Source organism: Jannaschia sp. W003 (genome assembly GCF_025144335.1).
GTDB lineage: Bacteria > Pseudomonadota > Alphaproteobacteria > Rhodobacterales > Rhodobacteraceae > Jannaschia.
Genome location: NZ_CP083539.1, coordinates 32,501 through 147,843, shown reverse-complemented (window position 1 = coordinate 147,843; position 115,343 = coordinate 32,501). Strand labels below are relative to the sequence as shown.

At 73.5% G+C, this 115,343-nt stretch carries 90 protein-coding genes (2 of these 90 running past the window's edge); 30 read left to right on the top strand and 60 right to left on the bottom strand.

Annotation, left to right across the window (positions count from 1 at the left end; genetic code table 11):
• The 3 genes in view from K3554_RS00610 to K3554_RS00600 are tightly spaced (at most 50 nt apart) and all read right to left on the bottom strand, a layout consistent with a single transcriptional unit that may run on beyond the window.
• Positions 1–533, bottom strand: the 5' portion of a protein-coding gene (locus K3554_RS00610) for a class I SAM-dependent methyltransferase (RefSeq protein WP_259942333.1). It extends 217 nt beyond the left edge of the window; the window shows 533 of its 750 coding nt (coding positions 1–533); the start codon lies at positions 531–533; the stop codon falls past the left edge of the window.
• A complete protein-coding gene (locus K3554_RS00605) occupies positions 530–1,528 on the bottom strand; it encodes an NAD(P)-dependent oxidoreductase (RefSeq protein WP_259942330.1) in 999 nt (332 codons plus the stop codon). Before K3554_RS00605 ends, K3554_RS00610 begins: the two co-directional genes overlap by 4 nt.
• Before the next feature lie 50 nt (positions 1,529–1,578).
• On the bottom strand, positions 1,579–7,149 hold the full coding sequence (locus K3554_RS00600; RefSeq protein ID WP_259942328.1) for a family 16 glycosylhydrolase: 5,571 nt from the start codon (positions 7,147–7,149) through the stop codon (positions 1,579–1,581).
• A 385-nt stretch (positions 7,150–7,534) separates the two neighbouring features.
• Between K3554_RS00600 and K3554_RS00595 the strand changes: the two genes are divergently transcribed.
• From K3554_RS00595 to K3554_RS00585, 3 genes are read left to right on the top strand one after another with little or no spacing between them, the layout of a single operon-like run.
• Positions 7,535–9,124 carry a GMC oxidoreductase gene (locus K3554_RS00595; RefSeq protein WP_259942326.1) on the top strand — a complete coding sequence of 530 codons (1,590 nt, stop codon included), beginning with the start codon at positions 7,535–7,537 and terminating at the stop codon, positions 9,122–9,124.
• A 13-nt stretch (positions 9,125–9,137) separates the two neighbouring features.
• On the top strand, positions 9,138–9,464 hold the full coding sequence (locus K3554_RS00590; protein WP_259942323.1) for a hypothetical protein: 327 nt from the start codon (positions 9,138–9,140) through the stop codon (positions 9,462–9,464).
• Positions 9,461–9,616: a hypothetical protein gene (locus tag K3554_RS00585; RefSeq protein ID WP_259942321.1), complete on the top strand. Its 156-nt coding sequence runs from the start codon at positions 9,461–9,463 to the stop codon at positions 9,614–9,616. Before K3554_RS00590 ends, K3554_RS00585 begins: the two co-directional genes overlap by 4 nt.
• Here K3554_RS00585 and K3554_RS00580 read toward each other — a convergent pair.
• Positions 9,613–10,386, bottom strand: coding sequence for a DapH/DapD/GlmU-related protein (locus K3554_RS00580; protein WP_259942319.1), 774 nt, complete (start codon positions 10,384–10,386; stop codon positions 9,613–9,615). The two genes, K3554_RS00585 and K3554_RS00580, sit on opposite strands and share 4 nt — an antisense overlap.
• Positions 10,379–12,385, bottom strand: a complete 2,007-nt coding sequence (locus K3554_RS00575; RefSeq protein ID WP_259942317.1) for an acyltransferase family protein — start codon at positions 12,383–12,385, stop codon at positions 10,379–10,381. The genes K3554_RS00580 and K3554_RS00575 overlap by 8 nt, the downstream gene beginning before the upstream one ends.
• Positions 12,386–12,638: 253 nt before the next feature.
• Here K3554_RS00575 and K3554_RS00570 point away from each other — a divergent pair, with 253 nt between their 5' ends.
• Positions 12,639–13,640 carry a lysylphosphatidylglycerol synthase transmembrane domain-containing protein gene (locus K3554_RS00570; RefSeq protein WP_259942314.1) on the top strand — a complete coding sequence of 334 codons (1,002 nt, stop codon included), beginning with the start codon at positions 12,639–12,641 and terminating at the stop codon, positions 13,638–13,640.
• A 75-nt stretch (positions 13,641–13,715) separates the two neighbouring features.
• Here K3554_RS00570 and K3554_RS16810 read toward each other — a convergent pair whose 3' ends face one another.
• The 5 genes from K3554_RS16810 to K3554_RS00540 all read right to left on the bottom strand — a co-directional run bounded on the left by K3554_RS16810 (position 13,716) and on the right by K3554_RS00540 (position 22,495).
• Positions 13,716–16,967, bottom strand: a complete 3,252-nt coding sequence (locus K3554_RS16810; RefSeq protein WP_311200347.1) for a DUF5060 domain-containing protein — start codon at positions 16,965–16,967, stop codon at positions 13,716–13,718.
• A 477-nt stretch (positions 16,968–17,444) separates the two neighbouring features.
• Entirely contained in the window at positions 17,445–18,758 is a 1,314-nt protein-coding gene (locus tag K3554_RS00555; RefSeq protein WP_259942311.1) for an O-antigen ligase, read from the bottom strand.
• Complete coding sequence (locus K3554_RS00550; protein WP_259942308.1) at positions 18,755–20,359, bottom strand: GMC oxidoreductase; 1,605 nt, start codon at positions 20,357–20,359, stop codon at positions 18,755–18,757. Before K3554_RS00550 ends, K3554_RS00555 begins: the two co-directional genes overlap by 4 nt.
• Entirely contained in the window at positions 20,347–21,537 is a 1,191-nt protein-coding gene (locus tag K3554_RS00545) for a glycosyltransferase family 1 protein (protein WP_259942306.1), read from the bottom strand. The genes K3554_RS00550 and K3554_RS00545 overlap by 13 nt, the downstream gene beginning before the upstream one ends.
• A gap of 1 nt (position 21,538) precedes the next feature.
• A complete protein-coding gene (locus tag K3554_RS00540) occupies positions 21,539–22,495 on the bottom strand; it encodes a sulfotransferase (RefSeq protein ID WP_259942303.1) in 957 nt (318 codons plus the stop codon).
• A 337-nt stretch (positions 22,496–22,832) separates the two neighbouring features.
• On the opposite strand from K3554_RS00540, the gene K3554_RS00535 reads away from it, so the two are divergent.
• The 3 genes from K3554_RS00535 to K3554_RS00525 all read left to right on the top strand — a co-directional run bounded on the left by K3554_RS00535 (position 22,833) and on the right by K3554_RS00525 (position 28,221).
• Entirely contained in the window at positions 22,833–25,064 is a 2,232-nt protein-coding gene (locus K3554_RS00535) for an exopolysaccharide transport family protein (RefSeq protein ID WP_259942301.1), read from the top strand.
• Between the two features lie 69 nt (positions 25,065–25,133).
• Positions 25,134–26,762: a hypothetical protein gene (locus tag K3554_RS00530; protein WP_259942300.1), complete on the top strand. Its 1,629-nt coding sequence runs from the start codon at positions 25,134–25,136 to the stop codon at positions 26,760–26,762.
• A 4-nt stretch (positions 26,763–26,766) separates the two neighbouring features.
• A complete protein-coding gene (locus K3554_RS00525) occupies positions 26,767–28,221 on the top strand; it encodes an oligosaccharide flippase family protein (protein WP_259942298.1) in 1,455 nt (484 codons plus the stop codon).
• A gap of 10 nt (positions 28,222–28,231) precedes the next feature.
• On the opposite strand, the gene K3554_RS00520 is transcribed toward K3554_RS00525, so the two are convergent.
• Positions 28,232–29,386, bottom strand: a complete 1,155-nt coding sequence (locus K3554_RS00520; protein WP_259942296.1) for a Gfo/Idh/MocA family protein — start codon at positions 29,384–29,386, stop codon at positions 28,232–28,234.
• Between the two features lie 619 nt (positions 29,387–30,005).
• Between K3554_RS00520 and K3554_RS00515 the strand changes: the two genes are divergently transcribed.
• Entirely contained in the window at positions 30,006–33,986 is a 3,981-nt protein-coding gene (locus K3554_RS00515) for a G8 domain-containing protein (RefSeq protein ID WP_259942293.1), read from the top strand.
• A 393-nt stretch (positions 33,987–34,379) separates the two neighbouring features.
• Here K3554_RS00515 and K3554_RS00510 read toward each other — a convergent pair whose 3' ends face one another.
• From K3554_RS00510 to iolG, 14 genes are all read right to left on the bottom strand, one after another.
• Positions 34,380–35,213, bottom strand: a complete 834-nt coding sequence (locus tag K3554_RS00510; protein WP_259942291.1) for a sulfotransferase domain-containing protein — start codon at positions 35,211–35,213, stop codon at positions 34,380–34,382.
• Positions 35,210–35,962, bottom strand: coding sequence for an SDR family oxidoreductase (locus tag K3554_RS00505; RefSeq protein ID WP_259942288.1), 753 nt, complete (start codon positions 35,960–35,962; stop codon positions 35,210–35,212). Before K3554_RS00505 ends, K3554_RS00510 begins: the two co-directional genes overlap by 4 nt.
• Complete coding sequence (locus K3554_RS00500; RefSeq protein WP_259942285.1) at positions 35,959–37,299, bottom strand: FAD-binding oxidoreductase; 1,341 nt, start codon at positions 37,297–37,299, stop codon at positions 35,959–35,961. The genes K3554_RS00505 and K3554_RS00500 overlap by 4 nt, the downstream gene beginning before the upstream one ends.
• On the bottom strand, positions 37,296–37,721 hold the full coding sequence (locus K3554_RS00495; protein WP_259942280.1) for a GtrA family protein: 426 nt from the start codon (positions 37,719–37,721) through the stop codon (positions 37,296–37,298). The genes K3554_RS00500 and K3554_RS00495 overlap by 4 nt, the downstream gene beginning before the upstream one ends.
• On the bottom strand, positions 37,718–39,184 hold the full coding sequence (locus K3554_RS00490) for a UbiA family prenyltransferase (RefSeq protein ID WP_259942277.1): 1,467 nt from the start codon (positions 39,182–39,184) through the stop codon (positions 37,718–37,720). Before K3554_RS00490 ends, K3554_RS00495 begins: the two co-directional genes overlap by 4 nt.
• Before the next feature lie 315 nt (positions 39,185–39,499).
• Positions 39,500–40,645, bottom strand: a complete 1,146-nt coding sequence (locus K3554_RS00485) for an FAD-binding oxidoreductase (RefSeq protein ID WP_259945720.1) — start codon at positions 40,643–40,645, stop codon at positions 39,500–39,502.
• 65 nt (positions 40,646–40,710) lie between these two features.
• The gene (locus K3554_RS00480; RefSeq protein ID WP_259942274.1) at positions 40,711–42,399 is read right to left on the bottom strand and encodes a hydantoinase B/oxoprolinase family protein; all 1,689 of its coding nucleotides are present in this window, start codon (positions 42,397–42,399) and stop codon (positions 40,711–40,713) included.
• Entirely contained in the window at positions 42,396–44,483 is a 2,088-nt protein-coding gene (locus K3554_RS00475; RefSeq protein WP_259942271.1) for a hydantoinase/oxoprolinase family protein, read from the bottom strand. The genes K3554_RS00480 and K3554_RS00475 overlap by 4 nt, the downstream gene beginning before the upstream one ends.
• 75 nt (positions 44,484–44,558) lie before the next feature.
• A complete protein-coding gene (locus K3554_RS00470) occupies positions 44,559–45,461 on the bottom strand; it encodes a LysR family transcriptional regulator (protein ID WP_259942266.1) in 903 nt (300 codons plus the stop codon).
• 39 nt (positions 45,462–45,500) lie between these two features.
• Entirely contained in the window at positions 45,501–46,313 is an 813-nt protein-coding gene (iolB, locus tag K3554_RS00465; protein WP_259942264.1) for a 5-deoxy-glucuronate isomerase, read from the bottom strand.
• Between the two features lie 11 nt (positions 46,314–46,324).
• Positions 46,325–47,458 carry a phytanoyl-CoA dioxygenase family protein gene (locus K3554_RS00460; protein WP_259942260.1) on the bottom strand — a complete coding sequence of 378 codons (1,134 nt, stop codon included), beginning with the start codon at positions 47,456–47,458 and terminating at the stop codon, positions 46,325–46,327.
• Positions 47,455–48,357, bottom strand: a complete 903-nt coding sequence (gene iolE, locus K3554_RS00455) for a myo-inosose-2 dehydratase (protein WP_259942257.1) — start codon at positions 48,355–48,357, stop codon at positions 47,455–47,457. Before iolE ends, K3554_RS00460 begins: the two co-directional genes overlap by 4 nt.
• Positions 48,357–50,174 (bottom strand): 3D-(3,5/4)-trihydroxycyclohexane-1,2-dione acylhydrolase (decyclizing), encoded by a 1,818-nt coding sequence (gene iolD / locus K3554_RS00450; RefSeq protein WP_259942254.1) that lies wholly within the window; start codon positions 50,172–50,174, stop codon positions 48,357–48,359. Before iolD ends, iolE begins: the two co-directional genes overlap by 1 nt.
• Before the next feature lie 35 nt (positions 50,175–50,209).
• Entirely contained in the window at positions 50,210–51,208 is a 999-nt protein-coding gene (gene iolG / locus K3554_RS00445) for an inositol 2-dehydrogenase (protein ID WP_259942252.1), read from the bottom strand.
• A gap of 154 nt (positions 51,209–51,362) precedes the next feature.
• Between iolG and K3554_RS00440 the strand changes: the two genes are divergently transcribed.
• The gene (locus K3554_RS00440) at positions 51,363–52,415 is read left to right on the top strand and encodes a LacI family DNA-binding transcriptional regulator (protein WP_259942250.1); all 1,053 of its coding nucleotides are present in this window, start codon (positions 51,363–51,365) and stop codon (positions 52,413–52,415) included.
• Between the two features lie 68 nt (positions 52,416–52,483).
• Here K3554_RS00440 and K3554_RS00435 read toward each other — a convergent pair whose 3' ends face one another.
• The 5 genes from K3554_RS00435 to K3554_RS00415 form a co-directional block, all read right to left on the bottom strand.
• Positions 52,484–53,245 (bottom strand): SDR family NAD(P)-dependent oxidoreductase, encoded by a 762-nt coding sequence (locus K3554_RS00435; protein ID WP_259942247.1) that lies wholly within the window; start codon positions 53,243–53,245, stop codon positions 52,484–52,486.
• Positions 53,246–53,270: 25 nt separating this feature from the next.
• Positions 53,271–54,767 carry a TRAP transporter large permease gene (locus tag K3554_RS00430; RefSeq protein WP_259942246.1) on the bottom strand — a complete coding sequence of 499 codons (1,497 nt, stop codon included), beginning with the start codon at positions 54,765–54,767 and terminating at the stop codon, positions 53,271–53,273.
• Entirely contained in the window at positions 54,764–55,348 is a 585-nt protein-coding gene (locus K3554_RS00425; protein ID WP_259942243.1) for a TRAP transporter small permease, read from the bottom strand. Before K3554_RS00425 ends, K3554_RS00430 begins: the two co-directional genes overlap by 4 nt.
• A 155-nt stretch (positions 55,349–55,503) precedes the next feature.
• Complete coding sequence (locus K3554_RS00420; protein ID WP_259942242.1) at positions 55,504–56,316, bottom strand: class II aldolase/adducin family protein; 813 nt, start codon at positions 56,314–56,316, stop codon at positions 55,504–55,506.
• Positions 56,317–56,393: 77 nt separating this feature from the next.
• Positions 56,394–57,302 carry a LysR family transcriptional regulator gene (locus K3554_RS00415; RefSeq protein WP_259942241.1) on the bottom strand — a complete coding sequence of 303 codons (909 nt, stop codon included), beginning with the start codon at positions 57,300–57,302 and terminating at the stop codon, positions 56,394–56,396.
• A 110-nt stretch (positions 57,303–57,412) separates the two neighbouring features.
• Here K3554_RS00415 and K3554_RS00410 point away from each other — a divergent pair, with 110 nt between their 5' ends.
• Positions 57,413–58,444, top strand: coding sequence for an NADP-dependent oxidoreductase (locus K3554_RS00410; RefSeq protein WP_259942238.1), 1,032 nt, complete (start codon positions 57,413–57,415; stop codon positions 58,442–58,444).
• A 99-nt stretch (positions 58,445–58,543) separates the two neighbouring features.
• The gene (locus tag K3554_RS00405) at positions 58,544–60,163 is read left to right on the top strand and encodes a mechanosensitive ion channel family protein (protein ID WP_259942237.1); all 1,620 of its coding nucleotides are present in this window, start codon (positions 58,544–58,546) and stop codon (positions 60,161–60,163) included.
• Between the two features lie 31 nt (positions 60,164–60,194).
• Here K3554_RS00405 and K3554_RS00400 read toward each other — a convergent pair whose 3' ends face one another.
• Genes K3554_RS00400 through K3554_RS00345 form a run of 12 tightly spaced genes read right to left on the bottom strand, consistent with a single transcriptional unit; the run spans position 60,195 to position 73,232 of the window.
• A complete protein-coding gene (locus tag K3554_RS00400) occupies positions 60,195–61,685 on the bottom strand; it encodes a class I adenylate-forming enzyme family protein (RefSeq protein WP_259942235.1) in 1,491 nt (496 codons plus the stop codon).
• Positions 61,682–62,692, bottom strand: coding sequence for a nitronate monooxygenase family protein (locus K3554_RS00395; RefSeq protein ID WP_259942233.1), 1,011 nt, complete (start codon positions 62,690–62,692; stop codon positions 61,682–61,684). The genes K3554_RS00400 and K3554_RS00395 overlap by 4 nt, the downstream gene beginning before the upstream one ends.
• Positions 62,689–63,465 (bottom strand): oxepin-CoA hydrolase, alternative type, encoded by a 777-nt coding sequence (locus tag K3554_RS00390; RefSeq protein ID WP_259942232.1) that lies wholly within the window; start codon positions 63,463–63,465, stop codon positions 62,689–62,691. The genes K3554_RS00395 and K3554_RS00390 overlap by 4 nt, the downstream gene beginning before the upstream one ends.
• The gene (locus K3554_RS00385; protein ID WP_259942231.1) at positions 63,462–63,875 is read right to left on the bottom strand and encodes a PaaI family thioesterase; all 414 of its coding nucleotides are present in this window, start codon (positions 63,873–63,875) and stop codon (positions 63,462–63,464) included. Before K3554_RS00385 ends, K3554_RS00390 begins: the two co-directional genes overlap by 4 nt.
• Positions 63,875–65,002 carry an acyl-CoA dehydrogenase family protein gene (locus K3554_RS00380; protein ID WP_259942229.1) on the bottom strand — a complete coding sequence of 376 codons (1,128 nt, stop codon included), beginning with the start codon at positions 65,000–65,002 and terminating at the stop codon, positions 63,875–63,877. The genes K3554_RS00385 and K3554_RS00380 overlap by 1 nt, the downstream gene beginning before the upstream one ends.
• A gap of 2 nt (positions 65,003–65,004) precedes the next feature.
• Positions 65,005–66,198: an acyl-CoA dehydrogenase family protein gene (locus K3554_RS00375; RefSeq protein ID WP_259942228.1), complete on the bottom strand. Its 1,194-nt coding sequence runs from the start codon at positions 66,196–66,198 to the stop codon at positions 65,005–65,007.
• A 12-nt stretch (positions 66,199–66,210) separates the two neighbouring features.
• Positions 66,211–67,386, bottom strand: coding sequence for an acetyl-CoA C-acyltransferase (locus tag K3554_RS00370; protein WP_259942227.1), 1,176 nt, complete (start codon positions 67,384–67,386; stop codon positions 66,211–66,213).
• Positions 67,383–69,452: a 3-hydroxyacyl-CoA dehydrogenase NAD-binding domain-containing protein gene (locus K3554_RS00365; protein ID WP_259942225.1), complete on the bottom strand. Its 2,070-nt coding sequence runs from the start codon at positions 69,450–69,452 to the stop codon at positions 67,383–67,385. The genes K3554_RS00370 and K3554_RS00365 overlap by 4 nt, the downstream gene beginning before the upstream one ends.
• A 1-nt stretch (position 69,453) precedes the next feature.
• Positions 69,454–70,260 carry an IclR family transcriptional regulator gene (locus K3554_RS00360; RefSeq protein WP_259942223.1) on the bottom strand — a complete coding sequence of 269 codons (807 nt, stop codon included), beginning with the start codon at positions 70,258–70,260 and terminating at the stop codon, positions 69,454–69,456.
• Between the two features lie 17 nt (positions 70,261–70,277).
• A complete protein-coding gene (locus K3554_RS00355) occupies positions 70,278–71,615 on the bottom strand; it encodes a TRAP transporter large permease (protein WP_259942221.1) in 1,338 nt (445 codons plus the stop codon).
• On the bottom strand, positions 71,615–72,136 hold the full coding sequence (locus K3554_RS00350) for a TRAP transporter small permease (protein WP_259942219.1): 522 nt from the start codon (positions 72,134–72,136) through the stop codon (positions 71,615–71,617). Before K3554_RS00350 ends, K3554_RS00355 begins: the two co-directional genes overlap by 1 nt.
• Before the next feature lie 55 nt (positions 72,137–72,191).
• Positions 72,192–73,232: a C4-dicarboxylate TRAP transporter substrate-binding protein gene (locus K3554_RS00345; protein WP_259942218.1), complete on the bottom strand. Its 1,041-nt coding sequence runs from the start codon at positions 73,230–73,232 to the stop codon at positions 72,192–72,194.
• Between the two features lie 331 nt (positions 73,233–73,563).
• Between K3554_RS00345 and K3554_RS00340 the strand changes: the two genes are divergently transcribed.
• Positions 73,564–73,785: a hypothetical protein gene (locus K3554_RS00340; protein ID WP_259942216.1), complete on the top strand. Its 222-nt coding sequence runs from the start codon at positions 73,564–73,566 to the stop codon at positions 73,783–73,785.
• Positions 73,786–73,825: 40 nt separating this feature from the next.
• On the opposite strand, the gene K3554_RS00335 is transcribed toward K3554_RS00340, so the two are convergent.
• The gene (locus K3554_RS00335) at positions 73,826–74,974 is read right to left on the bottom strand and encodes a glycosyltransferase family 4 protein (RefSeq protein ID WP_259942214.1); all 1,149 of its coding nucleotides are present in this window, start codon (positions 74,972–74,974) and stop codon (positions 73,826–73,828) included.
• A gap of 111 nt (positions 74,975–75,085) precedes the next feature.
• Here K3554_RS00335 and K3554_RS00330 point away from each other — a divergent pair, with 111 nt between their 5' ends.
• Positions 75,086–76,336, top strand: coding sequence for a glycosyltransferase family 4 protein (locus K3554_RS00330; RefSeq protein WP_259945719.1), 1,251 nt, complete (start codon positions 75,086–75,088; stop codon positions 76,334–76,336).
• Positions 76,333–77,100, top strand: coding sequence for a sulfotransferase (locus K3554_RS00325; protein ID WP_259942212.1), 768 nt, complete (start codon positions 76,333–76,335; stop codon positions 77,098–77,100). The genes K3554_RS00330 and K3554_RS00325 overlap by 4 nt, the downstream gene beginning before the upstream one ends.
• Before the next feature lie 2 nt (positions 77,101–77,102).
• Here K3554_RS00325 and K3554_RS00320 read toward each other — a convergent pair whose 3' ends face one another.
• A complete protein-coding gene (locus K3554_RS00320; RefSeq protein WP_259942211.1) occupies positions 77,103–78,260 on the bottom strand; it encodes a glycosyltransferase in 1,158 nt (385 codons plus the stop codon).
• A 45-nt stretch (positions 78,261–78,305) separates the two neighbouring features.
• On the bottom strand, positions 78,306–78,920 hold the full coding sequence (locus K3554_RS00315) for an AAA family ATPase (RefSeq protein WP_311200343.1): 615 nt from the start codon (positions 78,918–78,920) through the stop codon (positions 78,306–78,308).
• A 124-nt stretch (positions 78,921–79,044) separates the two neighbouring features.
• Here K3554_RS00315 and K3554_RS00310 point away from each other — a divergent pair, with 124 nt between their 5' ends.
• The 6 genes from K3554_RS00310 to phoU all read left to right on the top strand — a co-directional run bounded on the left by K3554_RS00310 (position 79,045) and on the right by phoU (position 85,630).
• Positions 79,045–80,184, top strand: a complete 1,140-nt coding sequence (locus K3554_RS00310; RefSeq protein WP_259942209.1) for an ROK family protein — start codon at positions 79,045–79,047, stop codon at positions 80,182–80,184.
• 121 nt (positions 80,185–80,305) lie between these two features.
• Positions 80,306–81,352, top strand: coding sequence for a substrate-binding domain-containing protein (locus K3554_RS00305; protein ID WP_259942207.1), 1,047 nt, complete (start codon positions 80,306–80,308; stop codon positions 81,350–81,352).
• 112 nt (positions 81,353–81,464) lie between these two features.
• Positions 81,465–82,841, top strand: a complete 1,377-nt coding sequence (pstC, locus tag K3554_RS00300; RefSeq protein ID WP_259942205.1) for a phosphate ABC transporter permease subunit PstC — start codon at positions 81,465–81,467, stop codon at positions 82,839–82,841.
• A 1-nt stretch (position 82,842) separates the two neighbouring features.
• Positions 82,843–84,132: a phosphate ABC transporter permease PstA gene (gene pstA, locus K3554_RS00295; protein WP_259942203.1), complete on the top strand. Its 1,290-nt coding sequence runs from the start codon at positions 82,843–82,845 to the stop codon at positions 84,130–84,132.
• Between the two features lie 20 nt (positions 84,133–84,152).
• Positions 84,153–84,929 carry a phosphate ABC transporter ATP-binding protein PstB gene (pstB, locus tag K3554_RS00290; RefSeq protein ID WP_259942202.1) on the top strand — a complete coding sequence of 259 codons (777 nt, stop codon included), beginning with the start codon at positions 84,153–84,155 and terminating at the stop codon, positions 84,927–84,929.
• Positions 84,926–85,630, top strand: a complete 705-nt coding sequence (phoU, locus tag K3554_RS00285) for a phosphate signaling complex protein PhoU (RefSeq protein ID WP_259942201.1) — start codon at positions 84,926–84,928, stop codon at positions 85,628–85,630. The genes pstB and phoU overlap by 4 nt, the downstream gene beginning before the upstream one ends.
• 1 nt (position 85,631) lies before the next feature.
• On the opposite strand, the gene K3554_RS00280 is transcribed toward phoU, so the two are convergent.
• The 4 genes from K3554_RS00280 to K3554_RS00265 all read right to left on the bottom strand — a co-directional run bounded on the left by K3554_RS00280 (position 85,632) and on the right by K3554_RS00265 (position 88,889).
• Positions 85,632–86,135 carry a type II toxin-antitoxin system YhaV family toxin gene (locus K3554_RS00280; RefSeq protein ID WP_259942199.1) on the bottom strand — a complete coding sequence of 168 codons (504 nt, stop codon included), beginning with the start codon at positions 86,133–86,135 and terminating at the stop codon, positions 85,632–85,634.
• Positions 86,132–86,452, bottom strand: a complete 321-nt coding sequence (locus K3554_RS00275) for a type II toxin-antitoxin system PrlF family antitoxin (RefSeq protein WP_259942197.1) — start codon at positions 86,450–86,452, stop codon at positions 86,132–86,134. The genes K3554_RS00280 and K3554_RS00275 overlap by 4 nt, the downstream gene beginning before the upstream one ends.
• Before the next feature lie 218 nt (positions 86,453–86,670).
• On the bottom strand, positions 86,671–87,639 hold the full coding sequence (locus tag K3554_RS00270) for a ParB/RepB/Spo0J family partition protein (RefSeq protein WP_259942194.1): 969 nt from the start codon (positions 87,637–87,639) through the stop codon (positions 86,671–86,673).
• Positions 87,636–88,889, bottom strand: coding sequence for an AAA family ATPase (locus tag K3554_RS00265; RefSeq protein WP_259942193.1), 1,254 nt, complete (start codon positions 88,887–88,889; stop codon positions 87,636–87,638). The genes K3554_RS00270 and K3554_RS00265 overlap by 4 nt, the downstream gene beginning before the upstream one ends.
• Before the next feature lie 482 nt (positions 88,890–89,371).
• On the opposite strand from K3554_RS00265, the gene K3554_RS00260 reads away from it, so the two are divergent.
• Positions 89,372–90,406: a replication initiation protein gene (locus K3554_RS00260; RefSeq protein WP_259942192.1), complete on the top strand. Its 1,035-nt coding sequence runs from the start codon at positions 89,372–89,374 to the stop codon at positions 90,404–90,406.
• Positions 90,407–90,578: 172 nt separating this feature from the next.
• Here K3554_RS00260 and K3554_RS00255 read toward each other — a convergent pair whose 3' ends face one another.
• The 3 genes from K3554_RS00255 to K3554_RS00245 all read right to left on the bottom strand — a co-directional run bounded on the left by K3554_RS00255 (position 90,579) and on the right by K3554_RS00245 (position 95,168).
• Positions 90,579–92,081: a trimethylamine methyltransferase family protein gene (locus K3554_RS00255; protein ID WP_259942191.1), complete on the bottom strand. Its 1,503-nt coding sequence runs from the start codon at positions 92,079–92,081 to the stop codon at positions 90,579–90,581.
• A complete protein-coding gene (locus tag K3554_RS00250; protein WP_259942189.1) occupies positions 92,078–94,465 on the bottom strand; it encodes an FAD-dependent oxidoreductase in 2,388 nt (795 codons plus the stop codon). The genes K3554_RS00255 and K3554_RS00250 overlap by 4 nt, the downstream gene beginning before the upstream one ends.
• Before the next feature lie 292 nt (positions 94,466–94,757).
• Complete coding sequence (locus K3554_RS00245; RefSeq protein WP_259942187.1) at positions 94,758–95,168, bottom strand: Lrp/AsnC family transcriptional regulator; 411 nt, start codon at positions 95,166–95,168, stop codon at positions 94,758–94,760.
• A 123-nt stretch (positions 95,169–95,291) separates the two neighbouring features.
• Here K3554_RS00245 and K3554_RS00240 point away from each other — a divergent pair, with 123 nt between their 5' ends.
• Entirely contained in the window at positions 95,292–98,255 is a 2,964-nt protein-coding gene (locus tag K3554_RS00240) for an L-glutamate gamma-semialdehyde dehydrogenase (protein ID WP_259942186.1), read from the top strand.
• A 194-nt stretch (positions 98,256–98,449) separates the two neighbouring features.
• A complete protein-coding gene (locus tag K3554_RS00235; protein ID WP_259942185.1) occupies positions 98,450–99,232 on the top strand; it encodes an SDR family NAD(P)-dependent oxidoreductase in 783 nt (260 codons plus the stop codon).
• Between the two features lie 3 nt (positions 99,233–99,235).
• Here K3554_RS00235 and K3554_RS00230 read toward each other — a convergent pair whose 3' ends face one another.
• The 6 genes from K3554_RS00230 to K3554_RS00205 are packed head-to-tail and all read right to left on the bottom strand — an operon-like array spanning position 99,236 to position 106,293.
• Entirely contained in the window at positions 99,236–100,324 is a 1,089-nt protein-coding gene (locus K3554_RS00230; protein ID WP_259942183.1) for a PAS domain-containing protein, read from the bottom strand.
• A 58-nt stretch (positions 100,325–100,382) separates the two neighbouring features.
• Complete coding sequence (locus K3554_RS00225) at positions 100,383–101,243, bottom strand: methyltransferase domain-containing protein (protein ID WP_259942180.1); 861 nt, start codon at positions 101,241–101,243, stop codon at positions 100,383–100,385.
• On the bottom strand, positions 101,240–101,785 hold the full coding sequence (locus K3554_RS00220; RefSeq protein WP_259942177.1) for a sarcosine oxidase subunit gamma: 546 nt from the start codon (positions 101,783–101,785) through the stop codon (positions 101,240–101,242). Before K3554_RS00220 ends, K3554_RS00225 begins: the two co-directional genes overlap by 4 nt.
• On the bottom strand, positions 101,778–104,786 hold the full coding sequence (locus K3554_RS00215; RefSeq protein WP_259942175.1) for a sarcosine oxidase subunit alpha family protein: 3,009 nt from the start codon (positions 104,784–104,786) through the stop codon (positions 101,778–101,780). Before K3554_RS00215 ends, K3554_RS00220 begins: the two co-directional genes overlap by 8 nt.
• The gene (locus tag K3554_RS00210) at positions 104,783–105,043 is read right to left on the bottom strand and encodes a sarcosine oxidase subunit delta (RefSeq protein WP_259942173.1); all 261 of its coding nucleotides are present in this window, start codon (positions 105,041–105,043) and stop codon (positions 104,783–104,785) included. The genes K3554_RS00215 and K3554_RS00210 overlap by 4 nt, the downstream gene beginning before the upstream one ends.
• Positions 105,043–106,293, bottom strand: coding sequence for a sarcosine oxidase subunit beta family protein (locus K3554_RS00205; protein WP_259942171.1), 1,251 nt, complete (start codon positions 106,291–106,293; stop codon positions 105,043–105,045). Before K3554_RS00205 ends, K3554_RS00210 begins: the two co-directional genes overlap by 1 nt.
• Before the next feature lie 147 nt (positions 106,294–106,440).
• On the opposite strand from K3554_RS00205, the gene K3554_RS00200 reads away from it, so the two are divergent.
• The 7 genes from K3554_RS00200 to K3554_RS00170 all read left to right on the top strand — a co-directional run bounded on the left by K3554_RS00200 (position 106,441) and on the right by K3554_RS00170 (position 113,993).
• Positions 106,441–107,415, top strand: a complete 975-nt coding sequence (locus tag K3554_RS00200) for a dipeptidase (RefSeq protein WP_259942169.1) — start codon at positions 106,441–106,443, stop codon at positions 107,413–107,415.
• 29 nt (positions 107,416–107,444) lie between these two features.
• Entirely contained in the window at positions 107,445–109,055 is a 1,611-nt protein-coding gene (locus K3554_RS00195) for a hypothetical protein (RefSeq protein ID WP_259945716.1), read from the top strand.
• Positions 109,052–109,606, top strand: a complete 555-nt coding sequence (locus tag K3554_RS00190) for a DUF3726 domain-containing protein (RefSeq protein WP_259942166.1) — start codon at positions 109,052–109,054, stop codon at positions 109,604–109,606. Before K3554_RS00195 ends, K3554_RS00190 begins: the two co-directional genes overlap by 4 nt.
• Before the next feature lie 58 nt (positions 109,607–109,664).
• Entirely contained in the window at positions 109,665–110,672 is a 1,008-nt protein-coding gene (locus K3554_RS00185) for an Ldh family oxidoreductase (protein ID WP_259942163.1), read from the top strand.
• A gap of 128 nt (positions 110,673–110,800) precedes the next feature.
• Complete coding sequence (locus K3554_RS00180) at positions 110,801–111,793, top strand: ABC transporter substrate-binding protein (RefSeq protein WP_259942161.1); 993 nt, start codon at positions 110,801–110,803, stop codon at positions 111,791–111,793.
• A 95-nt stretch (positions 111,794–111,888) separates the two neighbouring features.
• Complete coding sequence (locus tag K3554_RS00175) at positions 111,889–112,935, top strand: proline/glycine betaine ABC transporter permease (protein ID WP_259942157.1); 1,047 nt, start codon at positions 111,889–111,891, stop codon at positions 112,933–112,935.
• Complete coding sequence (locus K3554_RS00170) at positions 112,932–113,993, top strand: glycine betaine/L-proline ABC transporter ATP-binding protein (RefSeq protein WP_259942155.1); 1,062 nt, start codon at positions 112,932–112,934, stop codon at positions 113,991–113,993. The genes K3554_RS00175 and K3554_RS00170 overlap by 4 nt, the downstream gene beginning before the upstream one ends.
• A gap of 15 nt (positions 113,994–114,008) precedes the next feature.
• Here K3554_RS00170 and K3554_RS00165 read toward each other — a convergent pair whose 3' ends face one another.
• Entirely contained in the window at positions 114,009–114,860 is an 852-nt protein-coding gene (locus tag K3554_RS00165; RefSeq protein ID WP_259942154.1) for a metallophosphoesterase, read from the bottom strand.
• Positions 114,860–115,343, bottom strand: partial view of a diacylglycerol kinase family protein gene (locus K3554_RS00160; protein ID WP_259942152.1) — the 3' portion only. Its footprint extends 476 nt past the window's final position; only the last 484 of its 960 coding nucleotides appear in the window; its start codon lies beyond the right edge, outside the window; the stop codon is at positions 114,860–114,862. Before K3554_RS00160 ends, K3554_RS00165 begins: the two co-directional genes overlap by 1 nt.

The window sequence follows — 115,343 nt, the reverse complement described above, 5'->3', positions numbered from 1 at the left end:
TAGCGCCGCGTGTCGCCCTCGATCCGCCGCTTGAGGCCGAACAGGACCGGCTCCAGCAGGTTGAAGCCGCCGGGGGCGGGGAAGTCGACGATCACCGCATGGCGCGCGACCCGGCAGGCCTCGGCCAGCAGCCGCTCCCAGTCGCCGACGTGGGCGAGGATGCGGAACGAGGTCACCACGTCGAAGCTCCGATCCGGATGGGGCAGGTCGGTCAGCGAGCCCCAGCCGAACTCGACGCCGGGAACCCCGGCCGCCCGCCCGAGCGCCCGCGCGGAGCTGGCGTGGACGTGCACCGCATGCCCGTCCTCGCGCAGCGGGGCCGCGACCTGGCCGTGCCCGCCGCCGACGTCGAGCACGCGCGACCGGGGCCACGGGGCGATCAGCTCGCGCAGGATCCGCGTCTGCCGGGCCAGCAGCCAGCGCCCCGCCGGGCCCGAGAAGCGCCGCGCGTAGCGGTCCGTCGACGCGTCGAGGTCGGCTTCCGGCGCGCCGATGTCGGCGACGGGGCCGTGGAGGCCCTCGACCGTGCTCATGCCGCGACCCCGGCCGGGGCGGGCCGCAGGTGCCCCTCCGCGCGATACCACGCCGCGGTGCGCCTGAGGCCCTCGGCCAGGGGAACCTGTGGCTCGTAGCCGATCAGCCGCTTGGCCTTGTCCACCGAGAAGGCCCGTGCCTTCGTGAAGAAGGACACCCGCCGGCGGTGCAGCGGCGGGTCGATGCCGAACGGGCGGCACGCCACCTCGCACAGTGTCGCGGCCGCCATCAGCGGCGCGACCGGAAGGCGCCCCCGCGGCGGCGGCACGTCGAGCACGGCGGCGACCTCGCGCACCAGGCCGTTCAGCGTGGTGTACCGGTCGGAGCCGATCAGGAAGGTCTCGCCGACGGCGGCGGGGTGCTCGGCGCACAGGACGAAGCCCTGCACGAGGTCGTCGATGTAGCTCATGTGGTAGGCGATCTCGCCGCTGCCGAACATCCGGAAGGTGCGGTTCTCGACCGTGCGGAACAGCTTCAGGAAGCGCAGGTCGCCCGGCCCGTAGATGCCGGTGGGGCGGACGATGGAGACCGGCGCCCCGGCCTCGATCGCGGCCCGCGCCAGCATCTCGCCCGCCAGCTTGGACCGCTGGTAGACGTCGCTGGGATTGAACGCGGTCTCCTCGGTCGCGGGGATCTCGGCCACGTCGCCGTGCACGCCGCAGGTCGAGCAGTGCACGATGCGCGCGACCCCGTGGCGCCTGCCGGCGTCCAGGACGTGCGCGACGGCGCCGCGGTTCACCGCGTCGTAGTAGCTGTCCGGATGGTTCGCGCTGCGGTAGACGGCACCGATGTGGAAGACGTGGCTTCGTCCCGCCACCGCCCGGTCGATCGCGGCCGCGTCGGTCAGGTCGCCCTGCGCCAGTTCGATCCCGTCGCGCTCCAACGCTCGCGCGGCCGGGCTCGCCCCGTCGCGGACGAGGGCGCGCACGGCGTAGCCGCGGGCCCTGAGCGTCCGGGCGAGATGGCCGCCCGTAAAGCCCGTCGCGCCGGTCACGAGCGCTTGTCCGCTCCCCCCGTCCATGCGTCCCCCCCGGCGGTCCCGCCCTACAGTGATAGCATGCTTTCCGCGAAGTAGGTCACGAGATCGGCGTCCGTCGTCAGCGCGAACGACCCGCCCCCGAGATCCGCTCCCTTCAGCGCGTCGGCCTGCGCGCCGAACACCTCGATCGTCCCGAACCCGCCGACCGCCAGCCGCACGCCCCCCGCGATGTCGGTGACGGTGACCGCGCCCTCGAAGGCGTCGGCCAGCACCAGCCGGTCGGCGCCGAGCCCGAAGTCCAGGATCGCGTCCGCGGCCGACGTGCCGTCGGCGAAGTCCGTGTTGTAGACGAAGGTGTCGGCGTCGGCGCCGCCCGCGACTTGGTCGGCCCCGGCGCCACCGGCGATCCGGTCGCGCCCGTCCTGGCCCTCGATCGTGTCGTCGCCCCCGCGGCCGTCGACAATGTCGTTGCCGCCGCCGCCCCTGATCAGGTCGCCCGCGGCGGTGCCGAGGATCCAGTCCCCCGCGGCGCCGCCCTCGACCTCGGTGGCGAGGCCGAAGCTCTGGGTGGTGCCGTCGATCGTGCCGCCCGACAGGCCGATCTCGTCGGCGAGCAGGGCCTGCAGGCTGGCCGCGTAGGCGGCGTAGGCGTCGTCGGTCAGGTGGACGAGGTCGGGACCGACCCCGGAGGTGTCGAAGGGCGCGTCGTGCAGGTGCAGCGTCGGATGGTCCGCCATCAGCGCCGTCACGATCGCCTTGATGCCCGGCTGGTAGGTCCCGTTGCCGGCGTCCCCGATCACCGGCGAGCCGTCGACCGTGCTGAAGCCTTCGTTGACGATCTCCGACACGAAGGCGTCGCCCTGCTTCAGCTTGGGCGGGATCGTCGAGATCACGAGATGCTTCTCGTCGGCCCCGGGGAGCGCGAAGAAGTGGTTCACCGCCTTCGTGACCTGGTTCATGATCCCCGGGAAGTTCGAGGTGTAGAAGCTGCTGCCCGTGTGCGAGAAGTCGTTGGTGCCGGCCATCAGCAGCACCACGTCCGCGTCGGTGTCGATCACGTTCGTGCGGAAGTGGTACTCCTCGGTGCTGGAGTTCACGAGCTGGCGGAACTCGCGCGAGGGCGCGCCGGTGTGGTCCTGGTCGATCAGCCAGTCCGGGCCGGACGCGTAGGCTCCCACGTAGTCGACGAAGGCGCCCGCCGCGAGAAGTCCCTCGAACAGGTCGCCGCGATAGCCCTCCTGCAGGGCGCGGTTGTCCAACGTGTCCTGGTCGGTCCCGCCGCTGTAGCCGTGGGTCAGCGAGTCCCCGATCGGCAGCACCCGCGCGGCCTGCGCCGACCACCCCGCTTCCAGGTCGATCACGAGCGCGCGGGTCTCGTCCGCGAAGCTCAGCGCGACCGGTGTCCGGTCCAGCGTGAGGTCTGGTCCTGCGACGGTGGTGGAGGATCCGAAGCTGTCGGTGGCGGTGACGGTGGTGGCGAGGGGGCCGTCGGCGAGGCTCGAGAGGTCGAGGGTGAGGGTGCCGTCGGTGCTGCGGGTGCCGGTCACGGTGGCGGTGCCGTCGGTGACGACCACGGTGGCGGTGGCGTCGGCGTCGAGGCCGGCGATCTCGAACGCCACGGCGCCCATCTCGGCGCCGTCGATCTCGGTGTCGGGCGCGGCGAGCGCGAGGTTGCCGTCGTCGTCGCCGCCGGCGGGCACCAGCGACAGCGCGGGCCCGGCCACGGTGGCGGTGGCGCCGTCGCCGTCGGTGGCGGTGAGCGAGGAGGCGAGGGGCCCGTCGGCGAGGCTCGACAGGTCGAGGACGAGGGTGCCGTCGGTGCCGCGGGTGCCGGTCACCGTGGCGGTGCCGTCGGTGACGCTCACGGTGGCGGTGGCGTCGGCGTCGAGGCCGCTGATCTCGAACGCCACCGCGCCGGCCTCGGCGCCGTCGATCAGCGTGTCGGGCGCGGCGAGCGCGAGGTTGCCGTCGTCGTCGGCGGGTGAAGCTGCGCCCAGGCTCAGCGCGACGCTGTCGAACTCCACCAGCACGGTCTCGTTGGAGCGGGTGCGCTGGTTGAGAAAGCCGCCCAGCGTCAGCACGTGGCTGCCGCCCGCGAGCGTGCCCAGGTCGAGCGTGACGTCCACGAAGCCGCTGTCGAGCACCTCGTCGTCGTCGTCGGTGGCCTCCATCAGCGCCACCGCGTACTCGGTGCCGTCGACGTCCACGAGCACCTCGCCCCACTCGCCCTCGTCGAGGTCGCTCGTCAGCGTGATGCGGTAGCGCAGCGTCAGCGTGCCGCTCTGGCCCGCGGCGCTGGTGAACGCCTGGCTCCAGCCGCCCGAGATGTCGGTGACCGCCGACTTGGTCGAGCCCCCGCCCAGCACCACCTGAAGCGTCCCGCTCCCCAGAGCCCCCGACGCGTAGTCCGGCTCGGCCGTGCCCCGGAACGCGTCGTCCGCATACGCAAACCCCTCCGCGCCGGACGTGAACGTGGCCTCGATGGGCGTGGGCGGCGGCGGCGGCGGCGGCGCGGTGTCCAGCGTGAGGTCTGGTCCTGCGACGGTGGTGGAGGATCCGAAGCTGTCGGTGGCGGTGACGGTGGTGGCGAGGGGGCCGTCGGCGAGGCTCGAGAGGTCGAGGGTGAGGGTGCCGTCGGTGCTGCGGGTGCCGGTCACGGTGGCGGTGCCGTCGGTGACGACCACGGTGGCGGTGGCGTCGGCGTCGAGGCCGGCGATCTCGAACGCCACGGCGCCCATCTCGGCGCCGTCGATCTCGGTGTCGGGCGCGGCGAGCGCGAGGTTGCCGTCGTCGTCGCCGCCGGCGGGCACCAGCGACAGCGCGGGCCCGGCCACGGTGGCGGTGGCGCCGTCGCCGTCGGTGGCGGTGAGCGAGGAGGCGAGGGGCCCGTCGGCGAGGCTCGACAGGTCGAGGACGAGGGTGCCGTCGGTGCCGCGGGTGCCGGTCACCGTGGCGGTGCCGTCGGTGACGCTCACGGTGGCGGTGGCGTCGGCGTCGAGGCCGCTGATCTCGAACGCCACCGCGCCGGCCTCGGCGCCGTCGATCAGCGTGTCGGGCGCGGCGAGCGCGAGGTTGCCGTCGTCGTCGGCGGGTGAAGCTGCGCCCAGGCTCAGCGCGACGCTGTCGAACTCCACCAGCACGGTCTCGTTGGAGCGGGTGCGCTGGTTGAGAAAGCCGCCCAGCGTCAGCACGTGGCTGCCGCCCGCGAGCGTGCCCAGGTCGAGCGTGACGTCCACGAAGCCGCTGTCGAGCACCTCGTCGTCGTCGTCGGTGGCCTCCATCAGCGCCACCGCGTACTCGGTGCCGTCGACGTCCACGAGCACCTCGCCCCACTCGCCCTCGTCGAGGTCGCTCGTCAGCGTGATGCGGTAGCGCAGCGTCAGCGTGCCGCTCTGGCCCGCGGCGCTGGTGAACGCCTGGCTCCAGCCGCCCGAGATGTCGGTGACCGCCGACTTGGTCGAGCCCCCGCCCAGCACCACCTGAAGCGTCCCGCTCCCCAGAGCCCCCGACGCGTAGTCCGGCTCGGCCGTGCCCCGGAACGCGTCGTCCGCATACGCAAACCCCTCCGCGCCGGACGTGAACGTGGCCTCGATGGGCGTGGGCGGCGGCGGCGGCGGCGGCGCGGTGTCCAGCGTGAGGTCTGGTCCTGCGACGGTGGTGGAGGATCCGAAGCTGTCGGTGGCGGTGACGGTGGTGGCGAGGGGGCCGTCGGCGAGGCTCGAGAGGTCGAGGGTGAGGGTGCCGTCGGTGCTGCGGGTGCCGGTCACGGTGGCGGTGCCGTCGGTGACGACCACGGTGGCGGTGGCGTCGGCGTCGAGGCCGGCGATCTCGAACGCCACGGCGCCCATCTCGGCGCCGTCGATCTCGGTGTCGGGCGCGGCGAGCGCGAGGTTGCCGTCGTCGTCGCCGCCGGCGGGCACCAGCGACAGCGCGGGCCCGGCCACGGTGGCGGTGGCGCCGTCGCCGTCGGTGGCGGTGAGCGAGGAGGCGAGGGGCCCGTCGGCGAGGCTCGACAGGTCGAGGACGAGGGTGCCGTCGGTGCCGCGGGTGCCGGTCACCGTGGCGGTGCCGTCGGTGACGCTCACGGTGGCGGTGGCGTCGGCGTCGAGGCCGCTGATCTCGAACGCCACCGCGCCGGCCTCGGCGCCGTCGATCAGCGTGTCGGGCGCGGCGAGCGCGAGGTTGCCGTCGTCGTCGGCGGGTGAAGCTGCGCCCAGGCTCAGCGCGACGCTGTCGAACTCCACCAGCACGGTCTCGTTGGAGCGGGTGCGCTGGTTGAGAAAGCCGCCCAGCGTCAGCACGTGGCTGCCGCCCGCGAGCGTGCCCAGGTCGAGCGTGACGTCCACGAAGCCGCTGTCGAGCACCTCGTCGTCGTCGTCGGTGGCCTCCATCAGCGCCACCGCGTACTCGGTGCCGTCGACGTCCACGAGCACCTCGCCCCACTCGCCCTCGTCGAGGTCGCTCGTCAGCGTGATGCGGTAGCGCAGCGTCAGCGTGCCGCTCTGGCCCGCGGCGCTGGTGAACGCCTGGCTCCAGCCGCCCGAGATGTCGGTGACCGCCGACTTGGTCGAGCCCCCGCCCAGCACCACCTGAAGCGTCCCGCTCCCCAGAGCCCCCGACGCGTAGTCCGGCTGCGCCGTGCCCCGGAACGCGTCGTCCGCATACGCAAACCCCTCCGCGCCAGAGGTGAACGTGGCGTATACCGGGTAGCCGACCATCATCTCCACGTCGGCCGCGTTGGTCTGCTCCGTGCCGTCCGAGGCGACGTAGGAGAAGGTGTCGTTGCCCGTGAACCCGGCGTCGGGCGTGTAGGTGATCGCGCCCGTGGAGGGATCGACGCTCACCGTGCCGTGGCTGGGGCCGGACGCGATCGCGACGGTGGAGGCCAGCGGCGCGGTGCCCATCGTCCCGTCGTTGGCCAGCACGTCGACCACCGCAGCGCCGCCCTGCGCGACCAGCACGCGGTCGTCGATGGCGACGGGCGCGGTGCGCGGCGTGTAGGAGACCGACGCGTAGGCGGCGACCGTGTCGACGTTGTTCGCCGGCGACCCCGTGAAGGCGTTGTTGCCGGTCCAGATGCTCGTGTGGGTGCGGCCGGGATAGGCGGCCATCCCGATGTCGAGGTCCTCCATCCGGTGGAGCTCCACGCCGTCGGCGTACCAGGTCACCGAGTCGGGGCCCCATTCGAAGGCGTAGTCGTGGAAGCCCGCCGCCGCGTCGAATCCCAGGTCGACGGTGGCGGAGGAGACCCCCTCGGGGGTGTGGATGCTCAGGAGGACCTCGGTGGTGTCGCCGCCGAGGAACTCGAAGTCGATCTCGCTGGTGGGGGAGCCGAAGGGCGCGCCGGTGTAGAGGAAAAAGCTGGACAGCACCCCCTCCACGCCGGAGGGCCGCATCGTCACCTCGTAGGTGCCGTAGAAGGTATCCTCGGTGGCCCGCATCTCGGCGCCCGAGAATCGCTTGCCGCCGCCGTCGCGTCCGTCGAGGCGCAGCTCCACCAGGCCGGGCGAGATCAGGACGTTGTCCGGCGTCCAGGTCGTGTCGATCCAGCCGGCGCCGTTGGTGTAGTCGGATATGCGCCACTGCTCGGGCACGAAGGGATCGAAATCGGCCTGGAACGCGGAATAGGTAGTCATGATGATGAGAATCCCCCGGCTGCAGGCGGGTGCCTGCGAAATCGATGACCCGTGCCAGTCGAGTCGGGGATCCGCGGAATGTGGCGGAAATCGGCACCCGTGACGGACTGACGGTCGAACTGCGCCGGGACGGTCGGGCAAACGCGTTCCGGCAAGGTAACGCTAGGGAAAGCTAGCACGGGCATCGCGGACTTGGCAAACCTCCTGCCCGCGTCTTGCCGCATTTTCGCCATGATCCGGCCGAAACGATGAATGACCGCGCAGGCAACGATGCGCGGCCCTTCCGGGCACCGCCGCGCGGTGCGGGCCTTGATCGCGGGCCGCAGCCCGGGTCAGACTGCGCGCGTGGCCGGCAAGGCCGCGCTTGTCGGACGGGGCTTTCGGGATGATCGTTGACAGCAGGCAACTGCCCGACGGGCAGGTTCTCGACGCGGACGTCTGCATCGTCGGCGGAGGGCCCGCGGGCATCACCCTGGCGCTGGAGCTCGCGGACGGCCCCCTGAAGGTCGTCCTCCTCGAGAGCGGCGGCATGGCCTACGACGACGCCACGCAGGAGCTCTACGCCGGGCCGAACCTCGGCTTCCAGTACGACCCCCTCGACGAGGCGCGGCTGCGCTTCCTCGGCGGCTCCTCGAACCACTGGGCCGGCAACTGCATGCCGCTGCTCCCGATCGACTTCGAGCGGCGCGACTGGATGGCCCATTCGGGCTGGCCCATCGGCTACGATGACCTGCACGACTACTACATGCGGGCGCAGCCCTACCTGGAGCTGCCGACCGAACGTCCCTACGACTTGGCGTTCTGGGCGGAGCGGCTGGGCAAGGCGCTGCTGCCGGTCGATGCGGAGCAGCTCAGCAACGTCAGCGTCAACAAGAGCCCGCCGACGGCCTTCGGCTTCACCTACGAGGCCCGGCTCGCGGCGGCGCGGAACGTCTCCGTCTACCTCCACGCCAACGTGCAGGAGCTGGAGACGGATGACGCCGCGAGCGAGGTGACCGAGGTCCGGGCCGCGTGCATCGACGGCCCGCGCTTCGGCGTGCGCGCCCGGCGGTTCGTGCTGTGCGCCGGGGGCATCGAGATCCCGCGCCTGCTGTTCCTGTCGAACCGGGTCCAGCAGGCGGGGCTGGGCAACGGCAACGACCTGGTCGGCCGGTTCTTCGCCGACCATGCCGCGATCCGTCCGGCGATGCGGATCCTGCTGGCGCGCGACCGCGCGGGGGTCGACCTCTACACCGAGCCGAGCTTCTTCCCCTCGGGCGGGCTGATAGGCACGCTCGCCTCGTCCGAGGCGCTCCTGCGGCGCGAGCAGATCGGCGGCTTCGTGTGCCACCTGTTTCCCGGCGACGCGTCGCCGGGCGCGCGGTCGCTGGTGAACCTGTTCCGGTCGGCCCGGCGCGGCGACGTGCCGCCTTACCTCTCCTCCGAGATCGGCAACGTGCTGACGGACCTCGACGGCGCCGCGAACGCCTTGTTCCGGTGGTCCGGCGGCGACGACGACGTGATCGCGCGCGACTGGCTGGCGCCATGGCTGACCATCGAGAGCGTGCCGAATCCCGACAGCCGCGTGCGGCTGGTCGACGAGCGGGACCGGTTCGGGCAGCGCCGCATAGGCCTCGACTGGCAGCTCACCGAGACCGAGATGCGGACGGTGCGGCGGGCGACCGAAATCCTGGCGGGCGAGGTCGGGCGCATGGGCCTCGGCCGGAGCTGGACCGAGGTGCTGCGCGACGACTACGCCTGGCCCGACTACGTGGCCCGGGGAAAGCACCACTGCGGGACCACGCGGATGTCCGACGACCCCGCCACCGGCGTGGTGGACGCGGATTGCCGGGTGCACGGCGTGCGCAACCTCTTCGTCGGCAGCTCGTCGGTCTTCCCGACCCATGGCTACGCCAACCCGACGCTGACGATCGTCGCGCTGTCGATACGGATGGCGGACCTGTTCCGCGAGGATGCCGGGCGGGGCCGGCTGTGAGGGGGGCGCGATGATGGACCGACGGATCTTCCTGGCGGCGGTGCTCGGGGCCGCGCCGGTGGCGGCGGTGGCGGGGCCCGGCCGGGATGCCGCGGCGGATGCGGCGCGGATCGGGCGGGCGGTGCTGCGCGCCGGCGCGGCCGAGCGCGATGCGGCGGGCCTGCGCGCGGCGCTTGGGCTCGACTCCTCAGCCGAGGCGAGCCTGGACGGCACGTGGCGCGCGGCGATCCGGGCGGATTATGCCGGCGGCCGCATCGTCCACGTCGAGGACTGGGTGCTCGCGCGGACCGAGGCGCGGCTCTGTGCGCTCGTGGCGCTTTCCGCCGGGGCCGGGGCGTGAGGCTCGCCCTGGGGATCGCGCTCGCAGTCGCGGCCGCCGCCGTGGCGCTGCGCCTCCTGGTGCCGGGCAGCTTCTGGACCGGGACCGTGCTTGCGGCGTTGGTGGGGGTCGCGGTGGGGGCCGTCCTGCTGCGGCGCCGCCGGCGCCGCTAGGCCTCGATGGCGGCGCCCCGCGTCCCGATCCGGCGGGCGGGAACGCCGCCGACGATCTCGCCCGCCGCGACGTCGCCCGTCACCACCGCGCCGGCCGCCACGATCGCGCCCTCGCCGATCCGCGCGCCGTCGAGCACGCGCGCCCCGGCGCCGAGCCAGACGTCGCGGCCGATCACCACCGGTCCCCTGGTCTCCAGCCCCTGCCGCACCATCGGGGTGCCGCCGGTCTCGGTCCTGTAGCGGCCGCCGCCGATGTAGCACTGGCCCGCGATGATAGCGAAGTCGCCGATCTCGATGCCCGACACGGCGCTGAGGCAGCACTGGCTGCCGATCGAGCAGTCGGCCCCGATCCGGATGTGGTTCTGCTTGACCACCAGGATCGTGTCGCGCGCCACCAGCGTGCGCGCGCCGATCGCGAACCCGTCCGGCCCGTCCGCGCCGCGCGCGTCGAGCGCGCAGTTGTCGTCGATCGCCACGCCTGCCCCGATCCGCATCCGGCCCGGATGGCGCAGCGACAGGCCGCGGCCGAAGTTCGCGCCGCGGCCGACCTCGCCGAAGAGGCGCGCGAACAGCAGCTTGCGCAGCGCGAATCCGGCCGCCCCGGGCAGCGGCGCGGCGAAGGTCACCGCGGTCTCGTAGAGCAGCAGGTCGGACCAGCGGTCGCTGCCGACGAAGAACCGGCGGTACTTCTCCAGGGCCGACGCGTCGCCCGACAGGGCCTCGACGACGCGGTCCTTCGCGATCCGTTCGGAGCGCGGCGCGTCAGTCACCCAGCGTCTCGCGGCCGAGGTCCGCCAGCGCCGGCAAAAGGTGGGGCTCCAGCGCACGCGCCGCGGTCTGCGTCAGGTGGTTGGAGTCGCGGAAGATCGGCGCCCCCTCGAACACGAGCGGGCAGGACTCGGCGCCGCAGACCGCCTGGTCGAGGCGGATCGGGATCGCGCCGTGCCGCGCGACGATGGCGTCGTAGCCCGCGATGATCGCCGCCGCGCGGCCGTCGAAGGCGGCGCGCGGCACGTGGGGATCGCCGTTGCGCCACAGCGTCGCGCGCATCACGCCCGCGGGCACGTCGAACCCGGCCTCGGGCAGCGGATAGACCAGCGCCACGGACTTGCCCGCCGCCCGCAGCGCGGCGACCGTGCGGTCCAGCCCCGCGAGGAAGAAGGCGGTGCGGTCGGCGTCCGGCGACAGCACCGCGTCGTCGGTGCCCACCAGCAGCGGCGTGCGGTCCCGCTCGGCGAGGCCGTCGGCGTGCCAGCCCTGCGTGTAGATCTGCGCGCGCAGGGCGATCACCACGCGGTCGATCGCGGGATCGGCGAGGATCGCGCGGTAGGTCTCGGCGAGGTACGCCGAGCAGTCGTGGGCCTGGCCCACCCAGTAGACCTCGAAGGTCTCGATCGGGGGGCAGCCGTCGCGGGCATAGAGGGCGACGGCGATGCCGCGCGCCCGCGCCGCCTCGTCGAGCGCCGGCACCAGGGTCGGCGCGTGGCTGTCGCCCCAGACGGCGAGCCGGGCCGCCCCCGCCTCGGCCCCGAACACGCAAGGTACGCTCCAGGTCTCCTCGGAGGTCTTGCGCCGGTAGCACGGGCCCGCCCATTCCGGCGTGTCCCACGAGAAGGCGGCGATGCGGCGGGCGTCCTCGGGCAGGCGTCCGGGCAGGCCGCCGGTGACCACCACGAGGCCGGCGAGCGCGACGACCGCGCCCGTGCCCAGGGCCGCCGCGCCGAAAATGCGGCGGCGCGTGCGCCCGTCGCCCCCGTGTCGGAACGGCTGCTCGATGAAGCGGAAGCTGACCCAGGCCAGCGCCACGGACAGCGCGATCAGCCCGGCCGCCTCGGCGCCGGAGGGCATGCGGAGCGCGAGGTAGACAAAGGCCACGATCACCGGCCAGTGCCAGAGATAGAGCGAGTAGGAGATCCGCCCGATCCACACCGGCAGGGCGGTGGACAGGAGGCGGCCCGCCCCGGTCGCGCCCTCGCGCCCGGCATGGATCACCAGCGCCGCGCCCAGGGTCGGCACGAGTGCGGCCGCGCCGGGGAAGGGCGTGGCGCGGGTGATGAGGAGCGCGGAGGCCAGGATCATCGCGAGGCCGGCCGCGGCGGCGACCTCGCGCAGCCAGGGCCGTCCGATCGCGGGCACGGCGCCGAGCGCCAGCAGCGCCCCCAGCCCCAGCTCCCAGGCCCGCCAGGGCAGCAGGTAGTAGGCCGCCGTCGGCACCGCCGGCGTGGTCGCCACGCTCAGCGCCAGCGAGACGGCGGTGATGCCGGCGACCCAGGGCAGCATCCGCCCGCCCCGCCGCGCCACCGCGATCAGCAGGATCGGCAGCACGATGTAGAACTGCTCCTCGATACCCAGCGACCAGGTGTGCAGGAGGGGCTTGCCGTAGGACGCGGCGTCGAAATAGCCCGCCTCCAGCCAGAACAGGACGTTCGCCGAGAAGAGCGCCGCCGCCGCCGCGCTCTGCGCCGCGTTGGCCAGGTCGGACGGCACGAACAGGATCGTCGCGCCGACCAGCACCACGGCGATCACCGCGAACAGCGCGGGCAGGATGCGGCGGATGCGCCGCTCGTAGAAGTGCAGGAGCGAGAAGGCGCCTGCGGCGATCTCGCGCGAGACGATCGTGGTGATGAGGTAGCCGGAGATGACGAAGAACACATCGACGCCCACGAAGCCGCCCGGCATCCAAGCGAAGCCCGCGTGGAACAGCACCACGGGCAGCACTGCGACGGCCCGCAGTCCGTCGATGTCCGCACGGTAGGCGGGGCGGCTCACGGCCCCGTCCCGCGGCGCCGGCGGACCGGGAGGGGCCGCCGGGGGCGGCGCGCGAGCGGGGCTCGGGCAGGGAGGAACGCGCTGGTCTCGATGTCGACGTCCTGCGATCGGGCTCGGATCGGGCGAGCCACGTTGACCCATGGTAAATCTGCACCCACGTCGCGCCCTCCTGTCAAGCGATTGCCGCAGCGGCGCTTGGAGAACGGAGGCGTCTCCGCTAGCCTGCGGGGGCATTCGAGGATCGGAATTCAGGATGGACGAGGCACCACCGGCGCGCGCCGGGCGGCGGCGCGGATGGGGGCCGGGGTTCTGGCTCAAGTTCGCGGTCTCGGCGGGGCTCTTCGCCTGGATCGTGTGGCGCACCGACCTCGCGCCGGTCCTGGCGGCGCTTTCGGAGACCGAGCCGGGCTGGTTCGCGCTGGCCTTCGCCGCCCAGATCCTCGGGGCCTCCATCATCGCGCTGCGCTGGCGCATCCTTCTGGCGGCGGGCGGCGTGCGGCCGGGCTATCCCTTCCTCGTCGTGTCCACGCTCTCGTCGCTGTTCGTGCGCCAGTTCATGCCCTCGGTGATCGGCGGCGACGCGCTGCGCGCCCACGACGCGTGGCGCGTGGGCGCGTCTTCGGGGTTCGCGCTGATGTCGCTCTTCGTGGACCGGCTGCTCGGCCTGCTGGCCCTGGCCGTGTTCGCCTTCGCCGCGCTGGCCGTGCTGGGCAGCACGATCCCGGGGCTGTCGGGCGTGCTGCTGCCCCTGTCGATCGGGACCGCGGCGGCGCTGCTGATCCTGGCGGGGCTGCTGTTCGGGCGGCGCGGCGGCGTGCCGGGCTGGGTGCCCTCGGCGCTCGCCCGGATGGCCGGCAAGGTCGCCGACGCCCTGCGCGTCTATCGCGGGGCCCACGGGGCGTTCGCGAGGGCGGCGCTGTGCTCGCTGCTGCTGCAGGTCAACGTGGTGACGTTCTACTGGATGCTGTCGCGCGCGCTGTCGCTGGAGGTGCCCTACGCCACCTTCTACGCGATCATCCCGCTGGCGATCTTCGTGATGATGCTGCCGATCAGCATCAACGGCATCGGCCTGCGCGAGACGGCGTTCGTGTTCCTGCTGGGCGTCGCCGGGGTCGCCGAGAGCGACGCGCTCGCCTTCGCATGGCTCGAGTTCGGGCTGGTCCTGCTGGTCGGCGCGTTCGGAGGGCTGGTCTACCTGTTCCGGCCGGCGCCGCCGACGGCCTCGCCGCGCGAGCCGGTGCCGGAGGCCTCGTAGGAGGCGACAGGCTTCGTCGTGCGCACGCCCCGGCGCGGGGCCGGGGCGTGCGGGGTCGATCGGAGCGGTGCGGCTTCAGGCGAAGACCGCGTCCGCGGTGTCGACGGTGGCGATCTCGAGGTAGTCGACCCGGGCACGCTCGCCCGCGTCGCTGTTCCCGACGATCTCGATCCGGTCGCCGGGCCGGAGCCGGACGTCCTCGACGACGCCGGTCGCGATTGCCTCGTTGTCGGCGTCCAGCGCCCAACCCCCGATCTGCTGCTCACCCACGAAGATGAACATGTCGCCGCTTCCGTCCCGCTCGTCGAACCAGCCGAGCTCCAGGTCGTAGACGCCCTCCGGTCCGTCGAACGTCGTGGACGCGGAGGCGGTGCCGATGGACTTGTCCACCAGCCGCGCCACCTCGCCGCCCGACGCCGAACGGATGCGGTCGGTCGCGTAGTTCTCGAGGACCATGTCCTCGGCCTCAAGGCGCAGCACGGAGAACTCCGGGGCCGCCGCACCGTTCGAGGGCGCGGGCTCGGAAACCTCCTTCTCCGGCACGGGAGCGGGCTCGGGCTCCGGGGCCGGATCCTGCACGAGGGTCGGCTCGGGCTGCGGCTCCGGCTCGGGGGCCGGCTTCTGCTGCGGCTCCGGTTCCGGCTGCGGCTCCGGTTCCGGCGCGGGCTCCGGCGCTGGCGCACCGTTGGCGGTGGCGATCTCGATCGCGTCCACGCGGGCGCGCTCGCCGGCGTCGCTCCGGCCCTCGATCGTCACGGTCTGCCCGCGCTCGAGCGCGACGCCCTCCAGCGTCACCGTGTGCAGCGCGTTGTCGTCGCGGTCCAGCGCCCAGCTGCCCACGGCCGCGCCGTCGACCAGCACCGAGACCTCGCCCTGCCCGTCGTTCTCGTCGAAGTAGGTCAGGCTCACGTCGTAGCTGCCGCTGCCGCCCTCGAAGGTGGTCGAGGCGCGCGCCACGCCGACGCCCTTGTCGACCAGCTTGGCGACCGCGCCGCCCGACGCCGCGGACTTGCTGTCCGCCGCGTAGTTCTCGAGCACGAGGTCCTCGGCCTCGAGGCGCAGGACCGAGCTCGCCAGCACCTCCGTGCCGCCCGAAGGCGCAGGTGCGGAAACCTCTTCTTCCGGTGCAGGCGCAGGTGCGGGCTCGGGGGCTGGCTCGGGCGTGGGCTCGGGTTGCGGCTCAGGCTGCGGTTCGGGCTCGGGGGCCGGCTCCTCGGCCGCGAGACCTTCCGTGGACGCTGTGCTCGACTCGATCATCAGGTGATCGAGGCGCGCGCGCTCGCCGCGGTCGCTCGTGCCGACGAGCGCGACGGTCTCGCCCGCGGCGATCTCCACGTCGCTCAGCGTGACGGTCCGGAGGCCGTCGGTGTCCGCGTCGAGGGTCCACGTCTCCAGGGTCGAGCCGCCGACCACCAGCGAGACGGTGCCCTGCCCGTCGCTCTCGTCGAGATAGCAGACCTCGACGTCGTAGGTACCGGTGGCGCCGTCGAAGGCGAAGCTCGCCTCCGCCACGCCCACCGACTTCGAGTCGAGGCGCACGACCGCATCGCCGGACGCATCCCGCTGGCGCTCCACGCTGTAGTTCTCGAGCGAGAAGTCCTCGACCTCGTAGAGGGTCGCGAAGTCGGCGGATCCGTCCGCCGGCGTCTGGCCGGACCCGGTGTCGGACCCCGAGTCGGGCGCGGCGTCCGGCTCGACGGCAGGTTCATCCGGCACGACGGCAGGTTCGTCCACGGGCGCAGGCACGGGAGCGGGGGCAGGGGCGGGAGCGGACCCGTCCGCGGGCCGCAGGTAGAGCGCCCAGTCGCTCGTCGAGCCGAGCCTGACCGTCTGGTTCGACAGCGAGACCGTGCCCAGCGAGATCTCGGCGTAGGCCTCCTCGGTGTCGACCGCGACGATCTCGGCCGCGTCGCCCCAGTCCGGATCGGACGCGAGGCGCGAGAGGTTCAGCTGCACGGAGGCCGTGTCCTCGGCGTAGACGATCACGCTGTCGGCCGCGTCGCTCCGCAGGGCGTACTGGCCCTTGCCGGCGCCGCCGGTCAGTTCGTTGGCGCGCTCCATGTCGAGCTCGAAGCGGCCCTGGCCCACGGTGAACTCGTTCCAGGTGTCGATCTGCGCCGCGGTGTCCTTGGGATAGGCGAACGAGCCGAAGTTGCCCGTGGGCGACTGCGTCCCGTCGGCCCGGATCAGGTTGCCCCAGATGTTGGCGACGCCGCCGGCCATGGTCGCGTCCCACAGGCCGTCCACCGTCTGCTCGGCGGTGTAGTCCTTGGAGCGGCCCTGGTCGCGGATCCGGAAGCGGTCCCCGCTCAGCACGGGCTTGCCCCCGGCCGCCTCGAGGGCCGCGACGTAGGTCTCGTACTCGGGCGAGTGGTGCTCGAAGTCCGCGAAGTCCTGGCCCTTCGCCCATCCTACCGAGCCGCTGTGGTTCAGCCCGGAGTTCGGGCCGACCGCGCGCACCGTCAGCAGGTGATCGTAGCCGGTCTGCGCGTCGAAGAAGGCGGTCCGCTCCGCCGCCTGGGCCGGGCTGGTCCACTCGTCGTTGTCGAAGCCGTAGCCCATGGTCCAGCCGGGCAGGGGGGCCAGCCGGTCGGCGAGGTACTCGAGGAAGCGGTGGTGGACCTCGCCGTTCTCACCGCCTGGCAGTTCGTCCGGCGTCTGCCCGCGGGCCGAGTCGCCCCAGGGCCAGAAGTGCACGGTCCCGCCCGCCGCGTGGGTGGCGGTGATGATCTGCTCGAGCGCGGCGAACGACTCGGGGTCCGGATTGAAGGCGTTCGAGCCTATGGCGCTGCCCGCATCGCCCTTCGTGTTGTCGATGTCGAAGAACTGCCCGCCGATGTTCGGGATGTGGAACCCGGTGAAGCCGTGCCCGTCGATGAAGGTGTCGATCAGGCCGTCGATCTTCGAGGGATCGTCGGCGTAGGCGCTCAGGTCGGGGTCGATCATCGCGTAGTTGGGCAGAAGCGCCGTCAGCGAGCCGTCGCCGTTCTGCTGCGCGAACTTGTCGCCCGCCGCGACCACGAAGCCCTTCGCGTCCGCGTCCCTGGCGACCTGCACGGTGCCCGAGAGGCCGTCGAGGTCGGCGTCCTCGGACACGGTGGAGAACGTCCAGTCACCGTCGTCCGGGGCGGTGAAGCGGAACGCGTAGTCGGAGCCGGTGTAGAACATGCCCGTCTCGATCGTCCGGCCGGTCCCGGCCTGGACGAAGGTCACGGTCGCCTCGAGGTCGAAGGCGTTGCCGTCGATGGTCGGGTTCGCGACCGTCCATTCGCTGTAGGGGGCGAAGACCGAGGTCCGCACCGTGCCGAGTTCCTTGGTGCCGGTCATGACGTGCACCCCGCACGTTCGGCTGCCCGGAGGCACGGAAGGGCCGGGCTCGAAGCCTCGGCAGGGGGCGTGAAGGTCCGCAAGCTTGTCATCGATTTCATCCGCTCTGTTTGAATGGCCCTGGGGGGGCGGCCGTGTCGGTCCGCCTAATCAAGCTCGCTCACGGGCGATTCAAGGAGAGGGCTCCGGATCGCCCAGGGGGGAACCGCATCCGCGCAGGTTCCTGCCCGGCCGGGCCGCCGGTCTGGGAGAGAATCGGCCGACACGGTCGGCCTCGGGACGATTCGGGGGTGGCGGCGGAACCAAATGCCGGGTAGGAATCCGCCGGGATAAACCATTCCCCTCAAGTACTTCTTCCCTGTCCCTCGCCAGACTTAGGGGGAAATCTGCGAGTTCAACGGGCCGCTGCGTCGTTTTGTCCGGACCCTCCGCGATGCCCGTTCCGGCGATCTGCAGGGGCACTGGCGCCGCCGGATCTCAGCGCCCGGGCTCTTCGATCGGGTCGACCAGCAGCAGGGGCCGGGCGGGCCCGCGCGCCCGCGCACCGGGCGCGGCGATCGGCAGGCTGAGCAGGGCCCCGACGATCAGCAGCATCGACAGGAGCGAGAACGGCATCATCAGACCGGGCTCGGACAGGCTGCGCGCCAGCGTCACCATCGCGAAGCACAGGAAGAAGATGCTCGGCATCCTGCGGGTGCGGAACGCCTGCAGGACCGTGCGCCAGACGCACCACGCGGTCGCCAGCACCATGAGGCCCACGCCGATCAGTCCCTGGTGCACCGCCACCTCGTAGTAGGAGTTGTGGAACGAGAAGGTCGCCCAGGGAGCCTTGTGGAACTCCACGTAGATGCGGTGGGCGGTGGACAGCCCGTCGCGCGGCGTCCAGAAGCCGCCTGCCCCCTTGCCCAGCCAGGGGTCCTTCTCGATCTCGACCGCGGCGTAGTCCCACAGCACCGTCCGGCCCGTCAGCGTGGCGTCCTTGCCGAAGGCCTCGAGCACCGGGGTGATCGGGTCGAACTCCAGCATTGCGAAGGTGCCGTATGCGGTCGCGGTCGTCAGGGCGGCCAGCGCGAAGGTCGCCGCGGCCACCAGCGCCGCGCCCGACAGCGCCGTGACGAGCCGCAACCCGATGATCAGCACCAGCGACCCCGCGGCCAGCAGCACGGCCGTGAGGCTGTTGGAGACCTGGATCAGCACCGCGGCCAGCAGGGCCGTCGGCAGGGCCAGCGGGCGCAGGAGGCGCGCCGGCCCCGTGCGGCCGATGCCGCCGTCGAGCAACGTGCAGATGGCGGCGATCCACAGCATCACCATCGCCATGCCGAAGGCGTTCTTGCTGAGGAAGGCCCCGCGCGCCGCGACCCCGCCCTGCGCGATGTCGACCACGCTGGCCACCGCGTAGAAGCTGGCCGCGATCAGGATCGAGATCATGATGTGCCGCGCCGTGAGCCGCAGCGCGATGCAGTAGCAGATGATCGTGGTGAGGATCATCTGCAGCCCGGACTTGAAGATCAGCGCGGTCTCGGTGCCCCAGCTCAGCGACAGCATCCACCAGATCGGAAACAGCCACAGCACCCAGGATCGCGCCACGAGATCGATCAGCGCGGGCATGTCGCGCACGAACGACCAGAAGAACCACAGCGCCATCGGGTAGAGGATCAGCTCGTCGCCGGGGAACTGCTTGAAGGTCACCAGGAACCAGAGCGTCACGAGGATGTGGTCGCGCCGGGTCTCGTCGATCCGGAGGCCGAAGATGCGCCGGGCGGCGGGGGGGGCGGGGGCGGCGAAGGTCACCGTGCCGCCCGCCCGGAGGCCGGGGCGCGCGCGCGCGCGCGCGCCCCGGCGAGGTGCGCCGCCATGCGCAGCGCCAGCGCCACGATCGTCAGCGTCGGGTTGGCCTGGCTCGCGGTCGGGAAGGTGCTGGCCGAGGCGACGTGGAGGTTGCGGGTGCCGAACACGCGCCCGTCGCCATCGACCACGCCCATCGAGGGGTCGCGCGCCATCCGGGTCAGGCCGATCTGGTGGTAGCCGTCGCGCGCCTGCCCGCGGATCGATTCAGCAAGCGCGTCGCGGCTCCGGGGCATCTCCACGGCGGCGAACCCGTCCCGCTCGAGGAACGGCGCCACGCGCAGGTGCGCGTCCACGAGGCCGTCGATCGTGGCGCGCCCGTAGCGGAAGGCGACGTGCAGCGCGGGCAGCCCGTCCTCGGCCAGGCGGTCGGCCAGCCGGACGTGGCTGTCGCGGTCGGGCAGGTGCTCGGCGTGGTAGACGAGGCGGTAGGCGGCGCCGGGGCGCACGGCCAGCCGCTCGGCGTGGCGGGCGCGCAGGGTGCGGGTGCGCAGCGCCGAGCCGATGCCGCGAAGCCCGCCGGCGGGATCGGCGGCAAGGTTGCGCAGATGCTCCGCCGCCGCGCCGCCGCCGCGGCGGCTGCAGCGGACCAGCGCCTTGGCCGACAGCTCCCCGGAGCGGTGGCCGGGGTCTTCGAGCGGCAGGTTGCGCAGCCAGAAGGCCACGTCGGTGCCGTGCTCGGCGAGCAGAAGGAGGCGCCGCCGCTGGGGGTCGGGGCCGCCCGCGCGGTGGTAGCGGAACGCCGCGGCCGCGGCCGGGTCGCGGGGGCGGACCGTCGCGACGGAGCCGGTCAGGTGCCCCGCGTAGCCCCGCCCGAGCCAGGCCGATCCCGCGAACCGGCCGGGCGCGGCGCGGGCCTCCAAGAGCAGGAGGCGGGCGACCTGCAGCCCGCCGCAGGCCAGCGCCACCGCCTCCGCCCCGACGGCGCGCGTGCCGCCCCCGCCTGCGGCGGGACGCAGGCGCACCGCGCGGACCGCGTCCCCCGCCTCGCTCCAGTCGAGCCCCACGCCCTGGGCCCCGAGCAGCAGGTTGGGGCCGTCCGCGCCGTGCAGGAGCCGTCGCCGCAGCCCGGGGTCGAGATCGGTGCCGACCAAGCGCTCGACCCGGTCGAGGTGGATCGCGCCCTCCGGGTCGCGGGGCCAGCCCGCCGGGTGGGGGGCGTCGAAGCGGGGGGTCGCGCCCAGCCACGCGGAGGCCGCGCCGATCCAGGCGGCATAGTCGTCGGCCGCGATCGGCCAGCCGCCGAGGCGCCCGGGCCGGTCGCGCAGGTCGTCGGGCTCCAGCGGGATGCAGCGCCCGCCCCAGAGCCCCAGCGTTCCCCCGAGACCCTGGCGCACGGTGCGCGCGTCGGCGTCGTGGGGCACGCCGTCGGGGATGTCCGAGGTGACGGGCGCGGGGGAGGGCAGGGCGCCGCCCCGTTCCGCGAGGAGGACGCGGAGACCAGCGCGCGCCGCGGCGTCCGCCAGTGTGCAGCCCGCCGCGCCGGCGCCCAGCACCAGGAGGTCGTAGCGGCTCCGCGCCGCGGCCTCGAGCGTCACCCGGCCCATGACCGGCCCCGCGCCCATTGCCGCCGCGCCAGCCCCACCGCCTTGCGGGCCGTCACCGCCGCCGAGGCGGCCTTCGGCCCCCCGCGGGCCCGCGTCCCGCCGTCGTCCCGGAGCCGCGCGAGCCTTCCCGCGACCGAAGCGTCGCCGAAGCGCGTCACGGCCCGCGCGCGCCGCTCCGCCGCCTCGGCCCGCGCCGCCGCGGGCGCGGCCAGCCAGGCGTTCAGCCGAGCCGGGGCGTCGGCCGGCGCGGCGTAGTCCGCGAGGTCTCCGAAGGTGGGGGCGAGCTTCGGGTCGAGGAGGCAGGGCCGCTCCATCAGGATCGCCTCGGCCACGGTGCGCCCGAAGGCCTCCACCCAGTCGGGGTGGTGGTGGTAGACGAAGGCGTCGAGCCCCTCGAGGAAGCACCGCGGCGAGAGCGTGCCGAAGGGCAGCACCTCCCAGGCGTCGGCGGCGGGGCCAGCGAGGGCGATCGCCTCGGGCGCCGCGCCCATGACCCGCGCGCGCCAGCCCGGACCGGGGGCCAGCGGCGCGGTCACGTCCGCGGCGGTGGCCGGCCATTTCAGCCGGTCCGCGCGTCCGTGGCGGCCGACCACGGCCGCGACCTCGCCGCCCGTGCCCGAGAAGGCGGGCCGGCGCGCGCGCCACGCCTCGGGGTCGAACACGTTGTGCCAGTCGTCGGCGGTCAGTGCGATCAGCGGCGCAAAGGCGCGGAGCTGCGCCCGGATCAGCCCCGAGACCGGCGCCCAGCGGGGCCATGCCCCGAACGCCCGGCGTACCTGCAGCGCGACGCCGGCGGGGTTGTACTCCAGCGAGCCGTCGCCCCGGAAGGGCGGGTGATGGGCGACCAGCACGGTGCGGTCCGCCGCGATCGGGCGGGCCCCGCGCGGGGGCGCGGCGAAGGTCATCGGGTTGTGGAGGAAGGCGGTCTCCGCCGGGGGCGCGGGGCGGCCGTCGGGGACCAGCGCGACGCCGGCGAGGTCCAGCAGGGGGACCAGCACCGCGGCGATCCCGCCCTGCTCGTCGTCGAGGAAGGCGGAGCGCACCGGCATCAGCGCGACCGACAGTCCGAGCGCGGAGAAGGCCCGCACGTCGGCGGCCAGCGCGGCCGAGGTGCCCCCGGTGAAGCGCAGGTCCGCGACCACGAGGACGTCCACCGCTCCGGGGTGCGCGGTCGCCACCCTAGCCCTCGAAGCCCGGCCAGACCTGCGAGAGGTCGCGGCCCAGCAGGTCGGAGAGGCCCCGGTTGCGGTCCGAGAGGTGCCGCCGGAGATAGGACGCCGTCTCCTCGGCGACCGGGGGCGCGCGGGTCGCCGTCAGCAGCACCGGGTGGGCGTGGCGGAACCAGCGGCGGTGCATCCGGGCGCGCAGCGCTGCGCGGGGCGTGCGGTCGGCGTCGAAGTGGTTGCGGTACTGCCGCGCCGCGATCCGGCGGCTGATCCGGTTGAGCAGGAGCTGCAGCCGGGGATTCGACGGATAGAAGGTGCGGTTGTGCCAGCCGTCCTCGTGTCCGACCCGCAGCGGCGCGGCGCCGAGGAACGCGCACAGGCCGTCCATCACCCCCTGGCGGTCCGCCAGGAAGTCCTCGAACAGGCAGACCCGCACCCGCTCCGGCCCGAACAGGTCGAGGTAGCGGCGCAGCGGGGCGAGGTAGGTCGAGCAGAGGATCAGGTTGGGGTGCCGGCTCAGCGCCGTCTCGAGGCCGCAGACGGCGCGGCCGCGGGTCACCATGTGCCAGTACTGCGAGCAGGCGCGCCGCACCGGGTCGCGCAGCATGAAGATCAGCTTCGCGTCCGGAAGGACCCGGGCGATTCGCTCCGGTGCGACGGGCGAATGGAGGTAAAGCGTGGAGTCCTCCCCGACCAGCGGCCGGTCCGCGAGTGCGGCGAAGCGGCCACGGTACCAGTCCAGGCCCTCGGGGGTGTCCGGATCGTACCAGTCGAGCCCGCCGCGGCCCGCATGGAGGAAGTCGGGATGCGCGATCGGATCGTCGGCGTCGAAGAAGTGGACCTCGTCGTCGGGGATCCCGATCTCGGGGCTGGAGCCGAGCAGGAAGTGCACGGAGGTGGTTCCGCACTTCGGCGCGCCCCCGATGATGAAATCCGGGAGGCGGCCCTTGGTTTCGACCCTGCCGTCCATGACACCTCGGTTGGTGGGACCCGTGCGGTCGCGCGAGCATAGGCCAGCCGGGCCCACCGATCCAGCCGAACCACACCGCGTCCGCGGATTGCGCGCCGGGCCCGGATTTTCTTGCGACGTAGGGTAAAGAGCGCCAGACTGATCGCAATTCTTACCCGGGCACGGGTCCGCTCCCGGATGCGGACCGTTCGGTCATCACTCCGCGGGCCGGCGCCACGGCCCGCGAACACCAGCTTGCCGGGCTCGCTCCGGACGGGTCGGCGTACAGGCGGCACGGCGCGCCCCCCGGGCACGCCGTGCCGCCGGCTCCGGAGCCGGCGCATGCGGAGGCGCGTGGATGAACTACGACGGCATCAACGCCCGCAACGTCATGCCGGTGCCGCGCGCCGAGCCCGCGGACGCGTCGCCCGGCCTGCGCCTCGAGGACGTCGCGCGGGTGCTGCGCCGGCGGGCCGTGCTGCTCGCGGCCTGCGTGCTCCTGGCGATCGCCGCCGCGGTGTACCTGATCTCGGTGACCACGCCGCGCTACGTCGCCTCGGCCGAGATGCTGCTCGGCGGCGACCAGTCCGGCGACCGGGGCTCGCGCGACCTGCTCGACGAGCGGACGCTCAACGATTCCGCCCTGCAGGGCGAGATCGCGGTGCTGACCTCCACCGCGCTGCTCGCGCGCGTCGCCGACCGGCTCGACCTCGACCAGAGCCCCGAGTTCAACGTCGCCCTCCGCCCGCCCGCCGAGCCGGTGCCGGTGGTAGACGCGGCGAAGGACTGGCTGCGGTCGATCCTGCGCCCGCCGGCCGATCCCGCCGACGAGGACGTGCCGGACGCCGATGCGGCCCCCGCCGAGATTCCCGCGCTGCGCAGCGCCGCCGAGGCGGGCAACCGGATGCTGGGCGACCTCGGGCCGATCGTGGGCAGGCTCGCCCGCAGCCTGCGCGTCGCGCAGCAGGGCACCTCCTACGTGGTGCGGGTCACTGCCAGCTCGGAGGACCCGGTCACGGCGGCCGCGATCGCGAACGCCCTCGTCGACGAGTACGTGGCCTTCACCGGGGACCGCCGCTTCGCTGCCGCGGTCCGCTACACCGGCTGGCTCGAGACCCGCGTCACCGAGCTGGCCCGGGCGGTCGAGGACAGCGAGACCGCGGTGCTGCGCCAGAAGGCGCTCGTGGAGAGCGACGTCGACAACGCCGACCGTCTCGCCCAGCAGATGCAGGAGATGACCAGCAAGCTGGTCGACGTCCGCGCCGCGCTGTCGGAGACCGAGGCCCGCGCCTCGGAGGCCGCCAAGCTCCTCGCGGAGGAGGGCACGACCGCGGCCGCGGGCGTGCTCGAGTCCCCGGTGCTGGCCGACCTCGACGTGCGCATGTCCGAGCTGCGCCGCGAGCGCGAGGAGGCGCGGCGCGGCTTCGCCGACGACAGCCGGCAGCTCGCCGCGCTCGACGCCGACCTCGCCTCACTGGAGGCCGAGATGGCCGCCGAGGTGGAGCGCGTGATCGAGGAGCTGCAGGCCCTGGCCCGGGTCCAGCGCATCAACGCCGACGCGCTGCGCGCGAGCCTCGCGGCGCTGGAGCGGCGCTCCGTGGAACGCTCGCTGAGCGACATCGAGATCAACCAGCTCGAACGGATCGCCGACGCGAACAGGCGCCTCTACGAGGACTTCCTCGACCGCTTCAAGCAGTCGAGCGAGATCCAGAACCTGCGCCGGTCCGACGCGGAGGTGATCTCGTTCGCCTCGCCGCCCGGATCGCCCTCGACGCCGCGGACCAAGCCCACGCTGGTGCTGGCGGCGGCGAGCGGTCTGTTCGTCGCCCTCGGGCTGGCGTTCCTGCTGGAGCTGCTGCCGGACCGGGTCGCCACCGCCGAGGACGTGCGGCGCGCCACGCAGTTGCACACATTCGGCGAGCTGCCGCGCCTGCCGGCGCTGCGCCGCGCCAAGGCCCTGGCCGCGCTGCTGCGCACCGACCGCGACCTCGCGCGCCTGTCGGGCGTCCTGAGGCGGAACCTGACGCTCACGCTGGGGCGGGACGTCCGGTCCGCCCTCCTGGTCGGCGACCGGTCCGGCGGCGACAAGAGCATGACCGCCGTGCTGCTGGCGCACACCCTGGCCGACGCGGGGCTGAACTGCCTGCTGGTGGACGCCGACATCCGCGGCGCGGCGCTCAGCAAGCGGCTCGCCGATCCCGAGGCCCGCGGCCTGATGGAGGCGCTGCACGGCGAGGTTCCCCTGCGCGAGGCCATCCACCGCGTCGACGAACTGCACCTGTCGTTCTTGCCCTGCCGCGTCAGCGGCCTCGACCCCGAGGCGCTGTTCGGCACCGCGAAGGCCGAGGAGCTGTTCGGCTGGATGATGCGCCATTACGACGCGGTCGTCATCGACGGCCCGCCGCTCAACGAGGCCGCCGACCTCGTGACGCTGCCGTCGGCGCTCGACGCCACGCTCTACGTGGTGGCCGCGGGCGAGGCGAAGCGGAAGGACGTGACGGCCCGCGGCGCGCTGTTCCGCAAGCTGCGCACCGAGGTCGAGGGGGCGGTGCTCACGCGCCGGCCGCGCCGGTCGCTGAGGCGGGCGTGACGCGTTGACCTCTCCGAGCCGCCAACGTTCCCGGGGCGCCGCGCCCCGTCCGAGCCGGAGGACACCCGGATGACGGGGTCCGCGCGCGGCTTCGACCTGGCGCTCGCCGCAGCGGTGACCGTGCTCGGCGCGGCGCTCGCGTGGGGTCTGGTGGGGGGCCTTCCGCTGATCGGCATCGACGACGCGTCGATCACGCGGTCCTACTCCGAGAACATCGCCGCCGGGCATGGCTACGTCTACAACGTCGGGGGCGAGCGGGTGGAGGGGTCCACGACGCTGCTCTGGGCCCTGGGCGTCGCCGGGCTCTACCTCCTCACCTCCGCGCCCGAGATCCTGATCGTCACGGCGTGCGCCGCGCTCGCGTGGGGCGCCGTGTTCTGCGCGCTGCGCACCGCCCGTCACCTCGCCGAGGCCGAGGGCGGTCACGGCAGCGTCGCGGCCGGCACCGTCGCCGCCTTCCTGGTGGCGGCGCCGGGCTACTTCGCATGGGCGGTCTGGACGATGATGGAGCTAGCGCTCTGGTCGGCGTTGATCGCTTGGCTCGTGCTGACGCTGGTGCGCGGGGCGCTGGGGGCCGCCGCGCCGCTGGGGCCGCTGCTGGCCGCCGCCCTCCTGCTGCCGCTGGCCCGGCCCGAGGGCGTGGCTGTCGCGGTGGGTCTGCTGGCGCTCGCGCTGATCGTCGCTCCCGGCGGGCGCGGGCGCATCGCGGCGGCGATCGGGGCGGCGCTCGTGTCCTTCGCCGCGGTGACGGCTTGGCGCCTCAGCTACTTCGGCCAGCCCTTCCCGAACACCTTCTACGCCAAGGTCTCCTCGGACCGGATGCAGGACCTGACCGACGGCGCGAAGTACACGCTCGGCTTCCTGCTGGGCAGCCCGTTCGCGGAGCTGCTGTTCGTGGCCTGGATCGCGGGCGCCGCCTGGATCGCCGTACGCTGGCTGCGGGACCGCCGGCGCGGGGCCGCGCTGCTGATCCCCGCCGCGGCAGTGTTCGGCTTCCTCGCGATCTACTCGGCGCTCGGGGGCGATCACTTCGCGCTCTGGCGCTTCTTCCAGCCGATCCAGCCGCTGCTCCCCGTCGCCGCCGCCGTGGGCCTGGCGGTCGCCGTCGGCCGCGCGGCCCCGGGGCCGCGCGCGCTGGCGCTTCCGGCGGCGGCGGCAGTGGCGGGCCTCGCGCTGGTGGGGTGGCCGCACTACCACCAGGCGCGGTTCGACCTGCGCAAGGAGTTCGTGCTCAACGCGCAGGGAATCGACTTCGGCACCTTCCTCGACGGCGTCGCGCCGCGACCCTCCGTCGGCGTCGGACCCGCGGGGGGCATCGCGCTCAGCTACGACGGCCACATCTACGACCTGCTCGGCCTGAACTGGACCGAGATGGCCCACGCGAAGCCGATCAAGGTCGGGATGCGCAACCACGCGAGCTTCGACAAGGCGACCTTCTGGGCGCACGAGCCCGAGGTGGTGGCGATCTTCAACCGCCCCTGCGGCGAGGGCGACACCCAGCCGTTCTGGGCCAGCAACGACGACGCCTTCGACGACCTGTTCGAGGACCCGCGCTTCCGGTCCGGCTACCGTCCGGTCCGCTTCCGCGAGGCGGGGGCGTGCTGGCCCGCCTTCGCCCGGCCGGACTGGCTGCGGGCGGTCGGGTCCGATCCCGCGGTCGAGGTCCTCGAGTGGACCGCGGTCGAGCTGATCAACTGACCCCATGAGCGCCCCGGCCGAACCATCCGAAGCGGCCCCGCCCCAACGCCCCTTCTTCCTGAACGTCGGCGCGCTGGTCCTGTCGCGGGGCTTCGTCGCGCTCTCGCAGATCCTGATCCTGCCGATCCTCGCGCGCCTGCTGTCGATCGCCGACTTCGGGGTGATGGCCCTGGCGATGACGGTGGTGGTCCTGGCCGGGACGATCAGCGACGGGGGCTTCGGCCGCTCGCTGATCCGCACGCGCCGGGTCGACCGGGCGGAATGGTCCAGCGTCTTCTGGCTGCTCGTCGCCATCGGGGTGGGGCTGGCTGCGGCCGTGCTGGCGGCCGCGCCGCTGCTGGCGGCGTGGTTCGACCAGCCGCGGCTGCTGGCGGCGATGTGCGCGCTGGCGGCGCTGCCGCTGCTCCAGGCCGCCACCGCCGCGCACAACGCAGAGATCGAGCGCCGCGAGCAGTACGGCGCGCTCGCCGCGCTGCAGGCGGCGGCGGCGGCGGCGGGCATGGCGGCGGCGGTCGGGCTCGCCCTGCTCGGCGCGGGGCTCTGGGCCCTGGTGGCGCAGCAGCTCGCCCTCGCCGGGATCCGCGCGGCCGGGATCGTGGCGCTCTCGCGGTTCCGACCGGCGGCGACCTTCTCGCGCGGGCACCTGACCGAGCACCTGCGCTTCGCCCGCGACACCATCGCCACCTCGCTGCTGAGCGTGATGCGGCTCCAGGCGACGACGCTCGTGATCGGCCGGGTCCTCGGGCCGTTGCCGCTGGGGGTCTACGCGATGCACCAGCGCTTCGCGCGCCTGCCGCAGTTCGGCCTCGCCGGCCCGGCCTCGGCGGTGGTGTTCGTGCGCATGGCCCGCGCGCGCGACGACCCGCCCCGCCTGGCCCGGACCTATCTCGCGTCGGTCCGCCTGCTCGCCACGGTGCTGCTGCCCGGTCTGGGCGGGGTCGTCGCGGCGGGGCCGGTTCTCTTCCCGGCGATGCTGTCCGAGAAGTGGAGCGCGGTGGCGCCGGTGTTCGCGCTGGCGGTCCCGGGCGTGGCGCTGGAGGCGGTGACGATTACCACGCTGGTCTGCGTGTTCCGCGCCACCGGCCGCACCGACGTGCAGGTCCGCCTCACCGCCGAGGGGACGCTGCTCTGCGTGGCGCTGGTGCTCGCGGCGTCCTCGTTCGGCCTGCTGGCCGTCGCGGCGGCGATCTCGGTCTGGGCGCTGGCCTACGTGCCGCGGGGCTGGGCGCTGGCCCGCCGGATCATCCCCCTGGGCTGGGGCGAGGCCTTGGGCAGCGTGGCGCCGGCCCTCACGGCGGCGGTCGGGGCGGGTCTCGCGATACGCTTCGGCACGGCGCCGCTCGGACTGCCGCCGGCGATGGACCTCTCGCTCGCCGCGCTCGCGACGCTGGCCGCCTACCTGCTGCTCGCGCTGGCCGACCTACGGGCGCTGCGCGGGGCAGTCTCCGTCTTCCGCTAGGGGCCTCTGGTCAGCCGATCGCACCGTCGTCCCACAGCATCGACGCGACCGGACCGGGCGCGGAGCGGGGCACGTACTCGGCGCCGAACCGCTCCGGATGCTGCATGGCCAGCGACACCTCGGTGATGTGCAGCGAGAACTCCCCCGCCAGCCGCGGCACCCGTCCGGCGCGGATCGCCTGCGCCATCTCGGCCACGCCGAGCGCGAAGTCCATGTGGTAGCCGCGCCGCGCCGTGGAGATCCGCCGCCGGTGCACGGGCTTGAGCACGCGCCCCCCGTCCCAGCCCAGCGTCTTGCGGGCCAGCCGCCGGGCGCGGCTGTCGGCCACGGGCACGGACCGGATCTGCGCGCTGAAGTCCCAGGTCTCGTCGACCTCAAGGACGCCGTCGTCGCAGAACACGCGGAACCGGTGGTCGTGGGGCGCGACGATGCTGTTCGTGAGCCGCGCCATGACGCCGTCGTCGAAGCGCAGCACGGCGCAGCTGAAGTCCGGCGTGGCATAGGGCTCCGGCGTGTCCGGACCCTTGTCGGGGATCAGCAGGCCCACGCCCGTCACCATGTGCCGCACGGGGCCGAACAGGCCGACCAGCCAGGTCAATGAGTAGCCCGCATGTTCCAGGGTGCAGCCGGTGCGGAACTCGTCCTCGGCGGGCCAGGGCGCGCCGCTGCGGGTGCGCCAGTTCTGGTAGCCGATGCGGTGCACCAGCCCGTCGTCCATCTCCGCGTAGACCAGCCGAGGGCGGCCGCGGACCTGCTCCACCACCGCGCGGCGCAGGGTCTGCGCGGCCTCGCCCAGCAGGCTCGACGGCGCCGAGACGACGTGCCGCCCGGCCGCATCGGCCTGCGCCACGAGCTCGCGAGCGCCGTCCAGCGTCAGCGCGAGCGGCTTCTCCGAGTAGACGTGCTTGCCGGCGGCGAGCGCCCGGCCCGTGATCTCGTGGTGCTGGTCGGGATTGGTGAGGTTGACCACGATCTCCACCGCCGGATCGGCCAGCACCGCGTCGAGGTCGTCGTAGGTCGGGACGCCGTGGAAGGCGGCGTAGGTGGCGAGGCGGTCCCCGCGCCGGTCGAACACGCCGCGCAGGTCCAGCAGCTCGGTCCAGTTCCGGAGCGTCTGCACGTAGAGGTCGGCGACATAGCCCACGCCCACGAAAGCGATGCCCACGGCTCGCGTCGCACGTTCCCCTCCCCCCGGCATTCACCCCCCTGCGCGGACAGACTTCCCCCGCGAGCCTCCGCGCTGCGGGCCGCGTTGGCAAGCCTCGTCCGCGGCACGTCCGGCCGCCGCACGGTGGCCAGAGCCCGCCGGAGCGCCCTCTTGCCTCCCCTTAGGTCAAGCTCCGAATCGGCAGGTTCCTGCCGTGGGGGCAGTTTTCCCCGAGAAACGCCGATCGGGGCGCCATTCTGTGCGGTCGCGCGAGAGTCCGACCGGAACGGACGGGGGAGGGTTCGCGGGTGTGCGGGGAACGCGGAGGGCGGTTTTGCGGGGAACGAATGGCGGCGGGAAAAAGCCTAGCGGCAAGGCGCTGATTTACCCTCCGTAAAGAAACGGTCGGCATGCACCCCGCTCGATTGTCCCTTAGGTGCCGACACCGGACCAGCCGGGCCATCCGCATGCCCCGGCACCGCCCAACTTGGCCGATATTGGCACAAAGAACCGAGCAGCAACTGATCTCCGGAGACGCACAGAAATGGCATCGATAGTGCAGGACCTCGTCGGGGGAGGGAAGACGACCCTCTCCGAGGCGATCTCGCAGCAGGACGCTGCTATGCATCACGGTCACATGTCGGCCCACACGGGCAACGAGAACAAGCAGGCAGACCATTCCCTGCTCCTGAACCTCATGCCCAAGGCCTCCGACGCAGGCACCTCCGTCGCGGTCAATGGCGGATCGTGGTTCGACCCGAACACCTGGGCGAACGGGAAGATTCCCGCGACCGGTGCAAGCGTCTACATACCAAAAGAAATCTCCGTTGTATACGACGATGTGAGCGATGCGCGCCTCGACCGCGTGGGCGTCGACGGTGAGCTGCACTTCGCGGTGGCGACCGACACCAAGATGGTGGTCGACACGCTGCTGACCGGCCCGACCTCGGTCCTGACCGTGGGCGTCGACGGCAACCCGGTCCGGGAGGGCGTCACGGCCGAGATCGTGATCCACCGCGACAACGGCTCGATCTTCGACGCCGAGAACGATCCGGGACAGCTCAGCAAGGGGGTCGTGACCCACGGCTCGGTCAGCATCGTCGGCCAGGACAAGGCCGATCACGTCCGCGCCGTGGTCGACCCCATGGCGGGCGACCGTAAGATCGTCCTCGATGGCGCCGAGGGCTGGCAGGTCGGCGACAAGATCGTCGTGGCCGGCACCAAGTTCGTGGGCGACAACACGTTCCAGGACGAGGTGGTCTCGATCACCGGCATCCAGGCACTGTCGGGCGGCCGGGTCTCGGTGACGCTCGACCAGGCCCTCCAGTACGACCACAGGACGCCCGACGACCTGAACGGCACCAGCTTCCAGGTTCCGGTCGCCAACTACACCCGCAACGTGGTGATCGGCACCGAGATCGACCCCTCCGCAGAGTTCGGCGACGGCAAGACCGTCCCGATCGAGGAGCGCGGGCACGTCATGTTCATGCACAACGGCGACGTCGCGGTGAAGAACGCGGAGTTCGTCGAGCTGGGGCGGACCGACAAGTCGGAGCTGCTCGATACCGACGGCGGCACCAACGTGGGCGGCCGCTACGCGCTGCACTTCCACCGGACCGGCGACGCCGACGCCTCGGTCGCCGAGGGCAACGCCGTGTGGGGCAGCCCCGGCTGGGGCATCGTCCACCACGACGCCAACCTCGACGTGATCTCGAACGCGGTGTTCGGCGTGAACGGCGGCGCCATCATCGCGGAGGCCGGCAACGAGACCGGCACCTGGTCCGACAACATCACGATCCATACCACCGGCACCTACAGCACCTTCAACCCGGTCCACAGCGGCAAGGGCGTGGAGCACGTCGGCGGGCGGATGCAGATCCTAAACGACTCCTTCACCCAGGGCATCGGCTTCGGCTTCAAGTCGCGCACCGTCGAGGCGCACGACAACGTCGCCGTCAGCTCGAACGGCGCGGGCTACTCGTTCTGGCCGATGGGCAACGGCGACGGCATCTCCGACATCGACCCGGACACGGCCGCCTTCGAGGACGTCAACGGCTACAGCCAGTTCATGGGCCGCGAGACCGCGACCCTGTCCGAGGTCCCGCTGCGCAGCTTCGACAACAACGAGGCGCTGGTGGCCCACGTGGGCTTCACCTCGACCGCGAAGAAACGGCCCACCGAGATGGACGTCCCCAGCATCATCGACGGCTTCGTCGGCTGGGAGGTGAACGCCGGCGTGCTGGGCATCTACCAGGGCAACTACCTGATCAAGAACAGCAGCTTCGTCGCCACCGAAGGCGGCATGACGAACCTGCACAACGGCCTCAACAACGTCGCCAAGGCGACCACCGGCATCGTCGGGCACACCTTCGTGGAGCTGGCGGTCGTGGACAACGACTTCCGCGGCTTCGAGAAGGGCATCTTCAGCGACACGTTCGGCACCTCCGACACGCGCCCCCTCGCCGACGTCGTCTTCGGCAACACCTGGGAGGACGTGGCCGAGGTCTACGACTTCGAGGGCCTGTCCTCGCAGTTCCGCTTCCGCGACGACTCGGCGAACGCGCTCGACAAGCTGGACATCGGCCGCCTCGAGGCCCGCGTCGTGAGCCATACCGACGCGATGGCGAACTGGTGGGACACCGTCGAGATCGTGGTCGAGAAGACCGACGCGATCGGGACGACGACGGTCGAGATGTCGGACCGCAAGTTCTGGGACGACAACGCCGCCTATCAGGGGGTCTACCTCGAGAACGGCAAGTACTACATCCTGGTCGACGTGCCGGTCTCCGACCGGGTGACCGGCAGCGTGATGTCGGCCGAGGCCGCGATTCGGCTGGACTTCGTCACGGGCAAGGACGACCTGCCCGCGGGCACCGTCGTGCACGGCGCGCTGCCCGACCGCATCGGCCCGGACGGCGTCAGCGACTTCGTGCTGCTGGACCTGCGGGAGATCGGCGTGCAGGGCAACCAGCTCGACGCGCCCGAGGTGGTTCCGACCCCCAAGCCCGCGCCCGCGCCGGAGCCGGCGCCCGAACCCGCCCCGCAGCCCGAGCCCGAGCTTGCACCGGAGCCCGAGCCCCAGCCCCAGCCCCAGCCCCAGCCCCAGCCGGAGCCTGAACCCGCCCCGGAGCCCGAGCCCAAGCCTGAGCCGCAACCCGAGCCCACGCCTGAGCCGGCCCCCGAGCCCGCACCTGCGCCCGCACCGGAAGAAGAGGTTTCCGCGCCTGCGCCTTCGGGCGGCACGGAGGTTCTGGCGAGCTCGGTCCTGCGCCTCGAGGCCGAGGACCTCGTGCTCGAGAACTACGCGGTGGACAGCAAGTCCGCGGCGTCGGGCGGCGCGGTCGCCAAGCTCGTCGACAAGGGCGTCGGCGTGGCGCGCGCCTCGACCACCTTCGAGGGCGGCAGCGGCAGCTACGACGTGAGCCTGACCTACTTCGACGAGAACGACGGGCAGGGCGAGGTCTCGGTGCTGGTCGACGGCGCGGCCGTGGGCACCTGGGCGCTGGACCGCGACGACAACGCGCTGCACACGGTGACACTGGAGGGCGTCGCGCTCGAGCGCGGGCAGACCGTGACGATCGAGGGCCGGAGCGACGCCGGCGAGCGCGCCCGCGTGGACGCGATCGAGATCGCCACCGCCAACGGTGCGCCGACGCCGGAGCCGGAGCCCGCGCCGGAGCCGACGCCGGAGCCGGCCCCCGAGCCGGAACCCGCACCGCAGCCGGAGCCGGAACCGACCACTGAGCCCGAGCCGCAGCCCGAACCGGAGCCGACGCCCGAACCCTCGCCGGACGCGCCCGACGCGATCGGTCAGGTCGGCCGCATCGAGCTGCAGCGCGCCGCGAACGGCGACGGTTGGGTCAAGGTCTCGTTCGACGACGTCATCGAGAACGCGGTCGTCGTCGCCGGTCCGCCCACCAGCAACGGAGGGGAGGGCGCCGTCGTCGAGACGCGCAACGTGACCGACACGGGCTTCGAGATCCGGATCCAGGAATGGGACTACCTCGACGGTGCGCACATGTTGGAGACGGTGGGCTGGATGGCGATCGAGGCCGGCACGCACGAGTTGGCCGACGGTCGCATCATCGAGGCGGGCAGCGGGTCGCTCGGCGCCAAGATCGGAAGCATCGCGTTCGCGGCCGATCACGCAGCGGGGCCGGTGGTGCTGGCCCAAGTCCAGGGCGGCTCGGATGGGCGACCCCTCACGGACCGCATCGACAACGTCACGGAGGACGGCTTCGATATCCGCCTCCAGGGCGAGGAGCGGCTGGGTCGCGGCGCCGCCGAGGGCGAGTTCGACTGGATCGCCGTGTCCCGTGGCACGGATGGCTCCGGCCCGCTGGTCGGCGTCGCCGACAACCTGATCGGTCACAAGCAGGAGTTCGTCGACTTCGACGGCACGATGGAGAGCGAGTTCGTGTTCCTGGCCGACATGCAGACGGCCAACGGGTTCGACACGGCGGCGCTTCGTCTCGCGATGCTGGAGCGGGGCCGCGCGAACGTCTTCGTCCAGGAGGAGCAGTCCGCGGACAAGGAGACGAGGCATCACAACCAGGAGGCGATCGGCTTCGTCGCCATCGAGACCGGCGTGATCTACGAGAACGACTGGATCGCCTGACCCCAGGCGGGGCGGCCCTGCGCCGCCCCGTCCTCTCATACGAAAACCCACGCATCGCCGTCGGTCCGCTCCTGCCGGTGCACGATGACCAAGGCTTACGGAGCAGGCCTCGCGCTCGCGATAGGAACTGCCCATGCCGTCGCCCGGACAAAGCCGGCAACCCTGCGCTGGTAGAACCGAAGCCGAACGCTCCTCCCAAGCTGCACGAGATCGTCACGATACATAACACGGATTCCGCGGTGGAACTTCGCTATCCATGGACCCGCATCGTCGCATGGCGCGCATTCAAGGGATCTAGCTCCCGAGGCACCGTCCTTCGGACCATGCGTCGACATGCTCCTACCGGCCGGGAGCGGACGCGAAACGATCGCGGGCGCTCCGAACCTTCACCCTTCAAACCGCCCCGACGCGCGCGGTCTCGCATAGCCGCTCCCAGCCGGGCCGGAGGCGGGCGTCGAGGCGGGCGCGTGCGGCATCGGGAAGGCTGCCCTCTACGCGCAGGGGACGGCGCAGGGCTCGCTTGCCGAGCCGGATCACCGGCCCCGGCATCAGCGCGTTCAGCCGGTCGTAGTTCGGCAGCCGCCGCAGCCAGGCCAGGAGCGGGCGGTCGATCCCCTGCCCCGCGCGGGTGTGGAGCACCGCCTGCCCCTCCATCGCGTCGAGCGCGGGGCTCAGATCCCCCGTCCGACCGAGGAACCGCAGGACGCGCGCGTGGCAGGCGCGGGGATCGGCGCGGTAGTCCTCCAGCGTCAGCACGTGCACCTGTCCGGCCGGGTAATGGCGGTGGATGGCCGCCAGCACGGCGGGGTAGTCGCTGGTGTCCACCACCTCGGGCCACCGGGCCAGCGCCTCGGCCAGCGGCATCGCGCGCCGGTGGTTGGCCATCATCTGCACGAGGTGGGACTCCACGCGCGCGACCGGCTCGCGCAGCATGTAGACGAGGCGCGCGCGGGGGACGTGCCGGGCCATGCGCGCGAAGGTCTCGTCGATCCCCGGCGCCATCGCGTAGTCCGGCGTGCCCTCCATCACCAGCGCGTCCTCGGGGGCGTCGCGGAACAGGTCGCGGTACCAGTCGATCCCGCGCCGCGCGTAGTGGTCGTTGAAGAAATGCGTCTCCTTGCGCGGATACATCCAGATGCCGTCCACCCGTGCCAGCGCGGCGCACAGGGTGGTGGTCCCCGTCTTAGGCGCGCCGACGACGATCGCGTCCGGCAGGCGGCCGGTCACAGCCTGGTCTTCTTGAACACGCTCTCGGGCAGCGCGCCGATGATCCCCATCACCAGCCGCCACACGGGGCGGACGTAGAGCACGTCGCCGCCGCGGCCCTCCACCGCGCGCAGCACCGCGCGGCCCACCTCGTCGGGCTGCGCGGTCAGCGGCGTGGGCGTGTCCATGCCTTCGGTCATGCGGGTCGCCACGAAGCCGGGCTTCACGGTGATCACCCGCACCCCCGCGCCGTGCAGCCGGTTGCGCAGCCCCGACAGGAACGCCGTGAACCCCGCCTTGGCCGAGCCGTAGACGTAGTTCGACGCCCGCCCCCGGTCGCCGGCCACCGAGCTGACGCCGACGATCACCCCCCGGCCCCGCGCCGCCATCCGCTCGGCGAACAGCCCCAGGATCAGCGCCGGCCCCTCGTAGTTCGACCGCATCACGCGGGCGGCCGCCTCGAGGTCGCGCTCGCTCTCGGCCTGCTTGCCCATGGCGCCGACGACGCAGACGACGATGCCCGGCTCCGGGTCCAGCCCGTCCACGAAGCCGGCCATCGCCGCGGTGTCGAGCACGTCGAACTCGGCCGCGGAGACCGGCACGCCGTGGCGCAGCGCCATGTCCGCGCGCGCCGGCTCCAGCGAGGCCGCGCCGCGCGCCGCCAGGTTCACCGCGTGGCCGGCCGCCGCGAAGCGCGCCGCGATGGCCTGCCCGATGTCGGAGCGGCCGCCGAGGATCAGCACCGCCTCCCGGTCCGAGGTCTGGGTCACAGCATCAGCCTTTCCGATTGGGCCGAGGCGAAGGCCTCGGACAGTCCGCCCTCGGCCCGCATCCGGCGCACCGCGGCGGCGCGCGGATCGGCGCGGTGCAGGGTCGACGCGGCCATCCGCGCGTCCTTTGCGAGGTAGAACCGCCCGCCGTGATCGAGCACGATCGCGTCGAGCCGGTCCAGCAGCGCCAGAACCGCCGCGTTGGCCGGGAAGTCCAGGGCGAGCGTGAAGCCGTCCTGCGGGAACGAGAAGCGGCTCTCCTGCGCGCCGAAGCGCTTGAGCACCGCCAGGAACGACCCCTGCCCCGCCCGCGACGTCGCCTCGAGGAGCGCGCGCAGGCCCGCCTCGGCGCCGTCCGGCGGCAGCACGCACTGGAACTGCAGGAAGCCGCGCCGCCCGTAGATGCGGTTCCATTCCAGCACCGCGTCGAGCGGGTAGAAGAAGCCGTCCCAGTCCACGACCGAGCGCCCGGCCCCGCGCCGGCCCTTCGCCCAGTAGAGCGCGTTGAACGCCCCGACCGAGAACCGGTTCAGGGCCGCGGCGGGCGCGTCGAAGGGCACGCGGCGGCGGCCGCGCGCGGGCGTCTCGAAGGGGCGGTCCCGGAACGCGGGCGGGACCTCGCCCGCGGCCGCGTGCTCGCCCAGCATCAGCAGCGACCGGCCGAGCGCGGCGCCCGAGGCGAGGCAGTCGATCCAGGCCACCGAGTAGGTCGCCGCGTGCTCGGCGTCGAAGGCGGCCATGGCGGCGCACAGGTTCGCGGCCGGCACGGTGCGCTGCACGATCCAGCCGCTCTCCACGGGGCGCAGGCGGATCGCGGCGCGCACGATTACCCCGGTCAGCCCCATGCCGCCCACGGTCCAGGCGAAGAGGTCGGGGGCGTCCTTGCGGCTCGCGCGCGTCACGGTGCCCTCGGCGTCCATCACCTCGACCCAGTCGACGCAGGCGCCGAAGCTGCCGTCGCGGTGATGGTTCTTGCCGTGCACGTCGGCGGCGATGGCGCCGCCTAAGGTGACGAACTTGGTGCCCGGCGTGACCTGCGGGAACCAGCCACGCGGCAGGAAGGCGGCGATCACGTCGCCCAGCAGCACGCCGGCCTCGGCCACGAGCTGCCCGGTGTCCGGATCGAAGCCCAGCATCCGGTTCATGCGGCGCATGTCGGCGGTCAGCGCCACGCCCATCGCCGCGTCGCCGTAGGCCCGGCCGTTGCCGCGCGCGACCACGCGGCCCGCGCCGACCACGGCGCGCAGGTCGTCCTCGGATCGGATCGCGCTGACGGGGCCGGCGCGGCGCGGGTAGCGCCCCCAGCCGGCGAGCTCCTGCGTGGGCGCGCGCGTCACGCGGGGGCCGCGCGGCGCGGCGCGGCGTCGAACACGAAGCGCCGGTCGAGCTGGTACTTGACGACGTAGCCCACCGCGAGGCCCAGCACCGCGCCCACCTCGCGCATGGGGTCGGTGCCCCAGATCAGCCAGAACGCCGTCTCGGTGCCCCAGAAGATCGCGGTCGTGACGATCCCCATCGCAGTGTAGAGCCCGAACCGGCGTCCGTGCGCGGCCACCCCGGTGGAGCGGTCCGCGAAGATCCACCGCTTGTCGAGCGCGTACTTCAGCACCAGCCCGACCCCGGTCCCCGCGAACACCGCCAGCGCGAACACCCCCGCCCCGTCGCCGAGCATCAGCACCGCGCGCTGCGCAAGGAGGTTGGCCGCCGTGGCCGCGACGGCGAAGGCCGCGTAGAGCGCCGTCAGCCGCGCCAGGCTCACAGCACCGTCCCGGCCACGGCGAAGGCGGCGATCAGCGCGGCGCAGACCAGCGAGACGCGGTCGCGGGCGGCGAACACGACCGGGTCGTCGTCCATCCAGCCCCGGTGGGCGATCATCACCATGCGGTTGATCCAGAACAGCAGCACCAGGCAGATCCCCCACAGGGGCGCCGCCGTGGCGTAGAGCACCTGAACCGTCTCGGTGTTCAGGTACAGCGCCATGACCAGCACCGACACGAGGCCCGACGACACGGCCATGTTGGCGACCAGCGGCAGGTCCGAGGTGGCGTAGCGCCGGCCGTGCGCCGCCTTGCCGCCGGCGTGGAGCGAGGCGACCAGCTCGGTCTGGCGCTTCATCGCGGCGAGCGAGAAGAAGAAGAACATTGAGAAGGCCAGCAGCCAGACCGACAGCGTCACGCCGGTCGCCACGCCGCCGGCGATGATCCGCAGCGTATAGAGGCCCGCCAGCGTGCAGACGTCGGCGACCAGCACGCGCTTGATCCAGAACGAGTAGGCCGTGGTGGCCACGAAGTAGCCCGCCATCACCGCCACGAAGAGCGGCCCGAGCAGGGTCGCGAGACCCAGGCCCACCAGCAGCAGCGCGGGCGCGGCCACCGTGCCCCACAGCAGCGGCGCGGTGCCCGCGGCGAAGGGGCGGTTGCGCTTGCGGGGGTGGGCCCGGTCCGCGTCGAGGTCCAGCAGGTCGTTGAGCAGGTACACCGACGATGCGATCAAGCTGTAGCAGACGAAGGCCAGCGTCGCCTGTCCCAGCGTCGCGAGGTCGAGCCGGTGCGCCGCCAGCATCGGCACGAAGACCAGCGCGTTCTTGGCCCACTGGTGCGGCCGGATCGCCCGCAGCATCGCGCGCGCAGGATGCCGGCCGTCGCCGAGCGCCTCGACCTCCCCGGACACCTGCGCGACCCGCGCGGCCAGCCCAGGGCGCACCCCCACGGTCACCGCCGAGGCGGCGTCCTTCCATACGGCGAGGTCCGCGACGCTGTCGCCGGCATAGACGTACTTCCCCTGCCCGTAGCGCGCGTTCAGGTCGCGGGCCTTCGCGGGCCCCTTGAGGTTGCGCACGCCGTCCGAGCCGTGGACGGCGTCGAACACGCCCAGATGCCCGGCGATCGGCTCCAGCACCGCCTCGTCGGTGGCCGAGGCGAGCACGATGCGCGCGCCCTCGGCGCGGCGGCGCTCGATTGAGCGCAGCACCTCCTCGTCGTAGGGCAGCGTCGCCGGGTTCACCGGGCCCAGCCGCTGCAGCACACGCTTCAGCCGCGCCCGTCCCCCCAGCAGCGCCCGTCCGATCGGCCAGACGTTGCGCCAGTCGCGCGAGAGCGCGGACCAGAACGTCTCGTAGAGCATGTCGGTCCGCAGCAGCGTTCCGTCGAGGTCGACCACGTAGACGGGAACATCGGCGGCGGGGGGGGCGGTGTCGGAAAGCTCGATGACGCTGTCGGGCATGAACACGCTCGCACAAGGAGGCCCGCCCGGAATGAGTGGGCGGAAGGACAAGAAGTCGGCGCGAGCGGCGCGGAATGGATGTCCGCCGCGCTGCGGAGAAGCTTGCGCCACCCCCCGCCCCCGATCAAGCCCCGCGCGGGCGGGGGCACGGGGCCGGACCCGCCCACGGGTGCCCTTAGGGAAACCGTCCCGCGATTCCGTCGCTTCCGGTTCGTCAATGGAAACCGCTGGTTCCGGTGTGTGGACAGTCGGGGGCGGTCGGAACGGGCGGCGATGGGTATGCACTTGGGGCGTCGCGCGGCGGCGCGCCCGCCCTCAGATCACCGCCCGCTCCACCAGGGGCCGCCCCGCCGGGATTCGGTCGAAGCGGAACGGCGAGAGGTCGAGCGTGCGGAAGCCGCCGTGCACGATCCACTCGGCCAGCCCGCGCCCCATGGCGGGCGACTGCTGCAGGCCGTGGCCCGAGAAGCCGTTGATGAACAGGAACCCCTCCACCTCCGGGTGCGGGCCGAGCACGGCGTTGCGGTCGAAGTGGTTGTACTCGTAGTGCCCGGCCCACTCGGCCTGCAGGCGCAGGGCCTCGAACTGGGGGATGCGCGCGGCGATCAGGGGCCAGGCGTGGTCCTCCCAGATCTCCGGGTCCATCGCGAAGTCGTCGAAGGCGGGGGGCGCGTCGTCGTGGGGCCGGCAGCCGGCGAGGTAGGTGCCGCCACCGTTCTCGCGCACGTGGACCCCCGAGGGGTCGATGGTAAGCGGCAGGGGCCGATCGAGCGGGCGCTCGGCGCGGAAGATCCAGGTGAAGCGGCGGCGCGGCTCCACCGGCAGGTCGTGGATGCCCGCCATGGCGGCGGTCACGGCGGCGCGCGGGCCGGTGGCGTTCACGACCGTGCCGCAGGCGATCCGCTCGCCCGAGCGCAAGGAGACGCCGGTGACGCGGGCGCCGCCCCGATGGATCGCCGCGACCTCGTTCTCGATCCACTCCACGCCACGCTCGCGCGACTGGCGGCGCCACCAATCGCCCATGGCGAGGCCGTCGAAGTAGCCCTCGTCGCGCGTCCCGTGCGAGCCGAGCACGATGCCGTGGAGGTCGTAGAACGGGTACTCGGCGGCGATCTGCGCGGGCTCCATCAGGCGTGTGCCCGCCCCGGCGGCACGCTGGATGGCGTGGTTCTCGCGCAGGGTCTCGGCGGCGGCCTCGGAGCCGGCGAGGTACATGTAACCGTAGGCCTGGATCGGCAGGTCGGGCACGCGCGGGTCGCCGCCCATCCAGCGCCGCAGGTCCTGCACGTAGGCGGCGCCGAACTGCGAGATGCGCACGTTCAGCTCGGTGGAGAACTGCTGGCGGATGCAGGAATTGGTGTGCGAGGTCGTGGCGTGCTCGAACGCGAGGTCGCGGTCGACCACCAGCACCCGCCCCCGGAACCCCTCGTGGGTCAGCCACCACGCCACCGAGGCGCCCATCTGCGCGCCGCCCACGATGACCACGTCGTAGGCCGTGCGGGCCGGCGCGTCGCGGCGGCCCGCCACTACACGTCCTCCCCGCGCTTTGCTGCCGCCAGCACCGCGTCGGCGTCGGCACCGGACATCCCATAGGTCTCCCGCGCCGTGGCCGCGTCGATGTAGCCCCGCGCGAGGTCGCGGCGCACGAGCGCGGGTTCGCGCTCGGCGGGATCACCGTAGCCGCCGCCCCCCGGGAAGGCCATCACCACGCGGGCGCCCTCGGGCACGAACTGCCTGCCCTTCACCCGCATCGAAGCCCCGTCGGACCGGGCGATCTCGGTGGGCGCGCCCGGGGCGCCGCCGCGGCGTCCCCGCGCGGGGTGGTCGCGGCGGTCGAGCATGGCCGAGAGGTCGAACTCGTGCCCCGGAAGCGCGCCCACCTCCATGTGCTGCCCCAGCCCGCCGCGGGTGCGCCCCGCGCCGCCCGAGCCCTTGCGCAGCTCCTTGCGCCAGATCATGACGGGGCCGGCGTGCTCGGTCGCCTCCACCGGCATCGTCATCACGCCCGAGGGGAACGCGGTGGCGTTCAGGCCGTCCGCCCCGGGCCGCGCGCCCGAGCCGCCGGAGTTGAAGGTCAGCACCTCGGCCCTCCGCCCGCCCGGCGCGGTGGGGCGCAACGAGACCTGGAAGTTGCACAGGCACCCGGCGCCTTCCGCGGGCACCACGCCGGGCACGATCCGGTCGAAGGCGTCGAACACGGTGTCGGGCACGAAGTGGCCCACGATGTGCCGCAGGGCCACGGGCGCGGGGTGCACGGCGTGCACGATGGTGCCCTCCTCGGCCACCACCTCGAACGGCTCCAGCGAGGCGTGGTTGTTGGGGATGTCGGGCGCGATGGCGACCTTGAGGGCGTAGCAGGCATAGGCCTTGGTGTAGACCAGCGGGCAGTTGATGCCCTTGGCGTCGGCGGGCGAGGTTCCCGCGAAGTCGGTGACGATGCGGTCCGCGTGGACCGTGACCGTGGCGCGCAGGGTGATGGGGCGGTCGAAGCCGTCCACGGTCATCTCGCCGGTCGCCGTCGCGCGCGGCAGGGCCGCAATCCGCTCCAGCGTGGCGCGCCGCGAAGCGCCGAGGATGAAGTCCGACACCGGCGCCAGGTCCGCGAGCCCGAACTCGCGCATGGTCTCCACCAGCCGCCGGTGGCCGATCTCGTTCGAGGTGGCGAGCGCGTGCATGTCGCCCACGATCTGGTCGGGCTCGCGCACGTTGGCGCGCACCAGCGCCAGCAGCGTGCGGTCCACCTCTCCTCGGTCCGCGAAGCGCATGATCGGCAGGCGGATGCCCTCCTCGTAGACGCTGCTCGCATCCGCCCCGAAGCCCCGCCCGCCCACGTCGACCACGTGGGCGGTGCAGGCGAAGAAGCCGACGAGCCGGCCATCGAGGAACGACGGCGTGACCACGGTGATGTCGTGGAGATGGCCCGTGCCCATCCAGGGGTCGTTAGTGACGTAGACGTCGCCCTCGGCCATGGTCTCCACGCCGATCTCGCGCCGGAAGTGCGCCACCGCGTCGGCCATGGCGTTGACGTGGCCCGGCGTGCCGGTGACGGCCTGCGCCAGCATCCGCCCTTCGGCGTCGTAGACCCCCGCCGAGAGGTCGCCCGCCTCGCGCACGGAGGTGGAGAAGGCGGTGCGGACCAGGGCCTGCGCCTGCTCCTCGACCACCGAGATCAGGCGCGTCCAGATCACCTGCAGCGCCACGTCCGTGAGGCTCATGCCCCGCCCTCCCTCGCGATGTCCAGGCACCCGTCGGCCCGCTGTACAGCCTGCCAGCCGGCAGGCACGATCACCGTGGTCTCCGCCTCGACGATCGCGGCGGGGCCGGTGACGCGGGCGTCCCTCCCCAGCGCGGTGCGCTCCACCACGCGGGCGGCGGCGGGGCGGCCCGCGACGGGGTCGAAGACGGTTCGCTCCGCGGCCGCGGGGGCCTCGGCGCCCTCGCCCGCCCCGGCCACCGCCTCGGCGGCGGCGGACGGCGTGGCGGCGAGCACGGACCAGACCGTGACCTCCACGTCCAGCCCCTCGACGGTGCGGCCGAAGAGGCGCGCGTAGTCGGCCTCGAAGCGCGCGAGCACCGCCGCCGCCTCGGGCGCGCGGGCCAGTTCCGCGGGCAGCGCGACGGGAATCTCCCAGCCCTGCCCGACGTAGCGCATGAAAAGCTTGGCCTCCGTGCCGATGGCGGCGTCCGCGTCGCAGGTCCGCACGAAGCCCGCCGCCTCGGCCGCCAGCTCCTCCAGCAGCGTGCGGGCGGCGCCCGCGTCGAACTCCCGCAGGCGCATGTAGACCGAGCGCGTGGCCTCGAACGAGAACGGCGCGCGCAGGAAGCCAATGGCGCTGCCGACCCCCGCGCCCGGCGGCACCAGAACCCGGTCGATCCCCAGCTTCTGCGCCAGCCGCCCGGCGTGGAGGGGCGCGGCGCCGCCGAAGGCGATCATGGTGTAGCCCGCCAGATCCTCGCCGTTCTCCACCGCATGGACGCGCGCGGCGTTCGCCATGGTCTCGTCCACCACCTCGGCCACGCCGTGGGCCGCGGCCACGGCATCCATGCCCAGCCGGTCCCCCACCTGCGCCGCCAGCGCCTCCTCGGAGCGGTCCGGGTGCAGCGGAATCGTGCCGCCCGCGAAGTTGGCCGGGTCGAGCTTGCCCAGCACGAGGTCGGCGTCGGTTACGGCGGGCCGCGCGCCGCCGTGCCCGTAGCAGGCGGGGCCCGGCTCCGACCCGGCGCTCTCGGGGCCCACCTGGATGCGCCCCATCGCGTCCACCGAGGCGAGGCTGCCGCCGCCCGCCCCGATCTCCACCATGTCGATCACGGGAATGCTGATCGGCATCCCCGAGCCCTTCTTGAACCGGTAGGAGCGCGCCACCTCGAACACCCGCGCGGTCTTGGGCGCCCCATTCCGGATCAGGCAGATCTTGGCGGTCGTGCCGCCCATGTCGAAGCTGAGCACGCGGCCGAGCCCATGGCGCGCGGCCACGTCGGCGGCGAAGACGGCGCCGCCCGCCGGGCCCGATTCCACCAGCCGCACCGGAAAGGCGCTCGCGTCCTCCAGCGACATGATCCCGCCGCCCGAATGCATCAGGAACACCGCGCAGTCCGCGCCCTCCGCCGCCAGCCGCCGCCGCAGCCGCCCGAGATACGAGGCCATGAGCGGCTTCACGTAGGCGTTGGCGACGGTGGTGTTGAAGCGCTCGTACTCGCGCATCTGCGGGCTGACCTCGGAGGACAGCGAGACGGACACCTCCGGCAGCCGCTCCGCCAGCACGTCGCGCACCAGCCGCTCGTGCGCGGGGTCGAGGTAGCTGTGCAGGAGGCCCACGGCCACGCTCTCGACCCGCGCCTCGGCCAGCCGGTCGGCCACGGCCTCCACGGCGGCGCGCTCCAGCGGCACCACGGTCCGGCCGCGCGCATCGACGCGCTCGGGTACCGTGAAGCGCATCTGGCGGGGCAGCAGCGGCTCGGGGAGGCGGAGGTTCAGGTCGTACTGCTCGAAGCGCGACTCGGTGCGCATCTCGATCACGTCGCGGAAGCCCTCGGTGGTGACGAGCGCGGTGCGCGCGCCGCGCCGCTCGATCAGCGCGTTGGTGGCGAGCGTGGTGCCGTGGATCACCTGCCCCAGCGCGGCTGGCCGGAGGCCGGCGGCGGCGCAGACGCGGTGCATGCCCTCGACGATGGCGTCCTCGGGCGCGGCGTAGGTGGTCAGAACCTTGGCCGAATGGCGCGCGCCGCCCCCGGTCTCCACCACGACGTCGGTGAAGGTGCCGCCGATGTCCACGCCCAGCCGGGCCTTCGCCTCACGCATTCCCGCCCCTCCGCTGCACTCACAGGGACCACGGCGGGGGCCGGTCAAGCAAATCGTTTGTTCCCATCGGAAGGATCACGAATCGCGATGCTCCGCGCTCGCCTCGGCGGCCAGCGCGGCGGCGCGGCGCACGAAGGGGGCGGCGCGGCCGGGGTCGATGCGGGCCACCACGCGCAGCGGCGCGGGCGTCCAGGCCGCCTCCACCACCCACAGCGTCCCGGCGGCGATCTGACCGCGCGCCATGGCCGGGGGCACGAGGGCGACACCCATCCCGTCCTCGGCCATCTGCAGCGTGGCGGCGGCGCTCGACGAGGTGACGATGCGGTCCACGGGCAGGCCCTCGGCGGCGCAGAAGCCCAGCAGCTCGCCCGCCGCGGCGGTGCCGCGCGCGTGGGTCAGGACTCCGTGCGGCAGGAGGTCCGCCACGTCCGGGCGCGGGCCGAGCCGCTCCGCGAGCGCGGGGGCCGCGAGCCACCCGAAGGGGCTCTCGCCGAGATCCACGTCGCCCGGCGCGGGCGCGGCGCCGGCGATCAGGGCCAGGTCGCACTCGCCGTCGCGCAGCCGCCGGGCGATCGCGGCCGAGAGGTCCACCTCCAGCTCCACCGCGATGGCGGGCCAGTCGGCGCGCAGGCGGCGCAGGAAGGCGCGCAGCCAGGTGGCCGCGACCAGCTCCGTTGCGCCGAGGCGCAGGCGCCCCGCCACAGCATCCCGCCGTCCCGCCCGTTCCAGCAGTGCCTCGGCGGCGGCGAGCACGGCGCGGGCCTCGACCAGCAGCACGTCTCCGGCGGCGGTCAGGCGCACCGAGCCGGCGTCGCGGTGCATCAGCCGCGCGCCGAGCACCGCCTCCAGCGCCGCAATGCGCGCCGAGACGTTGGGCTGCGTGGTTCCGAGCAGGTCCGCGGCGCGGCGGAACGAGCCGGCGTCCACCACGGCCACGAAGGCGTCGAGCTGCTTGAGCGTGAGGCGGCCTTTGATCATGGGGCGGAGTATGCGCGCGGGCGCCGCCCCGCCGCCACCTCACCCTTTCGCGTCGCGCTCCATGATCCACGCCACCTCGGGGGCCGCAATGAACCGCCACATGCGCCGCGGCCCGGCCATCACGTTGAGGTAGTAGAGGTCGAAGCCGTAGGGCGCGCCGCAGGGATGGTGCCCGCGCGGCACGCAGACCACGTCGCCGTCGCTCACCGCCATGGTCTCGTCCAGCCGCCGGTCGTCGGTGTAGACCCGCTGCACGGCCCAGCCGTCCGAGGGATCGAGGCGGTGGTAGTAGGTCTCCTCGAGATAGGTGATCCGCTCGGGATCGTCCTCGTCGTGGCGGTGCGAGGGGTAGCTCGACCAGTGGCCGGCGGGGGTGAACACCTCCGTGACCAGCAGGCTGTCGGCCACGTCGCGGTCCTCCATGGCGATGTTGTGGATGTGGCGCTCGTTGGTCCCCTTGCCGCGCGTCGCCTGCGTGACGCCGTCCGGCCCGAGGCGCCGCGCGGGGCGGTCCGTGTGCGCGGGCGCGGTGCAGACGGCGACGGTGCAGTCGGTCTCGGCCACCGCCCCCCAGTCCGAGCGGCGCGGCACGTAGAGCGCGTGGGGAGGCGTGCGCTCGAACACGTCCATGCGGTCCCCGACGGTGCCGAAGTCCTCGCCGGCGGCCTCGATCCGCGCCTTGCCCTCGACGATCACCAGGATCGCCTCGCGCTCGCCGGTGGCGCCCGCGGCCCGGTCGCCCGCGCGCAAGCGGTGGAGCGCGAAGCCCACGTAGCGCCAGCCGGCGCTCTCGGGGGTGATGCGGTGCACCTCGCCGCGGGTGCCGATGGGACGGTGGAGGAGGTCGGGCATGGGCGTCTCCGTCAGGGCTGGCGGCGGGCGGCGTGGGCGTCGAGGCGCTCCGCGAAGGCGGCCGGGTCCAAGCGCTTGGCGAGGGCGGCGCGCATCACGTCGGCCTGGGAGGGAGGGGCGAGGCCGCCCGCGGGCGGGTCGCGGTCGAGGTTGGTGGGAAAGGCGTATCCTTCGGCGCAAGCGGCGACGGCGGCCTCGGTGCGGGTGGGGCCGAGGTCGTCCGCGAGGTCCAGCAGCGCGGGGTAGAGCGCGCGGCACATGGCGGCGCGGTCCACGGCCTCCATCGCGCGGCCCATGCAGGAGGAGACCTGCAGGAGGTTCGCCATGCGCTCGACGTCTGCCGTCCGGTTCGCGCCCCCGGCGTGGAGCAGCGCGGGCGAGAAGAACAGCGCGTCGCCCCGGCGGAGCGGCACCTGCACGTGGGCCTCCTCGAACACCGCCGCCACGTCGTCGTGGTGCATGGCGAGGTAGCCGCCTTCGAGGTGCTGCGACCAGGGCAGCAGCTTGGTCGGGCCACTTTCCACGGGCATGTCGACGTGGGCGATGGCGCCCTGCAGGGTCAGCGCGGGCGAGAGCGCATGGGCATGGGCCGGGAAGCGGCGCGCCTCGGCCTCGGGCATGAAGCCGAGGTGGTAATCCCGGTGCGGCCGCTGCGCCGCGCCGCCGGGGCGGACCACGTTGATCTGCGCCGTCATCTGGTAGGCCGGCCCGAGCCACGCCTCGCAGACCGCCGCGACGGGCATGCATCCGAACACCCGCGCGAAGGTCTCGGGCTCCGCGAGGCAGAGCTTCTGCGCCGCGTTCCACACCCGGTCGTTGGCACCCGCGGCGGCGAAGTGGTCGGCGCCGCCCCGCCCCCGCTCGGCGTCGATGATGCGCCCGTAGGCGGCGGTCGCGGCATCCAGCGCGCCGAGGTCCTCGACCGCCCCAGCCAGCGCCAGCGCGCCCGGCCCCTCGCCCAGCACGTGGGCCCATTCGGCCATGAGCGCCGCGCGCCCCTCGGGGTCCGCCAGATCGCCGGCGAGGGCGGCGCAGTCGTAGACCGGAACGCCGCGTTCGATCCGGGCGGCGCGGGGGGCGTCCTCCGCCGCCGTCTCGCGCAGGAGCGCGCGCAAACGCGCGGCGGCGTCGGGGTGGTCCCTCACGCGACCACCAGCCCGGCGGCGGCGCAGAGGCGGCGGATCTCCTCGAACCCCATGCGCGAGTACTCCGTCGGGTCGGCCTTGGCGGGGTCCTGCTCGGCCTCCACCACGATCCACCCCTCGTAGCCCATCGCCGACAGCCGGTCCGTGACGGCGGCGAAGTCCACCGCGCCCTCGGGGTCGCCCGGCACCGTGAAGGCCCCTGCGATCACCGCGTCGAGGAAGCTGAGGCGCTGGCTGCGCACCCGCTCCACCACGGGCATCCGCACGTCCTTGTAGTGCACGTGGGCGACGCGGTGGCTCCAGCGGTCCAGCACGGCAAGCGGGTCGGCGCCGCCGAAGCGCAGGTGCCCGGTGTCGTAGCACAGGCCCACCGCCGGGCCGGTCGCCTCCATCAGCCGGTCCACGTCCTCGCCGCTCTCGATGATGCTGCCCATGTGGTGGTGGTAGGCCAGCGGCATCCCCTGCCCCGCGCACCACTCGGCCACCTCCGTCAGCTTCGCGCCGTAGGCGGCGACGGCCTCCGCATCGAGCCGGGGGCGGTCGTTGACGGGCACATTGCGGTCGCCCTGGATGGTGTTGGAGCACTCCGCGTAGACGATGCAGGGCGATCCGAGCGCAACGAACTGCTCGACTTGGCCGCGGATCGCCTCGATCTCCTCGTCCGCCGTGCGCCCCAGCAGCCCGCCCGAGCACCAGCCGCCGCAGAGGCTCAGGCCGTAGCGGTCGAGGAAGGCGCGCAGGCCGTCCGTGTCCGAGGGCATCCGCTGCCCCCGCTCCACGCCCCGGTAGCCGATGGCGGCCGATTCCCGGAGCGCGTCGTCCATCGTGTAGCTTGCGGTGATGTCCGGCAAGTCGTCGTTCTGCCAGGCAATGGGGGAGATGCCGATGCGGACCGCCATCAGACCCTCCGCTGCCCGGCGCGGCCCTCGGCCCAGGCGTCGCGCGCCGCCTCGACCTCGGGGCGCTCCGAGACCTCGGGCACGCCCACGTCCCACCACGTGCCGCCCGCGCCGGTGCCGGGATAGGGGTCGGTCTCGATCACGATCACCGAGGGCACGTCGCGCCCCCTCGCCTCGCGGACCTTGGCCTCCAGCTCGGCGATGCTCGCCGCGCGCTCCGCATGGGCGCCCATCGAGGCCGCATGGGCCACGAAGTCGATCTCGGGCTGCGCCTCGACGCGCGCCGAGGCGTAGAGGTTGTTGAACTCCGCGCCCCCGGTGCCCGTCTGCAGGCGGTTGATGCAGCCGAAGCCCCGGTTGTCGGTCAGCACCACCGTGAAGGGCACCCGGCGCATCGCGGCGGTGGCTAGCTCGGAGTTGGCCATCATGTAGGAGCCGTCGCCGCAGAAGCAGACCACGTCCGCCTCGGGGCGGGCCAGCTTCACGCCCATGGCGCCGGCGATCTCGTAGCCCATGCAAGAGAAGCCGTATTCCATGTGGTAGCCCCCGGCGGGCGCCCGCCAGAGGGTGTGGAGCACGCCGGGCATGGTGCCCGCCGCGCCCATGACGACGGTCTCGGGCGTCGCCTGCCTCTGCACCGCGCCCATCACCTGCGCGTCGGTGGGCAACCCTCCGGCGTTCGGCGCCGCGGTGACGGCGTCCACGGCGTCGGCCCACACCGTGCGGCGGTCCTCGTCCACGCCGCCCGCGCGGTGCTCGCCGAGCGCATCAGACAGCGCCGCCAACCCCTCGCGCGCGTCGGCGACCAAGGGGAGCGCGCCGTGCTTAGCGGCGTCGTAGGCGGCGACGTTGAGCCCGATGATCCGCGCGCCACCGAACAGCGACCACGAGCCGGTGGTGAAGTCCTGCAGCCGCGTGCCCACGGCCAGCACCACGTCCGCCTCGGCGGCGGTGCGGTTGGCGGCGTCGCCCCCGGTCACGCCCACGGGGCCGAGGTTCATCAGGTGGTCCCACGCCAGCGCCGCCTTGCCGGCCTGCGTCTCGACGACCGGAATCGCGTGCCGCGCGGCGAAGTCGGCGAGCGCGGCCTCCGCCTCGCCGTAGATCGCGCCCCCGCCCGCGACGATCACGGGCGCCTTCGCCCCGCGCAATGCCTCGGCGGCGGCCTCCAGCTCGGCCGCATCGGGGCGGGGTCGGCGGACACGCCAAGTGCGCGGCTCGAAGAACGCCTCGGGCCAGTCGTAGGCCTCCGCCTGCACGTCCTGGCACAGCGCCAGCGTCGCGGGGCCGCAGGTCGCCGGGTCGGTCATGGCGGCCATTGCGCGGGGCAGCGCGGTGAGCAGCTGCTCGGGCCGGGTGATGCGGTCGTAGTAGCGCGACACGGGGCGGAAGCAGTCGTTTGCCGAGACCGTGCCATCGGCGAAGTCCTCGACCTGCTGGAGCACCGGGTCCGGCCCGCGCCCCGCGAACACGTCGCCCGGCAGGAACAGGACCGGGAGACGGTTCACATGGGCCAGCGCGGCGGCCGTCACCATGTTGGTCGCGCCCGGCCCGATCGAGGACGTCACGGCCATCGCCCGCCGCCGCCGCGACGCCTTGGCGTAGGCGATCGCGGCATGCGCCATCGTCTGCTCGTTCTGGCCGCGCCAGGTGGGCAGGGCGTCGCCCGCCGCCTGCAGCGCCTCGCCGAGGCCCGCCACGTTGCCGTGGCCGAAGATCGCCCAGACGCCTTCGATGAAGCGCCCGCCGTCCTCGGCCCGCTGCGCCGCCAGCCAGCGCACCAGTGCCTGCGCCGCCGTGAGCCGGATCGTGTCCATGCCGCGTCCTCCCCCGTCGCCCTCGAATCCCACCGTCACACGTCCGCCAGCCGCACCGGAAGCCCCGTGGCCAGCGAGCGCGTCGCCGCCTCGGCCACCGCCAGCGCCGCGACGCCGTCCTCGAGGCCCACCGGCACCGGCGCGCCGTCCAGCGCGACCCCGACGAAGGCGTCCCACTCGGCACGATAGGCCGGCATGTAGCGCTCGAGGAAGAAGTAGGTGGGCTTGGCCCCCGTGACCCCGGCCTCGGTGGATCGGCGCAGCGTGGTCTCGCGCATGTTGCCCACCTCCAGCAGCCCCGCCGACCCCAGCACCTCGACCCGCTGGTCGTAGCCGTAGGCCGCGCGGCGCGAGTTGCGGACGACCGCGAGCCGCCCGTCCGCGTAGCGCAAGGTGGCCACGGCGGTGTCCACGTCGCCCGCCGCCTCGGCGATGGCCGGGTCCACGAGGGCGGAGCCGGTGGCCCAGACGCTCTCGGGCATGCCGCCGAGGAGGAAGCGCGCCATGTCGAAGTCGTGGATCGCCATGTCGCGGAACAGCCCGCCCGAGTGGCGCACGTAGTCAAGCGGCGGCGGGGCGGGGTCGAACGACGTGACGGCGAGCATCTCGGGCGTGCCGATCTCGCCCGCGTCCAGCGCCGCGCGCAGGGCCCGGAAGCTCGCGTCGAAGCGGCGGTTGAAGCCCATCATCACCGGGCGGCCCGTGGCGTCCGCGGCCCGCAGGCAGGCGCGCGCCCGCTCCAGCGACAGGTCCACGGGCTTCTCGCAGAGCACCGCCTTGCCGGCGGCGGTGGCGGCCTCGATCAGATCCGCGTGGGTGTCGGTGGGGGTGGCGATCAGCACCGCGTCGATCGCGGGGTCGGCCACGATGTCCTCGGTCGCGCGCACCGCGGCGCCGTGGCGCGCGGCGAGCGTCTCGGCGCTTGCGGCCACCGCGTCCGAGACGGCGGCGAGGCGGCTGCGGGGATGGGCGGCGATGGCGGCGGCGTGGACCGCGCCGATGCGGCCCGCGCCGAGCAGTCCGACGGTCAGCATGGCGCGCGCTCCGCGGCTCGGGTCGGCATGTCGGGCATCGCGGCGGTCCCCCTCCCCGGGTCTCTCAGCCGGCTAGCACGCGCGCCGGGCGCGCGGCATCCTCCGTCGCCGCCGCCGTTGCGCTTCGTCTCATTCGTGTCATCGTCGCCGCGCCATGACACGCGATGACACGACCGCGCCCCGCCGCCCCACGATCCCCGACCTCGCGCGCGAGGCCGGCGTCTCGGTGGCCACCGTGAACCGGGTGCTCGCCGGCTCGGCCCAGGTGCGCGCCCGCACGCTGGAGCGGGTCGAGCGGGCCGCTGAGCGGATCGACTTCTACGGCCGCGGCACGATCCGGGCGCGCGCCGACGCCGCCCGCCCCCGCGACCGCTTCGCGGTGCTGCTCCAGCAGCCGGGCCGGGCGTTCTACGAGGGGCTGGCCGCCGCCCTGCGCGCCGCCGCCGCCGCCCGTGCGGACAGAGCGATCACGCTCGACATCCGCTTCATGCCCGACCTCTCGCCCGAGCGCGTAGCCGCCGAGATCGCGGCCGCCGCCGAGGGGGCCGAGGGCGTGGCCGCGGTCTGCGCCGACCATCCCCTGATCCGCGAGGCGGTGGAGGCCGCCGTGGCCGGGGGCACGCCCATGCTCGGGCTGGTCACGCCCCACTCCGACCGGGGGCGCACGGGCTACGTCGGGCTCGACCACTTCAAGCTGGGGCGCACCGCGGGCTGGGCCTTCGACCGCCTGTGCCGCCGGCGGGGCGCCATCGGCGTGCTGGTCGGACACCACCGCTTCCGCAACCACGGGCTCAACGAGTCCGGCTTCCGCTCCTACTGCCGCGAGCACGCGCCCGACCTTCGCATCCTCGAGCCGCGCGCCACCTTCGAGACCCCCGCCGTGGCGCGCGACGAGACCGAGCGGCTGCTCGCCGCGAACCCGGACCTCGCGGGCCTCTACGTCTCGGGCGGCGGCATCACCGGCGCCATCGCCGCCTTGCGGGCCGCGCCCCGCCCCGAGGGGCTGGTGGTGGTCGGCTACGAGCTGTTCGACGCCACCCGCGCCGCGCTCGTGGACGGCACCGTCGACCTCCTGATGCACCACCCCCTCGCGCGCGTGGCCGAGGCCACCGTAGCCGCGCTGGTCGCCGCCAAGGCCGCCGGCGGCGCCGCGCCCGCGCCCACCACGGTGCTGCCCTTCGAGATCTTCACCCGCGAGAACCTCTAGGGATCGCGCCGGTCCGGCGCGGGCCGGGGGCGCACCGTCACGGCGACGTCGTCGGCCCGCGGGCCTAGCTAGCGTGGCGGCAGGCGGGCGGCTCCGTCGAGGCGGATGGTCTCGCCGTTGAGGTAGGCGTTCTCGACGATCGCGGCCACGAGGCGGCCGAACTCCTCGGGGTCGCCCAGGCGCGGCGGGAAGGGCACGTTGCGCACGATGCCGTCCACGGTCTCCTCGGGCAGCGACTCCATCATCGGCGTGGCGAAGAGCCCGGGCGCGATGGCGCAGACCCGCACGCCCATGCGCGCCAACTCCCGCGCCAGCGGCAGGCACATGGAGGCCACGCCCCCCTTGGACGCCGCATAGGCCGCCTGCCCCACCTGCCCGTCCTGGTAGGCGGCCGAGGCGGTGTTCACGATCACGCCGCGCTCCTCGCCCAGGGGCTCGGCGTCGCGCAGGGCGCGCAGGGCGTGGCTCATGACCACGTAGGTGCCCACGAGGTTCACGTCGATCACGCGGCGGAACAGGTCCACCGACACCTCGCCCTCGCGCCCGAGGATGCGCGCCGCCGTGGCGATGCCGGCGCAGTTCACGACGATGCGGGCCGGGGCGCCGAAGTGCGCGGCAGCGGCGTCCACGGCGGCGGCGACAGATGCCTCGTCGGCCACGTCGGCCTCGGTGCTCCAGCCGTCCACCTCCGCGGCCACGGCGCCGCCGCGGGCGGCGTCCCGCTCCAGGATGGCGACGCGCGCGCCGCGGCCGGCGAGGTGCCGCGCGGTGGCGGCGCCGAGGCCCGAGCCCCCGCCGGTGACGAGCGCGACCTGCTCTTCGATCTGCATGGGATGGCTCCTGTGGGCGGCCCCGCTACAGCGGCAGCAGGGCGAGGGTGAGGACGGGAAAGGCGAGCAGCAGGGCCACCCGCGCGATGTCGGCCGCCACGAAGTAGATCACGGCCCGGTAGGTGTCGGCCATGGGGGTCGCGCGGTCCAGCGCGCCGATCACGAAGAGGTTCATGCCCACGGGCGGGGTGATCAGCCCCACCTCCACCACGATCAGCACGAGGATGCCGAACCAGATCGCCATGCGCTCGGTCTCGGCGCGGGCGAGCGCGGCGGCGTCTGCACCGCGGAGCCCCAGTTCGCGCAGGGTCTCGCGGGCGAGCGCGTCGCCGGCGGCGAGCGTGGCCTCGGCCTCGCGCAGGAGCGCGGCGGGGATCTCGGCGCCCGAGGCGACCAGCTCCGCCAGCCGCGCGGCCTGGAGGTCGGCGAGGGCCACGAGCCCGAAGTCGAGCTCCAGCATCACCGGCCAGACGATGGGGACCGTCAGCAGGATCATCGACAGCGAGTCCATGACGCAGCCGAGCACGAGGTAGAGGACGAGGATCGCCACCACCACGGCGACCGGGTGCAGGCCGGCGCCGCCGACCCAGGCCGCCAGCGCCTGCGGCAGGCCGGTGAGGGCGAGGAAGCCGTTCAGGAAGGCCGCGCCCAGCACGATGAAGAAGATCATCGCCGTGGTGCGCGCGGTGGCCCGGATGCTGGCCGCGAAGGCGGGCCATGTCAGCGCGCCCGCCGCCCAAGCGATCAGCCCCGTTCCCATCGCGCCCACAGCCGCCCCTTCGGTGGGGGTGAACACGCCCCCGTAGATGCCGCCCACCACGGCAGCGAAGACGGCCAGCGCGGGCCACACGGCGAGGAGCGCGCGCAGGCGCGGCCCCCAGGAGACGCGCGCCCGGGTGCCGGCGGCATTCGGGTTCACGCGCACGTAGACGGCGATGGCGGCCATGTAGCCGAGAGCCGCCAGCACGCCCGGCAGCACGGCGGCGAGGAACAGCTTGGCGATGTTCTGCTCGGTGAGGATCGCGTAGATCACCAGCACCACCGAGGGCGGGATCAGGATGCCGAGGGTGCCGCCCGCCGCCAGGGTCGCCGCCGAGAAGCCGCCCGCGTAGCCGTGGGCGCGCAGCTCCGGCAGGGCGACCCGGCCCATGGTGGCCGCGGTGGCGAGCGAGGAGCCGCAGATCGCCCCGAAACCGGCGCAGGCCCCCACGGCGGCCATGGCCACGCCGCCCCGCCGGTGGCCGAGGAAGCCCTCGGCGGCGCGGAACAAGGCCGCGCTCAAGCCCCCCAGCGTGGCGAACTGGCCCATGAGCAGGAACATCGGCACGATCGACAGCGAGTAGGACGAGAAGGTCGTGAACGGCTCGGTCCGCAGCCGCGCGAGCGGCACCGCGGCGCTTCCCGTGACCGCGACCGTGCCCGCGAAGCCGACCGCGAGCATCGCCAGCCCGATCGGCACCCGCAGGGCGATCAGCACGAGGAGCGCGGGCAGCGAGAGGGCGCCGATGGCGAGGTCGCTCAAGGCCCCTCCTCCGCCTCGAGGGGCAGGAGCGCGCGGCCCGCCGCGCCCTCGCGCAGGCGCATCCAGGCGACGTAAGCCCCCACCACCGCCGAGGCCGCGGCCCCCGCGAGGCTGGCGGCGTAGGCCCACCAGAACGGGAACTGGAGGAGGAACGTGGTCTGGCCCGAGCGGTGCTTGGCGAGGGTGCCCAGGGCGAGCTGCCACGCGATCGTCGCCAGCACGGCGGCGAACAGCATCTCGGCCGCGGCGCGCAGCGCGCGCGAGGCACGCGGCGGCAGGCGGTTCGCGAAGACGTCCACCGAGGCGTGGGCGCCCGAGAGCTGGCAGAGCGGCAGGAACGCGAACACCGCGAAGGCGGTCCCGGCCTCCACGATCTCGAAGTCGCCGGGGATCGGACCGACGCCCAGAGCCAGCAGCGCGGCGGCGAGCGAGGGGGCGAGGGACTGGGCGGCGTCGGAATGGAGGAGAGCGTTCGCGGTGCGCCCGAGCACCGACAGGCACACCAGCCCCACCAGCCCGGCGAGCACCAGCCCCCCGAGCAGCGCCATGCCCCGCGCCAGCGCGCGCATCGCCCCGTGCATCCCGCCGCCCTCCGCCTCGCGTCGGGCGCCCTATGCCCCGGCAGCGGGCGGGCCGAAAGGGGATCGGTCGCGCGGCGGCGGGCCTCCCCCGCGCCGCCGCGCGCGTCCGGGTCCCGCGGCCGTGCGGTGAGGACGCAGCCGCGGGACCCGAAAGCTCAGTCGAACATGTCGGGCTGCGTCCGGCAGAGGTTGTCCCAGATCGGCTGGAAGTGGAGCCAGCCGATGTAGTCCGACCCGACGTGCTCGCGCGAGTAGCGGGCGCGCTCGGGCTTCACGAGGCTGGGCGTGTGCCCCGTTGCGTCCACCAGCAGCTCCTGCCGGCAGCACCGCTCCAGCGCGATGAACCAGAAGGCCGCCGACTCGATGGAGTGGCGCGAGGCCGTGAGCAGACCGTGGTTCTGGTGGATCGCCGCCTTCACGCCCGCGAAGGCCTTGGCGACGTTGCTGCCCGCGTGGTTCTCGACCGCCACGGCGCCGGCCTCGTCGCCAATTATGACGTGGTCCTCGAAGAAGGCGCAGGCGTCCTGGGTCATCGGGCGCAAGGGGCGGCCGAGGGCGGCGAAGGCGGTGCCGTAGGTGGTGTGCGCGTGGCACATGGCGAGAATGTCGGGATGCTCCTCGTGCACGTTGGCGTGGAGCACGAAGCCCGCGCGGTTCACGGCATGCCTGCCCTCGATGACCTTTCCCGCATGGTCCACGAGGATGAGGTTGGACACCTTCACGTCGGCGAAGTGCACCGCCATCGGGTTGGTCCAGTAGAGCTCGGGCCGCTCGGGGTCGCGGATCGTCAGGTGTCCGGCGAAGCCGTAGTCGAAGCCCTCCAGCGCGAAGGCGCGGCAGGCGCCCACGAGGCGCTCCTTGAGGTGCCGGCGCTCCTCCTCGACCGTGTCGAACTCCGGGACGTCGGGGAAGATCAGCCCCTCCTGCTCGGGCTGGTAGATCGACTGGCGGTTTCCGAGATCGAGCATGGCGGCGTCCTCCTCCTGGTCGCGCGCACCCTACCCTGCGGCACCCCGCAGCGGTATCCGGCCGGTCGCGATAACAGCTATCGCCAGGGGGGGTCGCGGAACGCGGCGGCGAGGTGGTCCACGAAGACCCGCACCCGCGGCAGCGCCGCGGGGCCGCCCATGTGCAGGGCGTGGATCGCGCCGTCGTCGCCCGCGTCGAAGTGCTCCAGCAGGGGCACCAGCGCGCCCGCAGCGATGGCGGGCAGGGCGAGGTGCTCGGCGGCGCGGAACACGCCCGCGCCCGCGAGGCACATGGCGAACAGCGACTGTCCGTTGTCGGAGCGGATGCGCCCGCGCACCGCGACCTCCACGTCGCGCCCGTCCTCGCGGAAGCGCCAGTGGTTGAGGTGCTCGCGCGCGCCGCCCCACAGCAGGCAGTCGAAGGCTTCGAGGTCGGGGGGCCGCTCCGGGCGGCCGTGGCGATCGAGGAAGGCGGGCGCGGCGACCACCACGCGGCGCAGGGCGCAGAGGCGACGCGCACGCAAGCTGGAGTCCTCCAGCCGCCCCATGCGGATCGCCACGTCGACGCCGTGCTCGATCAGGCCCACGCGCTCGTCGGTCAGCGACAGGTCCACGGTCAGCGCCGGGTGCGCCGCCGAGAACGCGGGCAGGAGCGGCACGATCCGGTCCAGCCCGAAGGCCAGAGGCGCGGTCACGCGCAGCGTGCCCGCCACCTCGCCGCGCCGGTCCAGCACCTCGGCCTCGGCGGCCTCCACGGCATCGAGCGCCCGGCGCGCGGCGTGGAGGAACGCCTCGCCCTCGTCCGTGAGCCGCTGCCCGCGCGTGGAGCGGTGCAGGAGCGGCGTACCGAGCCGCGCCTCCAGCCGCGCCACGGTTTGGCTCACGAAGGGCTGGCTCGCCTCCAGCGCGCGGGCGGCGGCCGAGAAGCCGCCCGTCTCCGCTACCGCGCGGAACACCTGCATCGCCACCAGCCGGTCGTCCTTCATCGTGCCTCCCCCTCCGGCGGGATCATGGCACGGGCCGCGCCCCGGCCCCAGCCCGGCTTGACGGCGGCGGGCGCGCGCTCCAATCGCCCCGCAACCGGAGGACGATCCACATGACCCAATCCCGCGACACGAACCGCCGCTGGGTGCTCGCCGAGCGCCCCGTGGGCGAGCCCGACGACGCCACCCTGCGCCTCGAGACCGGCGCGGTGCCCCGGCCGGGCGCGGGCGAGATGCTGCTTCGGACCGAGTGGCTGTCGCTCGACCCCTACATGCGCGGGCGCATGAGCGCGGCCAAGAGCTACGCCGAGCCGGTGGCGATCGGCGGCACGATGACGGCGCAGGTGGTGGCCGAGGTGGTGGAATCGGACATTGAGGGCTTCGCGCCGGGCGACCGGGTGCTGGCCGGCTCGGGCTGGCAGGACTGGGCCGTCTCGGACGGCGCGGGCGTGGTGAACCTCGGCAGCGATCCCGACAACCCGTCCTGGGCGCTCGGGGTGCTGGGGATGCCGGGCTTCACGGCCCATGCGGGCCTCCTGAACATCGGCGAGCCCAAGGCGGGCGAGACCGTCGTCGTCAGCGCGGCCACGGGCCCCGTGGGCGCCACCGTGGGCCAGATCGCCAAGATCCTCGGCTGCCGCGTGGTCGGCGTCGCCGGGGGCGCCGAGAAGTGCGCCCACGCCGTGGACGAGCTGGGCTTCGACGCCTGCCTCGACCACCGCGCCGAGGACTTCGAGGCGCAGCTCGCGGCGGCCTGCCCGGACGGCATCGACGTCTACTGGGAGAACGTGGGCGGGCGCACGCTCTATGCGGTGCTCCCCCATCTGAACGCGAACGCCCGCATCCCCGTCTGCGGCGTGGCGGCGTGGTACAACCTCGCCGGCCTGCCCGAGGGCCCGGACCGCGGCCCGCAGATCCTGTCCACGATCCTGCGCCAGAAGGTGCGGATGCAGGGCTTCATCATCTTCGACACCTTCGGCCACGACCACTACCGCGACTTCGCCCGCGACATGAACGGATGGCTGGCCGAGGGGCGCGTGAAGTACACCGAGCAGGTGGTCGAGGGGCTGGAGGCGGCGCCCGGCGCCTTCCGCGACCTTCTGGCCGGGCGGGGCTTCGGCAAGATGGTGGTGCGCGTGGGCTGATCGCCGCCGGTGACGCGGCGGCGCCGGCGGCGGCGGGTGGAAGCGTCGCCGCCGGAGGCGTAGGTCGGGGCCTTCCGAAGCGAACCGGAGGCCCCGCCCATGCGCCGCATCGCATCCATCCTCGTCGCCCTCGCGCTGCTGCTCGCCGTGCCCCTCGGGGCCGCCGCGCAGGACGTGCCGCCGCCCGAGCCGGCGGCCACCGACCCCTTCGGCCGCGAGACGCCGCGCACGGCCACCGACGGGCTGGTCGCGGCCTTCGCCGCCGACGATCCGGCCGAGGTGCTGCCCTACCTCGACCTCTCGGACATTCCCGAGGCGCGCCAGCGCTTCACGGGCCGGCGGCTCGCGATCCAGCTCGAGGCGGCGCTCGACCAGTCGGGCGGCATCCTGCCCTCCTACCTCCTGAGCAGCGCCCCCGCCGGCCAGACCGGCGACGCCATGGCCGCCGACCTCGACCGCTTCGCGGTGCTGCGGGTGGACGGCGAGGACGTCGACCTGACCCTGCGCCGCTCCGAGGTGGACGGCATCCAGGTGTGGCGCGTCTCGCCGGAGACGCTGGAGATCACCGCGGCCCAGGCCGGCACGGCGGAATCCTCGCTCTACTCGCGCCTCGCGCCGGCCTCGCTGACGGGCACGCGGCTCTGGGGCGTGGAGCTGGCCGCCTGGACCGCGGTGCTGGCCGCGGGCGCGGGCGCGATCGTCTTCTCGGTGGTGCTGGTGTGGCTGCTCTGGGCGGGGCTGCGGCTCGTGGTGCGGCCCCTGCGCAAGGGCACGGCCGGGCGCCTCCTGCGGCCCCTGCGCCTGCCGCTGGCGCTGGTGCTGGGCGCGATGACCTTCACCGCCGCGCTGATCTTCGCCGGTGTGCCGGTCGTGGCCCGCGCCACCGTGGCCCCCTTCGTGGAGATCGGAACGTGGGTCGCCATAGCCTGGATGATCTGGCGGCTGGTCAACGCCGCCGGCGACGAGGCGCAGCGCTCCATGACCCGGCGCGCGCGCCACGGCGCGGTGTCCGTGGTGATCATGGCCCGCCGCCTCGCCAAGGCGCTGGTGCTGCTGGGCGCGCTGATCCTGGTGGCCAACTCGCTCGGCCTCAACCTCACCGGCTGGTTCGCGGCGCTCGGCATCGGCGGCCTCGCCATCGCGCTCGGCGCCCAGAAGACCATCGAGCACCTCGTGGGCGGCGTCTCCCTGATCGCCGACCAGCCGATCCGCGTGGGCGACTTCTGTCAGGTCGACGGCGTCACCGGCACCGTCGAGGACATCGGCCTGCGCTCCACGCGCATCCGCACGCTCGACAACACGCTGGTCACGATCCCGAACGGCTCGATCTCCTCGACCCGGATCGAGAACTACGCGGGGCGCACCTCCTTCCACTGGCACGTCACGCTCGGCCTGCGCTACGAGACGAGCCCCGACCAGATGCGCGCCGTGCTCGGCCGCATCGACGCGATGCTGGAAGGCGACGCGCGCATCGCCGAAGGCCAGCGCGTGCGCTTCCTGGGCTTCGGCCCCTCGTCGCTCGACGTGGAGATCTTCGCCTACATCGTGGCCATCGACTACGCCCGCAGCCTCGCGATCCGCGAGGAGCTGAACCTGGCCCTGATGGAGATCCTCGCCGAGTGCGGCACCGGCTTCGCATTCCCCTCGAGCACCGTCTACCTCGCCCGCGACCGCGACGCGCCGCACCCCGCGACACGGGGCGTGGCCGAGGCCGCCTGACCCGGCGCCGCGCCCCCTCGGGGGCGCGGCCTTACCCCAACCGGTCCGCAAAGTGCGCGAGCAGCTTGTGCTTGAGGATCTTGCCCGTGGGCGCCGCCGGCAGCGCCGCGGCGGCCACGATCCGGGAGGGGCGCTTGTAGGCCGCGAGCCGCCCCGCCGCGAAGGCGCGAAGGGCCTCCACGTCCAGCCCCTCGGGGTCGGCGCACTGGACGAAGGCCAGGACCTCCTCGTCGCCGCCCTCAAGCCGCCGGCCCACCACGGCGCACTGGATCACGTCGGGGTGGTCGTTGAGGGCGGCCTCGACCTCGGGCGGATAGACGTTGAAGCCGCCGCGGATGATCAGCTCCTTGCAGCGCCCGACGATGTGGAGGCGCCCCGCCTCGTCGATGCGCCCTAGGTCGCCCGTGCGCAGCCAGTCGCCGTCCATGATCGCGGCCGTGGCCTCGGGAAGGCGGTAGTAGCCCGCCATGACGTGCGGCCCGCGGGTCAGCACCTCGCCCGTGCCCGGCTCGCCCCCCACCGCCTCGTCGAGGCGGATCTCCACGCCCGGCAGCGCGGGGCCGACGCTGACGTCCGGTACCCCGATGGGGCTGGTGGTGGCGCAGATTCCGGCGGTGGTCTCGGTCATGCCGTAGCCGTTCTGCAGCGGCAGGCCGTAGAACGCCTCGGCCTTGCGCTTCCACGCAGGGTCCAGCGGCGCGCCGCCCGAGGACACGTAATGCAGCGCGCAGCCCTCCAGCCGCTCCAGCCCCCCCTTGCGGACGTGCTCCATCAGCAGCGCGTGCATCTGCGGCACGCCGGGGAACACGGTGGCGCCCTCCAGGATCGCGCGGTGCAGGGCCGCCGGCGTGAACCGCGCCTCCATGCGGATCGACGCCCCCGCATGGGTGGCGGCCATCAGCATCGAGGCCAGCCCGAACACGTGGGTCACGGGCAGCACGCCGTAGATCACGTCCGCCTCCCCCATCTGCCGCAGCCGCGCCGAGGTGCGCCCGCCGAAGCGGAGGTTCGCGTGGGTCAGCATCACGCCCTTGGGGTCGCCCGTGGTGCCCGTGGTGTAGAGGATCACCGCCGCGTCCGGGTCGGCGGCGTGGTCGTGCGCCGGGCCCGCGCCGAGGTGCACCGCGCCCGCGCCCGCGCCGAAGGGCCGCGCGCCGGCGGCCTCGGCATGGGCGGCGGCGTCGGGCGAGACGGCGGTGGTGTAGGCCACCAGCCGCGGCCCGGCATGGGCGAGGATGCGCGCCAGCTCCGAGGCGCTCATGCGCGCGTTCACGGGCACCGCCACGGCGCCGAGGCGCGAGGCGGCGAAGATCAGCACGGCGGCGGCATGGGAGTTCTCGGACACGATGCCGAGGCGGTCGCCGGGCCGGAGGCCGGCGGCCTGCAACTCACTGGCCGCGTCCTCGATGGCGGCGAGGTGCTCGGCGTAGCCGATGCGCCGCCCGTCCGTGTCGATCACCGCGGGAGCGTCCGGCGCGGTGCGGGCGCGGTCCGCAACGAGGGTGTGGATCGGAGCGGTCATGACGCCTCCCGGAGGTCGAGGGGAACGGGCCGGAGGCGGCGCAGCGCGGCGCCCGCCTCGGCCTCCAGCGCCGCGACGATGTCCGCCAGCGGGGCCACGCGGTCCGTCAGCCCCAGCGACTGCCCAGCCGAGAGCATGCCGCGCGAGACGTCGCCGGTCTCGTAGGCCCGCCGGCCGATGGCGCCCGAGACGTGGGGCAGCAGCGCCTCGATGCCCACGTCGGGGTCCGCGCGCTCCATCTCGGCGACGACGGCGGTGGTCTCGTTGCGCAAGGTGCGGATGGTGTTACGCACGCTCGACATGGTCAGCGCGGTGTCGCGTTCCGAGGCCGCGACCAGCGCCGCCTTGTAGCGGGGATGCGCCCGCACCTCCTCGGCCACGAGGAAGCGGGTGCCCACGACCACGCCCGCGGCGCCCGCCGCCAGCGCGCCCACGATCTGGCTGCCCGCGCCGATGCCGCCGCCGATCAGGAACGGGATGCGCAGGCGCCGCTCGGCCAACGCCTGGTTCACGACGGTGCCCACGAGGTCGAGGCCGGGGTGCCCGCCGCACTCGGCGCCCACGATGCTGACCATGTCGACGCCCACGCTCTGGGCCTTCTCGGCGAAGCGCACCGAAGGCACCTTGTGCAGCACGGTGATGCCGGCGTCCCGCAGGATCGGCAGGAAGGCCTCGGGGTTGCGCCCGGACGTCTCCACGTGCGCCACGCCCTCGCCGGCGATCTCGCGGAAGGTCTCCGCGATGCGCTCGCCCTCGACCAGCTTGGGCAGCATCGAGACGTTCACGCCGAAGGGACGTCCGTCGCACAGGCGCCGGGCCTTGGCGATCTCGGCCCGCAGCGCGCCGGGCTCCCGGAAGGACGCGGCGGTGATGAAGCCGACGATCCCCGCATGGGCGGCGGCGGCCACGTATTCCGCGTCCGAGAGCCACATGAGGCCCCCCGCCACGATGGGCAGGCGGCAGCCATACAGCTCCGTCATCGGGGTCCGCAGAGCGGGATCGGTCATGGGAGGCTCCGGTAATCGGGCACGCGCTTCGCGAGGAAGGCGCCGATGCCCTCGGCCGCTTCGGGGGCGGCGACGGCGTCGGCCATCGCGTCCCTCTCGCGGTCCATCTGGGCGAGGGGCGCGGTGTGGTAGGCGGCGGCCACGAGGTCCTTGATGGTCGCTTGCGCGGCGCGCGGCCCCGCGGCCAGCCGGTCCGCCAGCGCATGGGCGGCGGCGAGCGCATCGCCCGGCTCGCAGAGGTCGGAGACGGCGCCGAGGTCGTGCAGGCGTTCGATGGCCACCGCCTCGCCCAGCAGCGCCATCCGCATCAGCATCGGGCGCGGCAGCGTGGCGGCGAGCGAAGCCGTCAGGCCGCCGTCGGGCACCAGCCCCGCCTTGACGTAGGCCGCCGAGACCGTGGCCCCCCTCGCCGCGACCACCATGTCGCAGGCGAAGGCGATGGACGCGCCCGCCCCCGCCGCGCCGCCCTCCAGGGCCGCGATGACAGGCACCGGACACGCCATGATTCCGCGCACCAAGTCGTGCAGCGCCTCGATCCGGTCCAGCCGCTCGGGGCGGGGGAGGTCGCGGCGGGTCGCCAGCAGGCGCAGGTCGCCGCCCGCGCAGAAGTAGCCGCCCTCGCCGTGGAGGATGACGGCCGCGACGCGCGGCTCCCCGGCCAGCCGCAGCGCCTCGGCCAGCACCGCGTAGTACTCGGGCGTCAGCGCGTTGCGGCGCGCGCCCTCGCCCACCACCACCAGCCGGTCGCCGAGGTCGTCGAGCCGCGCCGTCATCGCACCCGCTCCTGAGGCACGCGCTTGAACACGCCCGTGGCGGTGGCGATCAGCGTCTCGCCGGCCCGCACCTCGCCCTCCACGAACACCGTGGAGCGACCGCCGCCCCGTAGCAGGCCGACCGCGTCCAGCACGTCGCCCGCATAGGCCGGGGCCAGGAAGTTCACCGTCATCGAGACCGTCAGGAACGGCGCCATGCCCGTGTCGTCCACCGACAGGCTCGCCGTGGCCCCGAGCGCGTTGTCGAGCACCGAGGCCACGATCCCGCCATGCACCGCGCCGTGGCGGTTGGTGTGGTCGTCCGTGAGCCGGAGGCGGCAGCGCGCGCGCCCGTCCCCCCGCCCGACGTCCAGCACGTAGCCGAGCAGGCGCTGCGTGCCGGTCTCGCCCTTGATGATCCCCGCGGACATCAGCGCGCCGCCCCCTCCAGCGGCGCGGCGTCCCGCGTCAGGGCGATGAAGCGCTCCAGGTGGTGGATCGTGTCGCCGAAGCGGTGATCCACCATGCTCAGGCGCCGGGCGTAGTGGCCGAGGTCGTACTCTTCGGTCACGCCGATGCCGCCGTGCATCTGGATCGCCTCCTCGACCACCAGCCGCGCCACGTGGCCCACGAGGTTCTTGGCCGCCGCCACGTGGAGGTCGCGCGCGTCCCCGTCCACGTTGCCGGCGAGGTTGATCACGGCCGAGCGCGCCTGCTCGATCTCGATCAGCACGTCGGCCATGCGGTGCTGGAGAACCTGGAACTTGCCGATGGGCTGCCCGAACTGCTTGCGGGTCCGCAGGTAGTCGCCCGTCAGGTCGCGCACGGCCTCCATCATTCCGAGCGCTTCCGCACAGACCGCGAGGGTCGCGCGGGCGTGGACCGCCGCCAGCGCCGGATAGGCCCCGCCCTCGGGGCCGAGGAGCGTGGCGGGCGTGCCGTCGAGCGATAGCTCCGCTGCCGTGCCGCCGCCGACGACGGGATAGGGACGGAAGTCGAGCGCCCCGCGCTCCACCGCGAACAGCGAGATGCCGTCGGGGTCGGCGCCCGCGCCGCCCGTGCGAGCGGTGACGAGGAAGCGGTCCGCGGCGGCGGCGTTCGCCACAACCGCCTTGCGGCCCGAAAGCCGCCAGCCGCCCTCGTCCCGTTCGGCGGTGGCAGCGACGCGCGCCAATTCGTAGCGCGCGCCCGGCTCGGCGTGGGCCAGCGCCAGATGCGTCTCGCCCGCGATCACCCCCTCCAGCGTGTCCGGCTCGAAGGTCGCCAGCAGGCCGCCCCCCAGCACGCCCGTGTCGATCAGCGGGTCCACGGCGCCGGCGCGGCCCATCTCCTCGAACACGAGGGCGAGGTCGAAGCCCGAGCCGCCGAAGCCGCCCTGATCCTCGGAGAACAGCGCGCCCACCACGCCCATCTCGGCCAGCCCCGCCCACGTCTCCGCCGAGAAGCCCCGGTCCGCCTCCCTGGCGGCCTTGCGGCCCGTGGCGTCGTAGGCGTCCGAGAGGTAGCGCCGCAGCCCGTCCTGCAGCATCCGCTGCTCGTCGGTCCATTCGAAGTTCATGGTCAGAGCCCCAGCATGGTCTTGGCAATGATCTGCCGCTGCACCTCGTTCGACCCGCCATAGATCGAGAGCTTGCGGTTGTTCAGGTACTGCCCCGTCACGCGGGCGGCGTAGTCGGGGCCGACCGGCTCCTCGTTGGTGCCCTCCACCGCCTCGGACTGGAACGGCAGCGCGTAGGGACCGGCGGCGGTCTTGGCGAGGGCGTTGATCTCCTGGCGGATCACGGTGCCCTTGATCTTCAGCATCGAGGACTCGGCCCCCGGCGCCTGCCCTCCGGCGGCGGCCGAGACCACGCGCAGGTTGGTGGTCGCCATCGCCATCAGGTCGATCTCGACCCGCGCCACGCGGGCGGCGAAGTGGGGGTTCTCCGCGAGGGGCCGCCCGCCGTCCTGCTCGGCCCGCGCGATGCGCTTGAGCGCCGCGAGGCCGGCGGAGGCGAATCCCACGCCCGCGATGTTGGTGCGCTCGTGGGTCAGCAGGTACTTGGCGTAGGTCCAACCCTTGTTCTCCTCGCCCACGAGGTTCTCCACAGGCACGCGCACGTCCGAGAACCACACCTCGTTGACCTCGACCGAGCCGTCGATCAGCACGATGGGCCGCACCTCGACGCCGGGCGTGGCCATATCGATCAGCAGGAAGCTGATCCCCTCCTGCGGCTTGCCCTCCTTGGAGGTCCGCACGAGGCAGAAGATGTGGTCGGCGTACTGCCCCAACGTGGTCCAGGTCTTCTGCCCGTTCACCACGTAGTGGTCGCCGTCGCGCACCGCCTCGCAGCGCAAGGAGGCCAGGTCACTGCCTGCGCCCGGCTCCGAGTAGCCCTGGCACCACCAGTCGGTGCCGTCGAGGATGCGCGGCAGGTAGTGGTCCTGCTGCGCCTTCGATCCGAACTTCTGCAGGACGGGCCCCAGCATGGCGACGCCGAAGGGCACGATGCGGGGGGCGCCCCGCGCGGTGGTCTCGGTCTCGAAGATGTGGCGCTGCACGGCGTCCCAGCCGGCGCCGCCGAACTCCCGCGGCCAGTTGCCCGCCAGCCAGCCCTGCTCATGGAGGATCGCGTGCCACTCCTCGTGCTCCGCCTTCGAGGGCGCGCGTCCCCGGCGGCCCCGGTCGGTCAGATGCTCGGGGAGCTTCTCGTCGAGGAACCGGCACACGTCGTCCCGGAACGCCTTATGCTCGTCGCTGTATTCGAGGTTCATGGTCGCGCCCCTTCAGAAGATTTCGAACAGGCCGGCGGCGCCCTGGCCGCCGCCGATGCACATGGTGACGACGCCGAGCTTCGCGCCCCGGCGCCGGCCCTCGTGCAGGAGGTGCATGGTCATGCGCGCGCCGGTCATGCCGAACGGGTGGCCGACCGAGATCGAGCCGCCGTCGACGTTGCACCGGTCCGGGTCGATGCCGAGGCGGTCTCGGCAGTAGAGCGCCTGGGAGGCGAAGGCCTCGTTCAGCTCCCACAGGTCGATGTCGTCCACGCTCAGCCCGTGGCGCTCCAGCAGGCGCGGCACGGCGAAGACGGGGCCGATGCCCATCTCGTCGGGCGCGCAGCCCGCGACCGCGAAGCCGCGGAAGCGTCCCAGCGGCTCGGCCCCGGCGCGGGCGGCCTCGGATTCGGCCATCATCACGAGGGCCGCGGCGCCGTCCGAGAGCTGGCTGGCGTTGCCGGCGGTCACGAACCGGTCCTCGCCCCGCACGGGCTGGAGCTTCTGCAGCCCCTCCAGCGTGGTCGAGGGCCGGTTGCACTCGTCGCGCGCGACCGTGACCTCGCGCTCCGAGACCTCGCCGGTCTCCTTGTCCTTCACCTTCATCATGACGGTGATCGGCACGATCTCGGCGTCGAAGCGCCCCGCCTCCTGCGCCGCCGCCGTCCGCTGCTGGGACTGGAGTGCGAGCGCGTCCTGCGCCTCGCGGGCGACGCCGTAGCGCTCGGCCACGATGTCGGCGGTCTCGATCATGGGCAGGTAGAGGTCGGGGCGGTGCTTCTCGAGCCACACCTCGCGCGAGTGGCGCACGGGGGGCTGGACCAGCGAGATGCTCTCGACCCCGCCCACCAGCGCCGCCTTCACCCCATCATGGGCGATGGCGTGCCCGCCCATGGCGACCGCCTGCAGCCCGGAGGCGCAGAAGCGGTTCACGGTGGCGCCCGCGACCGTGTCGGGCAGGCCCGCGCGCACGGCGATCTGCCGGGCGATGTTCCCTCCCGTGACGTATTCGGGATAGCCGCAGCCCCAGATCGAGTCCTCGATCAGGCTGGGGTCTATCCCTGCCCGCTCGGCGGCGGCGGCGGCGACGTGGCCGCCCATGACGGCGCCGTGGGTATCGTTGAAGGCCCCGCGGGCGGCCTTGCCGATGGCGGTGCGGGCGGTGGAGACGATGACGGCGTCGGTCACGAGGCGTCCTTCCGGTTCAGGTCGGCGAAGCTGCGGCCCGATTCGGCCAGCTCGCGCAGGAGCGGCGCGGGGCGCCAGAAATGGGGGTCGGCCTCGGCGAACGCCTCGATGTCGGCGAGGATCGCAGGAATCCCGGTGGCGTCCGCCCAGTGCATCGGCCCGCCCTTGGGGCGCGGGAACCCGTAGCCGTGCAGCAGCACCGCATCCACGTCGAGCGGCCGGGCCGCGATGCCCTCCTCGACCACGCGCGAGGCCTCGTCGACCATCGCGGCCATGTAGCGGCGCACGATCTCCGCGTCGGTGAAGTCGCGGGGGGCGAGGCCCAGATCGTGGCGCGTCTCCTCCACGATGCGGAGCGTCTCGGGGTCCTCGGCGCCGCGCTTGTCGTGCGCGTAGTCGTAGTAGCCTTTGCCGGTCTTGCGCCCCAGGCGCCCGGCCTCGAACAGGCGGTCGGCGAAGACGGGGCGGCGCCAGTGCGGGGGGGCGTCCCGGGCGATGCGCTCGCGGGTGGCATGGCCGATGTCGAGGCCCGCGAGGTCGGACACCTGGTAGGGCCCCATCGGAAAGCCGAAGCCGCGGATGGCCCGGTCCACCTGGTAGGGCGAGGCCCCGTCGAGCACCATGTGGTCGGCGGCGGCGCGGTAGCGCGACAGGATGCGGTTGCCGATGAACCCGTCGCAGACGCCGGCACGGACGGCGATCTTGCGCAAGGATTTCGCGAGCGCGAAGCCGGTGGCGACCACCTCGGGCGCGGTGCGGTCGGCCACGACCACCTCCAGCAGCTTCATCACGTGGGCGGGCGAGAAGAAGTGGAGGCCCAGCACGTCCCCGGGACGCGAGGTCGCCTCGGCGATGGCGTTCACGTCGAGGTAGGAGGTGTTGGTCGCCAGCACCGCGCCGGGCTTCATCACCCGGTCCAGCTCCGCGAACACCGCGCGCTTCACGTCCATCGACTCGAACACGGCCTCCACGGCGAGGTCCGCATCCCCGAGCGCCGCGTAGTCCGTCGCCGTCTCGAAACGGACGCCCTTGCGCTTCGCCGCGCTCATCTTGCCACGCTTCACGGCCCCGTCGAGGATACCCTCCACGGTCGCCCGCGCCTTCGCGGCGGCGGCGTCGTCCCGCTCCACCAGCGTGACCCGCAGGCCGGCGAGCAGGCAGGACGCGGCGATGCCGGCGCCCATCGTCCCGCCGCCGACCACGCCGACGTGGGACACGGGGCGGGGCCTCACCCCTTCCAGCCCCGGCACCTTGGCGACGGCCCGCTCCAGGAAGAAGGCGTGGATCAGGCCCGCCCGCTGGGGCGTCTCGACGAGCCCTTGGAACAGCCGCCGCTCCTCGCGCATGCCAGCGTCGAAGTCGCCGCCCGTGGAGGCCATGACGGCATCGAGCGCCACCGCCGGCGCCACCTGCCCCGGCGTGCACCGCTCGACTTCGGCGCGCATGGCGGCGAGATCGCCCTCGGGGGCGGGCATGTCGCGCACGCGGCGGGGGGCGCTTCCGCGCAGCTCCTCGGCATAGGCCCGCGCCGCTTCGCGCAGATCGCCCTCGCCGATGCGGTCGATCAGGCCCATCTCGAGCGCCTTCTCCGGCCCGACGGGTGCGCCGGACGCGATCATCTCGCCGGCCGCCTCCAGCCCCACCAGCCGCGGCGTGCGCTGCGTGCCGCCCGCGCCGGGCAGGATCCCCAGGGTGACCTCGGGCAGCCCCAGCTTCGTGCCCGGCATCGCCATGCGCCAGTGGCATCCGAGCGCCACCTCCAGACCGCCCCCAAGGGCGGCGCCGTGGATCGTGGCGAGTACCGGCTTCGGGGCGGCCTCGATGCGGTCGATGACCTCGGGCAGCCACGGGTCGGCGGGGGGCTTGCCGAACTCCGAGATGTCGGCGCCGCCCAGGAACAGGCGGCCCTCGCCCAGGATCACGGCGACCTCTGCGGCATCATCCGCAGTGAAGCGGTCCACCGCTTCGGCCAGCCCGACGCGCACCGCGTGCCCGAGGGCGTTCACCGGCGGGTTCGCGACGGTGATGAAGGCGACGGCGCCCTGGCGATCATAGCTCACGGACATCTCAGCCCTCCTCCTCGGTGGGGGCGGGGCGGCACGCCCCCTGCCCCGTCATCCGTTCCAGCGCGCGCACCGCGCCCATCAGCGCCGGGCCCACGGCCTCGCGCATCCGCGTCTCGTCCAGCAGCTCGGGCAGCGCGCCGGCGGTGAACACCACCGGCTCGGGCACGTCGCGCGGCTGGAACGGCACCGACACGGCGTGGATGCCCGGCGCGAAGTAGCTGGCCGGGTCGGCCACCACGAAGCCGCGCGTGGCCAATTGCCCCGCCGCCTCGGCGCGCACGGCTTCCGCGCGCGCCTGCGTCAGCCCCCGCTCGGCGCCCGCCGCCGCGACGGCGGCGCGGAACGCCTCCGGCCCGAGGGCGGCCAGTAGCGCGTGGCCCGACGAGGCGTCGGTCAGCGGCACCCGGTAGCCCACGTCGAGCCAGAGCGAGGCGACCGCCCGCGGGCGCCAGGTCCGCACGATCAGCATCCGCCCGCCGTCGCGCACGAGCAGCATCGCCATGGTCCCGGTCTCGTCGGCCAGCGCCTGCATCGGCTCGGCGGCCATCGTCACGAAGGGGATCGAAGCGTCCGCCAGGTGCCCCAGCACCAGGAGCGCGGGCCCGGGCCGGTAGCGGTCGGAGCGGCGGGCGTGGGTGAGGTAGCCCAGCGATTGCAGCGTGAAGGTCAGGCGCGAGACGGTGGACTTCGGCAGCCCCGTGCGCTCCGCGATCTCGGCGTTCCCCAGCCCGTCGTCCGAGGCCCGGAACGCGCGCAGCACCGACAGCCCGCGCCCCAGCGCGGTGGCGAAGCGGCGGTCGTCCTCCACGGGGCTCCCCTCGCCCATCACATCGACCCCGGGATCAGGAGCGAGATGATCGGGAACGCCATGATCAGCACCAGCACCAGCACGTCCACGGTCAGGAACCGCAGGATGCCCGCGAAGATGCGCTCGATGTCGACCTCGCGGCCCACCACGTTGGCGATCACGAAGACGTTGAGGCCCACGGGCGGGGTGATGAGGCCGATCTCCAGGAGCTTGATGACGACGACGCCGAACCAGATCAGGTCGAAGCCGTAGGTCTCCACCAGGGGGATCATCAGGGGCAGCGTCAGCACCATGATGCCGATGGGGTCGAGGAACATGCCGAGCAGAAGGTAGATCGCGGCGATGGCGACCAGCAGGACCACCGGGGACAGCTCCGCGTCGGTGACCGCGCCCACGATGTCGCCGGCCACGCCGGTCAGGGCGATGAAGGCCACGAAGATCTTGGCGGCGGCGGCGATCAGGAAGATGGCGGCGGTCTGCACGGCCGTCTCGCGCAGCGCCTCCCAAAGGGCCTTGAAGGTGAGCTTGCGCTGCGCGAAGCCGATCAGGGTCGCTGCGGTGACGCAGACGGCGGCGGCCTCGGTGGCGGTGAAGATGCCGCCGTAGATGCCGCCCACGATGATCGCGAAGAGGGCGACGGCCGGCCAGGCGTCGAGGGCGGCCCGCCCCCGGTCGCGCATGGAGACGCGGGCGTCCGGCACCGGCGCCGCCGCCGGATCGCGCCAGACCCAGATCCAGATCACCAGGAGGAAGCCCAGCAGCGACAGGATGCCGGGCAGGATGCCGGCCAGGAACAGCGAGGAGATCGAGGTCTCGGTGAAGATGCCGTAGATGATGAAGAGGACCGAGGGCGGGATCAGCGAGCCGAGCGTGCCGCCTGCCGCCACGGACGCCGTGGCGAGGCGCTTGTCGTATCCCATGCGCAGCATCTCGGGGCTGCAGATGCGCCCCATGGTCGAGGCGCAGGCGATGGATGACCCGGTGATCGCCGAGAAGCCGCCGCAGCCCACGACGCTCGCCATCGCCACGCCGCCGGGCACGCGGGAGAGCCAGACGCGCGCGGCGTGGTAGATCTTCGTGGTGATGTCGGCGCGGTAGGCGATGTGACCCAGCGCCACGAACAGCGGGATCATCGACAGGTCGTAGGAATGGATCAGGTCGAAGGAGTTCGAGAACACGATCGAGGTCGTCGGCCGGAGCGCGCGCAGCGGCGTGAAGTCCCCGGTGCGGAACGCGAACATCGCGAAGGCCCCCACCGTGGCCACGCCCGCCAGCGCGAAGGCGATGGGGATGCGGATCGCGAGCAGCCCGATCACGGCGGCGAAGGCAATGAGGCCGACAAGGGTGCCGTCCATCACGGCTCTCCCATGAGGTCGGCGGCGTCGTGGGGGGCGTCGAGGTGCCCGCCCGCGCGGATCGTGCGGATGTCCTGCACGGCCATCACCGCGAGGCGGAGCCAGCAGAACGCCATGCCGAGGAGGAACACCACCCGGCCCGGCCATTTCGGCAAGCCCAGCTCGCCGAAGAAGTAGGTGCCCGAATGCAGCGTCTCCCAAGCCTCGCGCCCGCCCGCGTAGATCAAGGGCATCAGCGCCACGCAGCCCGCGAGGCTGCCCGCCACCACGAGGCGGTCCTGCACCCGGCGCGGGAACATCTTCGAGAGGAACTCCACCACGATGTGGGCGCGCGCGGTGGTGGCCGCGGCCAGGGGCAGCACGATGGCGGCGACCATCAGCTCGGCCACCATCACGATGGTGTCGGGGACCGCGCCGCCCATGGTGGCGCGCATCACCACCGACGCGGTGATCAGCACCGCGAGGCCGACGATGGCGATCACCGAGAGGTCGAGCAGCAGGCGTTCGACGCGCGCGAGCATGGCGGCGGTCCTTCCCTAGGGGGTCGGGGCGCCCCGAGGGGCGCCCCCGTTCGGATCAGCGGTCCCAGGGGTACCCTTGGGCGTCGCGCTCCTCGGCGAACTGCGCCAGCAGGCCGCGGTACTCCTCGAGGAGGGCGGCCCCGTCCAGGCCGGCGGCGTTCGCCTGCTCGACCCACTGGTCGACGTACTGCGCGCCCTGCTCCACCAGCTTGTCGCGCTCGGCCGCATCGAGCTCAATGATCTCGACGCCGGCGTCCCGCATGGTTTGGATCGCGGCCTCGTTGTCGGCGGTGATCAGCTCGCCCAGCGTGTCGGCCATGGCGACGCCCGCGTCCTGCAGCGCCTGCTGCACGGCCGGGTCGAGGCCGTCGTAGACGTCCTTGTTCATGAAGATGCCGAGCGCGCCCACCTGGCCCCAGTCGAGCAGGGTGTAGCTGTCGATCACCTCCTGCTGCTTCAGCGCCGCCATCGCGTAGCTGTAGCCCTGGGAGCAATCGAGCAGGCCCGTGTCGAGGCCCTGGTAGGCGTCGTAGATCGACATGGCGACCATGTTGGCGCCGAAATCCTTGAACGTGTCGCCGTAGGCACCGACGCCGCGGACCTTCAGACCCTCGATGTCGTCCGCGGAGCGGATCGCGGCGCCCTTGCAGCCGATGTTCACCTCGGACGTGGTGAAGGTGCCGATGTAGACGAGGTTCTGGTCGGCGAGCTGCTGCTGGATCGCCTCCGAGGAGCGCATCAGCGCGTCGGTGGCGCGCATGCCCACCCAGGCGTCGGCGTTGCGCAGCGGCAGGTCGGCGATGCCGTAGCCCAGCATCTCCTGCGGGAAGTAGACGCCGATCACGGTGCCGAGGTCGGCCACGCCGTCGCCGATCGAGCCGAGCGCTGCGTTCGCCTTGAACAGCGCGCCGCCCCACTGGACGTCGATCTCCACGGCGCCATCGGTGCGGGCCTCCACGTCGTCGACGAAGCTCTGCATGGCCTCGGCGCGGGCGCCGCGGTTCGGGCCGGCCTCGCCGAGGATCAGCTTGGTCTGGGCGGTGGCCGCGCCCGCGGCGAGGACGGCGGCGAGCGCCGTCGCGGTCAGCAGTCTCATGGTGTTCTCCCTCTCCCCGCAATTCCACTGTGCGGAACTGCGTTTCATAAATGCGACGCTAGTCGACCACCCTCCCCCTTGGCAACCGCGATCCGCGGCGTCGGCGGATGCGCGCGCGGATCGCCCCCTGTTGCGCCCGCGCCGCACTTGGCGGGCGGCGTGCCCCGCCACCCCGGTGCGCAGGCGGAAACCCGCGGCCCGGAGGCGCGGGTCTCCGCCGCTATCGCCTAACACGAGCCGCGCATGGCCTTTCAGCGCCGCCGGGCCCATTGTGGAGGGGTGCGGTGACCGGGCATTCAGCCCCGGTCCTTTCATTCCACGGAGACATCCCATGAAGTTCACCATCCCGGCGCTCGCCGCGGCCACCCTGCTCGCCGCCTGCCAGCCCGGCGCCCTCGTCGACAGCGACGTGGAACGCGGCATCGCCGGCGCCGCCGCCGGCTACGGCGTGGCCAAGGCCATCGACGGCAACGCCGACCGCGGCGCCATCATCGGCGGCCTGGCCGGCGTGTACTGCGACGACGCCGGCATCTGCACGCGTCCGCGCAACTGATCCCCCGCGCCGTCCGCCCCCCGAAGGGGCGCGGGCGGCGCTACCGACCCCGCAGGCGCCGCAGGACCCCCGGCGCGCGCCGCAGCACCCCCGTGTAGAGCCGGTAGAGCGCGGCGGAGCGGAACACCGCGCCGCGCACCCGCGCCATCGGCGTCCGGGGCCGCGCCAGCAGCGCCTCGATCACCCGCCGCTTCCGCCCCGCCCGCTCCGCGTCCCCCCGCACGGCCTCGGCCTCCGCGAACAGGGCCTGCCACGCGTTGTAGCGCGCGTGCCAGCTCAAGGCGTCCCGCCGCGCGAGGCTCTCGCCCCGCAGCCGCGCCAGCAGCGCCCGGTCCCCCGCCAGCCGCCGCAGCGCCGCCTCGAACGCCGCCGCCTCGCGGGGCAGGACGAAGTCCAACCCTTCCGGCCCCAACACCTCGCGCGCGACGCCCACGTCCGTCGTGACCACCGCCGCGCCCGCGGCCATCGATTCTAGCAGCGGGTTCGGCGTGCCCTCGGCGCGCGAGGTGCAGGCGTAGACGTCCACGCCCCGGTAGAAGGCGGGCATCGCTTCGGGCGCCACCTGCGGCCCCTGCCGGTCGGCCACGCGCGCTTGGGCCAGCCCCTCCCGCTCCAGGGGCGCCATCGCGGGGCGGAACACCCCGTGGAAGCCCTTGAAGTCGGGTGCGATGTTGCCACCCCAGGCGCTGTCGCCCACCCAGGCGACTTGCAGGGGACCGCCGCCCCCACCGTCCCCCGGCGCGAAACGGCCCGTGTCCACGCCGTCCACGAGCACGTGCCCTGGGTCCGGCAGATGCGGCGTCGCGCGGTAGAGCGCCCGCAGCCGCTCCGACGACACCGCCACGAGGTCCGCCACCGCGAAGGGATCGCCGAGCGAGAGGAGGTCGGCGGGGTCGCGGTACACCTCGTCGAACACCACCACCGCCGAGACCCGCTCGGCCATTGCGGCGGCCGCCCGCGGCCCCAGCATCTCCAGCGCGGCCACGAGGTCGAAGCGCCAGAGGAAGACGTGGAGCTCCGACCATTCCAGCGCCGCCCGCAGCGCGGCGGGCCGCCCCACCCAATCCGCACGGCCCAGGAGCCGGACCTCGTGGCGGCCCCCGTCCTGCGCCGCGGCCTGAGCCGCGATCTGGCGGGCGACGTTGTGCACCGACCAGCCGGGCACGTCGAAGACGAGGAGGATGCGCATGGCCGCTGCGTAGCACCGCGCCGCCCTCGCGTCCTCCGCCCATTGCGCGGCGCCGGGCGGATGCGTATCCGGGCCGCCGCACCCGACAGGAGCCCCGGCCCGCCCGTGACCATGCCCGCCCCCACCGATGCCGCCGCGCGCCCCCGCGTGCTGATGCTCGCGGACGTGCCCGACTGGGCGTTCGGCAGCATCGCCCGCGAGGTGGCCCGGCACCGGAGCGCGGGCCTCGCGGTTACGATCGACCACGCCGGGCGCTTCCGGGGCGACGCCCCCGCGATGCTGCGCCGCTGCTTCCTCGAGGAGCCGTTCGACGTCGTGCACGTATTCTGGCGCGACGACCTGCGCGCGATGCTGCGCCCCCTCGCGATCCGCCGCGCCGCCGCCGCCGCCGGATTGGGCCGTACCGCCACCGTGGCGGCGATGTGCCGCCCCGTGGTGACCACCTCCGTCTACGACCACCTCCATCTGGACGACCCCGAGGCGCTGGCGTCCCGCGCGGAGGCCCTCCACTTCGCCCACGCCTACGCCGTGTCCTCGCCCGTCCTCGACCGCCTCTACCGCGCCGAGCCCGGCCTGCCGCCACCCGACGCGGTGCTGCCCGACGGCGTGGACACCGCCCACTTCGCACCCGGCGACCGTGCGCCCGAGGGGGACGGCCCGCTGCGCGTGGGCTGGGTCGGCAACTCGCTCTGGGGCGAATCGCACGGGCACCGCGACGCCAAGGGCCTGCGCACCGTGCTGCGCCCCGCGATGGCGCGGCTGGAGGCCGACGGCGTGGCCGCCGAGCTCGCCCTCGCCGACGCCTCGGAGCGCCGCCGCGACCGCGCCGAGATGGCCGGGTACTACCGCGGCCTCGACGTGCTGGTCTGCGCCTCCGCGGTGGAGGGCACGCCGAACCCGGTGCTCGAGGCGATGGCCTCGGGCGTGGCCGTCGTGTCCACCGACGTCGGGATCGTGCGCGAGGCGCTCGGGCCGGACGGCGCCCCCTTCGTGGTGGAGCGCACGCCCGAGGCCGTGGCCGGCGCCCTCGCCCGGCTGGCCGGGGACCGCGCGCTCCTGTCCGCGCAGAAGCGCATGCTCCACGCCCGCGCGGCGGACTGGGACTGGAGCCGGCGCACCGGGGGCTGGGACGCCTTCTGGGACGCGGCCCGCACCCGCGCCCGCGACCCCCGCCTCGCCCGCGCGCGGCGCCTCCGGCTCGAGGCGCTCGCCGCCGGCATCGTGCCCGAGAACCCCCTCGGCCGCAGCCTCGCGGGCCTGCTCGCCGCCTCCGAGGCGGGCGCGGCCGAGACCCTGCGCGCGCAGCTCGTGGGCCGCCCGCGCCTGCGCCGCTTCGCCGACCGCATCCGGGGCCGCGCATGAGCGGGGCGTGGACGGGCCGGCGCTTCGCGATCCTGATGCCGTGGGGCCGCGTGGGCAGCAACCTCGTGGTCGGCGTGTTCAACGAGGCGGCGGGCGTGCCGCTCCTGAACGAGCCCACAACGCGCATCCGCGGCACCGCCGCGGCCGTGGGCCCGTTCGCCGCCGACCGCGAGCAGCTCGACTTCCTCGCCGCCTTTCCCGCGCCGGCGGACTTCGTGAACGGCGACCCCGCCGTCGGGGTGGCGGGCGTCAAGCTCACGCACACCTCGTTCCTGTCGCCCATGGGGGCCTACGAGGCCCTCGCCGCGGGCGGCTACCGCATCGCCGCGATGGACCGCCGCGACCACCTGCGCGCCGCCGTATCGCAGCTGCGCGCCGAGCAGCGCCGCGCGGACAAGGGCGGCCGCCGCGGCGCCTGGGCCGTGAAGGCCGGCGAGCGCAAGCCCGGTCCCACAGCGCTCGACCCCGCGCTGCTGCTGCACCGCGCCGGCGCCTTCGAGATCCGCTCGCGCGCGATGCACGACTACCTCGCCGCACTGATCCCGGCGGAGCGCGTGATCCACGTGGAGTACGCCGATCTCTCGGCCGACCCCGAGGGTACGATCCGCGGCATCGCCGACCACGTCGGCGTCGCGCTGCCCGACCGCTTCGCGCTGCCCCACCGCAAGGCGACCAGCGACGACCTGCGCGAGGACGTGCTCAACTACGACGAGGTTCGCGCCGCCGCCGCTGGCACACCGTTCGAGCGGTTCCTGGACGACTGAGGCTACCGCCCCCGCCCGGTCAGCCGCCGCACCCGGTCCAGCGCCCCCGGCAGCCGCGCCGACGCCCCCCGGAACAGCGCCGCCGCCGCCGGGTTCACGGCCACCAGCCGCCGCAGATGCTCCGCCGCCCGCCGGGGCCGGGCGTGGAACGCCGCGATCCGCTCGCCGCCGTCGCGCCCGGCCCGCGCGTCCGCGAGGAAGCGTCGCCAGAGCGGCCAGCGGCTCTCCCACGACAGCCCGTCGCGGCGCTCGGCGTTCTCCGCTCCCATCGCGCGCAGCAGGCCGCGGTCCGCCTCCAGCCGCCCCAGCGCCGCCGCCATCGCCTCGACGCTCCGCGGCACGATCATCGCCTGCCCCAGCGGCCCCGCCATGTCGCGCACGATGCCGACGTCCGTGGACACCACCGCCCGCCCCGTGGCCATCGCCTCGAGCACCGGGTTGGGCGTGCCCTCCATGGCCGAGGCGCAGACGAGCACGTCGATCTCCCGGAAGAAGCCCGGCATCTCCGCGCGGGCTCGCGGCGCCGTCGCCGCATCCGCGAGCATCAGCTCCACCGCGCGGCCTTCGGCGCGCAGCCGCTCCACGGCCGGGCGCAGGATCGATTGGAGGCCCTTGGGATCGCCCAGGTCGGCGTGCCACGCGCTGTTGCCGGCCCAGCCCACCCGCAGGGGTCCGTCGGGATTGGGGGGCGCCGGCGGAAAGGCGGCGAGGTCCACGCCGTCGGGCAGCCGGTGCCCGGGCGCGGGCAGGTGCGGCGCCGCCGCGTAGAGCCGCTCCAGCGTCCCCGAGGCCGCGGCCACCGCGTCGCTCGGGGCGAAGGGATCGCCATGGCGCAGGAGATCGGCGGGCTCGTGCCAGAGGTGGTCGTAGATCACGGTCGCCACCGCCGGGCGGTCCGGCCCCGCCATCACCCCGCGCTCCGACCGCCGCAGCGCATCGAGGAAGTGCGGCAGGTGGAAGCGCCAGAGGAACACCAGCACGTCGTGGGCGCGGGCGATCCCGGCGGCCCGGCCCGGGCGGGCGAACCACTCCGCGTGGGCGATCGAGGCGACGACGTGGCCTTCGTCCGCCACCCGCGCCACGTTGCGCGCCACGTTGTGCAGCGCCCAGCCGTCCACGTCGTGGAACAGCGCGATGCGGAGCGGTCGGTCGGCAGCCATGGACGGCCCCCTAGAGCGGATCGCCGGCGGACCCAAGGGCGCCGATCAGCCGCCCACCACGACGTCCGCCGCCCGCGATCCCTCGCGCACCAGCCGGGCGTTCGGCAGGTCGTTGCCGTCGATCTTGGCGGCCCGCGCTTCGGGCGGGAGCGCGGCCCACCGCCGCTCCAGCCGCCGCCGCAGCTCCGCCTCGGGCACCCGCAGCATCACCGCGAGGTCCCACGGCCCGAGGTCGCGCCAGCCGGGCGCGTCCAGCAGCAGCCAGTTGCCCTCCACCACCACGATGCGCGCCTCGGCGGGCACCACGCGGGCGGCGGCGTCGCTCGCCTCGCGGGCGCGGTCGAACACCGGCACGAACACCTCCTCGCCCGCCCGCACCGCCGCCAGCACGCGGCGCAGGCCGCCCACGTCGAACGTCTCGGGCGCACCCTTGCGGGGCAGCAGGCCCCGCGGCCCCAGCACCGCGTCGTCCAGGTGGAACCCGTCCTGCGCCACCAGCGCGCCCTCGTTCCCGAGCAGCGCCACGGCCGCCTCCGCCAGCGTGGACTTGCCCGAGGCGGGCGGCCCCACCACCGCGGCCACCACGCGCCGCCCGGGCAGCGCGCGCAGGCGCGCCGCCAGCGCCCCGGGGGTCATCGCGTCCTCGTGCCCGTGGATCATGCTCGCCCCTCCCGCCCGCACCCAAGCCGCCCGCGCTCCCGGGATCAAGGCGCCATCGCGCGACCGATCGCCACGATATGTCACTGCGATTGCCTAAAATGGCCTTTGGGCGCATAACGCGTCCATGGATCAGGTCAACCTCCCCGAGCGCGTCGCGCCCCGCCCCTCCGGCGCGAATCAGCGCCAGGCGGCGGACCACAACGCGCGCCTCGTGCTCTCGTCGCTGCACCGCCACGGCCCCACCCCGGCGGCCGAGCTGGCGCGGCGCACGGGGCTGACCGCGCAGGCGGTCTCGGGCATCGTTCGCCGCCTCGAGGACGCCGGGCTGGTGGAGCGGGGCGAGCCCCTGCGCGGGCAGGTCGGCAAGCCCCGCGTCCCGGTGGCCGTGCGCGGCGCGGGCGCCTGGGCGATCGGCGTGCGCGTCGGGCGCGCCGGCGTCGAGGCGCTGGCGATGGACCTTGCGGGCCGCGTCCACGCCCGCCGCGAGGCCGCGTGGGAGGCCCCCCTGCCCGGCCCGCTCGACGCCTTCCTCCGCCGCGCCGTGCCCGAGCTGCAGGCTGAAGCCGAACGGTCCGGGCTGGAGCCCGGGCGCCTGTGCGGCTCGGGCGTGGCGATGCCCTGGCAGGTCTGGGCCTGGCGCGACGGTCGCGCCGCGGGCGCCTGGCCCGCCGGCGCCGACCCCCAGGCGCTCTGGGCCGGGTACGACCTCGCCGCCCGCCTGCGCGCGCTCGCGGGTGCCCCCGCGATGCTGTGCAACGACGCCACCTCGGCCGCCCGCGCCGAGCTGGCCTGGGGGCCGCCCCGCCCCCAGCGCGACTGGTTCCACGTCCACGTCGGCACCTTCGTGGGCGGCGGCGTGGTGCTCGACGGGCGCGTGCGTGACGGGCGGCAGGGCAACGCCGGCGCCTTCGGCTCGCTGTCCTCGGGCGGCGGCGTGCTGATCGACCGTGCCTCGCTGTTCCGCCTCCACGCCGACCCGGCCCGCGACGCCGAGGACCGCTGGCTCGACCGCGCCGGCCCCGCGCTGGCTCAGGCCGCGCTCGACGTCTGCGCGGTGATCGACTTCGAGGCGGTGGTGATCGACGGCGCCTTCGAGCCCGCCCTGCGCGACCGCCTTGTGGACCGGGTGCGCTCCGAGATGCCGGGGCTGGACGCCCGCGGCCTCCTGCGCCCCGTGATCGAGCCGGGCACCCTCGGCGCCCCGGCCCGCGCTCTCGGCGCGGCGACGGCGGCGCTGGAGCGCGCGCACCTCCTGGTGGGCTGACCCGCGTTCTCGCTGCACTGCGGCGAAAGGGGGTTCACAACGCGGTCCCGCCGTGCATTCCTCCGCGCGACCGCCGGGGTTCCCCGCCGGTCCGACCCAAGGATAAGCCACGGAGCGATCCATGACCCTCCTACGCCTCGCCGCCCTGCCCCTCGCCACCACGCTCGCCCTCGCCGGCGCAGCCGGGGCCCAGGGCCGAGACGCCATCCGCATCGTCGGTTCCTCGACGGTGTTCCCCTACACCCAGGCCGTCGCCGAGCAGTTCAGCAACGTCTCGGGCTTCGCCTCGCCCATCGTGGAGTCCACCGGCACCGGTGGCGGCATGAAGATCTTCTGCGAGGGGGTCGGCGCCAACACCCCCGACATCACCGGCGCGAGCCGCGCCATGAAGGCCTCCGAATACGAGCTGTGCCAGGCGGGCGGCGTCACCGACATCACCGAGGCGCTGATCGGCTTCGACGGCCTCTCGATCGCCCAGGCCCAGGCCAGCACCAACGCCTACGACCTCGGGCTGGACGACATCTACCTCGCCCTCGGCGCCCAGGTGCCCGTGGAGGGCGAGTGGGTCGACAACCCGTACCGGCGCTGGTCCGAGATCGACCCCGCGCTGCCCGACGCCGAGATCCTGGTCTACGGCCCGCCGCCCACCTCGGGCACCCGCGACGCCTTCGTGGAGCTGGCCATGCACGCCGGCTGCGAGATGCTGCCTTACGTCGAGGAGAACGGCTTCGACCACGAGTGGGTGGTCGAGAACTGCTCGCGCATGCGCACCGACGGGCCCTTCGTGGAGGCCGGCGAGAACGACAACCTGATCGTCCAGCGCCTGAACGCCGACCCCGACGCCCTGGGCATCTTCGGCTACTCGTTCCTCTTCGAGAACCTCGACACCCTGCAGGGCGTCACCATCGGCGGCACGGAGCCCTCGCCCGAGACCATCGCCGACAAGAGCTACCCGATCTCGCGGCCCCTCTACTTCTACGTCAAGAACGCCCACCGCGGCGTGATCCCGGGGCTCGACGAGTTCCTGGAGGAGTACATGGACGACGACGCCGTGGCCGAGGGCGGATACCTCTCGGAGCGCGGGCTGGTGCCGCTCGACGACGACGCGCTGGCGGCGCTGCAGGACGCGGTGCTCGACGCCGAGCCCATGGAGGCCCCGGCCCAGTGACCCCGGGCCAGTGACCCGGCCGCGCCGCCGTGCCCGCGAAATGGGCACACGGCCTTGACGCCCCCTCCGCCGCTCCCGCATGGGGGCGGCGGAACCCCGTCCAGGAGGCCCCATGACCGGCCTGGCCTTTCTCGTGCTCTTCCTCGCCGCCCTCGCGGGCTACGCGATGAACCGCCGCGCCGCCGCCGCGATCCGCGGACGCGGCGCCGCGCTGCACTCCCTTCCCGGCTCCCACGGCCTCTATGCGGCGCTCGGCACCCTCGTCCCCCTCCTGGTCCTGATCCTCGTCTGGCTCGGGCTGGAGGGCGCCGCGATCCAGTGGGCCACCCTCGGCGGCCTGCCCGACGGCACCCTCGACGGCCTCGGGGACGGCGAGCGCGCGCTCGTCCTTGCCGAGATCCAGAGCATCGCCGCGGGCCAGGTCTTCGGCACGCCCGAGCCGTGGAAGCTCGCCGCCGCCGAACGGCTCCAGTCGCTCCACGCCCTGTCCGGCTGGCTCCTGCTCGCCGCCACCGCCGCGCTCGCGGCCGTGCTCCTGTGGCGCTTCCGGCGCACCGTCGCCCCCGCCTTCCGCGCCCGCCACGGCGTGGAGCGCATCGTCTCGGGGCTGATGATCTTCTGCTCCGTGGTGGCGATCTTCACCACCGTGGGCATCGTCGCCGCGCTCCTCTTCGAGAGCATCCGCTTCTTCTCGATGGTGCCCGTCACCGAGTTCCTGTTCGGCACCAACTGGGAGCCGCAGATCCCGCTGCGCGCCGACCAGATCGCCGCCGAGGGCGCCTTCGGCTGGCTGCCCGTGATCCTGGGCACCCTCGTGATCACCGTGGTGGCCCTCGTGGTGGCGGTCCCCGTGGGCCTGATGTCGGCCATCTACCTCAACGAGTTCGCGCCCCGCGCCGTGCGGCAGGTCGCCAAGCCCGTGCTCGAGATCCTCGCCGGCGTGCCCACCGTCGTCTACGGCTTCTTCGCGATCCTCGTGGTGGCCCCCGCCCTGCGCTCCTCGGGGCAGGCCTTGGGCATCGACGTCGCCCCCAACACCGCGCTGGCCGCCGGCGGCGTCATGGGCATCATGCTGATCCCCTTCATCTCGTCGTTCGCCGACGACGCCCTCTCGGCCGTCCCCCGCGCCTTGCGCGACGGCGCCCTCGCTCTCGGCGCCACGCGGGCCGAGACGATGACGCAGGTGCTGTTCCCGGCCGCCATCCCCGGCATCGTCGGCGGCGTGCTCCTCGCCGTCAGCCGCGCCATCGGCGAGACCATGATCGTGGTCATGGCCGCCGGCCTCATGGCCCGCATGACTGTGAACCCGCTGGAATCCGTCACCACCGTCACCGTCCAGATCGTGACCCTGCTGATCGGCGACACCTCGTTCGACAACCCCAAGACCCTGGCCGCCTTCGCGCTCGGGCTCATGCTCTTCATCGTGACCCTAGCGATCAACGTGCTCGCCCTGCGCATCGTGCGCCGCTACCGCGAGGCCTACGACTGACATGACCGACGCCGCCGAGTCCGCCCCCGCCCGCACCACCACCGACGCCGTGCGCGCCTCGCTCGGGCGCCGCCACCGCCGGCAACGCACTCTCAAGGGCTTCGGCATCGCCGCCATCGCCTTTGCCTTCCTGATGCTGGCCCTGCTCGTCGGCTCGCTGGTCCTCTCGGGCTGGACCGCCTTCGTGGAGACGCGCCTCACCTACGAGGTCTTCCTCGACCCCGAGGAGATCGACCCCGCGCGCCTGCCCCGCGGTGGCTTCGACGACGTGGCCGAGGTCTCCCTCGCCGCCCTCCTCGGCGAGGACGGCACCGACCGCGCCACGAAGCGCGCCGTGGCCGAGATCCTCTCCGACGGCGCCCAGTTCCAGATCCGCGACATGGTGGTCGCCGACCCCTCGCTGATCGGCCAGACGGTGCGCGTGTCGGTCCCCGTCTCGGACCCCTTCGACCAGTTCGCCAAGGGCGCCATCGACCGCGACACCCCCGAGCGGAACCGCCGCGTCGACGACCGCGGCATCGCCTGGTTCGACACGCTGGAGGCGGCCGGCGCCGTCGAGCGCGGCTTCGCCTGGGGCCTCTTCACCAACGCCGACTCGCGCTTCCCCGAGCTGGCGGGCCTGCGCGGCGCCATCGTGGGCAGCGCTTGGGCGCTGCTGGTCTGCTTCCTGATCTCCTTCCCGCTCGGCATCGGCGCCGCGATCTACTTGGAGGAGTTCGCGCCCCGGAACCGCGTCTCGGACTTCATCGAGGTCAACATCAACAACCTCGCCGCCGTGCCCTCGGTGGTGTTCGGCCTGCTGGCCCTCGCCGTCTTCATCGGCTGGTTCGGCCTGCCCCGCTCCGCCCCCTTCGTGGGGGGCCTGACGCTGGCGCTGATGACCATGCCCACCATCATCATCGCCACCCGCGCCGCCCTCAAGGCCGTGCCCCCCTCGATCCGCGAGGCCGCCCTCGGCATCGGCGCCTCGCGCCATCAGGTCGTGTTCCACCACGTGCTGCCCCTCGCCATGCCCGGCATCCTCACCGGCACCATCATCGGCCTGGCGCAGGCCCTAGGCGAGACCGCGCCGCTGCTGCTCATCGGCATGAACGCCTTCATCACCTCGGCGCCCGCCACGCCGTTCGATCCCTCCACCGCCCTGCCCACTCAGATCTTCATCTGGGCCGACAGCCCCGAGCGCGGCTTCGTCAGCCGCACCTCGGCGGCGATCCTCGTGCTCCTGGGCTTCCTCGTGGCGATGAACGCCGTCGCCATCTTCCTGCGCTCCAAGTTCGAGCGCCGCTGGTGACCCTTCAGGAGACCGCCCCCGTGCCCGACACCGCGACCCCGGACATCAAGATCAGCGCCCGCGGCGTCGACGTCTTCTACGGCGCGACCCACGCCATCAAGGACGTCTCCGTCGAGATCGAGGACAAGACCGTCACCGCCTTCATCGGCCCCTCGGGCTGCGGCAAGTCCACGTTCCTGCGCTGCCTGAACCGCATGAACGACACCATCGACATCGCCCGCGTCGAGGGCGACATCCGCCTCGACGGCGAGGACATCTACGCCCGCGACATCGACCCGGTGCAGCTGCGCGCCCGCGTCGGCATGGTGTTCCAGAAGCCCAACCCCTTCCCGAAGTCGATCTACGACAACGTCGCCTACGGCCCCCGCATCCACGGCCTGGCCCACGGCAAGGCCGAGCTCGACGCCATCGTCGAGAAGTCCCTGCGCCGCGCGGCCCTCTGGAACGAGGTCAAGGACCGCCTCGACGCCCCCGGCACCGGCCTCTCGGGCGGCCAGCAGCAGCGCCTGTGCATCGCCCGCGCCGTGGCCACCTCGCCCGAGGTGCTGCTCATGGACGAGCCCTGCTCCGCGCTCGACCCCATCGCCACCGCGCAGGTCGAGGAGCTGATCGACGAGCTGCGCGAGCGCTTCTCGGTGGTGATCGTGACCCACTCCATGCAGCAGGCCGCGCGCGTCAGCCAGAAGACCGCGTTCTTCCACCTGGGCGACCTGGTGGAGTTCGGCGAGACCGGCGCGATGTTCACGGCGCCCTCGGACCCGCGCACCGAAAGCTACATCTCCGGGAGGATCGGATGACCCAACCCCGCCACATCGCCAGCGCCTTCGACCGCGACCTGAAGGCCATCAAGGGACAGGTCGCCGCCATGGGCGAGGCCGTCGCCGCCGCCATCGGGGACGCGGCCACCGCCTACGCCACCATGGACGCCGAGCTGGCCGCGCGCACCCGCGCCGGCGACAAGCGCATCGACGCCATGGAGGAGGCGATCAACGAGGAGGCCGCCAAGCTGATCGCCCTGCGCCAGCCCATCGCCACCGACCTGCGCACCGTGCTCGCGGTGTTCCGCATCTCCTCGGCCCTAGAGCGCATCGGCGACTACGCCAAGAACATGGCCAAGCGCACCGAGATCCTGATCGGCATGCCCCCGGCCGAGAACGCCCCCGCGCTGCGCCGCATGGCCCGCGAGGTCGAGGCGATGCTGCGCGACGTGCTCGACGCCTACGACCGCCGCGACGCCGACCTCGCGGCGCAGGTGCGCGCCCGCGACGAGGAGGTCGACCAGCTCTACAACGGCCTCTTCCGCGAGTACCTCACCTACATGATGGAGGACCCCCGCTCGATCACGGCCTGCATGCACATGCACTTCATGGCCAAGAACATCGAGCGCATGGGCGACCTGGTCACCGGCATTGCCGAGCAGATCATCTACCTCGTGACCGGCGAGATGCCGGCCGAGGAGCGCACCAAGGCCGACATGACGAGCGTGGCGGAGAAGTAGCCTACGGGCCGGGCGCGCGGCCCAGTCCCGCGCTGAACCGCTCCGACGCCGCCCCGGCCTCGCGCATCAGCGCGTCGAAGTCGTCGGGCGGCCGGCCGTTCTCCAGCATCCCCCGGAACGTCGCGTAGGCGTCGGTCCGGCTGCCGTAGGCGCGCTTCGTCGCCTCGTCGTTCACCCACGCCAGCACGATGATCCGCGCGCCGCTGTCGAAGCGGAAGAACAGGCGGTACTGCTGGAAGAACTTGGCCCGGAACCAGTGGCGGCGCCCGTCCCCGAGCGTCCCGCCCTGCCGGAACGCCGCGGCGCCCGGATCGGCCGGGATCGCGACGGTCGCCAACTTCAGGATCGCCGCCAGCCGCTTCGCGCAGTTCCGGCGGCGCCACCCCTCCGGATCGCGCGCCCGCCGGGCCTCCACCTCCTCGATCAGCGCCTCGAGCTGGTCGAGGAACAGGGGATGCGCGTAGATCGACCACCCACCGACCACCAGCGGCGGCGCGTCGGTCATTCGTCGTCTGGCGACAGCGGCGCGTCGAGGTCCACGTCCACATCCCCCACCAGCGCCTCGAGCCGGTCGCGCAGCGCTCCGTCGAAGGCCCGGAGCCGATCGGGACGGGCCCGGATATCGGCCTCGACCAGGTCGAGGAACGGCGCAAGCGCGGGATCGTCCTCCCCTGCCCGGACGGGCTCGATGTAGACCCGTCCGTCCTCCGCGGTGCGGTAGCGGATGCGGTCGCCCTTGCCGAGCTTCAGCTGCCGGCGCACTCCGGCGGGCACGGTCGTCTGGTACCGGTCGGTAAGCTTCGAGATGTCCTGCGCGATCACGGGGAGCCTCCGGCGAACGGGTCTGTTGCAACGTGCAACAGGTAATGCGTCTGCATTACCCGGTCAAGCCGGCCCACTCCGCGAACTGCGGCCCCCGTCTTCGTTCCGAAAATACCTCGGGGGAGGCGCCGAAGGCGGCGGGGGCAGAGCCCCCTCCCCCCGCAGCAACGTCGCACAGCCCATCGGGGCCCCGGATCGAGTCCGGGGCGGCCGGAAGGCTACGCCTTCCGCCCGAACTGCGCCTCAAGGAACATCTCGAACGCCGCCTCCAGGTCGGCCCGCCCCGCGGTATCGAGGAACTCTAGTTGGATCGTCCGGTTCATGCGCCGCATCTTCATCCCCCGCTGGTGGCGCGGCCCCTTGAACACCGTCTCCTTGCCCCGCCGGTCCGTGGGCTTGGCCACCACCGCGCGCAGGCGCCGCAGCACGGCGGCGGGGTCCAGCCCCTTGCCCTCGGCGGCGATCGCGCGCGCCTCCGCGAGGATCGCCTCGCGCTCCGGCCCGCGCCCGAGGTGAGGCTTCAAGCTGCGCGCATGGGCCTCCCGCACGTCGCGGATCGACCCGAACGCGGCCACGATCTCGTCGGGCAGCTTGGCGAGCTGCAGGTAGCGCGACAGCCAGGCGTCCGAGACCTCCAGCCGCTGCGCCATGTCGCGCTGGCGGCCGCCGTAGTAGAGCCGCAGCGCCTCGGCGTAGTCGCGCGCGCGCTCGTAGTCCGAGATATCCTCGCGGTCGCGGTTCTCGATGTCGGCGAGGCGGAACGCCTCCTCGTCCGTGAGGTCGCGCACCTCCACGAGGTACCGCATCTGCGGGAAGTTGTGCGCCCGCAGCCACGACACCGCGAAGTGCCGCCGCGCCCCGCACACGACCTCGTACGGCACCGCGTCGTCCCCGGTCGCCCGCACCACGGCGGGAAACTCCTGCCGGCCCTGGCTCTTGATGCCGTCGATCAGGTCGCGGCAGTTGTCCTCCGTCAGGAGCTCGTAGGCCCGGTTGTGGCGCGCCCACATGCGGCACTGGGCCGGGTCCACCCAGCGCAGCGTCTTCTCCTCGATCTCGCCCGACAGCCGCTCGCCCACCCGCGTGGAGCGCGCGAGGAAGCGGGCGCCCCCCCGGCCCTCCTTGGCGGGCGAGTCCCCCAGCCCCGACAGCACGTCGTCGAACACCGCATCGTGCCTCTTGCTCACAGCACGCCCTCCTTGCGCAGCGGCCCGTGGTGGCTGGGCCAGGTCTTGCGGATCAGCGTCTCCACCTCGCGCCCCACCGCGTCGAGATAGACGCGGCACCGCTTGTGGGTCTCGGTGCGCGTGCCCGGCCCCGTCATCTCGTAGACCGTCCCGAGGTTCGCGGTGGCGTTGTCGATCTCCGCCGAGTCCTTGAGGATGCTCGTGAGCATGTCCTGGGGGAAGACCGCGTCCATCATCCGCTTGATGGCCACGTGGGCGGACTTGCCGTCGTTCATCTTGGTGGCGAGGATCTTCACGAAGCTGTAGTCGCGCTGCCCCCCGTGGCGGGCGATCTCGCCCAAGGTCGCCCCCATCATCTTCAGGAAGTGCGCCGTCGAGGCGAAGTCGATGTTGTTGGGCGGCGCAGGGACGAGCAGCGCGGTCGCCGCGCGCAGGACCGACAGCGAGATCATCCCGAGCGCGGGCGGCGGATCGAGCAGGATCACGTCGAAGCCGCCCGCGATGCTGTCGACCCCCTCGCGCAGGCGGTCCAGCACCAGCGTCTGCTCGCGCGCCATTCGGGCCGCGAACTCGTACTCGGCATCGTAGAGCCCGAGGTTCGCGGGGATCAGCGCGATGCCCGGCCAGTATGTCGCCCGCAGCGCGTAGCGCAGGTCGCGCGGCCCCCCGTGGCGGAAGAACGGGTAGAGCGTGTCCTCGGTCTCGTCGACGTCCACGTCGGGGTTCAGCCCGAACATCGCCGTGGAGCTGGCCTGGCTGTCGCAGTCGATCACGCAGACTCGGTAGCCGCGCAGGGCGAGGTACTGGGCGAGGTGCGTCACCAGCGTGGACTTGGCCACGCCGCCCTTGAAGTTCTGGACCGCCAGAACGCAGGGCGGGTCGCCCTCGGCGCGCCAGGGGCGGGTGCCGAACACGTCGCGCATCCGGTTCACGTCCGCGAGGGAGTAGCCGAGCCGCCGTCCCGTCTCGGGGTTCTTCTCGGGCTCGGGCAGGCGCCCGTCCCCTTCCGCGTCGCGGATCGCCTTCTCGGTGCGCCCCGCCATCTCCGCGGCCGTGCGCACGTTGAAGCTGAGGTCCAGCCGCTTCGCCGTGCCCGGCGCATAGAGCCGCTCGCGCAGGCGGTCGATCACCACCTCCGCACGCCGCGCGATGCGGTCCAGCTCCTCGAGCCCCACCGTGTCCATGTCCTGCTCCGCCCGTATTTTTTCCACAGGATGCGGGGCGGTGGCGCCGGCGGCAAGTGCGAACATGGGCGTGAGGGGGCCGGAAAACCGGAAGCCGACGCACGGAGGCCACAGGTGCGAACGTCGCCGTGGGCCGGGCCGGGGCCACGGGCACCCTGCCCCGAATCCCCAGCGAAGCGAACCCCCGCGGTTCAGTGTTCTGGGATTCCCTGTTCTCGGGCCCCAACCCCCTGCCCCGTTTAGGCAAATCGCCCCATTCCTTACGCCTCGGGTGCGATGGCCTACGTCCGGGGTGCGCTGGCGCTACGCCTCGGGTGCGAGGGCTTACGTTTCGGGCGCCAACCGACTCGGGGCCTGTGGAAAACCCCTGTATGGGCACGAATCGGGAGCGTTCCGGAGTCAAGACGTTTCACTTTGCGCCCCTCCACCGCGCGCACCCACCCGATTTGTAAGCTTACGTTCAGGGTTCCCCGGACCCGCTGGACGGACCGCCTCCCGCCCGATACGTTACGCGCAACGCTTACGCATGTAAGGGACGCGCGTATCCCATGGCCGACCTGAAGCCCTACCGCACCCTCGACGCCCGCCCCTCGGCGGACACCTTGGTGAAGCCCGGCGAGCTGGTGGACGTGGTCGAGGTCACGCCCCTCACCCTCGCCGACCGGCGCATCTACAACCTCCTGCTCGAGAACGCCTGGGACAGCATCGACCGCCCCGTCACCCACGTGATCGCCAAGTCGCTCCTGCGCGGCTCGCACAACTCCAACGACCGCATCGGCCCCTCTCTGGAGCGGCTCATGTCCGCGATTGTGCGCGTCGAGGTCGTCTGGGACGGCGAGCCGGCGGTGGAGCGCGTGCAGCTCCTCGGGGGCAACGTTGAGACCCACCGCTCCGATGGCATGCTGGAATACGAGATCCCCGCGCGCCTGCGCCGCATCATCGCCAACTCCACCGTGTTCGCGCGGCTCCAGCGCGAGGTTATGTTCGCGCTGACCTCGAAGTACGCGCTCACGCTCTACGAGATGGTGCAGAAGCGCGGCAACCTGCGCTGGCGCTCCTCGGAGCGGTTCACCCTCGATGAGCTGCGCGGCATCCTCGGCGTGCCCAAGGGCAAGCTGGCCTCCTGGTCCAACCTCAAGCTCCGCGCCATCGACCCCGCCGTGGCCGAGGTGAACGCCCTGTCGGACTACGTGGTCGAGATCGCCCCCATCAAGTCCGGCCGCCGCGTCACGCACGTGGAGCTGCGCTGGTGGAAGAAGGACGGCGAGGGCCATGCCGCCGCCTCGCGCGAGCTGGCCTTCTCCAAGGTCGGCCGCAAGGAGCGCACCCAAGAGCCACCTGCCCCGCCGCCGCCCGCGCCCGGCGACGCGCCGCTCCGCCCCCGCCCCGCCTGGCTCGACTCCAAGGGCGCTCCGCTCCGCTCCGAGACCTACGAGACCGCCCGCATGCGCCACCCGGGCTACGACATCTACCACGTCGAATCGGAATGGCGCGCGTGGTCCGAAGGCAAGGGCGAGACCGTCGACCCGGACCGCGCGTTCCTCGCGTTCTTCCGCACGTTCGCGGAACGGCACCCGATCTGACACGAAGGGTCACCCCCGACCCGATCCGGGGTTTCGTGACGTCGCGCGACGAAGGGGCTCTGCCCCCGGCGCTACGCGCCTCCCCCGAGGTACTTATGGCAAGATGAGGGGGGTCCGTTGGCAACCCCCTGCCCTACTTAGGAAATCGTCGAATTTGCCGACTGGCAAAACTTCAGCTCTCCGGCGGAGCGCCCCCCTCCTCCGTCCGCCGGGCCACGAAATCGTCCAGCGCACCCTGCCGGTCGCCCAGCATCGCCGCCTCCGGCTCGGCGAGCACCGCCTTCCACACGTCGGTCGCCCGCGCCTCGGCGTCGCGCCCGCCGCGCTCGGTCCACGTCCCGAAGTTCGAGAAGTCGTGGAGGATCGGTGCGTAGAACTCGGTGGCATACCGCCGCATCGTCTGCCCGGCGGCGAAGAAGTGCCCCTGCGGCGCGACCTCGGCCAGCGCGTCCAGCCCGATCGCCTCGTCGGAAGCATCGACCGGCGCGCAGAGCTCGGCCACCATCTGCAGCACCTCGACGTCCACCACGAGCTTCTCGTAGCCCACCGTCAGCCCGCCTTCGAGCCAACCTGTCGAATGCAGCGTCGTGGTCGCCCCCGCGAGCAGGCAGCCCCACAGCCCCATCTGGTTCTCGTTCGCCCCCTGCGCGTCCGCGAGATTGGATGCCGATCCGGCCGCGCAGCGCCACGGCAGCCCCGTGCGCCGGGCGAGCTGGCCCGCCAGCAGCGAGGCCTTCACATGCTCCGGCGTCCCGAAGGCCGGCGCGCCGGACTTCATGTCCACGTTCGACGTGAACGTCCCGTACATCACCGGCGCCCCTGCCCGCGCACATTGCGTCAGCGCGATCCCCGCCAGCGCCTCGGCGTGGCTGAGGGTCATGGCTCCCGCCACGGTGATCGGCGCCATCGCCCCCATCAGCGTGAACGGCGTCATCACCGTCACCTGCTTGTGCCGCGCGAAGTCGATCAGCCCCTGCGCCATGGGTATGTCCAGCGTGCGCGGCGAGTTCGAGTTGATGACCCCCCAGCAATGCACGCCGCCATGGAACGCCTCGTCCGACAGGCCCCGGGCCAGCGCCACCATCTCGAAGCTGTCCTCCACCTGCGGGCGCCCCCGCGCGTAGACGTTGGGCACCTTGTCCGAGAGGCGCATCTGCGCGTCCATCGCGAAGTAATGTCGGAGGTGGACCGGCACGTCCTGCGGCTCCACGATCGGCGCGTGGAGGTGCAGCACGTCGAAGTGGTGCACCAGCCGGATCAGCTCGCGGTAGTCGCGCGCGGTGCCGGGGCGCCGCCCCCGCTCGCGGTCGGTGGCGTGGGGCGTGCCCGACGCGGGCATGAAGGTCAGCGCGCCCGGCGACCAGTCCACGTCGCGCGCCGGTGTCCCCCCGTGCAGACGGATCGCCTTCGGCGCCGAGGCCAGCGCCGCCGCCACGATGTCGCGCCCGATCCAGACCATGTCCTCCTCGACCCGCGCGCCGGCCTTCGCGAACAGCGCGCGCGCCTCGGGCAGCAGCACGCGGAGCCCGAGGTCCTCGAGCACCGTCAGCGCCGCCTCGTGGATCGCCTCCAACCGGTCGTCGGAGACGACGGACATGGGCGGGAACGGGTTGCGGAGCCGGCGGTAGTTCACCTCCCGGACGACGTCCGCCTTGGCGCCGCGTCCGCGCCTCACGCGCGCATCCTCGCGCCCGCGGGATCGTGCGGGCTGGACGGGATCACCTCGGCGGGGCACTCGCGGCCCACCACGTGCACCGAGAGCGCGGTGCCCGGGGTGGCGGCGTCCGCCTCGACCATCGCCATGGCGAGGCTGCGCCGGACCGTGTGCCCGAAGCCGCCCGAGGTCACGAAGCCCACCATGCGCCCGTCCCGCCAGACCGGCTCGTAGCCCGCCGCGTCCGCATCCGGGGAGTCGACCGCCAGCGTCACCACGCGGCGCGCCGGGTTCTCGCCCTCGGCCGCGGCCTTGCCGCGGAAGTCCTTGGACCAGTCGACGAAGCGGTCCAGGCCGGTCTCGGCGGCGGTATAGCCTTGCGTGAACTCGCGGCTCCAAATGCCGAACGACTTCTCCAACCGGAGTGAGTTGAGCGCCTCGTAGCCGATCTCGCGGATGCCGTGCGCGGCGCCGGCGCGCAGGAGCGTGCGGCGCAGGGCCACGTGCTCCGAGGCGCGGCAGTGGATCTCGTAGCCGAGCTCGCCGGTGACCGAGAGGCGGCCCACCTTGGCGCGGACCAGCCCGACGTCGAGCGTGCCGCAGCCCATGAAGGGCAGGGCGGTGACGTCGCCCTCGGTGGCCTCCTGCAGGATGGCCCGCGAGGCGGGGCCGTTCAGCGAGAAGCCCACCACGTCGTCGGAGATGTCGCGCACCAGCCCGCGCCCGCCGTGGGCGTCGAACCAGCGCATGTGCCACTCGCGCAGGTAGTAGGACCCCATAATCCACCAGGTGCCTTCGTCCCAGCGGAACACCGTCAGGTCGCCCTTGAGCCGTCCGTCCTCGGCCAGCATCGGGGCGAGGCGCGCGCGGCCCGCATTGGGCAGGCGGCAGGCCAGCAGCCCGTCGAGCCACGCTTCGGCGCCGTCGCCCGAGACCTCGAAGCGCGAGAAGCCGGTGATGTCGAGCAGGCCACAGGCCTCGCGCACCGCCGCGCATTCCTCGGTCACGAACGGGGTCGCGTCGGGGCGGTGGAGGCTCGGCGTCTCCTCGAAGCCATCCGGGGCGAAGTAGCGCGGCACCTCCAGCCCGAAGCTCGCGCCCCAGCGGGCGCCCGCGGCCGTCATGGCGTCGTGGGCAGGCGCCATCTTCAGGGGCCGTCCCGCCGGAAGCTGCTCGTTGGGGTAGGTCATCACGAAGCGGCGGGCGTAGAACTGGCCCGTGGTCTGGCGGATGTACTCGCGGTTCGCCGCGAAGTCCCCGTAGCGGGCGACGTCCATGCCGAACACGTCCGCCTCGGGCTCGCCCTCCACGATCCACTCGGCGAGGCTCTTGCCCACGCCGCCCCCTTGCAGGAACCCCGCCATCACCGCGCAGGCGCACCAGTAGCCGGGCAGGCCGCGCACGGGGCCGACGAGGGGGTTCCCGTCGGGCGAGAAGGTGAAGGCGCCATGGACCCAGTTGCGGATGCCGACCCGCTCCAGCACCGGGTAGCGGTGGAAGGCGTGGGCCAGCTCCGCCTCGATGCGGTCGGGGTCCTCCTGCAGCAGCTCGATGCCGTAGCTCCAGGGCGCGCCGTCCATCATCCAGTGCCGCGGGTTCAGCTCGTAGACGCCGACCAGCATGCCCTTCTGGTCCTGCCGCGTGTAGGTGAAACCCTCGAGGTCCACGATCATCGGCACCTCGCCGTCCCAGGCGGCGATCTCGGGGATGGTCTCGGTCAGCAGGTAGTGGTGCGACAGGGGGGCCACGGGCAGCTCCAGCCCCACCATGCGGCCCATCTGCTTGGCCCAGAGGCCGGCGGCGTTCACCACGTGCTCGCACATGATGTCGCCCCGCTCGGTCACGACGCGCCAGCCCTCGGGGGTCTGGTGCAGCTCCAGCACGCGGTTGTGCTCGATGACCGTCGCGCCCCGGTTCTTCGCGGCGCGGGCGTAGGCGTGGACGGTGCCGGTGGTGTCGACGTAGCCCTCGCGGTCCGACCACATGCCGCCGAGGATGCCGTCGACGTTGAGGACGGGGGAGGCGGCGGCGCATTCGGCGGGACTCATCAGGCGCACGTCGTCGATGCCGATGCTCTGGAAGGTGCGGTAGGCCGATTGGAGCCATTCCCAGCGGTCGGGCGTGGCGGCGAGGGTGATGCCGCCGGTCATGTGGAGGCCGACGTCCTGGCCGGACTCGGCGCCGATCTCGCCGAGGAGGTCGATGGTGTAGCTCTGGAGCTTGGCGATGTTGGGGTCGGCGTTCAGGGCGTGGATGCCGCCCGCCGCGTGCCACGAGGAGCCGGCGGTGAGCACGTCGCGCTCCACCAGCGCGCAGTCGGTCCAGCCGAGCTTCGCCAGGTGGTAGAGCACGGAGGCGCCGACGACGCCCCCTCCGACGACGACGACGCGGTAATGTGTGTTCATGGCTTCCCTCTCCCTCCGGGGAGGGTCGCGGCGATTCGCGGGCGGGTCGCTTCCGGTTGCGGCGCGGGGTGGTCGGTTTTCGACACCGGTGAACGGGGGCGGGGCGGGGGTTTTGCCAGTCGGCAAATTCTGGGTTTTCCGTGATGGGGCAATGGGTTGCGAGTGGACCCCCCGCGGGACACGCCCCGGACTTGATCCGAGGTCTCCGGCCGCCGACGGCGCTGTCGTGGCGGAGCTAAGCGCCCGTGGCGAGCAGAGGTCCCGGCTCAGGGCCGGGGCGGGGCGCGCGGGGCTATAGCGTGTTGAGCAGGAGGTTCGACTGCGTGGACACGACCCCCGGTACCGCCTGCACCGCCCGCAGCACCGCGTCGAACGCCGGCAGGGTCGCCGCGCGGATCTCGGCCACGAAGTCGTACTTGCCGTTGGTCGTATGGAGCGCGTGGATCTCGGGGATCGCGCGTAAGGAATTCACGAGGCGGGGGGCGGGGATGCCGGCGACCTCGACGAGCATCACGGCGCGGACGCCCTCGCCGGGGCCCTCGCGCAGGGTGAAGCCCTGGATCGCGCCCGCCTCCTGCATCCGGTCGATACGCGCCTGAACCGTGCCGCGCGTGCGCCCGACGATGGCGGCGAGCTTGGCCACGGGCGCGCGGGCGTCGCGGCGCAGGAGCGCGAGGAGCTGGCGGTCGAGGTCGTCGGGCATGGCCGGGCAATCCGCTGGATCGGTGCGCGCAGGTTGTGCGAAAGATCGGGCAGATCGCAAGCACGTTGCGACTGTTCGCGCAGGCGGGATGCGGAGCACACTGGCGCCCGAGGAGACACGCCCATGCAAGCCTTCGCCGCCCCCTACGCCCCCGCCGACGAGACCGTGGTCCCGAAGCTGGTCGCGCGCGCCACCCTCGATGCCGAGGCGGAGGCTCGCGTCGATGCGCGCGCCCGCGCGCTGGTGCTCGCCATCCGCAAACACGCGGGCAAGCTGGGCGGGCTGGAGGACTTCCTGCGCGACTACGGCCTCAGCACCAAGGAGGGGCTGGCGCTGATGGTCATGGCCGAGGCGCTGCTGCGGGTGCCGGACGCCGAGACGCAGGACGCGCTGATCGAGGACAAGATCGGGGCGGGCGACTGGTCGCACATGGCGCCCTCGGAGACGTGGTTCGTGTCGGCGGCCACCTGGGGGCTGGGGCTGTCGACGCGCATCGTGCGGCCCGGCGAGTCGCCCCACGGCATCCTCGCGCAGACCACGAAGCGGATCGGCGCGCCCGCGGTGCGCACGGGCGTGCGGCAGGCGATGCGCTTCCTCGGGCATCAGTTCGTCTTGGGGGAGACCATCGAGGCGGCTCTGAAGCGGGCCAAGGGGGCCGAGGACAAGGGCGACCGGCATTCCTACGACATGCTGGGCGAGGGCGCGCGGACGTGGGACGACGCGCGGCGCTATGCGAAGTCCTACGCCGACGCGATCACCGCCATCGGGCGCGCGGCGGGCAACAAGCCGCTGCCGCAGCGGCCGGGCATCTCGGTGAAGCTGTCGGCGCTCCACCCCCGCTACGAGGCGCGCAACCGCGAGAACGTCCTGCGGGAGCTGGTGCCCGTGGTGCTGGAATTGGCGCAGGCGGCGCGCTCGTATGACCTCAACTTCACCGTGGACGCCGAGGAGCAGGAGCGGCTGGAGTTGTCGCTCGACGTCGTCGCCGCCGTGTTCGAGGACGATTCCTTGCGTGACTGGGACGGCTTCGGGCTGGCCGTGCAGGCCTACGCCAAGCGCGCGCTCCCCGTCATCGACTGGGTCGCGGACCTGGCGGAGGCCCACGGCGCGCGGATGATGGTGCGGTTGGTGAAGGGCGCCTACTGGGACGCCGAGGTCAAGCACGCGCAGATGGAGGGGCAGGGGGACTTCCCGGTCTTCACCCGCAAGCCTGCCACGGACGTCAGCTTCCTCGCCTGCGCGCGGCGGATGCTGGAGCGGCGCGACGTGCTGTTCCCGCAGATCGCCACCCACAACGCGCTGACGGTCGCGGCGGTGCTGGAGATGGCGGACGCCTCCGGGGACCGCGCGGGCTTCGAGTTCCAGCGCCTGCACGGCATGGGCGAGGCGCTCTACGAGGCGGTGCGCTCCGAGGGCGTGGCCTGCCGGGTCTACGCGCCCGTGGGCGGGCACCGGGACCTGCTGGCCTACCTCGTGCGGCGGCTTCTGGAGAACGGGGCGAACTCGTCGTTCGTGGCGAAGGTGGGGGACCGCAAGGTGCCGATCGCGGAGCTGCTGGAGCGCCCCGCCACGCAGCTCGGGGACGCGGTGCGGCACGGGAAGATCCCGCTGCCCTCCGCGATCTTCGCGCCCCGGAAGAACTCGGTGGGAATGACGTTCGGGGACCGCAAGGCGCTGGCGAAGCTGGTGGCGGCGATGCGCAAGGCCCCGGCGCCCGAGGCGGTGGCCGAGATGGCCCCGGGCGACGTGGACCGGGCGATGCGCCGGGCGCAGGCGGCGTTCGCGGCGTGGCGCGACCGGCCCGTGGTGGAGCGGGCGGGGGCGCTGCGACGGGCGGCCGACCTCCTGGAGGCGCGGCGGGCGCATCTCATGGCAGTGCTGGCCCGCGAGGCGGGCAAGACGATCGACGATGGCGTGGCCGAGGTGCGCGAGGCGGTCGACTTCCTGCGCTACTACGCGGACGAGGCCGAGCGGCTGTTCCGGGTCCACCCGCTGCCGGGCCCCGCGGGCGAGGAGAACGTCTACGCGGTGCGGGGCAGGGGGGTCTGGCTGGCCGTCGCGCCGTGGAACTTCCCGCTCGCCATCTTCCTCGGGCAGGTCGCGGCGGCCTTGGCGGCGGGCAACGCGGTGGTGGCCAAGCCCGCGCCGCAGACGCCGGCCATCGGGAAGCTCGCCGTGGCCCTGCTGCATGAGGCGGGGGTGCCCGAGGATATCTGCGTGTTCGCGCCGGGCGTGGCCGAGCTGGGGCAGGCGCTGGTCGAGCATCCCCTCGTGGCGGGCGTGGCCTTCACCGGGTCCGACCCCACGGCGCGGCGGATCAACCGGACGCTGGCGGGCAAGGACGGGCCGATCGTGCCGCTGATCGCCGAGACGGGCGGCGTGAACGCGATGATCGCGGATGCGACCGCGCTGCCGGAGCAGGTGGCGGACGCGGTGGTGATGAGCGCCTTCCGCTCGGCGGGGCAGCGATGCTCGGCCTGCCGCATCCTCTACGTGCAGGAGGACGTGGCGGACCGGATCGTGGCGATGATCGAGGGCGCGGCGGCGACCTTGCACGTGGGCGACGGGATGGACCCGGCGACGGACGTCGGGCCGATCATCGACGACGCGGCGCTGGCGCGGCTGGAGGAGTACGTCGCGGGGCGGCGCGTGCGCTTCCGCGCCGAGGCGCCCGAGGGGCGGTTCATGGGGCCCGTCATCGTGGAGCTGGACGAGGGGGAACGGCTCGAACAGGAGGTTTTCGGGCCCGTCCTGCACGTCAAGCGGTTCCGGCCCGAGCGGCTGGGGGCGGTGCTGGAGGAGATCGACGCCACGGGCTACGGGCTGACCTTCGGGCTGCATAGCCGCATCGACACGCGCATCCGGGACGTCTGCGCGCGGGTGGGGGCGGGCAACGTCTACGTGAACCGCAACCAGATCGGGGCGATCGTGGGGAGCCAGCCGTTCGGGGGGCGGGGGCGCTCTGGGACCGGGCCGAAGGCGGGCGGGCCGCTGTACCTGACACGGTTCGTGGAGGAGCGGGTGGTGTCGACGGACACGACGGCGGCGGGGGGGAATGCCTCGCTGATCGCGATGGGGGACGGGTAGGGAGGCGCGCCACGCGCCCCGGGCTCGACCCGGGGCCTCTGGTTGGGGTTGGTGCTGCCACTCCGGAGGGAAGCAAGAGTGGTGAGCCGAGGCCCCGGATCAGGTCCGGGGCGTGTGATGCGGGGGGCTTCCGGGCCGCCCCTCTTGCGGATGGGGCCGACCCCCGCGAGGGTGCGCCGAAAAGGAGCCTCGCCATGACCAACCCCCACGCGCCCGACCTCTCGGGAACCGTCGCCCTCGTCACCGGTGCGAGCCGGGGGATCGGGGAGGCTGCGGCGCGGCACTTGGCGGCCTGCGGCGCGGCGGTGGTGCTGGCGGCGCGGTCGGAGCGGGATATCGAACGCATCGCGAGCGAGATCGCGGCGGCGGGGGGGACGGCCTCGGCGGTGGCCTGCGACGTGGCGGACGGCGCGTCGGTCGAGGCGGCCGTGCGCCATGCGGTGGAGACCCACGGGCGGCTCGACGCGCTGGTCAACAACGCGGGCCTGATCGAGCCGATCGGGCGGCTAGCGGAGATCGACCCCGCCGCTTGGGCGAAGGTGATCGACGTGAACCTCAAGGGCGTGTTCCTCGGGCTGCGCCACGCGCTGCCGGTGATGCTGGAGCAGGGGGGCGGCACGATCGTCAACGTCTCGTCGGGCGCGGCGCACCGGGCGCTGGAGGGGTGGTCGCACTACTGCGCCTCGAAGGCGGGCGTGCTGCGGCTGACCGAGGCGGCGCAGGTCGAGTACGGGGACCGGGGCATCCGCTCGCTGGGCATGTCGCCGGGCACGGTGGCGACGGAGATGCAGCGGAGCATCAAGCGCTCGGGGCTGAACCCGGTGAGCGAGCTGGACTGGGAAGCGCACATCGGCCCCGAGTGGCCGGCGCGGGCGATCGCGTTCCTGCTGACCCCCGCCGCCGACGCTTGGCTGGGCCGGGACTTCACGCTGAAGACCCCCGAGGAGCGGGCGGCGATGGGGATGCCGGAGCGGTAGGGCCTAGACCGCCTCGGCGAAGTCGAGGTGGACCACGGTGCCGTGCTCCGAGGAGGACACGGTGAGGTCGCCCGCGAGGTTGCCGATCATGGCGGCGACGATGCTGCCGCCCAGCCCCGAGTGGTGGCCCTCGGAGCGGGTGTCGAGGGTCTCGCCGGCGGCGTCCTGCGCCTCGGCGCGGCGGCGCTGCGCCTCGACCGACGGCGAGCCCTTGGGCCACTGCGAGCCTTCGGGCATGCCGACGCCGTCGTCCTCGACGGTCAGGCGCAGCTTGCCACGGGTCTGGCGGGTGAAGCGCACGTGGATCACGCCCTCGGCGCGGCCCGCGAAGGCGTGTTCCAGGGCGTTGGTGATGAGCTCGGTCAGGATCAGGCCGAGGCGCGCACCGACCTCGACGGGAAGCTCCACCTCGTCGCAGGAGACGTTGACGCGGATCGCGGCGCGCCCGTCCAGGGCGGCGATCGTGTTGGCGACGCGGCTGAGGTAGGCGCCCGCGGGCAGGGTGTCGCTGTCGCGGCCGACGATGCCGGCGGGCGAGAGCTCCTCGTAGAGCAGGGCGAGGCTCTGGACCCGGTGGCTGAGGGCCTCGAAGCTCTCGCGGGTCACGTCGCTCTTGGACTGCATGCGGATCAGGCTGACCACCATCGAGAGATGGTTCTTCACCCGGTGCTGCAGCTCGCGCAGCATCTGCAGGCTCTGGGTGCCGATCGAGCTGTCCTGGTCGTCGATCCCGCCGCGGATCTCGCTCTGGATGCCGAGGAAGGCGTGGACCTCGCCGTCCTCGTCGCGCAGGGGCGCGATCACGACGCGGTTCAGGAACTTCGTGCCGTCGGCCTTCTGGTTGAGGATGTCGACCGTCACCTCGCGGCGTTCCGCGATGGCCTCGCGCAGGACGCGGCGGGTCTCGGGGTCGGTCTCGTCGCATTGCAGGAAGCGGCAGTTCTGCCCGATGGCCGCGTCGCGGTTGTAGAGCGTGGAGCGCTCGAACGCGTCGTTCACGAACACCAGCGGGTTGTCCGGCAGGCCGGGGTCCGAGAGGACCATGGCCACCGGATTGTTCTTGATGCTGTCCTGGATCGCCTTGCTTCGCATGCGCGGGAAACTGGCGCGGCGTTTTCGGGTGCGCAAGACCGATCTTGCGCGATCCCCGTCACCGCGCCGCCGCCCCGATGCGACGAGGCGTCGCATCGGGGCGGCGCGCGACGAGGGCGGCGAAGTGGTGGACGCCGCGCAGCGTGCCCGCGCGCTCGCGGCGCCGGACCTCGCGGGCGAGGGCGGCGGCGTGGGCGGGGCCGATCTCGCCGCGCTCCATCATGTCCGCGGTGGCGGAATCCAGCCAGGGCATCATCGCGGCGGCGGTGCGGAGGGGGCGGGCGGCGCGGCCCGTCCACTCCACCGCGAAACCGATCCCGGCCAGCAGCGCGGGCAGGCGGGCCGCGATGCGCGGGGCGGTGACGCGGGCGCGCACGAAGCGGCGGGCGCAGGCCGCGAGGGGATCGCCCGCGCATTCGGCGAAGCGGGCGCGCGGGTAGTCGTTGTCGCAGACCGCGAGGCGTCCGCCGGGACGCAGCACGCGCCAGGCCTCGGACAGGAGCGGCGCGGGGTCGGCGACGTGCGAGAGCACGGTGTGCATCACCACCGCGTCGACGGTGCCGTCGCCGAAGGGCAGGGCCGTGCCGGTGGCGCGGGCGAAGCCGAGGTTGGGGTGCGCGGCGCCGCGCAGGCGGGCCTCGGCCAGGAGGCCGCGCGAGGGATCGAAGCCGATCGCGGTGGCGGGGGCGACGCGGGCGGCGAGGCGGCGGGTGATGGCGCCGGCGCCCGCGCCGACCTCGACCGCCAGTCCGCCCGGCGGCACCGCGAGGCGGTCGAGGTAGGCGGCCACGATGCGCTCCATCTCCGGCTCGGCCTGCCGGGCCTCCATGGAGTCGGCGGCGCGGCGCGCGAAGGCCGGGCCCCCGGCGTCGACGTCGCGGAAGGGGTCGCGGGCGAGGAGGGGCGGGGCGGCCGTCAAAGCGCCGCCACCATGGCCGCGAGGATCGCGTGGTGCACCGAGGCGGCCGAGGCGCGGGGCACCAGGAAGGCGACGCCGCCGCGGCGCAGGAGCACGTAGCACCCCGTGCGCTCGACCGCGGTGCGGGCGCCGAAGCCGGGCGTGGCGCGGCGCAGGTCGAGGGCGCAGAGGAGGTCGGTCGCCGCCTCCCACCCTTCGCCGTCGAGGTCGAGGCGCACGAAGGCGTCGGACTGCTCCACCGCGCGGAAGCCGGGCGCGAGGGCCTGTAGCTCGGCGGCGAGGCCGTGGCGGTGCGGCGTGCCGATGAGCCAGCGCCCGCGCCCGGCCCAGATCGCGCCGCGCTCCGCGGTGCCGGTCCAGCGGCCGGGGCCGGGCAGGGGCTCGCCCAACCAGGCGGCGAGGGGCGCGGCGTCGGCGTCGCAGCGCACGGCGAGGAGGGCCAGCGCGAGGTCGGGGCGCTCGCGCAAGGTGCAGGGGCCGACGGCGTGCTCCTGCGGCTCGGCGCCGCCAAGGGCGTGGGCGGGGTGGAGGGTGTCAGGCACGCAGGCGCTCCCCTTCGGGGTCGACGAAGCAGGGGTGGACGACCTCGACCTCGATCTCGGCGTCTCCGTCCACCGGGGACACGGCACGCATCCGCTCGCCGATGCGGTCGGCGCCGTTGTGGAGGAGGGCGAGGGCGATGGGGCGCCCGAGCGCGGGCGAGTGGCAGGCCGAGGTGACGTGGCCGCGGGCGTGGTCGGCATCCACGGGGCCGGTCTCGTTGAACAGATGGGCGCCGGCGGGCACGGGCTGCTCGGGGTCCACGGGCAGGAGACCCACGAGGCGGGGACCGGCGGCCGCGTCGGCGTGGATGCCGCGGCGGGCCATCGCGGCGCCGATGGCGTCGGGCTCCTTGGCGGCCACCATGCGGCCCAGCCCCAGCATGGCGGCGGTGGTGGTGCCGTCCAGCTCGGCGCCGGTGGCGTGGCCCTTCTCGATCCTGAGGACGTTGAGGGCCTCGACGCCGTAGGGCGTGGCGCCGAGATCGCTGCCTTCGGCCATCAGGCGCTCCATCAGGGCCTCGCCGTAGCGGGCGGGCACGGCGACCTCCCAGGCCAGCTCGCCCGAGAAGGAGATGCGGAACAGGCGGCCGGGGATGCCGCAGATGTCGGCCTCGGCGCAGCCCATGAAGGGGAAGGCCTCCGGCGCGAGGTCGGCGTCGGTGATGCGCTGAAGCAGCTCGCGGCTGCGGGGGCCGGCGACGGCGATCTGCGCCCACCCGTCGGTGGCAGGCACGAGCGTGACGTCCATGTCCGGGAACAGCCCCTGATGCGCGAACTCCATGTGGGCATAGACGGGGCCTGCGTTGGCGGTGGTTGTAGTGACGACGAAGTGCTCCGGCCCGAGGCGGGCGACGGTGCCGTCGTCCATGACCACGCCGTCCTCGCGCAGCATGAGGCCGTAGCGGCAGCGGCCCTCCTTCAGGGTGCCCATGCGGTTGGCGTAGAGGCGGTCGAGGAAGCGGGCCGCGTCCGGCCCCAGCACCTCGATCTTTCCCAAGGTCGAGCAGTCGCACAGGCCCACGGCCTCGCGCACCGCGCGGGCCTCGCGGTCCACGGACTCGCGCCAGTGGGTCTCGCCCGCCTCGGGGAACCACGCGGCGCGGAGCCAGAGGCCCGACTCCTGGAACGCGGCGCCGCGGGCCTCTGCCCAGCCGTGGGTGGGGGTGCGGCGCGTGGGGCGAAGGCCGGCGCCCACGCCGCGCCCGGCGAAGGCGCCGATGGCGACGGGCAGGTAGGGGGGGCGGACCGTGGTGGTGCCGATCTCGGGGATGCTCCGGCCGGTCAGGGCCGCCATCACCGCGAGGCCGCCCACGTTCGAGGTCTTGCCCGCGTCGGTGGCCATGCCGAGGGTGGTGTAGCGCTTGAGGTGCTCGGCGGCTTGGAAGCCCTCGCGCCAGGCGATCTCCACGTCCTTCACGGTGACGTCGTTCTGCTGGTCCAGGAAGCCGCGCTGGCAGCCCTCGACGAAGAAGAAGGCGCTCTGGCGCACGGGCGCGTCCTCGGCCCGGGGGATGGGCAGGGGCCTCGCGTCGCGGCCCATGTCGCCCAGGGCCTGGGCGGCGGCGCGGGTGCCGGTGGAGAGGGCGCCATGGGTCGAGAAGACGCCCGCCGCGGCGCCCGCCGCGGCGAGGCCCGGGGGCAGGGCGCCGCCGGGCACGAAGGCAGCGATGTGCTCGTCCCAGACGGGGCGCGCGCGGCCTACGGTGGCGAGGTGGAGGTTGGGGTTCCAGCCGCCCGCGACGCCGAGGGCGCCGCACTCGATGGGGCGCAGGGTGCCGTCGGATTGCCGGACGTGGATGAACGAGAGGCCCCGGCGGCCGTCGGTCTCCATCACGCGGGCGCCGCGGATCACCTCGAAGTCGCGCGAGCGGGGCGCGTCCTCGCGCACGTCCACCACGGCGGCGACGCGGACGCCGGCCTCGTGGAGGTCCTGCGCCGCCCTGTGTCCGTCGTCGTTGGTGGTGAAGAACGCGACCCGGCGGGCCGGGGCGGCGGCCCAGCGGACGGCGTAGGCGCGCAAGGCGGAAGCGGTCATGATGCCGGGGCGGTCGTTGTTCTCGAAGGCGAGGGGTCGCTCGGTGGCGCCGGCGCACAGGAGGGCGCGGGCGGCGCGGATGCGCCAGAGGATCTGGCGGGGCTTGCCCTCGGGCAGGCGGGCCACGTGGTCGCCGCAGCGTTCCAGGGCGGCGTGCAGGCCGCCGTCGAAGGTGCCCACGGCGGCGGTGCGGGGCATGAGGCGGACGTTCGGCAGGCTCGCCAGCTCGGCCAAGGCGCCGGCGGCCCAGTCCATTGCGGCGCCGTTCTCGACGCTGCGGGTCTCGTGGAGGAGCGCGCCGCCCATCTCGGAGTCCTCGTCGAGAAGGATCGTGCTCGCGCCGGCGCGCGCGGCGGTGAGGGCCGCCATGAGGCCCGCGGGGCCGGCGCCGATCACGAGGAGGTCGCAGTGGAGCCAGCCGCGGTCGTAGAGCGAGGGGTCCGGCTTGCCCGACAGGCGCCCGAGGCCGGCGGCGCGGCGGATCAGCGGCTCGTAGACCCGCTCCCAGAAGGGGCGGGGCCACATGAAGGTCTTGTAGTAGAAGCCCGCGCCGAGCAGCGGCGCGAAGAGGTCGTTCACGGCCATGAGGTCGAAGGCGAGCGAGGGCCAGCGGTTCTGGGATCGCGCCTCCAGCCCGTCGAACAGCTCGGCGGTGGTGGCGCGGGCGTTGGGGTCGGCGTGCGCGCCGCGCCCGAGGGTGACGAGGGCGTTGGGCTCGGCCGAGGAGGCGGTGAGGGGGCCGCGGGGGCGGTGGTACTTGAACGAGCGGCCCATGAGGCGGACGCCGTTGGCGAGGAGCGCCGAGGCGAGGGTGTCGCCCGCGAAGCCGCCGTAGGAGGTGCCGTCGAACGAGAAGCGCAGGGGCCGCGCGCGGTCGATGCGCCCGCCCGCGAGGCGGTTCGGCTGGCGGCGCGCGGGGTCGGAGCGGTCCGGGCCGCGCCTCGGGGGCTCGGGCGGCGCCGTCATCGGGGCGCCCCGCGGGCGAGGCGCACGGCGTGGATCTCGTGGGTGGTGGTGTCGCGCTCCACCACGAGGAGCGAGCGGTCGCCCATCTCGTGCAGCCACAGCTCCCGGTGCCGTCCCGCGGGGTTGTCGCGGAGATAGACGTAGTCGGCCAGCGCCTCGACGTCGCCGTCTTCGGGGCGCCGGAGGAGGGCGGCGTCGCCCATGAAGGTGAACTCCGAGGCGTCGCGCGGCCCGAGCAGGGGGTGGTCGATCAGCATCAGTGCCTCATGGGATGGGGGCCGGCGCCCCGCTCGTCGATGGTGGCGCCCCGCGCGAAGCGGTCGAGGCGGAAGGGCGCCGCGACGGGATGCGCCTCGCCGGTGGCGAGGAGGTGGGCGAAGCACATGCCCGAGGCGGGCGTGGCCTTGAAGCCGCCGTAGCACCAGCCGCCGTTGAAGAAGAGGCCGTCCACGGGCGTGCGGTCGATGATGGGCGAGCCGTCCATGCTCATGTCCATGATCCCGCCCCACATCCGCAGGACGCGGGCGCGGGAGATGGCGGGGATCATGGAGGCGCCCTCCTCGCAGACGTCCTCCACGATGGGGAGGTTTCCGCGCTGCGCATAGGAGTTGTAGCCGTCGATGTCGCCGCCGAAGACCAGCCCGCCCTTGTCGCTCTGCGAGCAGTAGAAGTGGCCGGCGCCGAAGGTGACGACGTGGGGCAGGATGGGCTTGAGGCCTTCCGTGACGAAGGCCTGAAGCACGTGGCTCTCGATCGGCAGGCGGATCCCCGCCAGCGCCATGACCTCGCCCGAGCGCCCCGCCACGGCGACGCCGGTGCGCCCCGCTTCGATGGGGCCGCGGGTGGTCTCGACGCCGAGGCAGCGGCCGCCCCGGATGCGGAAGCCGGTGACCTCGCAGTCCTCGATCACGTCCACGCCCGCGCGGTCGGCGGAGCGGGCGTAGCCCCAGGCCACCGCGTCGTGGCGCACCGTGCCGCCGCGGCGCTGGAGGAGGCCACCGCGGATCGGGAAGCGGGCGCCGTCGAAGCCGAGGTAGGGGAACTCGCGGCGCAGCTCGGCCTCGCTCAGCAACTCGGCGTCGGCGCCGGCGAGGCGCATGAGGTTGCCGCGGCGGCGGAAGCTGTCGACCTGCGCGTCCGTGTGCGCGAGGTTCAGCACGCCGCGCTGCGAGACCATGGCGTTGTAGTTGAGGTCCTGCTCCAGCCGCTCCCACAGCTGCAGCGAGGCCTCGTAGAAGGGCACGTTCGCCTCGCGCCCGTAGTTGGAGCGGATGATCGTGGTGTTGCGCCCGACGTTGCCCTGGCCCACCAGACCGCGCTCCAGCACGGCGACGCGGCGGATGCCGTGGACGCGGGCCAGGAAGTGCGCGGTGGCCAGCCCGTGGCCGCCGCCGCCCACGACGACGACGTCGTAGGCCGGGCGCGGCTCGGCGCGGCGCCAGGCCGGGCGCCATCCACGGTGTCCGCGGAGCGCCTCGCGCAGGAGCCGCCATCCCGAGTAGTCCATTCCCGTCCCCCTTCCCCGCAGACTACGGCGCCCGCCGCATCCCGCAAGGGCGGATCGGCGAGGGGGGAGGGACCGGGCCCGCGCGCGGTCCATAAGTGTTTGACGGAAGCGGACGGGGGCACCACTACTTCCCGCAGGGGAGGCGGGATGCGGATCGACGGGCTCCAGTACGCGAACTGGTCGGAGCGCATCTTCCGCGAGATGCGCGCGGGCGGCGTGGACGCGGTGCACGTCACGGTGGCCTACCACGAGACCTTCCGCGAGACGGTGCTGCAGCTGGAGGCGTGGAACCGCCGGTTCGAGCGCCACGGGGACCTCCTCCTGCGGGGGCGCACCGCCGCCGACATCGACCGGGCGCGAGAGACGGGGCGGACGGCCATCTTCTTCGGTGCCCAGAACCCCAGCCCGATCGAGGACGACATCGGGCTCGTGGAGGTGCTGCACGACCTCGGGCTGCGCTTCATGCAGCTGAGCTACAACAACCAGTCGCTGCTCGCGACGGGATGCTACGAGGCCGAGGACCCCGGCATCACCCGGATGGGCCGCGCGGTGATCGCGGAGATGAACCGGGTCGGCATGGTGGTGGACATGAGCCATTCCGCCGACCGCTCCACGATCGAGGCCGCCGAGATCAGCGCGCGGCCCATCGCGATCACCCACGCCAACCCCAGCGCGTGGCACCCGGCCCGGCGCAACAAGTCGGACGCGGTGATCCGCGCGGTGACGGAGCGCGGGGGCATGCTGGGCTTCTCGCTCTACCCGCATCACCTGGTGGGCGGCTCGGACAGCACGCTGGAGGGCTTCTGCGCGATGGTCGCCGGGTGCGCCTCGGCCTACGGCGTGGAGCATCTCGGGATCGGCTCGGACCTGTGCCAGGACCAGCCCGACAGCGTGGTCGAGTGGATGCGGACGGGGCGCTGGACCAAGGAGGTGGACTACGGCGAGGGCTCGGCCGCCGCGCCGGGCTTCCCGCCGATGCCGGGGTGGTTCCGGGACAACCGGGACTGGGACCGGATCGATGAGGGGCTGACCGCTGCCGGGCTGGACCCGTCCGAGGTCGCCGCGGTGATGGGCGGCAACTGGCACCGGTTCTTCGCCGCTAGCTTCGGGCCGGCGGCGTGACCGCGGCGCTGCGCGATCCGGGCGAGGTGATGCGCCTGAGCCGGCTCGGCAGCCTGCACCAGTGCCGCCTGAGCTTCATGCGCCAGCTCACGCGCCGCATGGCCGCGGAAGGCTGGCGCTTCGAGCGGCGCGAATGGGCGGTGGGCGCGAATGGGACAGGCCACGCGGTCCTCTGCGCCCACGGGCCGGAGCGGAGCTATTCGCTGGTCGCCTTCGCCCACGACCTGCCCGACGCGGCGCGCTCGGACCGGGTGATCGCCGAGGCCTGGGACACGACCTTCGCGCTGCACGACGGGGTGCCCGACGCGGATGCGGTGGCGCGGCTGGCGGGCAACGTGCCGCGTCAGGAGGCGGGGCGGGTCGAGGAGACCGAGCTGTGCCTGAGCCGGGCCAACCGCTCCGTGCGGCTGTGGGAGCACGTGGTGGGGGCACTGGCGGCGGGGCGGCAACCCGACCCGGCGCAGCTGGACGCCGTGGGCTACCTGATGCGGACCACGGCCGTCTACGGGTCGGGCAAGTTCGGCGCCGCCGACCGGGAGCGGATCGCCGGGCGCCCCGAGATGGCGGCGCCGTTCCAGGCCGAGATGCTGTGCGTCTACCTGATCCGCGCCTTCGTGCGCGACCTCGTGGAGCACCATGCGCGGATGCGCGGCCCCGATGCGGTGCCGCTCGATCCGGCGCTGGCGCGGCGGCTGGGGATCGGCAACTCCACCGGCCTCGGCATGGCGCCGTTCCTTGTGAACCACCCCGAGCTGGTGTCGCACTGGGTGGCGGCGCGCGAGGCGGCGGCGGCGCGGGTGCGCTCGGTGCGGCGGGCCACGGAGGCGGAAGTGGCGCTGTTCCGCGACGTGCTGGCGCGGGCGGCGGAGGGGGTGGCGCTGTGGCGCTCGGACCATCCGTTGCAGCAGGGGAAGCTGGAGCGGCTGCGGGCCGACATGGATGCGCTCCGCGCGCGGGCCGCGGCGCCCTTCGGCGCGCGTCCCTGGGACGCGCTGGTGCGCTGGGGCGAGGGCGCCATGAGCGAGGAGGGGCAGGAGATGCTCGTCTCGCTGATGCTGGAGCCCTACCCGCGGTTGGTGGACCCGCTGGGGCCGGCCATGGCCTGCGCGCGCCCGGCCGTGAACCGCATCGACGGGGGCATGCCGGTGGGCGCGCTGCGCCGGCGCCTGCGCGAGCGCTTCGGCTGGGCGGAAGGCACCGACTGGGACGACCCCTCGGCCTGCGCGCGCGTGTGGTACGTGTCCGAGGAGAAGCTGGAGCCACGCCTGGGCGAGCGCCACGCCGAGCCGCTGGAGCCCTACGAGCAGCCCCTCGCGCCCGCGCGCGACGCCTGGGCCGCCCTGCGCGCCCTGGAGGCCTGGGACGACCGCGCGCCGGTGGCGGGGTTCCTCCTGGCCCATCCCGAGCACCGCCACACGGTGCGCCGCGCCCAGCTCCACGCGCCCTACGGCGAGCTGCGCGGCAACACCATCGCCGCCGACCTGCTGCCCATCGACATGCTGCGCGCCAAGCTCAGCTTCTTCGGCGCCACGCGCTTCGACCCGCGCTCCGACCGCTGGGTGCGCATCTGCCTGTTCCCCCACGCCCCCTACCCGGAGGAGATCCACGCCATGGACCCCGACCGATGGATCTACGGATGAGCCGCAGCATGGGCGAGACGGCGGCGCTGGCGGTGCGGGCGACGCGGGGGGCGGGACGGTCCTGGGGCCTGGCCGAGGAGGCGGGGCGCGCGGTGCGCTGGCTCTCGGCCCACGGGCGCGACGGGGTGGGCGCGCTCCGGCGCAACCTCGAGGGGCGCAACTGCGCGCTGATCACGGGCTGCGCGCTGGCCGACGGGGCGCGCGACCTCGGGCGCGACGGGGTGTGGTTCGACGGCATCGAGATCGAGCTGCTGCTGCCCTTCGCCGCCGACGCGGCCCTCGCGCGGGGCGGCACGGTCTCGGTGGACTGGGAGGGCGGGCACGCCACCACCGACGGCGACGTGCTGTGCATGGAGGGCGCGGCGCCGGGCCGCGGCAAGGTCCACGTGCGGCCGGGCGGCTCGGTCGGGCCGGCGGGGCCGCGCCTGTTCCGGGTCGAGCCGGACCCCTGCGACTGGGCCGCGCTGGAGGATCTGGCGGCGCGCACCTACGCGCCGGCCACGGAAGGCTCGCGCGCCGGGGCCGGGGCGGGGACGCGCGACGACGACTAGGCGGGGCTTGCGTTCGGGCGCCGCGGCCGGTCCCCTGCGCCGAGCAGGGAGACACGCCATGAGCCACCGCACCTTGAGCCTCGACGAGATCGAGGCGCTCGCCTTCCGCGCCCTGCGCGGCGCCGGCACCAACGAGGCCGCCGCCCGTGCGCTCGCCCGCGCCACCGCCGACACCGAGGCGATGGGGGTCGCCTCGCACGGGCTGGCCTACGTGCCGACCTATTGCGAGCACGTCCGCTGCGGCAAGGTGGACGGCGCGGCGGAGCCGGAGGTGACGCGGCCCCGCCCGGCGATGCTGGTGGCGGATGCCCGGCGCGGCTTTGCCCATCCGGCCATCGCGGCGGGGTTCGAGCGGCTGGTGCCGCTCGCGCGCGAGCAGGGGCTGGCGGGCCTCGCGATCCGCGAGAGCTACAATTGCGGCGTGCTGGGCGTGCACACGGCGCGGCTGGCGCGCGAGGGGCTGCTGGGCTTGGGGTTCACCAACGCGCCCGCATCCATCGCGCCCTCGGGCGGGGCCGCGCCGGTGGTGGGCACCAATCCCGTCTCGATGGCGGTGCCGGGGGGCGAGGGCGGGGCGCCGGCGTTCCTCGTGGACCAGTCGGCCAGCGCGATCGCCAAGTCCGAGGTGATGAAGCACGCCCGCGAGGGCAGGCCGATCCCGGAAGGGTGGGCGCTGGATGCGGACGGCAACCCCACGACCGACCCGGACGAGGGGCTGCGGGGCTCGATGGCCCCGTCGGGAGGATACAAGGGCGTCGGGCTGGGGCTGATCGTGGAGGTCATGGCCGCGGCGCTGCCCGGCGCGCTGCTGGGCATCGACGCCTCGCCGTTCTCGGGGACGGCGGGAGGGCCGCCGCGCACGGGGCAGTTCTTCCTCGCCATCGACCCCGCGGCGCCCGGTGGGGCGTTCGGGGAGCGGGTCGCCGCCCTGGCCGAGGCGGTGCGCGGGCAGGGGGGGCGGCTGCCCGGCGACGGACGCGCGGCGAAGGCGCGGGCGGCTCGCGCGGAGGGGGTGGCTGTGGCGGAGGCGACGCTGGCCAAGGTGGAGGCCCTCGCGGGCGCGTGAGGGCGGCGCGCCGAAACCCCTGTGGCGATTCGGCGTTGGGTATGTTCAAAACGACGTGGAACGGCCGGGAACCGGCCACGCGCGGCACACTCGCGCCGCGTGCAGAAGTCCAACGGGAGACGACACGCATGAAGATGAGAACGACGCTTCTCGCGGCGGCGGCGACGCTGCCCCTGACCCTCGGCGCCAGTGCCGCCCTTGCCGACGCGCACGCCGGCGAATGCGGCGAGGTCTCGATCACGGAGATGAACTGGGCCTCCTCGGCCGTGGTCACCGCCGTGGCGAAGTTCCTGATGGAGCAGGGCTACGGCTGCGAGGTGAACACCATCCCCTCGTCCACCAACCCGGCCATTACCTCCGTCGCCGAGACCGGCGAGCCGGACATCCTGACCGAGCTGTGGGTGAACGCCGCGCCCGTCTACGACCGCCTCGCGGCGGAAGGAAAGGTGGAGCCCCTGACCGAGGTCCTGTCGGACGGCGGCATCGAGGGCTGGTGGATCCCCACCTACCTCGCCGAGGCGCACCCCGAGCTGACGACGTTGGAAGGCGTGCTGGCCAACCCCGAGCTGGTCGGCGGCCGCTTCCACCAGTGCCCCGACGGCTGGGCCTGCAAGACCGTGAACATGAACAACCTCGCCGCCGCGGGCACCGAGGAGGCCGGCATCGAGACCTTCGTGCACGGCTCGGGCGAGACCATGGCGACCTCGATCGCCGCGGCCTACGGGGACGAGGAGCCGTGGTTCGGCTACTACTGGGCGCCGACCAGCGTGCTGGGCAAGTACCCGATGACGCTGGTGGACGTGGGCGAGTTCGATGCCGAGGCCCACGAGTGCAACGCCCTCGACCCGTGCCCGGACCCCGAGCTGTCGGCCTACCCGCGCGGCAAGGTGCTGACCGTGGTCACGGCCGACTTCCGGGACTCGAACCCCGAGGTCACGGAGCTGATGCGCAACGTGCAGTTCACGAACGCGCAGATGGGCGAGGTCCTGGCCTGGCAGGAGGAGAACAGCGCCTCCGCCGAGGAGGCCGCGGTGTACTTCCTGACCAACTACCCCGACGTGTGGCCGAACTGGCTGAACGACGCGGCGCGCGAGAAGCTCGCGGGCCTGATCCAGCAGTAGGCTGAACGGAAGCGCGGGCCGGGACTTCCCGGCCCGCACTCCATCCGGGCGCCCCTGCGGCGCGCCCCATCCCCCCGAAGCGAGGGACGACACGAATGGCATTCTACGACGGCGTGTTCGACGCGCTCGGGCTGCGCAGCTGGTGCGACGCGGCCGAGGCGGGCGGACCCATGAGCATGGCGGAGCTGCTGGCCCGCAACTCCGGCGGCGGCGGCACGGCCGCGGTGGCGGACGCGGGGCCGGTGCTGCCCTTTCCCTCGCTCGACGAGCTGCACAAGTCCTGCGACGCGATCCCGCGCACGCGCGAGATGACCTCGGGCGTGGAGGACGCGTTCCTGGCCGCCAAGGACGGGCTGAAGCTGGTGCTCGACCCGATCACGCAGCCCCTGTCGTGGATGCTGGACGGGGCGCTGGAGCTGTTCACCTGGCTGCCTTGGTGGGTGCTGATCCCCGGCCTGATCCTCCTGACGTGGTACGTCAGCCGCGCGGTCGGCGTGACCGTGTTCGTGGCGCTGTCGTTCCTCTTCCTGGGCGCGATCGACCACCTCGACGTGGCGATCCAGACCCTGTCGATCATCTTCGTGTGCACGGGCCTCTGCGTGCTGCTCGGCGTGCCCATCGGCATCGCCATGTCCAAGAACGACGGCCTGCAGCGCGCCACGATCCCGGTGCTGGACCTGCTCCAGACCCTGCCGAGCTTCGTCTACCTGATCCCGCTGATCTTCCTGTTCTCGGTCACCGAGTCCAAGCTCTACGGCATCGCCATCATCCTCTACGCCATCGTTCCGGTCGTGCGCCTGACCGACCTCGGCATCCGGCTCGTGGACCGCGACGTGATCGAGGCCGCCGACGCCTTCGGCATGACGCCGCGCCAGAAGCTGTGGAAGGTGGAGGTGCCCCTCGCCCTGCCCAACATCATGGCGGGCGTGAACCAGACCATCATGATGAGCCTCGCCATGGTCGTGATCGCCTCGCTGGTCTCCGCACCCGGATTGGGCGTGCTGGTCCTGCGCGGCATCCGCAACCTGGAGCTGGGCGTGGGCCTCGTGGCCGGCCTCGGGATCGTGCTGCTGGCGGTCATGCTCGACCGGGCCTCCAAGGCGGCGCTGGCCCGCGTCGATGTGTCGAGGAGCGTGAAATGAAGGGTGACCGCAGCAAGGGGCCGCAGGTCCGCATCGACGGCCTCTACAAGATCTTCGGGCCGCGCTCCGTCGAGATGATGGACCATGTCCGCGCGGGCATGGGCAAGCCGGAGCTCCTGGCCGAGCACAACCACGTGCTGGGCCTGCAGGACATCAACGTCGACATGTACCGCGGCGAGATCACCGTGGTGATGGGCCTGTCGGGGTCCGGCAAGTCGACGCTGATACGGCACCTCAACCTCCTGATCGAGCCCACCGCGGGCGCGGTCGTGGTCGAAGGTACCGACGTCACCCACCTCGACACCGAGCAGCTGCGCGAGATGCGGCGCACCAAGATGTCGATGGTGTTCCAGAAGTTCGCGCTCCTGCCCCACCGCTCCGTGCTGGAGAACGCGGCCATGCCGCTCGAGGTGCGCGGCGTGGACAAGGCCGAGCGCGAGGCGGAGGGCGCCAAGTGGCTCGCCCGCGTCGGCCTCGCGGGCTACGAGGACCGCTATCCGCACCAGCTCTCGGGCGGGATGCAGCAGCGGGTGGGCATCGCCCGCGCGCTGACCTCGAACTCCGACATCATGCTGATGGACGAGGCGTTCTCGGCGCTCGATCCCCTGATCCGCACCGACATGCAGGACCTCCTGCTGGAGCTGCAGGACGAGCTGCACAAGACCGTGGTGTTCATCACCCACGACCTCGACGAGGCGCTGAAGCTCGCCGACCATCTGGTGATCCTGAACGACGGGGCGGTGGTGCAGCAGGGCGAGCCGCAGGACATCCTGCTCAATCCGGCGGACCCCTACATCGAGGATTTCGTCAGCGACATCAACCGCGCCCGCGTGCTGCGCGTGCGTTCGGTGATGCACCACGAGCCCACGGGGCGCGAGGTGGCCGGCGACGTGGACGCCAATGCGACGCTGGAGTCGCTGATCGCGGAGTCGGGCGGCGAGACCGATCGGGCCTACCGCGTGGTCTCGAACGGCGAAGTGGTGGGCGAGATCGACATGGCCGATCTGGTCCGCGCCTTGGTGCCGCGGGTCTCCGAGGGGGCCGCGCGGGCGAGCTGACGGCCCCGGCGGGCGCTACGAGGCGCCCGCCCCCAGCTTCCAGTCCACCGAGCGGCCCGCCTCGCGCACGGCGCGCTCGCGGCGCCAGCCCTCGGGCATGGCGAGGTAAGGGTGGGACTCGATCTGCGCGAAGGCCCCGTCCTCACCGGCCACCATGCGGCGCACGTCGATGCGCGGGTGGTCCAGCTCCAGCACCGCGTACTCGTTGGCAGACCCGCGCAGACGGTTCGAGAGGCCCGTGCCGACGTGGACCTGCAGCGTCTCGCGCCCGCCCTCGCGGGTCACGAAGGGTTCCACCAGCCAGGCGTGCAGGTGGCCCGAGAGGATCACGTGGGGCCCGGCCTCGGCCCAGAGTCGCAGGGCGGCGGGCGCGCCGCGCATCAGCTTCTTCTCGATCTCCTCGCCGTGGTGGAACGGGTGGTGGGCCATCACGACCACGGTGCGGCGGCCCCGCTCCGCGCGGATCGTCTTGGCCACGCGCTCGCGTTGGCGGCGGTCCACGCGGCCGCGCTGGTGCGACCACGGATCGGTGGTGTCGACGCCGAGGATCACGGCCGTGTCTGTCTCGTGGCGCGGCTCGGGGTCCTCGGCGATCCAGCGGCGGTAGGGGGCGAGGGCGTCGGTCCAGCGCAGGGGGAGGTTGAGGAGCGGGATGTCGTGGTTGCCGGGCACCGCGAGCCACGGCGCGGGCAGGGAGTCGACGAAGGCGCGGGCGGGGCGGAACTGCGAGGCGCGGGCGCGCTGCACGAAGTCGCCGGCCACCAGCACGAGGTCGGGCTGCTCGGCGCGGATCGACTGGAGGAGGCGCGCGGGCACGCCGTCGTCGACCCGCCCGAAGTGGAGGTCCGCGATCAGGGCGACGCGCATCACGCCGCCTCCGGCAGGGGAGCCTCGGACGGGGCGATCACCTCGAGTGCGTCCGTCAGCGCGCGGAAGCGGTAGGGGCCGCGCATCCGCTCGCGCTCGCCGTCGCGGGCCACGAGGCGGTTGGGGCGCGCGGTCTCGATCAGGATCTCCCGCCCCGTGACGAGGCGGTAGTCCACGCCGCGCCGCATGCGCCCCGCCATGACCCGCAGCGCCAGCCACAGGAGCTGGAGGCGGCCCACGTCGGGGGCGAGGAACAGGGCGAGCTCGCCCCGGCGCACGGCGTCCACGCCCTCGAAGCCGTACTGCTCGAGCTGGTATGCGCAGGTGGCCACGAAGGCCATCGGCGAGCGCATCCGCTCGGGCGGGCGCCCGTCCACGGATATGGCCATGTGGAGGGGACGGTAGAGCGTGGCCATCGCGGTGATCACCGACCAGTAGGCGGCGAGGCGCGAGCGGCCCCAGCGCTTGTAGGTGGTCTCGCGC

What these genes read in the sequence shown, in the direction of transcription:
- K3554_RS00600 (WP_259942328.1), bottom strand. Translation starts at nt 7,149, where the DNA reads ATGACTACCTATTCCGCGTTCCAGGCCGATTTCGATCCCTTCGTGCCC.
- K3554_RS00595 (WP_259942326.1), top strand. Translation starts at nt 7,535, where the DNA reads ATGATCGTTGACAGCAGGCAACTGCCCGACGGGCAGGTTCTCGACGCG.
- K3554_RS00590 (WP_259942323.1), top strand. Translation starts at nt 9,138, where the DNA reads ATGGACCGACGGATCTTCCTGGCGGCGGTGCTCGGGGCCGCGCCGGTG.
- K3554_RS00570 (WP_259942314.1), top strand. Translation starts at nt 12,639, where the DNA reads ATGGACGAGGCACCACCGGCGCGCGCCGGGCGGCGGCGCGGATGGGGG.
- K3554_RS16810 (WP_311200347.1), bottom strand. Translation starts at nt 16,967, where the DNA reads ATGACCGGCACCAAGGAACTCGGCACGGTGCGGACCTCGGTCTTCGCC.
- K3554_RS00550 (WP_259942308.1), bottom strand. Translation starts at nt 20,359, where the DNA reads ATGGGCCGGGTGACGCTCGAGGCCGCGGCGCGGAGCCGCTACGACCTC.
- K3554_RS00540 (WP_259942303.1), bottom strand. Translation starts at nt 22,495, where the DNA reads ATGGACGGCAGGGTCGAAACCAAGGGCCGCCTCCCGGATTTCATCATC.
- K3554_RS00535 (WP_259942301.1), top strand. Translation starts at nt 22,833, where the DNA reads ATGAACTACGACGGCATCAACGCCCGCAACGTCATGCCGGTGCCGCGC.
- K3554_RS00530 (WP_259942300.1), top strand. Translation starts at nt 25,134, where the DNA reads ATGACGGGGTCCGCGCGCGGCTTCGACCTGGCGCTCGCCGCAGCGGTG.
- K3554_RS00525 (WP_259942298.1), top strand. Translation starts at nt 26,767, where the DNA reads ATGAGCGCCCCGGCCGAACCATCCGAAGCGGCCCCGCCCCAACGCCCC.
- K3554_RS00515 (WP_259942293.1), top strand. Translation starts at nt 30,006, where the DNA reads ATGTCGGCCCACACGGGCAACGAGAACAAGCAGGCAGACCATTCCCTG.
- K3554_RS00490 (WP_259942277.1), bottom strand. Translation starts at nt 39,184, where the DNA reads ATGCCCGACAGCGTCATCGAGCTTTCCGACACCGCCCCCCCCGCCGCC.
- K3554_RS00485 (WP_259945720.1), bottom strand. Translation starts at nt 40,645, where the DNA reads ATGGGCGCCTCGGTGGCGTGGTGGCTGACCCACGAGGGGTTCCGGGGG.
- K3554_RS00480 (WP_259942274.1), bottom strand. Translation starts at nt 42,399, where the DNA reads ATGAGCCTCACGGACGTGGCGCTGCAGGTGATCTGGACGCGCCTGATC.
- K3554_RS00475 (WP_259942271.1), bottom strand. Translation starts at nt 44,483, where the DNA reads ATGCGTGAGGCGAAGGCCCGGCTGGGCGTGGACATCGGCGGCACCTTC.
- K3554_RS00470 (WP_259942266.1), bottom strand. Translation starts at nt 45,461, where the DNA reads ATGATCAAAGGCCGCCTCACGCTCAAGCAGCTCGACGCCTTCGTGGCC.
- iolB (WP_259942264.1), bottom strand. Translation starts at nt 46,313, where the DNA reads ATGCCCGACCTCCTCCACCGTCCCATCGGCACCCGCGGCGAGGTGCAC.
- iolE (WP_259942257.1), bottom strand. Translation starts at nt 48,357, where the DNA reads ATGGCGGTCCGCATCGGCATCTCCCCCATTGCCTGGCAGAACGACGAC.
- iolD (WP_259942254.1), bottom strand. Translation starts at nt 50,174, where the DNA reads ATGGACACGATCCGGCTCACGGCGGCGCAGGCACTGGTGCGCTGGCTG.
- iolG (WP_259942252.1), bottom strand. Translation starts at nt 51,208, where the DNA reads ATGCTGACCGTCGGACTGCTCGGCGCGGGCCGCATCGGCGCGGTCCAC.
- K3554_RS00440 (WP_259942250.1), top strand. Translation starts at nt 51,363, where the DNA reads ATGACACGCGATGACACGACCGCGCCCCGCCGCCCCACGATCCCCGAC.
- K3554_RS00435 (WP_259942247.1), bottom strand. Translation starts at nt 53,245, where the DNA reads ATGCAGATCGAAGAGCAGGTCGCGCTCGTCACCGGCGGGGGCTCGGGC.
- K3554_RS00425 (WP_259942243.1), bottom strand. Translation starts at nt 55,348, where the DNA reads ATGCACGGGGCGATGCGCGCGCTGGCGCGGGGCATGGCGCTGCTCGGG.
- K3554_RS00420 (WP_259942242.1), bottom strand. Translation starts at nt 56,316, where the DNA reads ATGCTCGATCTCGGAAACCGCCAGTCGATCTACCAGCCCGAGCAGGAG.
- K3554_RS00415 (WP_259942241.1), bottom strand. Translation starts at nt 57,302, where the DNA reads ATGAAGGACGACCGGCTGGTGGCGATGCAGGTGTTCCGCGCGGTAGCG.
- K3554_RS00410 (WP_259942238.1), top strand. Translation starts at nt 57,413, where the DNA reads ATGACCCAATCCCGCGACACGAACCGCCGCTGGGTGCTCGCCGAGCGC.
- K3554_RS00405 (WP_259942237.1), top strand. Translation starts at nt 58,544, where the DNA reads ATGCGCCGCATCGCATCCATCCTCGTCGCCCTCGCGCTGCTGCTCGCC.
- K3554_RS00400 (WP_259942235.1), bottom strand. Translation starts at nt 61,685, where the DNA reads ATGACCGCTCCGATCCACACCCTCGTTGCGGACCGCGCCCGCACCGCG.
- K3554_RS00395 (WP_259942233.1), bottom strand. Translation starts at nt 62,692, where the DNA reads ATGACCGATCCCGCTCTGCGGACCCCGATGACGGAGCTGTATGGCTGC.
- K3554_RS00390 (WP_259942232.1), bottom strand. Translation starts at nt 63,465, where the DNA reads ATGACGGCGCGGCTCGACGACCTCGGCGACCGGCTGGTGGTGGTGGGC.
- K3554_RS00385 (WP_259942231.1), bottom strand. Translation starts at nt 63,875, where the DNA reads ATGTCCGCGGGGATCATCAAGGGCGAGACCGGCACGCAGCGCCTGCTC.
- K3554_RS00380 (WP_259942229.1), bottom strand. Translation starts at nt 65,002, where the DNA reads ATGAACTTCGAATGGACCGACGAGCAGCGGATGCTGCAGGACGGGCTG.
- K3554_RS00375 (WP_259942228.1), bottom strand. Translation starts at nt 66,198, where the DNA reads ATGAACCTCGAATACAGCGACGAGCATAAGGCGTTCCGGGACGACGTG.
- K3554_RS00365 (WP_259942225.1), bottom strand. Translation starts at nt 69,452, where the DNA reads ATGTCCGTGAGCTATGATCGCCAGGGCGCCGTCGCCTTCATCACCGTC.
- K3554_RS00355 (WP_259942221.1), bottom strand. Translation starts at nt 71,615, where the DNA reads ATGGACGGCACCCTTGTCGGCCTCATTGCCTTCGCCGCCGTGATCGGG.
- K3554_RS00350 (WP_259942219.1), bottom strand. Translation starts at nt 72,136, where the DNA reads ATGCTCGCGCGCGTCGAACGCCTGCTGCTCGACCTCTCGGTGATCGCC.
- K3554_RS00345 (WP_259942218.1), bottom strand. Translation starts at nt 73,232, where the DNA reads ATGAGACTGCTGACCGCGACGGCGCTCGCCGCCGTCCTCGCCGCGGGC.
- K3554_RS00340 (WP_259942216.1), top strand. Translation starts at nt 73,564, where the DNA reads ATGAAGTTCACCATCCCGGCGCTCGCCGCGGCCACCCTGCTCGCCGCC.
- K3554_RS00335 (WP_259942214.1), bottom strand. Translation starts at nt 74,974, where the DNA reads ATGCGCATCCTCCTCGTCTTCGACGTGCCCGGCTGGTCGGTGCACAAC.
- K3554_RS00330 (WP_259945719.1), top strand. Translation starts at nt 75,086, where the DNA reads ATGCCCGCCCCCACCGATGCCGCCGCGCGCCCCCGCGTGCTGATGCTC.
- K3554_RS00325 (WP_259942212.1), top strand. Translation starts at nt 76,333, where the DNA reads ATGAGCGGGGCGTGGACGGGCCGGCGCTTCGCGATCCTGATGCCGTGG.
- K3554_RS00320 (WP_259942211.1), bottom strand. Translation starts at nt 78,260, where the DNA reads ATGGCTGCCGACCGACCGCTCCGCATCGCGCTGTTCCACGACGTGGAC.
- K3554_RS00315 (WP_311200343.1), bottom strand. Translation starts at nt 78,920, where the DNA reads ATGATCCACGGGCACGAGGACGCGATGACCCCCGGGGCGCTGGCGGCG.
- K3554_RS00310 (WP_259942209.1), top strand. Translation starts at nt 79,045, where the DNA reads ATGGATCAGGTCAACCTCCCCGAGCGCGTCGCGCCCCGCCCCTCCGGC.
- K3554_RS00305 (WP_259942207.1), top strand. Translation starts at nt 80,306, where the DNA reads ATGACCCTCCTACGCCTCGCCGCCCTGCCCCTCGCCACCACGCTCGCC.
- pstC (WP_259942205.1), top strand. Translation starts at nt 81,465, where the DNA reads ATGACCGGCCTGGCCTTTCTCGTGCTCTTCCTCGCCGCCCTCGCGGGC.
- pstA (WP_259942203.1), top strand. Translation starts at nt 82,843, where the DNA reads ATGACCGACGCCGCCGAGTCCGCCCCCGCCCGCACCACCACCGACGCC.
- phoU (WP_259942201.1), top strand. Translation starts at nt 84,926, where the DNA reads ATGACCCAACCCCGCCACATCGCCAGCGCCTTCGACCGCGACCTGAAG.
- K3554_RS00280 (WP_259942199.1), bottom strand. Translation starts at nt 86,135, where the DNA reads ATGACCGACGCGCCGCCGCTGGTGGTCGGTGGGTGGTCGATCTACGCG.
- K3554_RS00265 (WP_259942193.1), bottom strand. Translation starts at nt 88,889, where the DNA reads ATGTTCGCACTTGCCGCCGGCGCCACCGCCCCGCATCCTGTGGAAAAA.
- K3554_RS00260 (WP_259942192.1), top strand. Translation starts at nt 89,372, where the DNA reads ATGGCCGACCTGAAGCCCTACCGCACCCTCGACGCCCGCCCCTCGGCG.
- K3554_RS00250 (WP_259942189.1), bottom strand. Translation starts at nt 94,465, where the DNA reads ATGAACACACATTACCGCGTCGTCGTCGTCGGAGGGGGCGTCGTCGGC.
- K3554_RS00245 (WP_259942187.1), bottom strand. Translation starts at nt 95,168, where the DNA reads ATGCCCGACGACCTCGACCGCCAGCTCCTCGCGCTCCTGCGCCGCGAC.
- K3554_RS00240 (WP_259942186.1), top strand. Translation starts at nt 95,292, where the DNA reads ATGCAAGCCTTCGCCGCCCCCTACGCCCCCGCCGACGAGACCGTGGTC.
- K3554_RS00235 (WP_259942185.1), top strand. Translation starts at nt 98,450, where the DNA reads ATGACCAACCCCCACGCGCCCGACCTCTCGGGAACCGTCGCCCTCGTC.
- K3554_RS00230 (WP_259942183.1), bottom strand. Translation starts at nt 100,324, where the DNA reads ATGCGAAGCAAGGCGATCCAGGACAGCATCAAGAACAATCCGGTGGCC.
- K3554_RS00215 (WP_259942175.1), bottom strand. Translation starts at nt 104,786, where the DNA reads ATGACGGCGCCGCCCGAGCCCCCGAGGCGCGGCCCGGACCGCTCCGAC.
- K3554_RS00210 (WP_259942173.1), bottom strand. Translation starts at nt 105,043, where the DNA reads ATGCTGATCGACCACCCCCTGCTCGGGCCGCGCGACGCCTCGGAGTTC.
- K3554_RS00205 (WP_259942171.1), bottom strand. Translation starts at nt 106,293, where the DNA reads ATGGACTACTCGGGATGGCGGCTCCTGCGCGAGGCGCTCCGCGGACAC.
- K3554_RS00200 (WP_259942169.1), top strand. Translation starts at nt 106,441, where the DNA reads ATGCGGATCGACGGGCTCCAGTACGCGAACTGGTCGGAGCGCATCTTC.
- K3554_RS00195 (WP_259945716.1), top strand. Translation starts at nt 107,445, where the DNA reads ATGCGCCTGAGCCGGCTCGGCAGCCTGCACCAGTGCCGCCTGAGCTTC.
- K3554_RS00190 (WP_259942166.1), top strand. Translation starts at nt 109,052, where the DNA reads ATGAGCCGCAGCATGGGCGAGACGGCGGCGCTGGCGGTGCGGGCGACG.
- K3554_RS00185 (WP_259942163.1), top strand. Translation starts at nt 109,665, where the DNA reads ATGAGCCACCGCACCTTGAGCCTCGACGAGATCGAGGCGCTCGCCTTC.
- K3554_RS00180 (WP_259942161.1), top strand. Translation starts at nt 110,801, where the DNA reads ATGAAGATGAGAACGACGCTTCTCGCGGCGGCGGCGACGCTGCCCCTG.
- K3554_RS00175 (WP_259942157.1), top strand. Translation starts at nt 111,889, where the DNA reads ATGGCATTCTACGACGGCGTGTTCGACGCGCTCGGGCTGCGCAGCTGG.
- K3554_RS00170 (WP_259942155.1), top strand. Translation starts at nt 112,932, where the DNA reads ATGAAGGGTGACCGCAGCAAGGGGCCGCAGGTCCGCATCGACGGCCTC.
- K3554_RS00165 (WP_259942154.1), bottom strand. Translation starts at nt 114,860, where the DNA reads ATGCGCGTCGCCCTGATCGCGGACCTCCACTTCGGGCGGGTCGACGAC.